Raw genomic sequence first — 113,146 nt, forward strand, 5'->3', positions numbered from 1 at the left:
CGCCGCCGCGCCGGGCCGGGCCGATCTCGACGCCGTCCGGGCCATCCTGCGCCTCAACCGGGCGATCACCGCCGACGGCACACAGGACGCGGCCCGGTACGCCCGGAAGGCGATCGAACTGTACGAGCCGCTGGTGCGGGAGAGCGGCCGGCACGAGGTGGCCGGGGACCTGGGACGGGCCCTGCTGCTGTCCGGCCTGGGACACGAACACGCCGGGCACCCGCAGGAGGCCCTCGCCTCGTACCGGTCGGCCCGCGCCGTGCTGGAGGACGCGGTACTGCGGGACGGCCGGCTGGAGTACACCCGGTTTCTCGCGCAGGCGCACGACCACGAGTCGACGCTCGTGCGGGGCCTCGGGGACCCGGCCGCCGCCGTCGCCCTCGCCCGGCGGGCCGTCGAGGTGTGGGACCGGCTCAGCGCCACGGACGGCCGCAGCGCCTGGGCGGTCGAACGGGCCGACGCCCGGCACAAAGTCGCCGACGCGCTCATCGACGCGGGTGAAGGAGCCGCGGCGGCACGGGAGTTGGACGAGGCCGAACGGGTACTGGGGACGGCGCCCGGGACGGGCTCGGGCGCCCGCCTGGTCGCGACGCTGATCCGCAACGGGCGGGCCGTGCTGCACCGCAGGTCGGGTGACCCCGATGCCGCGTGCCGCGAGGCGCGGGCCGCGCTCGAGGTGCTGGGCATGCCGAGCACCCCTCAGGAGGAGCACGTCCGGGTGCAGTGCCTGCAGACGCTCAACGCCTCACTGGGCAACCTGGGACTGTACGAGGAGGCGCTGGCGGTCGTCGATGACATCGCCGCGGCGGTGGAGTCCCTGGTCGCGCGCGGTGAGGCGTCCCTGAACGATGTCGCGGGCGCCCGCCAGCGCCGGGCCAACGCCCTGCTGCAGCTCGGCCATGTCGACGAGGCGAAGGAGCCGGCCCGCCAGGCGCTGCGGGACTACCGCAGCCTGATCGACGCCGGACGCGACGACCTGGTGAGCGAGGCGGCCCGGCTGCGCGGGGCCCTGTCCGTCGCACTCCAGCGGTCCGGCGATCTCGACGGCGCGGCCCACGAGGTGGAGGCGATGCGCCGGCACTTCGCCGAGCAGACCGCGTATCCGTGGCAGCGCCTGCTCCCGGCACAGGCCGTGAACACGGCGGCCTCCCTGGGTGCCGACCCCAACGCGCTGCTGCTGCGGGGCCTGGACCACCGGCTCGCCGACCTGGCGAAGGTACGGACCGTGAAGCCGCGGCATCTGGAACGCCTGCTCGCCGATCTCGCCCGCGAGCGCGACGAGCTGGTCTCGGGGTCGAGGTCCGTCATGGAGCCGGCCCAGGTGTCGCAGGCCCTGGAGGACCTGTGCGGCAGCCTGCTGTGGCTGGCGGACAGGCACCCGCGGGACACGGTGTTCGAGGCGGGCATGGTGACGGGGCTGTTGTCCGGCGTGACCGCGATGCGCTGCGGCCGCGGCGGCGCGGCCGACCGCGGGTTCCGGCTGGCGATCGCCCACGGGCGGGTCCTGGTGCGGGACCGCGGGCGGCTGGATCACCTCCCGCTGTGGGTCGACGCGCATGTGGCGTTGGCGTCCTGGCAGGCCTTCCGGGGTGACGACGACGGGTCCGCGCACACGATGCGCGAGCTGGACGGCCGGCTCGCCGCCGCCGTCCCCGCGCAGGCGGCCGCCTGGTCGGCCCGCGCCCGCCAGACCCTGGCCTCGTTCCGACATCCCTAGGGCCGGTCTGACAATGCGCGTCGTCGCCCGCAGGGCGGCCTCGCGGCGTCAGGTGCGTGCTCTCGGCGTGCCGGGCGCAGAGCCTCGTACGGGATGTACTCGGCTCCGCGCCCGGTGCGGCGAGAGTGCGTGCATGGCGTCGCGAGACAGGCGGGAATGGCCAGACAGGCCATAGGCTGCCCCGCTGTCGGTGCCCCGGCGTACTGTGCGCAGCAGGAGACGGCACGGGAGAGGAGCGTGGTGTGACCCGACCGCCGACCGCCGCGCAGCGGCGGGTCATCGAGGCGGCCGACCCCGTCACCGGGCGGCTGCGGGGGACGCGGGCGCAGCTCGCCGCGCTGGTGAAACGCGGGCTCGCCTTCCGGCATGCGCGGCCGCCGCACGATCACTTCCTGACGCCGGCAGGGCATCGGATACGGGAGGCGGAGGAGGGGCCGGGTACGGAGGCGGAGCCCGGCGCGGAGGCGGAGCCCGGCGCGGAGGCGGAGCCCGGCGCGGAGGCGGAGCCCGGCGCGGTGGCGGCGGAGCGGACTGCCGCGGCCGGTGTGTTCGCCGCGCGGGCCGGCGGCGAGGACCCCGCGCCGGAGTCCGGCCCCGCCCGGCTCCGGGAGGTGCGCGGTGCCTGGCAGGGCATGCTGGAGCTGCGCCGGATGACCAACCCCGACGGTGCCACGGACCGGCCCTGTGGCTGGGAGCGCTCGCATCTGGTGCGGGCCGCCGCGCTCGCCCTGGAGGCCGCCGGACACCGCCCGGCCGGCCCGGACGGCGAGGGCGGTTACCGCGTGCGGGAGACCCCGCAGCCGGAGGCGGTCGCCGTGCACGCACCGGACGCAGAGACGCTGCGGGCCTCGGCGGCCACACTGGAGCGGAGCGGCTGGCAGGTCGGTGCGTACACGGAACCCCGCACCCGGGCACGCTATCTGCTGGCCTCCCCCCGCCGGGTGTGAGGGACGTGCCACGATCGGTGCGCAGGGCACCGAACCGAGCAGGCGTGAAGGGAACGCAGTGAGCGAGCCGTTTTCCGTCCGTGTGACCGTGCGCGGATACGAGACCGACGTGCAGGGCCACCTCAACCAGGCCGTGTATCTCAACTACGCGGAGCACGCGCGCTGGTCGCTGCTCCAGGAGGCGGGGATCACCCAGTCCGGCCTCATCTCCCAGGGCGTGGGACCGGTCGCCCTGGAGACCACCATCCGCTACAGGCGCGAACTGCTCGCCGGCGACGAGGTCGACGTGAGCTGCGCCTTCACCTGGGGCGGCGGCAAGGTCTTCCGTATCGAGCAGACCATCACCAAGTCCGACGGCACGGTGGCGGCCGAGATCACGGCGGTCGGCGGCCTGCTGGACCTCGAGCAGCGCAAGCTCGTGCCGAACCCCCAGGAGGTCTTCCGGGACCTGGCGAAGGACCCGGGCCTGTTCGGGCTGTAGTACCCGCGCGTCGGCCGGCTCGCGGGAGTGCTCGGTGTCACAGGCCGCCCGCGACTCGGCGATGCGGACCCGATGACGTGCGGCCCAGTCCGTCAGCCGCGGCAGGGTCTCGTGCAACTCGCGGGCCGTCGCCGTGAGTTCCTACTCCGCCTTCGGCTCCACCGTCGCGTGGACGGTACGGCTGACCAGTCCCTCGCGCTCCAGGTTGCGCAGGGCGAGGTCGGCCTGCGGTCCCGAAGGCCCACTACCGCAGGTCACTTGCGTACCGGCCGGCCCGCCCGGAGCACAACCGGAGCCCGGCTCAGGTTTCACGCCGTGAAAGTTTCCGCCGCCCGGAGCCCAAGTCTCCAGGCCATCCGGTCCTGCAATGGACCAGACCACCAGAGAGAAACGAAGGCTCTTTACACGCGTAGAGTCTACGTGCGTAACTAATGACGCGCGCACGTCAAAAAGTACGGAACTGCCAGGTGGCAGCGGCCGACGTCACCTCCTTCGCTCATCCCCACATGTGTCAGGAGGCAGTCATGTTCCATCTCCCCACCCGCTTGGCCGGCACCCGCAGACGGGTGGCCACGGCGCTGGGCGTCCTGGGCGCCGCCCTCGCCCTGACGGCCACCACCGCGAGCGGCGCGACCGCCGCGCCCCAGCCCGACCGGGACCGCGTCGAGATCGAGCCGGGCGAGGCGTACATGGGTGCGGGCACCCGTCTCCACGAGGGCTCCCCCGCCGGGGAGCCGTCGATGGGCATCATGGCCCCGACCGACGGCGTCCAGGGCATCGACGTCTCGCACTGGCAGGGGTCCGTCAACTGGACCTCGGTGCGGGGCGCGGGCATCCAGTTCGCCTGGATGAAGGCGACCGAGGGCAGCACCTACAAGGACTCGAGCTTCAACACCAACTACCCCGCCGCGTACCGCGCGGGCGTGATCCGCGGCGCCTACCACTTCGCGCGCCCCAACGTCTCCGGCGGAGCCACCCAGGCGAACTACTTCGTCAACAACGGCGGCGGCTGGTCGCGCGACAACCTGACCCTCCCGGGTGTCCTGGACATCGAGCACAACCCGTACGGGGCGATGTGCTACGGCCTGTCGACCACTCAGATGCGCACCTGGATCACGGACTTCTACAACACCTACAAGTCACGCACCACCCGTGACGTGGTGATCTACACGACGGCGGGCTGGTGGAACACCTGCACCGGCAACTGGACCGGCATGTACGGCAAGAGCCCCCTGTGGGTGGCGCACTGGACGACCGCCGCGTCCCCGACGATCCCGAGCGGCTTCCCCACGTGGACGGTGTGGCAGTACACCAGCACCGGTTCGGTCAGCGGTGTCGCCGGCAACGTGGACCGCAACCAGTTCAACGGCTCCCGCGACCGGCTCCTGGCGCTCGCCAACAACACGTGACGGCCTAGGCAGTACGCGATCACGCGGGGGAGCCTGCGGCCGTCCGCCGCCGGCTCCCCCGCCTCCCCCCACTCCGCCTCCCTCCCCGAGGAGTGATCGTGCATCCCGAGAACGCCCTCAGGCGCCGCCTCCTGATCGCCGGCGCGGCCGGCCTGGCCGCCGCCACCGCCCTGCCGGGCACGGCGCACGCGCGGGACACCGCCGCCGTGGAGCCGGACATCGACTCCACCGCGGCCTGGGGCGCCCGGTCCCCCCGGGGGACCATCAGCGTCCTGCAGTACCGGCCGAGCAAGCTCGTCATCCATCACACGGTGAGCCCCCACACCTCCGACGTCTCCCGCGCCGGGGCGCACACGCACGCCCACTGGGTGCAGGACCTGCACATGGACAAGAACGGCTGGGTCGACACCGGCTACCACTTCCTGGTCAGCCGGGGCGGCTGGATCACCGAGGGGCGGCACGGCAGCCTCCAGGCGCTCACCGGCGGCAGGAACTTCGTCCTCGGCGCCCACACCTCCGGGCAGAACAACACGGCCATCGGGATCGCCTGCGAGGGCGCCTACCACGACGGCGCGGTACCGCCCACCGCCCAGTGGGACGTCCTGGTGACCCTCTGCGCGTACGTGTGCGCGCGCTACGGCGTCCCCTCCGCGCAGATCTACGGCCACAAGGACTACGGCGACACCCTCTGCCCGGGCATCTACCACGACCGCCTGCCCCGCCTGCGGGAGGAGGTCGCGGCGGCCCGCACGGCCTGACCGCCGCCGCCGGCCGGGCCGAGGGGCCGGCCGGCGGCGCATGTGGGATGCCGGAGCACGCCCCGGCCTGGGATCCTTTCGTCCCATGGCTCCACGACGTGTCAAACCCAGCCTGTACATCTCCGTCGACATCGAGGCCGACGGGCCCATCCCGGGGCCGTACTCCATGCTGAGCCTGGGCGCCTCGGTGGCCGGGGTGCAGGATGCCGACGGGTTCCGGGCGGCCGACCCTCAGGAGCGGACGTTCTACCGGGAACTGCGGCCGATCAGCGAGGAGTTCGTGCCCGAGGCGCTGGCGGTGAGCGGCCTGGACCGGGACCGGCTCGGCACCGAGGGCGCCGAACCGGACCTGGCCCTGCGCGAGTTCACCGACTGGGTGCGTGAGGCGGCCGGGACGGGTGCCCAGCCGGTGATGTGCGGTTACCCGGCGGCGTACGACTGGATGTTCCTGTACTGGTACCTGATCCGCTTCACCGGTTCCAGTCCCTTCGGGCACTCGGGCTGTCTGGACATGAAGACCCTGTACGCCACCAAGGCGGGGCTGCCGCTGCGGGCGGTCGCGAAGGGCACCATGCCGCGTGAGCTGCTGTCGCGGCGCCGGCACACCCACCATGCGCTGGACGACGCGATCGAGCAGGCCGAGCTGTTCGCCCACCTCATGGCGTGGCCGGGGCCTTCGCCCCGTCCGTGATCTCCTCGCCCGCCTCCATCGGGTGGGTGACGTCGGCTGCCTCCCGGCTGCCGTTGCCGAGGTGGTTGAAGACGAGGTTCAGCAGGACCGCCGCCACGCAGCCGGTGGAGATGCCGGAGTCCAGGACGATCCGGGCCGTCTGCGGGAAGGAGTGGTAGAACTCCGGCGCGGTGATGGGGATGATGCCGACGGCCAGCGAGACGGCGACGACCAGGACGTTGTTGTCCTTCTCCAGACCGGCTCCGACCAGGGTCCGGATGCCGCTGGCCGCGACCGAGCCGAAGAGCACCACTCCCGCCCCGCCGAGCACCGGGCGCGGTACGACGGCGATGAGCGACGCGGCCAGCGGGCACAGGCCCATCAGGACGAGGAAACCGCCGCCGGTGGCGACGACGTACCGGCTGCGGATCCTGGTCATCGCGACCAGACCGATGTTCTGCGCGAAGGCGCTGCACATGAAGCCGTTGAACAGCGGGCTGAGGGCGGAGCCGAGGGTGTCGGCGCGCAGGCCGGCCGCGATGGTCCTCTCGTCCGCCGGGCGGTCGACGATCTCGCCCAGCGCCAGCATGTCGGCGGTGGACTCGGTCATGGAGACCACCATCACCACGCACAGCGAGATGATCGCGGCGAGCTGGAACTGGGGTGCGCCGAAGTGGAACGGCGCCGGGAAGCCGACGAGGTCCGCCGCCGCGACCGGCGAGAAGTCGGTGACGCCGAACGGGATCGCGAGGAGCGTGCCGCCCACCAGGCCGAGCAGGACGGCGATCTGCTTGACGAAGCCGCGGGTGAAGCGGCGCAGCAGCAGGACCATCACGAGGGTGGCGCCGGCGAGGCCCAGGTTGGTCGCCGAGCCGAAGTCGTCCGCCGAGGGACTGGCGCCCTGGGCCCAGCCGAAGGCGACCGGCAGCAGCGAGACACCGATGAGGGTGATCACGGTGCCGGTGACGACCGGCGGGAAGAAGCGGATCGCCTTGCCGAAGAACGGCGCCGCGAGGAAGCCGAGGAGGCCGGCGACGATCACCGCGCCGAAGATGACCGGCAGGGCGTCGTTCCTGTCGCCGGTGGAGGCGACGATCGCGGTCATCGGGGCGACACCGGCGAAGGTGACGCCGTTGACGAAGGGCAGCCGGGCGCCGATCTTCCAGATGCCGAGGGTCTGCAGGAGGGTGGCGAGGCCCGCGGTGAACAGGCAGGCGCCGGTGAGGAAGGTGAGTTCGGTGCCGGTGAGGCCGATGGCCGCGCCGACGATCAGGGGTGGGGCGACGACCCCCGCGTACATGGCGGCCACATGCTGCAGGCCGGTCGTCGCCATCTTGAGCGCGGGGAGTTTCTCGTCAACGGGGTGGTCGGCCACTGCGGTTCTCCTCCGGTCGGGTGCACGGCGGCGCGACACGGCCGCCGTGGGTGTCAAGGAGGTGGTGCGGGTGGGCGTGTGGGTACCTCCCGCTCATGGGGGTCCCCGGCTCGAGCGCAGCCGGGGAAGAGAGTGGGAGAGGGGCCGGTGCGGACGGATGGACCGTTCCGGGGCGCGCGTCCACGCGCGCCCCGGAGACGGCCGCCGTGGAACCTCGCGGGGTCCACGGTCACCGGCCGGGAGCCGTCCCTCCCCGCCGGAGACTTCACGCTGCTCAGCCCTGCGCGGCGATCCGGGCCAGCCGCTGCGCCTCGGCGCGGGTCGAGCGGGCGATCGCGTCCTCGTCGGCCGTGAGCAGCCGGCCGTCCTCCACGATCTGCCGGCCGTTCACGAAGGACGCCGTGACCGGTGCGGCGGCGCCGAGGACCAGCGCGGTCACCGGGTCGGCGATGGAGGCGTGGGCGAGGGTGTCCATCCGCCACAGCACCAGGTCGGCGAGCTTGCCGGGCTCCAGGGAGCCGATCTCGCCCGCCCGGCCCAGTACCCGGGCTCCGCCGTGGGTGCCGAGCCGCAGTGCCTGCCGGGCGTTCAGGGCGGCCTCGCGGTGGGCGCCGAGGCGGTTGACCAGCAGCGCGTTGCGCAGCTCCGTGTGCAGCTCACCGGACTCGTTGGAGGCGGTGCCGTCGACGCCGAGGCCGACCGGGACGCCCGCCGCCAGCATGTCCGGGACCCGGGCGATGCCCGCCGCCAGCCGCGCGTTGGACGACGGGCAGTGGGCGACTCCCGTCCTCGTACGGGCGAAGGCGGCGATGTCGGAGTCGTTCATGTGGACGCAGTGCGCCATCCACACGTCCTCGCCGAGCCAGCCGGTGGACTCGAAGTAGTCGGTCGGGCCCATGCCGAACAGCTCGTGGCAGAACTTCTCCTCCTCCACGGTCTCCGAGCCGTGGGTGTGCAGCCGAACCCCCAGCCGCCGGGCCAGCCCGGCCCCTTCCCGGAGCAGCTCGGTGGAGACGGAGAAGGGGGAGCAGGGGGCGACGGCCACCTGGGTCATGGCGTCAAAGGAGGCGTCGTGGTGCTGCCGTACCGTCTCCTCGGTGGCGGCCAGCGCCTCGTCGAGGGACTCGACGGCGAAGTCCGGGGGCAGTCCGCCGTCCTTCTCGCCGCGGTCCATGGAGCCGCGGGCGAGGGTGAAGCGGACGCCCATGTCGCGGGCGGCACGGATGACGGCGCCGGACAGGTCACCGGAGCCGTGCGGGAAGACGTAGTGGTGGTCCATGGCGGTGGTGACGCCGCCGCGGGCCATCATCGCGAGCGAGCCCTGGGCCGCCGCGTGCACCATCGGCTCGTCGATGCGCGCCCAGGTCGGATAGAGGGCGACGAGCCAGTCGAACAGGTTGTGGTCGGTGGCCAGGCCCCGGGTGAGCCACTGGTAGAAGTGGTGGTGGGTGTTGACCAGGCCCGGAGTCACCAGGTGCCCGGTGGCGTCGATACGGCGTACGACGTTCTCGAGGCCCTCGGGGGCCGTGCCCGCGCCGAGCGATTCGATGCGGTTGCCCGCGAGGACGAGGTGACCGGAGGCGTACTCGGTGTCCTTCGCGTCGACGGTCGCGATCGCGCAGTTCTCGATGACGATGCGCCGGTCTGCTGCCATGGTTCGTCCTTTTCGCTCACGGGAGGGGGCACGGCAGGACCCTGGAGGTTCTGAGTGCCGTGGCCGGGCGGGACGTGTTCCCCGGCCACGGGTGCCGAAGGAGGTGCGGTCAGAGGTTGGTGAGGTCCACCGGGATCCGCGGCTCGCAGCCGTCCCGCAGGACGGTGGCCTCGATCAGGCCGTAGGGCCGGTCGGCGGCGAAGTAGACCTCATGGTCGTTCTCCAGCCCGAACGGTTCCAGGTCCACCAGGAAGTGGTGGCTGTTCGGGAGGGAGAAGCGGACCTCGTCGATCTCGTCGCGGTGGTCGATGATCCGCGTGCCCATCTGGTACAGCGTCTGCTGGAGCGAGAGGGAGTACGTCTCGGCGAAGGCCTGGAGCATGTGCTTCCTGGTCTGCTCGTAGGACGTCTCCCAGTCGGGCATCTCCTGCGCGTCGTCGGTCCAGTTGTACCGCCAGCGGCCGGAGACCGAGGTGGCGAGGATGCGGTCGTAGGCCTCCTTGAGCGTGGTGTACGTGTCCTTGACGTAGCCCCGGAACTCGGAGTCGGTCGAGTTCATCACCGTCAGGTCCTTCAGGCCGGAGACGACCTCCCACCGCTCACCGTCGTAGGTGATCTGCGTCAGGCGGGTCTCCTGCCCCTTGCGGACGAAGGAGTGCCTGGCCTCGCCGGAGGTCTCGATGCGCTCCCAGGCGTACTCCTCGATCCGGATGCGCGCCCGGTGGATGGGCTCCTGCGAGGTGACGAAGTGGCGGGCGAGGTGGATGCCGAACTGCTCGGCGGACTCGATGCCGTGCTCCTTGGCGAACGCGTACACCGTGTTCTTGGTGGTGTCGGTCGGCAGCACGTTGGCGTTGGAGCCGGAGTAGTGGACCTCGTCCATGTCGCCGGACAGGGCGACGGAGACGTTGAGGTCCTTGATGTGGTGGGTGGCGCCGTCCCTCGTGATCTTCACGACTCGGTTCTCGGCCTTGCCGTACTGGTTCTGTCCCAGGATCGTGGGCATGGTCTGCTAGCTCCCTCGGTAAACGGAGTAGCCGAACGGGTTGAGCAGCAGCGGTACGTGGTAGTGCTCGCCCGGCACGACGGCGAACGTGATCGCCACCTCCGGGAAGAACACTGCCGCGGCACCGCTGTCCCGATTCGCGGGGGCGTCCTGCTGCGCATCGGCTCGCTTCTTCGCGGCATGGTCGAAGTACGGCTCCACCGCGAAGTCGAGCCGTACGTGGGTGGTTGCCTCCGGCAGCGCCGGCAGGTCCTTGCACCTCCCGTCCGCGTCGGTCGCGGAGCCGCCGAGCGCCTGCCAGTCCGCCTCGCGCCCGCAGCGGGCGGAGAGCTGGACGGCGACGCCTTCGGCGGGGCGGCCGGAGCTGGTGTCCAGGATGTGCGTGGACACGGAGGCGGTGGTGTCGGTGCTCATGCTGTGTCAGTCCTCTGCGACGAGTCGGGCCAGCCGGATGCGGTTGATCTTCCCCAGTTCGGTGCGGACGATCTCGCGCTCCTGCTCCGGCGCGTTGCCGATGCGTTCCCTGACGGCGTCACGCATCTGCTCGCCGGTCCGGCCGGTGGCGCAGATGAGGAACACGTGGCCGAACTTCTCCTGGTAGGCCAGGTTCAGTTCGAGCATCTCGGCCTTGAGCGCGTCCGGGGCGCCGGCCATGCCGCTCTGTTCCCGGGCGGAGGCCGGGTCTCCCGGCCGGGGTCGGCCGATCGGCGGGTGCCCGGCCATCGCCTCGCCGAGATCGGCCGTGGTCAGGTCGGCCATGGCGGCGTCACCGGCGGCGTAGAGGTCCTCGGCGGTGGCGTAGGGGCGGGCGGCGAGCAGTCGCCGCGCCCATGTCGTGGAGGCGCATGCCTCCCGGAGTGCGGCGAACGCCGCGTGCTCCTCCAGGGCGTTGAACCGGGCCAGGCCCGGGGGCGTGGGAGTCGACGTCACGGGAGCCTCCGTGGCCGCGAGCGGCCTTCGTGCTGCGAACGGGCGTGCCGACAGTGAACGCCGTCACGGGCAGTGCGTCAACAGTTTGTTGAACATTCGGCGCGCCGAAGAGAAGCGTCCGCGACCCGGGGAGGACCGGGTGCCCGGCCGGGATCAGGTACCCGGGCATCAGGTACCCGGGGGTCAGGTGCCGAGGGTCAGGTGCCGAGGGTCAGGCCTCGGGGATCAGGAGCCCTTCTCCCGGTTGAGGTAGTTGTAGACGGTGAAGCGGCTGACTCCCAGCGCGCTCGCCACGGTCTCCACACCGTGCCGCACGGCGAAGGCGCCGCGCGCCTCCAGACTGCGGACGATCTCCTGCTTCGCCCTGCGGTCCAGGTTCGCCAGCGGCATGCCCTTCCCGCGCTCCAGGGCCGCGAGGATGTGATCGAGGGAGTCCGCGAGCTGCGGCAGGCGTACGGCGACGACGCCCGCGCCCTCCCAGGAGAGCACGACGTCGTCGGTGCCGGCCTCGTCCGGCGGGACCATCTCGCCGCCCATGGCGTCGACCAGCGGCTTCACCGCCGCGATGAAGGCCTCGTCACCGCCACCGGTCACCGGTCGCCCTCCTCGACCACGTTGACCTGGAGCGAGATACGGGTGGCGCCGGCCGTCAGCGTCCTGCGCAGCAGCGCGTCCACGGCGGTGAGCACCGCGTCGGCACCGCCCTCGGCGGTGTTGCCGAACGGACCGACGTCCACCGTGTCCAGCTCGGCCGCTTCGAGGACCTCACGGGCCACCACCGCGTGCGCGGGCGCCTCGTCGAGGTCGAAGGGCTCGGTCGTGAACTCCACTTTCAGTCGCACTGTGCCCCCATGGCATCCGCTCCGACCCGCGCGTTCCGCCAGGTCCGCGCCCCGGGCCCGGACCACCCGGCGGCTTGGGGAGACCCTAACGGACCAGCGCGCCGGCAGCGCCCCGTGAGAAATCCCCGGTCACGGGCGACGGACCCGGCCCGGTGCCGCGTGGAGCAGGCGGAGGACATCCGCGGGGAAGGGGATCGCGTCATGACGGGACACGGATGCGCCTCCGGCACCCTTCGGGCCTCCGGCACCGGTGTCGCCCGCGGCACCGCTCACGCCTCCGAGACCCCCACCGCCGCGCCCCCGCGCGGGGGCGCTTTTTCGTGGTCGCCCTTGACAGCCCCTTCCCTCCAGGGGCAATCTTCCAGTAAGCAGAAAAAGAATTCCACTGTACGGAATAACTGGGAGGGGCGTAGCCCGATGGGATTCGCCGACCAGCGCTTCAACGTCAATCTGTCGATCCTCTTCACGGAACTCCCGCTCCTTGAGCGCCCCGCGGCCGCCGCCGCGGCCGGCTTCACCGCGGTCGAGCTGTGGTGGCCCTGGGCCGACTCCCCCACCCCCGAGCAGTCCGAACTCGACGCCCTGCGGGGGGCGGTCCGCGACGCGGGCGTACGGCTCACCGGCCTGAACCTCTACGCCGGACAACTGCCCGGCCCCGACCGCGGCGCGCTGTCCGTCCCCGGTGAGGAGTCGGAGCGGTTCCGCGCCAACATCGACGTCGCCGCCGGTTTCGCCGAGTCCCTCGGCTGCACGGCCCTCAACGCGCTGTACGGCAACCGGGTCGACGGCGCGGACCCGGCCGAGCAGGACGCGCTCGCGCTGGAGAACCTCGCCCTCGCGGCCCGGGCCGCCGACCGGATCGGCGCCGTGCTGCTGGTCGAGGCGCTGAACCAGCCCGAGTCGCCCCGGTACCCGCTGGTGTCGGCGCCGGCCGCCGTGGGCGTCGTCGACAAGGTCAACGCGGCCACCGGGCTGGACAACGCCCGGTTCCTCATGGACCTGTACCACCTGGCGATGAACGGCGAGGACCTGCCGCGGGTCATCGAGCGGTACGCCGCCGTGACCGGCCACGTGCAGATCGCCGACACCCCCGGCCGCGGCGCCCCCGGCACCGGCTCGCTCCCGCTGGAGGGCCTGCTGGACCGGCTGCGCGAGGCCGGATACGAGGGCTGGGTCGGCCTGGAGTACAAGCCGGGCGACCGCCCGAGCGCGGAGGTCTTCGACTGGCTGCCCCGCGAGGCTCGCGCCGCCCGCTGAACACCGTCCCCGCATGAGAGGCATCCCCACCATGAGCGACAACCTCCCCAAGGTCTCCTGGATCGGCCTCGGCATCATGGGCTCCCCCATGTCCGAGAACCTGATCAAGGCGGGTTACGACGTCACCGGCCACACCCTGGAGCAGGAGAAGCTCGACCGGCTGACCGCCGCCGGCGGCACCGCCGCCTCCTCCCTCGCCGAGGCGGTGCGGGACGCGGACCTGATCATCACCATGGTTCCCGCGTCCCCGCAGGTCGAGGCCATCGCATACGGCCCCGACGGCATCCTGGAGAACGCGCGGCCCGGCGCCCTGCTGATCGACATGTCCTCGATCACCCCGCAGACCTCCGTCGACCTGGCCGCCGCCGCGCGGGAGAAGGGCATCCGGGTGCTCGACGCCCCGGTGTCGGGCGGCGAGGCCGGCGCGGTCGAGGCGGTGCTGTCCATCATGGTCGGCGGCGAGCGGGCCGACTTCGACGAGGCCAAGCCGGTCTTCGAGGCGCTGGGGAAGACGATCGTGCTGTGCGGTCCGCACGGCTCCGGTCAGACCGTGAAGGCCGCCAACCAGCTGATCGTCGCCGTGAACATCCAGGCGTGCGCCGAGGCCGTGGTCTTCCTGGAGAAGTCCGGCGTGGACCTGACGGCCGCCCTGGACGTCCTGAACGGCGGCCTGGCCGGCTCGACCGTGCTGACCCGCAAGAAGGACAACTTCCTGAACCGGGACTTCCAGCCGGGCTTCCGTATCGACCTGCACCACAAGGACATGGGCATCGTCACGGACGCCGCCCGCACCGTCGGCGCGGCGCTGCCCGTCGGTGCCGTGGTCGCCCAGCTGGTCGCGAGCCTGCGCGCCCAGGGCGACGGCGGCCTGGACCACTCCGCCCTGCTGCGCGCGGTCGAGCGTCTGTCCGGCACCCGGGTCTGAACACCCCGCCCCACCCCGAGATCTTCTCGGCATCCGGGGTGCGGATCCGCCCCGCGCGCAGCAGCCTGGGGGCATGGCACATCCAACGGAGCATCCGCAGATCGTGGTGCACTCCCCCGCACTGGACGGCTCCCGGCGGGTCACCTCCGGCGACGAGACGCTGGGCATCGCCACGCATGTCGACGACGTGGGCGAGATCCTGCGGCTGGCCGACCTGTACGTCACCGACGTGGAGGGGACCGACCTCATCGAGTGGCAGGGCGGCGGCCCCGACGACTGGCCGGGGCTGTCGGAACACCACGAGACGTGAGCGTCTCTACGGCATCGGCCGTATCCCGGCTACGACACCCTCAAATGAAGCTCTGAAGGCGGCCCGGGAGGCTTCGACCACCCCCGGTGGCGGGCACACTCCTCGCACACGGGGCCCGCCGGCACGGGGGCGGCGGGCCCCGGCTCTGGGGGTGGCATGCCATGAACGGCAGCACAGGCGTCCGGGGGACGCCCCATGAGATCGCCCTGCTGGGCGGTGGTCCACGTGCCGCGGTCACGGTCGCCGTCGTCGCGCTGCATCTGCGGGGCGCGGTCGAGGCGGGCGCGCCGGGCACGATCCGGGCGGTCGACGGGGACGCGGCGCGGGACCTGCCCGCGCTCCCGCCGCCGGGGGTCCCGCTGGACGCGCCGGTGGTGGAGGCGCCGGGGTGGGCGGGGCCCGTCGACAGCGAGCGCAGGGCGCGGTACCTGGAGAGCGCGGTGCACTCCTGCCTCGTCGAGCCGTCCGAGATGCGGGAGTTGGTCCGGCACCCGGACGTCCGCTGGGCGGTTGCCGAGGTGCGGGTCGGGCTCGCGGAGGCGGGGATGCTGCGGTATCCGCTGCTGCTCGGGCCGACCACGGCCGCCCGTCGCCGGCTGAAGGTCCTGCGCAAGGCGTTTCCGCTGCCCGCCGGCCGGCGCGACCTGCCGGACCGCGACAAGCTGCTCGCCGTCGCCCTGCACGGCGAGCCCGCCCTGCGCGTCGTCGTACCGCGCTTCGCCCTCCGGGCGGGGCTGACCGACCGGGTGACGATCAGGGACAAGGGCATGCTCCGCCATTCGCCCGGCGGCGGCACCTACGGCAGCGGCGGAGGCTACTTCTCCTGCGGAAGCGGTGGAGGAGGCGGCGGCGGTTCGGACTGAGCACGACGCGGGGAGGGGTGGGCCCGCCCCTCCCCTCGCCCGTATACGGGTACACGGGTGCGTCAGACCTTCAGCGCCCTGATCGACGTCGGGGCGTGTCCCGGCTCCGTGGCGAGCTCCTCGCACTCGACGACGTCGCCGATGTCGTTGGTCGTCGACATGGAGATGTTGGTGACGCGCTCCAGGATCACCTCCACGACCGCCGGCACCCGGAACTCGGCGGCGAGCTTCTTGGCCCGCTCCAGGGCCGCGCCCAGTTCGTTCGGGTCGGTCACCCGGATCGCCTTGCAGCCCAGGCCCTCGGCGACCTTCACATGGTCGACGCCGTACACGCCGAGTTCGGGAGCGTTGATGTTCTCGAACTCCAGCTTGACCTCGAAGTCGATGTCGAACGCGCGCTGCGCCTGCCGGATCAGGCCCAAGTAGGCGTTGTTGACCAGGACATGGACGTACGGGATCCTGTGCTGCGCGCCGACCGCCAGCTCCTCGATCATGAACTGGAAGTCGTAGTCGCCGGACAGGGCGACGACCTGCGCCCCGGGGTCGGCCTTCGCCACACCGAGCGCCGCGGGGACGGTCCAGCCGAGCGGGCCCGCCTGGCCGCAGTTGATCCAGTGGCGCGGCCGGTAGACGTGCAGCAGCTGCGCGCCGGCGATCTGCGACAGGCCGATGGTGGAGACGTAACGGGTCTCGGGGCCGAAGGCCTTGTTCATCTCCTCGTAGACCCGCTGCGGCTTGATCGGGACGTCGTCGAAGTGCGTACGGCGCTGGAGCGTGGCCCGCTTCTCCTGCGCGGCGGCCGCCCACGCGGAGCGGTCGGGCAGCCCGCCCCCGGCCTTCAGCTCCTTCGCGGCCTCGACGAACAGCTCCAGCGCGGCGCGCGCGTCCGAGGCGATGCCGTAGTCGGGGGCGAAGATCCTGCCGATCTGGGTCGGTTCGATGTCGACGTGGACGAACGTCCGGCCGGCCGTGTAGACATCGAGCCGGCCGGTGTGACGGTTGGCCCAGCGGTTGCCGATGCCGAGGACGAAGTCGGACTCCAGGAAGGTCGCGTTGCCGTAGCGGTGCGAGGTCTGCAGGCCCACCATGCCGGCGTTGAGCTCGTGGTCGTCCGGGATGACGCCCCAGCTCATCAGCGTCGGCACCACCGGCGTACCGGTCAACTCGGCGAATCGAACGAGCAGTTCGGCCGCATCGGCGTTGATGACGCCGCCGCCCGCGACGATCAGCGGGCGCTCGGCGGCGTTCAGCATGCCGAGCGCCTTCTCGATCTGGGCGCGGGACGCGGCGGGCCGGTAGACCGGGAGCGGCTCGTAGGTGTCCGGGTCGAACTCGATCTCCGTCATCTGGACGTCGACCGGCAGGTCGACCAGGACCGGGCCGGGACGGCCGGAGCGCATGAGGTGGAAGGCCTTCTGGAAGACGCCGGGGACCTGGGCCGCCTCCAGGACGGTCACCGCCATCTTCGTGACCGGCCCCGCGATGGAGGCGATGTCGACGGCCTGGAAGTCCTCCTTGCGCATCACGGCGGTCGGTGCCTGGCCGGTGACGCACAGGATCGGGATGGAGTCGCCGGTCGCGGAGTACAGGCCGGTGATCATGTCGGTGCCGGCCGGTCCGGAGGTACCGACGCAGACGCCGATGTTGCCGGGGCGGGTGCGGGTGTAGCCCTCGGCCATGTGCGAGGCGCCCTCGACATGGCGGGCGAGGGTGTGGGTGATGCCGCCGGACGCCTTGAGGGCCGCGTAGAAGGGGTTGATCGCCGCGCCGGGGACACCGAACGCGTCGGTGACGCCCTCCCGCTTGAGGATCTCAACTGCCGCGCGGGCAGCGGTCATTCGAGCCATCGAGTACTCCTGCTTCGGCTGTCGGATTCACACGCCCGTCGCGCCCCGCGGTGAGCTTTTCCGTATGATGGAAAACAAGTTCTACGATCTGGAATGAATGTAGGTCGGATCGTCGGAGCCCGTCAAGAGAGGGGCAAGTGCCGGACACGCGACGGGCCCGTGGAGGACGATGGGGGCACCCTTGAGAACCCGTCCTCCGGGAGTGGGCCATGCCCGAGAGCGTGCCGGTGCGCTGTCCGGACTGTCGTCGCGCGCACCACTACACGGCACCGTCGTACCCCTGCGCGTGCGGCGTGCCCGTCACCCCCCGACTGGACCTGGACGGCGTGCCCGGCCCCGTCGACCGGCGTTCCTGGCAGGAGGAATGGATCGCCCTGCGGTGCGGGAGCTGCGGGCTCCACGGCGAGTGGCCGCGGCCGGAACTGGGCTGCCCGTGCGGGACGGTGCTGCGGATCCCGGTGACCGGCCCGCAGGCGTCCGTCCCGGCCGTCCGCACCGAGCGCCCCGCCGTCCGCTCCGTACCGATCCGCACCGCGCGGGACGCGGTCACGGCCGCCGTCCTGTATCTGCGCCGCCTCGGCCACGAGGACATCCGCCGCGCGGACCGGCGTCCCCCGTCCGGCATCGCTCTGGCCGCCCTCGGCGTGCTGGCCCACGTCGACCCGTCGGCGCGTCCGGCGACCTCGCGGGACGTGGAGTGCCTGTGGCTGACGGCGATGACGGAGTCCGCGGGGTGCCTGTACTTCTCCCTCGCCGGTTACGCCGAGGAGGCCCGGGACCGCGCCGACGCCCTGGGCGTCCCGCTGTTCCTCCTCGACCTCAACGGCAGTGCGCAGCCGGTCAACGGCCCCGCAGAGGCGCTGGACACCGGCGGGGCCTGAAAACCCGGCGACGCGCCCGCCGCCGGCGCCCGATACTCGGCGGATGCGCATCCGTCCCGCCACCCCCGGCGAACTGCCCGCCCTCCAGGACATCGAACGGGCCGCGGGCACCCCGTTCCGCGACCTCGGCATGGCGGACATCGCCGACGACGAACCGCCCGCCCTCGACACCCTGGAGCGCTACCGGCGGGCGGGCCACTGCTGGGTCGCGGCCGATGAGCGGGACGACCGGCCCCTCGCGTATCTGATCGCCGCCCCGGTGGACGGCGCGCTCCACGTGGAGCAGGTCTCCGTCCATCCGGGAGCCGCCCGCCGGGGCGTGGGCCGGGACCTGCTCGCCCACGCAGCCGCCCGGGCCCGCGAGCAGGGCCTGACCGCGCTGACGCTGACCACGTTCGCCGACGTCCCGTGGAACGCCCCGTACTACGCGCGCCTCGGCTTCCGCACGCTGACCGAGCCCGAACTCACCCCCCGACTGCGCCGGATCCGTGCCGAGGAGGCCGGGCACGGGCTCGACCGGTGGCCGCGCGTGTGCATGCGCGCCGACGTTCCACGCACCGGCGGGACGAGTGCCGGACTGACCGGATGACGATCGGACTGGCACGTGAGCAGGACTTCCCCGGCTTCCTCGGTCTGGCCGCCCAGGTCGAGCAGTGGTTCGGCCCGATGGTGGAGGAGGCCGGCTTCCACGACGCGGTGCGCAAGCACATCGCCGGCTCCCTGGCACTGGTCGCGCCGTCCCCGGGGCCCGGTCTCCTCGGGGGGCTGCTGTTCGGGGGCGAGGCGCCGACGTACCACGTGCACTGGCTCGTCGTCTCGCACCGGGCACGGGGCACGGGCGTCGGGCGTGCGCTGATGGCGGAGGCGACGCGCCGGTGGGTGCGCGGTCCGGGCGACATCGAGGTGGTCACCTTCGGGGCCGACCACCCCGGTGCCGTCGTCAGCGGCGCCCGCGTCTTCTACGAGCGTCTCGGCTTCTCCCCCGCCGAGGCCGCCGCTCCTGGTCCGGAGGGCGGCTCACGGCAGGTCTTCCGGCGGGAGGTCGCCTGACGGCGCGCTAACCCGCCGCGTACCGCTCCCGCAGTTCCACCTTGCGCACCTTGCCGGACACCGTCATCGGGAAGGCGTCGAGGAGTCGCAGCCGGCTCGGGATCTTGTAGTGGGCCAGCCGGTCCGCGCAGAAGGCGCGCAGTTCGTCCAGGGTGAGCGGGTCGGCCGGATCGCGCGGGATGACACAGGCGAGCACCTCCTCGCCGTACCGTTCGTGCGCCACCCCGACGACCTGGACGTCCGCGATCTTCGGATGGGTGTAAAGGAACTCCTCGATCTCGCGCGGGTAGATGTTCTCCCCGCCCCTGATGATCATGTCCTTGATGCGGCCGACGATCTCCACGTATCCGTCGTCGCGCATCACCGCGAGGTCCCCGGTGTGCATCCAGCGGCCCGCGTCGACGGCCTCTGCGGTCCTCTCGGGCTCGTTCCAGTAGCCGAGCATCACGCTGTAGCCCCGGGTGCACAGCTCGCCCGCCGTGCCGCGCGGCTGTGTCACCCCGGTGGCCGGGTCGACGACCTTGACCTCGATGTGCGGCAGCACCCGGCCGACGGTGCCGGTGCGGTGCTCCAGGTCGTCGTCCATACGGGTCTGCAGGGAGACCGGGGAGGTCTCGGTCATGCCGTAGCAGATGGAGACCTGCTCCATGTGCATCTCGGCGACCACCCGCTTCATCACCTCCACCGGGCACGGCGAGCCCGCCATGATGCCGGTGCGCAGCGAGGTGAGGTCGTACGTCGCGAAGCCGGGCAGGTCGAGCTCGGCGATGAACATGGTGGGCACGCCGTAGAGCGAGGTGCACCGCTCCTGCTGGACGGCGTCCAGGGTGGCCCCCGGCTCGAAGGAGGGGGCGGGGATGACGATGCAGGCGCCGTGGGAGGTGGCGCCCAGGTTTCCCATGACCATGCCGAAGCAGTGATAGAAGGGCACCGGCAGGCAGACCCGGTCCTGCTCCGTGTAGCCGACGGTACGGCCCACCCAGTAGCCGTTGTTGAGGATGTTGTGGTGGGAGAGCGTGGCCCCCTTGGGGAAGCCGGTGGTGCCCGAGGTGTACTGGATGTTGACCGGGTCGTCGCAGCTCAACCCCGCGGCGATCCCGTCGAGTCGCTCCGGCGGCACGTCGGCCGCGCCCTCGATCAGCGCGTCCCAGGACGGGTCGCCGATGTAGACGGTCTCCCGCAGGCCGGGGCACGATCCGCGCACCTGGTCCACCAGCGCCCGGTAGTCGCTGCCCTTGTGGGCGAGCGAGGCGACCAGCAGGCGGACACCGGACTGCTCGAGCACGTACTCCAGCTCGTGCGCGCGGTACGCCGGATTGATGTTCACCATGATGACGCCGATGCGGGCGGTGGCGTACTGCACGAGCACCCACTCCGGGCAGTTGACCGCCCAGATCCCGACCCGGTCGCCGGTCGTGATGCCCTTCGCCAGCAGTCCGCGCGCCACCTCGTCGACGGCGGCGCCGAACTCGGCGTAGGTCCAGCGCCGTCCGGACGGTACGTCGACCAGGGCCTCGCGGTCGGGCCACGAAGCGATCGCCCGGCCGAGGTTGGCGCCGATGGTGTCACCGAGCAGGGGGGTCGTGCTGGTGCCGTGGCTGTAGGACTGGAGTGCGGTCACCGGAAGTCCTCCTCGCGGTACTCGTTCGTGGAGCCGGCCGCCGTGGCCTCGCGCAGTTCGATGCGGCGGATCTTGCCGGAGACGGTCTTGGGCAGCTCGCCGAACTCGAGGCGGCGGATCCGCTTGTAGGGGGCGAGCGCCTCACGGGAGTGCTCGAAGAGCACCTTCGCGGTGTCCGGGCCAGGCTCCCAGCCCTCCGCGAGCACGATGTACGCCTTGGGCACGGCCAGCCGCAGCTCGTCCGGCGCGGGCACCACGGCCGCCTCGGCGACCGCCTCGTGCTCCAGCAGGGCGCTCTCCAGCTCGAACGGACTGATCTTGTAGTCGGAGGCCTTGAAGACATCGTCCGCGCGGCCGACGTACGTGATGTATCCGTCTTCGTCGCGGGAGCCGATGTCGCCGGTGCGGTAGTAGCCGCCGGCCATCGCCTCGGCCGTACGGTCCGGGTCGCCGTGGTAGCCGGTCATCAGGCCCACCGGGCGGGCGGAGAGGTCGAGCGCGATCTCGCCCTCGGCGGCGCCCGGCGCGCCGGAGACCGGGTCGAGCAGCGCCACGCGGTAGCCGGGGCTGGGACGTCCCATGGAGCCGGTCTTGAGGACCTGCCCGGGGCTGTTGGAGACCTGCACGGCGGTCTCGGTCTGGCCGAAGCCGTCCCGGACGGTCACACCCCAGGCCTGCCGGACCTGCTCGATGACCTCGGGGTTGAGCGGCTCACCGGCGGCCACGACCTCGCGGGGCGGGGTGCGCAACTGGGTGAGGTCGGCCTGGATGAGCATGCGCCACACGGTCGGCGGGGCGCAGAAGGTGGTGACGCCGGCCCTGTCCATCTCCGTCATCAGCCGGGGCGCGTCGAAGCGCGTGTAGTTGTGCAGGAAGACGGTCGCCTCGGCGTTCCACGGGGCGAAGAGATTGGACCAGGCGTGCTTGGCCCAGCCGGGCGAGGAGATGTTGAGGTGCACGTCGCCGGGTCGCAGGCCGATCCAGTACATGGTCGCCAGATGCCCGATCGGGTACGAGGTGTGGGTGTGCTCGACCAGCTTGGGCCGGGCGGTGGTGCCCGAGGTGAAGTACAGCATCAGGGGGTCGTCGGCGAGGGTGGGCCCGTCGGGCGCGAAGTGCTCGGCGGCACCGTAGGCGTCCGCGTAGGGCAGCCAGCCGTCGGCGGCCCCGGCCCCCACCGCGACACGGGTGTAGTCGCCGGGCACCTCGTCGAACTTCGCGGTGTCGGCGGCGCGCGCGATCACATGACGGACGCGGCCTCGGTCGACGCGGTCCCGCAGATCGGCGGGGCCGAGCAGCGGGGTGGCCGGGATGACCACGGCGCGCAGCTTCATCGCGGCCAGGGCGGTCTCCCACAGTTCGGCCTGGTTGCCGAGCATGACCAGCACGCGGTCCTCGGCGGCCACGCCCCGCGCGCGCAGCCAGTTGGCGACCCGGTCGGAGCGGCGGGCCAGCTCGGCGAAGGACAGCCGGGTCTCGTCGCCGTCCTCCTCGACCAGGTGCAGCGCGGTGCGGTCGTTGCCGTCCGCGATCACGTCGAACCAGTCGAGCGCCCAGTTGAACCGCCCCAGCCGGGGCCAGGTGAAGTCCCGGTAGGCGGTGGCGTAGTCCTCGCGGTGTTCCAGCAGGAAGTCCCGGGCCCTGCGGAACTCTTCGGTCGCCGTCGTCATCTGTCCTCCTCGGTGCCGGACCATTGCCGGGCGGCTCATCCTCATCGTGTAATCCGTGATGCGCGTCTCACTACCCCCGAACGGGGGTGTGCGCCCGCGCGGAGGTCGCATTGAAGGGGCGAACAGGTGACAGCTGACCCGATGAGGGCCGTCGACGCGGTGGAGATCCGCGGGGCGCTGGCCCGGCTGCGGCGCTCGACCGGGCTGCCGGTCGCGTTCGGCGGACTGGTGGAGCCCGGGCGGCGGCAGGTACGCATCAGCGAGCTGAGCGGCACCGCGACACCCGCGCTGAGCGCACTCGCGGTGACCTCGGGCAACGGACTGGGCGGCAGGGCGGTGGCGCTCGCCCGGCCGTGCGCGGTGACGGACTACTCCGTCTCCCGGCAGATCAGCCACGAGTACGACGCCCCGGTCGCCGCCGAGGGCCTGCGCTCCGTCGTCGCCGTGCCCGTGGTCGTACGGCGCCGGGTGCGGGCCGTGCTCTACGGCGCTCTGCGCACCGCCCAGCCCCTCGGTGACCGTACGCTCGGCGAGGCGGTGCAGGCGGCGCGGGACGTGGAGCAGGCGCTGGTGGTGCGGGAGGAGGCGGCGGAACTGCTGGCGGCGGCCCGTCCGCGGCCGGAGCGGTCCGGCCCGGCGGCGGGGGCGTCGGGGGCCGCCTGGGAGCAGGTGCGGGAGGCGCACGCGGCGCTGCGGGCGCTGGCTCCGCGCATCGCGGACCCCACGCTGCGGGCCGAGCTGCTCGACGCGTGTGCCCTGCTCACCACCGATACCGCCCCGCCGTCCGCGGTGCGGCTCGCGCCCCGGGAGGTGGACGTGCTCGCCTGCGTGGCGGCGGGGGCGACCAACGGGCTGGCCGCCGAGCGGCTGGGGGTGACGGCGGAAACCGTCAAGGCGTATCTGCGGTCGGCGATGCGGAAGCTGGGGGTGCGGACCCGGGGGCAGGCCGTGGTCGCGGCCCGCCGGGCGGGGTGGTTGCCGTAGGTTTGCGGTGTTTTCCGATGAAGGCCATTACTTCCGGTACGGCTTTGAAATTACCCTTGCCTCGCCCGCTGTTATTTGCCTCACTACACCGTCCGCCCGGAATTAAGGAACCTGTTGCCTAATATTGGCCAGGACACGCCTCACGGAGGGGAGCGGTGACCGTGCGACGGGACTTCAAGGAGCCTGCCAGGTGCCGCCCCGACCTGGTCATCGGCCGGGAGGAGCTGTTCTCCGACGCCCGGGAGCAGCTCACCGGCGGGGGCAGTGTGCTGCTCCACGGTCCTGCCGGAATAGGAAAATCGACCGTGCTGCGGGCACTTGCGGCGGAAAACGCCGGTGCGGCGCGGACGGTGCTGCGCTGTTCGGCCACGGAGTCCGAATCCCATCTGCCGTTCCTGGCGCTGGCCGATCTGTTCGGTCTGGTCCTCGACAAGGTGGCCGCGCGGCTGCCCGCCGCCCAGCGCACCGCCCTGGAGTCGGCGCTCACCGGGCGCGGTGAGTCCACCCTCCAGCGGGACGGGCTGGCGCTGCGTCTCGCGGTGCTGTCCATGCTGCGCGCGCTGGCCGCCGAGGGGCCGGTCCTCGTGGTCGCCGACGATCTGCAGTGGCTGGACTCGGCCAGCGCCGAGCTCCTCGGCTTCGCCGCCCGGCGGCTCGGCGACACCCCGGTGCAGATGGTGTGCGCGGTGCGCACGGAGGGCCAGGAGTACGACCGTCATCTGCGCGCCTGCCCGCCGGACACCCTCGCCGTGCGGCTGGGCCCGTTCTCCCGCACCCAGGTCTCCGCGCTGCTCGACCACCGCGGCTACACCGATCTGTCCCGCTCCACGGCCCGTGACATCCACCGCACCAGCGGGGGCAACCCGCTCTTCGCGCTCGAACTGGGCCGCGCCCTCGCCGAGAGCCCCACCCGCCCCCGCCCGGGCGAGCCGCTGCCGGTGCCGACCTCGCTGCGGGCCCTGGTGCTCAGCCGTCTGGAGATGCTGTCGGACGAGGCGCGCCGCACCCTGCTGGTGGCCAGCGCCGGCGCCCGTCCCACCCTGGCGCTGCTGCACGCGGCCGGCCGGGACGACGCCGAGGCGGAGACGGCTCAGGCCGCCGCCCTGGGGCTGCTGGCGACGGACCCGGAGGAGCCCGCGCTGCGCTTCGCGCATCCGCTGATCTCGGCGGCGCTGTACGCGGAGGCCCCGGCGCGCGAGCGGCGGGCGGTGCACACCGCGCTGTCCACGGCCGCCTCCGACCCCATCGAGCGGGCCCGGCATCTGGCCCTGGCGACCACCGGCACCGACCCGGAGGTGGCCGCCCGGCTCGCCGAGGCCGCCGCGCTGGCCCGGGACCGGGGGGCGCCGTCGGTCGCCGCCTCGCTCGGACTGCTCGCCGCCCGGCACACCCCCTCCGACAGCGCGCCCGGCCCGGACGAGCGGCGGCTCCAGGCCGCCGAGGACGCGATCACCGCGGGCGAGGCCGACCTGGCGCGGGACATCGCCCGCGAGGTGCTGACCCGGGCGACGGTGCCGGCGGAGCGGGTGCGGGCGTGGATGGTGGTCATCGAAGCGGCCGGGCAGGCGCTCGGCGAGGTCGACGCCGTCTTCCCGCAGGTGCTGGCCGACGCCGGCGACGACCCCCGGCTGCTCGCCCTGGTCCACTATCAGCTGGCCTGGCGCGAAGTGGTGGTGGACGGCGACTTCGGCAAGGCACGCCAGGAGGCCGCGCACGCGGCGGAGCTGGCGGCGCGGGGCGCGGACCGGCGTACCGAGCTGATGGCTCTCGCCTTCCAGGCCTCCACCGAGACCCTGATGGGCCACCCGGACGCCCCCGCCACCATCAGACGTGCCCTGCAGGAACCCCAGGACCCCGACGTGGCCAGCCATCACAACGGCGCCGCCATGGCCAGGTTCCGCTGGCTGCTCATGAGCGACCGGCTGCCCGAGGCCCGCACGGCCGTCACCGCACTGCTGCGGGAGGCCCGGCGGCGCGGCATGGTCGAGAGCGAGGTGCACTTCCTGCGCATGCTCGCCGACACCGAACTGCGCTCCGGGCACTGCGGCCGGGCCCTGGACCTGACCCGCGAGAGCCTGCGGCTGGCCCGGGACTCGGGGATCGGCGAGAGCGCCTCGGCCATGCTCGCCTCCTTCGCGGAGGCCTCGGGCGGGGATGTGGACCGGGCGCTGGCCCTGGCCCGGGAGGCCGCGGACCACGCGGAGGTGGACGGCGACCAGCTGTACCTGTCCCTCGCCCTGGCCGCCCTCGGCTACGCCCAGTTGGTCGCCGGGGACGCGGCCGCCGCGGTCCGCTCGCTGCGCCGGGTGCGGGAGCTGGAGCACGCCATGGGCATCAGCGACCCGGCGCGGGGCCGCTGGCACGGCGACCTCGCCGAGGCGCTGGTGCGGATCGGTGAACCCGGCGAGGCGCAGGAACTCATCAACGTCACACGGGCGCACGCGGTGCGCCTGGACCGCGCGAGCGTGCTGGCCACGCTGGACCGGGCCGAGGCGCTGGTGCGCGCCGCGCGCGGGGAACACCAGGCGGCGCAGGCACAGTTGATGTCGGCGCAGGACCGGCTCGGCAGACTGGGCCACGGCCTGGAGGAGGCGCGGGCCGCCTTCGCGCTGGCCCGGCTGCGCGCCCGGGCGCCGGGACCGGCCGCGTACGACGAGGCCGCCCGGCTGTTCCGGCGGTGCCGTGCGCTGCCCTGGCTGCGCCAGGTCGACGAGGCCGTGGCCGCCGGGCCCGCGGAGGCACGGACGGTGCCCGCCGCCACCCCCGCCGCCCTGGACGGGCTGGCCTCGATGGAGCGCCAGGTCGCCGCGCTGGTCATGGAGGGCGCCACCAACCGCGAGATCGCCGGCCGCCTGTTCATCAGCGTCAAGACCGTCGAGGCGACCCTCACCCGGGTCTACCGCAAGCTGGGGATCCGCTCCCGCGTCGACATCGTCCGCCTGGCAGCGGGCCGCCGCACCACCTGACCCCCGAACAGGGCCGGTCCGGGGCAACCGAGGGTTTTCCCTGCCCAACTCCCCTAGGGGGTTCCCTCATTGGGACGATCGCGCTCCAGGTCGTAGCGTAATCGCGTGCCGCTCGCCGGGCACACGGGGGCCGCTCACCAGGCCCCCGTGCTCGACCCCCCACCCCGTGCGACCCCCCACCGGCAATCCTGTGAGGAGACCCATGTTCGGGCTCACCCGTGCCAAGAAGGCCGCCGCCGTCGGCGCGGCCACCGCTGCCGCCGCCGCTGCCGCGCTGCTCACCGCCCCCTCCGCCGTCGCCGCTCCGCAGCCCATCGTCGGCGGTACGACGACCACGACCTCGTCGTACCCGTTCATGATGCAGATCACCGACGCCTCGCAGAACCAGTTCTGCGGCGGCACCCTGGTCTCCCCCACCAAGGTGGTCACGGCCGCGCACTGCATGGTGGGCGAGACGACCAGCAGCGTGCGCGTCGTCGGCGGGCGCACCTACCTCAACGGCACCAACGGCACCGTCGCCAGAGTCAGCCGCATATGGATCCACCCGGACTACACGAGCGCCACCCGGGGCGACGACGTGGCGGTGCTGACGCTGTCGGCGTCGATGCCGTACACCCCGGCGGGATACGTGTCGTCGACGGACACCTCGGTGTACGCGGCCGGCACCACCGCCCGCATCCTCGGCTGGGGCACCACCTCCTCGGGCGGCAGCTCCTCCAACCAGCTGCGCACCGCCACCGTGCCGACCGTCTCCGACACCGGCTGCCGCACCTCCTACGGCTCCCGGTTCGTGCAGAGCGACATGGTGTGCGCCGGATACACCTCCGGTGGCGTGGACACCTGCCAGGGCGACAGCGGCGGGCCGCTGCTGATCGGCGGCCGCCTCGCCGGGATCACCTCCTGGGGCGACGGCTGCGCCGCGGCCGGCTACCCGGGCGTCTACACCCGGCTGACCACCTTCTCCGCGCAGGTCACCGCGCAGGTCAACGCGTGACCGTCCTGACTTCCTGAGTACCCCTCAGGCAGCGAACCAGGGGGCGTTGCGGGCTTCCACGAGCAGCCCGCAACGCCCCCTCTCCACGTGGACCGGCCGGGATCACGCCCGTACCGTCCCGAAGCGGATGTCGTACGCCGTCCCCGGGTGCAGCACCCGGAGCATCCGCTCCCCCTCCGCGGTGACCTCCTCCCGCCGCCCCTTGCCGAGCCGGCCGAACGGCTCGATGACGAGGGCGTGTTCCTCCAGCCGCCACAGTCCCGCCAGGAACCCGTCGATCAGGAGGGTGCGGTGGGCGAGGTTGCCCTGCCAGTTGCGGCCCCGGAACGCGGGCGGTACGACGCGGGTGCGGTCGGCGTGCGAGAGGAGCAGGTTGTCGAACTCGGGCAGGAAGCGCGGCGGGGCCGGGGTGTCCGGGTCGGGGCGGGGAGCGTCCGGCAGGTCGAAGAGCTCGACGCCGTGGTCGTCCCGGAAGGTGACCAGCCGGGGCCGCAGGCGTTCGAAGGCCTCGCGCAGCCGGGTCAGCCCGGCCCAGGTCTGCATGTCCTTCACGGAGGCCGGTCCGAAGGCGGCGAGGTAACGCAGCACGGTCCCGTCCGGGGCCGGCGCCGGTTCGGCGGGCCTGCCCAGCCAGTGTTCCGCGGTGGTGAGCACGACCTGGCCGCTGCGGCCCCACAGTCCGCGCGGGGTGATCTGGACGAGGGGCAGCCTGCAGCGGGCGGCGACGGAAAGGGCCTGCGGGTCGGCGTCGGGCCACTCCTCCAGCAGGGCCTCGCGCAGCTGCTTCATGGTGCGCGGCTCGGTCTCGACCAGCTCGCGGGCGAGCGCGGCGAGCCGGTCCGGGTCGACGCCGGTGAGCCCCTTGCGGAACGCGGTGAGCTCGCGGTCGCGGGCGGGCTGCACCAGGGGCCGCAGGGTGAGGCAGTCGTGTGCGGTGTGGGTGTGGACGGTCGAGCGCATGGTGACGATGCGGACGACCTCGCGGTCGGCCATCGGCCGGGACAGCGCCTCGGGTGTGAAGCCGTCGAGGCGGGCGGCGAGCGCGTAGTAGGGCGGCTTGACGTTCTGCGCCTGCAGCCCGACCAGATGCCCGACCGCGTCCTCGGCGGACATCGGCGAGCGGCGCAGCAGCAGCTGCCGCGCGAGAGTGGCCCGGTTCAGCGCCCTGGTGCCGAGCACGGCGGCCGGCTCCGGCGTGACGCTCCGCTTCGTCTTCGTCATACCGGCACGCTAACCGCCGTCGCGGTCGGCTTCTGTCCGCGATGCGCACCGCGCCCGTCGCGCCGAGGGGCATCCGTCGGTATATGAAATGCCGCGCTCACCCATGTGACCACCTTCCCGAATACCTGCCCATATGCGCGACATCCCGCGCGGGCGAGTAACACTGCGGCGGCCGGAAAACGCTGACGTCTACGGGGCCCGCACGCCGGCCCGAATTCGCAAACGTCAGAGGGGATTCCCGTGAGCCATATCGACCCGACACCCGGGCAGCACACCTACGACGACCGGCCCGCGCCCGACCCGTACCGGCACGAGCGGCGCAGGTCCACCGCACGGCGGACCGCGTTGACCGTGCAGACCGTCGCCGACGTCGCGGCCGGTTTCCTGGTCCTGTGGATCGCCCTCCATCTGCTCGGGGCCAACGAGACGAATGTCTTCGTCGCATTCGTGCGCGATGCGGCGGACATTCTGTCCTGGTGGTCACAGGATATTTTCACCATGGACACGGAAGGCCTTCGCGTTCTCCTCAATCATGGTCTGCCCGCCCTCCTTTATCTGGCGGTCGGTCATGGCATCGCCGCACGGCTGAACCGCGCATGACCGCGACCGGAACGACTCCCCCACGAAGGACCGCCCCCGTGACCTCCCCTCCTCCCTCCGACGAGCATCTGCCGGTCTACGACAGCCTGGTGCGCGAGCGCGGTGACGTCGTGGCCGAGGCGCGCGAGGTGTCCGAACGGACCCTGCACGAGGCCCGGCAGGCACTGGCCGGCGCCGGTGCCCGGCCGAGGCCGGCTCGCCGCTGAATCCCGTACGACCGCGACCGGGCCGATTGTGTTCCGCCGGCGGGGGCACTCGGCGCGCACTGTGTACGGACGAGCGCGCGCGGGACCGCGAAGGGTCCTGCTGACCGGGTGGTTCAGCTTCCGCGACGGGGAGGCGACCGCCGGGGACGTGCTGGCGTTGCGCCGGGTGGAGGAGGTGCTGCGGACGGCCGGGACGTCCTACGACGTCGTATGGAGCCCCGGTTTCCGGCCGGAGGCGCTGCACTTCGACGACGTGCGGCCCGGCGACTACTCCCACCTGGTGTTCGTGTGCGGCCCGCTGCACGGGCCGCAGGTCGAGGAGTTGCACCGGCGTTTCGCGCACTGTGTGCGGATCGCCGTGGGCACGTCGGTGATCGACCCCGGCGGTGCGGCCGTGACCGGCTTCCACCACGTGCTGGCGCGGGACGCGCCCGGCGGCGAGCCGACCGAGGACCTGGCGGCCCGCGCCCCCGCGGTGCCCGCACGGCCCGTGGTCGGGGTGATCCTCACCCATGGTCAGCAGGAGTACGGGCAGCAGCGGCGGCACGGCCAGGTCGCGGACCGGGTGACGGACTGGCTGGCCGGCAAGGACTGCGCGCGGTTGGAGCTGGAGACGCGGCTGGACACCCGGGACTGGCACCTCAGTGCGACGCCGGCCCAGGTGCAGTCGGTGCTGGCCCGCCTGGACCTCGTCGTCACCGACCGGCTGCACGGGCTGGTGCTCGCGCTGCGGGTCGGCACGCCGGTGCTGGCGGTGGACCCGGTGGCGGGCGGCGCCAAGGTGACCGCGCAGGCCCGTGCCTGCGGCTGGCCCGCGCTGCTGGCCGCCGAGCAGGTGGACGCGCGCCGGCTGGAGCGGTGGTGGGACTGGTGTCTGACCTCGGGCCGGGTGGCGGCCCGGCAGGTCCGCGACGCCTTCCGGGAGGGCCGCGTACCGGACGGCGCGGACCGGCTGCTGGAGGTGCTGGCGCCGCGCGCCGACGCCGGTTAGCGCGGCATCCGGCCGGCGCCTCGGAAAGCCTTGCGCGGCCGTCCTCGATCACGCTGACGGTGACCGATGCGGACTTCGGCTCAGCCGGTGTAGCGGCGGGCCGTGGAGGTGCGCTGGGCCGGTTCCAGGAGGCGGAGCCGGGATTCGACCTCGTGGGGCAGGACGCGGCGCTCCCGCAGCACCCAGGGCAGGGCGGCGACCGCCTCGGCGAAGGCGCGCAGGGAAGTGGTGTCGCGCGGGACGGTGCGGGCCAGGTTCAGGGTGCGGCGCAGGGCGGGGCCCGCCGGGCGGCGCAGCCAGGTGAACCACAGGGTGTTGCGGATGCCGTGCATCCGGCGCAGCGTCGGGTCCCGCGCCGCCGACGCCTGATGGTGGATCGTCAGGTGATCGGCGTAGGTCAGCCACCAGCCGTCGGCCGCCAGGTCCGCGGCCAGCAGTTCCTCCTCGCCGCCGAGCCACAGTCGCGGGTGGAAACCGCCCGCGGTGCGGAAGGCGTCGGTGCGCAGCACGGTCGCGGCGGCCAGGAACGAGCCGAGGGCCGGTCCGGGCAGCCAGCGCGGGCCGGGCACGGGCGAGTCGCGCAGTTCGCGGACGATCGGGTCCTCGGTGCCGTCGGGTTCGACGATGATCCGCGCGGTGACCGAGCCGAGCGCGGGGTGCCGGTCGAGCAGGTCGGCGGCGCCGGCGAGGGAGCCGGGCGACCACCAGGAGTCGTCGTCGCAGAAGGCGACGTAGGGCGTGCGGACCTCGCGCACGGCGAGATTGCGGCCGACGGCGCCGAGGTTGCGGCCGGGACACAGCAGCCGGACGTCCGGGTGATGGCGGGCGACGGCCTCGGCGGTGCCGTCGCCGGAGCCGTTGTCGGTGACGATTACCGGTGGCCGCTCGGGGAGTCCGGCGAGGTGACCGAGGGTGCGCAGGAGTTCGGGGCGCCGGTTGTGGGTGATGACGACGACGGTCGTGCGCGGGTCGGTCATGCGGTCGTCCCTTCCAGCAGCCGGGCGGCCCGTTCCACGTGCGGGGGCAGCGCCCTGCGCTCGCGCAGGGCCGCCGGCAGGCGGGTGAGGGTCTCCCGCAGGGCGCGCCGGGCGTGCTCGTCGGCGCGCGCCTCGGCGGCGAGGGCTCCGGTGCGGGCGAGGGCGTAGGGGACGGGGCGTCGCAGCCAGGCGGTCAGGAGTTCGTTGCGGCGCTGGAGCGCGGGGCGGCCGGGGCGAACCGCGGGGGCCGGGTGGTGGTGGGCGACGACGTCGGGGCAGTGGGTGACGCCCCAGCCGCGCGCGGCGAGGTCGTAGGCGAGGAGGGTCTCCTCGCCGGCGAAGAACAGCAGCCGGTGGAAGCCGCCGGCGTCGAGGTAGGCGTGGCGGCGGACGACGGCGCCACAGGCGAGGAAACCCAGCACCTGGGTGCCCGGGAGGTCGGTGGCCGGGCCCAGCGGGGACCCGGCGAGGACGTCGTTGAGCGGGTCGGAAGCGGCGGCCGGGCCGACGAGGATGCGGGCGGCGATCAGGCCGAGCCGGGGGTGGGCGTCGAACAGCTCGGCCGCCCGGCCCAGGGCTCCGGGCGCCCACCAGGAGTCGTCGTCGCTGAACGCCACGTACGGGGTGTCGAGGGCGCGGGCGCCGTGGTTGCGGGCCAGGGCGCCGTGGTTGACGGGCAGTGCCAGGACGCGCACGTCGGGGAAGTCACGGGCGAGCATGGCGCGCGTGCCGTCGGTGGAGGCGTTGTCGGCGACGAGGATCTCGGGCCGCTCGGGCAGGGCGGTCAGGTGCCGGAGGGTGACGGCGAGCCGGTCGCACCGGTCACGGGTGGCGATGACGACGCCGAGGGGGCGGTGGTCCGTCATGGAGTGTCTCCTCCTTCCGGGTGCCGGGTGGGGCCGGGCAGACAGCTGAGGGCGTGCAGCACCTCGTCGGGGGTGATCCGCAGCAGCGCGGGGCCGGGGTGGCGGCCGTGGGGGTCGCCCTCCGGGCCGTGCCACAGGGCGATGTGGCGCGGGTGTGCGGGCGGGCCCCACTGACGGGGCGGGACCGGGCCGAAGAGGGTGACGGTCGGGGTGGCGTGGGCGACCGCCAGGTGGGCGATGCCGGTGTCGCCGCTGACGACGGCGCGGGCGGCGGCGAGGAGGGCGGAGAGCCGGTCGAAGGGCAGGCCGCCGGCGAAGACGTCGGTGTCGGGCAGGCCGGCCTGTTTCGCGAGGCGCGCCGCCACGTCCCCCTCGTCCGCTCCCGCGGTGACCACGACCCGTACTCCGCGCTCGCGCAGGGCCGTCGCGAGGGCCGCGTACCGCTCGACCGGCCAGCAGCGGGCCGGGGCTGCGGCGCCGGGGTGCAGGACGACGGCACCGGGGGCCGGGGACGTGGTGTGCGGGCGGGGCAGCAGCAGGTCGGCGGGGTCGGCGTCGATCCCGTACGCGCGCAGGAGCCGGCACCAGCGGTCCCGTTCGTGCTCCTGCGCGTACCAGGGCGGGCCCTCGATCTCCGGGGTCCCGGGGTGTGCGAACGCCAGCAGCCGCAGGGGGCGCAGGTCCTGCAGCAGGCGGTGACTGGGTGGTCCGTTGCCGTGCAGGTCCACGGCGACGTCCGGGGGCGGCCCGGTCCAGTCGAGGGCGCGGGGTACGGCGCGTCCCGGGGCGGAGGCGGGCAGCAGCCGGTCCACGGCTCCCGTGGCTCCGGCCACCGGCGCGAGCCCGGCGGGCGCGGCCAGTACGAGCTCGTGTCCGGGGAAGGCCCGCCGCAGGGCCCGCAGCGCGGGAACCCCGGCCAGCAGATCGCCGAGTCCCAGCGCACGCAGGACCAGCAGCCGGGCCCGCGGGGCGGCGGACTCCGCCGCCAGGCCGTCGGAAGCCCGGCCCTCCGAGCGACGTGCTCGTCCCGGCCGCACGACGGCCCCGTCCTCGCCCCCGCCCACCGCGGTGGGCCCGGCGTCACCCGCCGCGGCGCGCACCACGTCGTCCGCCGCGGCGTCCCGACCGTCCGATCCGGCTTCGCCCGGCACCCCCGACACGACGTCGCCGCCGCCCGCCACGCGCGACAGCGGTTCGAGCCGACCGCCGGCCACGGGACCACTGCGCGGCCCGAGGGCACGCCCGGGCGCGGCGGCACGACCGGGCGCGGGACCGCCTCCCCGCGCGACGGCGCGACGCGACACGGGACCGGCACCCCGCACGAGACCGGCACCCCGCACGGGACCGCCACCCCGCACGGCAGCACCACCCCGCACGAGACCACCACCCCGCACCGCAGCACCACCCCGCACGAGACCACCACCCCGCACCGCAGCACCACCCCACACGAGACCACCACCCCGCACCGCAGCACCACCCCACACGAGACCACCACCCCGCACCGCAGCACCACCCCACACGAGACCACCACCCCGCACCGCAGCACCACCCCGCACGGGACCGCCGCCACCCCCGGGACCGGGCATCAGGCCACCTCTTCAGGGGGCGTGTGCGCGGTCAGGACCCGTCGGTGGACGTCCTCGACGCCGTCGGCGACCCGGCTCCAGGTGTACCGGGCCAGCACGCGCTCGCGTCCGGCGGTGCCGTAGCGGCGGCGGAGCGCGTCCGCGGCGAGGAGGTCCCGCACGGCGGCGGCGACCGCGGCCGGGTCCTGCGGCGGGACCAGCCGGCCGGTGGTGCCGTCGGCGACACTGTCGCGGTGGCCGCCGACATCGGTGGCGACGACCGGTACGGCGCACGCCATCGCCTCCAGCGGCACGATGCCGAACGGCTCGTAGACGGGGGTGCACAGCACGAGATCGGCGCTGCCGATGAGCCCCGGCATGTCGGCGGGGCTCACCGCGCCGAGCAGCCGCACCCGGCCGGCGACCCCGGCGCGGTGCGCCAGGTGCCACAGGCGCCGGGCCTCCGGATCGCGGCCCAGCCGGCCGGGGGCGGGGCCACCGGCGACGACGAGTTCGGCGTCCGGGATCCGGGTCAGCGCCTGGACGGCCTGGTCGTAGCCCTTGCGGCGGACCAGTCGGCCGCAGGCGAGCAGCCGGTGACGCTCACGGCGCGGTGGCACGACCGCGCCCTCGGCGCCGGGGCGGAAGTGGCCGGCGTCCACACCGCAGGGCACCACCGACACCCGCCCCCGCGGCACTCCCATCGCGTCGAGTTCGCGCACCTCGTCGGTGCAGGTGGCGAGGACGCGTGCGCAGGTGCCGCCGATCAGCCGTTCGAGGGCGAGGCGTTCGGGTGGGCTGGTGTCCCGCCACCCCTGGTGACGGCGCTTGACGGTGCCGAGGGCGTGGTAGGTCTGCACGACCGGGAGGCCGTGCGGACGTGCGCCGAGCTGGGCGGCCAGGCCGGACATCCAGAAGTGGGCGTGCACGACGTCCGGCGGGTCCCGGTGCCAGACCCGGGCGAGATACGCGCCGAAGGCGGGCATGTACGGCAGCAGTTCGTCCTTGGGGAGGGCCTCGGGCGGGCCCGCGGGCACGTGCTCGACGACCACGCCGCCGGGCAGCGGCACCCGGTCGGGCAGCCGGCCGCTATCCCGGCGGGTGTACACCGTGACGTGGTGGCCGCGCCGGGCCAACTCCTCGCTGAGCCGCGCCACGTACACGTTCTGGCCGCCGGCGTCGACGCCACCGAGCGCGGCGAGCGGGCTCGCGTGCTCGGACACCATGGCGATCCTCATCGGGTCACCTCCTTCGGCAGCCGCTGCCCGTCGTCCGGGAAGCGGGACAGCCCGTAGCGGGTGGGCGCCGCCGCGTCGGCGACGGCGGGCAGCGGGTCGGTGCCGGTGGTACGGCCGCGCCGCACCGGCTCGTCGACGCGGTCCGGGGTGACGGGGACGGCGCAGGGGTGCGGGCCCCGCGCGCAGGACGTGGTCCACGACCCGTGCGCGTGCAGCGGCGGGATCCTCATGTCACCTCCACGAGTTTGTCGACGGCGGCGACGACGTCGTGCGCGGTCACCTCGTCCAGGCACGGGTGGCCGGGCACGGGGCACCGCCGGGCCCTGGTGCCGGCGCACGGCGCGTCCTGGTCGCCGAGCAGTACGTACGGCACCCCGTACGGCCGCCATCGCTCGGCGGGGACGACCGGGGCGAACAGGGACACCACCGGGGTGCCGACGGCGGCGGCGAGGTGCGCGGGGCCGGTGTTGCCGGTGACGACGCAGTCGGCGTCGGCGAGCACTCCGCAGAGTTCGGCGGCACCGGTGCGGCCGCCGAGGTCGAGGGCCCGCCCCCCGGCGACGTACGCGGTCAGGTCCCGTTCCCCCGCGCCACCGGTGACCACCACCCTGCGCCCGGCGGCGGCGAGTTCGCGCACCGCCTGCGCGCACCTCCCGGGGCTCCAGGCGCGGGCGGGCACGCTGGCGCCCGGGTGGACGACGACGTACCGGCCGGGACCGGTCAGCGCCTCGGTCGCGGGAGGCGGGAGCACGCGCAGCCGTCCGTCGTCGGGCCGGGGGAAGCCGGCCGCCTCGGCGAGGTCGAGCGCGGCCTCGGCCTCATGGGCGTGCGGGGCGCGGTGGTGGCGTACGTCGAGGAGGGAGCCGGGGTAGTCCTCGCTGTCGGCGGCGATGCGGCCGATCCCGGCCAGGCGCAGCAGCAGGGCGGTGGGCAGCGGCGACTGGTGGAAGGAGGTGAGGATCAGCGCGGTGCCGGCGTCGACGGCCGCGACGGTGCGGACGAGTGCGTCGATCTCCTCGCGGCGGACCTCGGGCGGCTGGAACCCGGTCCAGGGGGAGTTCCAGACGAGCACCTCGTCCACGCCGGGCAACAACCGGGCGGCGGGCGCCCCGTGCGGTCCGCACAGCAGGGTGACGGTGTCGGCGCGGGCGGCGACGGCACGCACGGCGGGCCCGGCGAGCAGGACGTCGCCGAAGCTGTCGAGCCGGGTCACGAGCGCCTTCACACGCGCCTCCGCTGTACGTCACAGCCCGCGCGGGGCCCCGAGACGCCCGGCCCTTCGGGGTGGTCCGCCGCGTTCCCCGGCCGCTCCCACGGGGGGACGGGCAGGAGCAGCCGCACGGCCGCCGTGAGGTTCGGGGCCACGTGGGGGGCGGCGGTGGTTTCCTCGGTGCGGGTCTGCGGGGTGGGGACGAGGATGCCGTGGGCACCGGCGCGGCGCGCGGCCTCCATGTCGGCGCCGATGTCGCCGATGACGACGCAGTCGGCGGGGTTCACGCAGATCCGGCCGGCCGCCCACAGCACCATGCCCGGCCGGGGCTTGCGACAGCGGCAGCCGTCGTCCGGGCCGTGCGGGCACAGCGCCCACACGTCGAAGGGGCCGAGGAGCTCCTCGACGCGCCGGTTGACGCGGCGGGCGTCGGCCTCGGTGAGCAGTCCGCGCGCGATGCCGGACTGGTTGGTGACGACGCCGGTGCGGATTCCTCGTGCGCGCAGTTCGCCGAGTGCCTCGCGGGCGCCCTCGACGGGCCGCACCAGGTCGGGGTCGGCGTTGTAGGGGACGTCGTGGACGAGCGTGCCGTCGCGGTCGAACAGCACCGCCCCGACCGGACTCATCGGGCCGTCTCCCGCCACGCGGGGGCGTTCCGGTGGCGCCAGGCCCCGGCCAGCCGGTGCCAGGTCGCGGCGGGCGGGATGACCACGCTGGTGGCCAGCAGGGTCGTCACCTCCTCGCGGGTACGCGGGCCGGGCACGATGCGGGCGCGGGCGAACTCGGCGGTTCCGGCGGCCCAGCCGAGGGCGCAGGCGGTGGCCGCCCGGCGGTGCCCGGTGGCGGCGAGGGCGCAGGCGGCGGCTCCGGCGGCGGTGATCGCGGCGTGCCGGCGGATCCGGCCGCGCGGTGCGACCGCCTTGTCCCACCAGTCGGGGCCGTGCAGGTGCCGCATCAGGGCGTCGTCGGCGTTGCCGCGCTGCTGGTGCAGCGAGGCCCAGCGGGAGGCGGGACGCACGGGGTGCAGGGTGGTGCGGCGGCCCTGACGGATGCGCCAGCCGGCGTCGAGGAGGCGCAGGGCGAGGTCGGCGTCCTCGCGGAAGGCGCGGGGGAAGCGTTCGTCGAAGCCGCCGATCTGCCGCAGGGCGTCGCTGCGGTAGGCCATGTCGGCGGTGATCCAGCGGGCCTGCACGAGTCCGGCGGTGCCGCGTTCCCAGTCGGTGGGGCGGCGCTCGCCGGGCAGCGGCACGGTGACGACGCCCTGGACGCCGGCGGCGTCGGCGGGCGCCTCCTTGAGGTCCTGGACGAGTTGCGCGCACCAGTGGGGTCCCACCTGGACGTCGTCGTCGAGGAAGGCGACCCAGGGCGCGGTGACGGCGCGCAGCCCGGCGTTGCGGGCGGCGGCGGGCCCGCGGCCCCCGCAGGTGACGACGGTGGTGCGCTCGCGCAGGTCGCCGAGGACCGTCAACGCGTGCTCCAGGGTCCCGGACCGGGGGTCGGGCTCGGGCCGGTCGTCGACGAGCACGATCGCGTCGGGGTGCGGCCCGGTCGCCGCGGCCAGCGCGGCGAGGCAGTCGGCGAGGGTGTCCCGCACCAGGGTGGGGATCACCACGGCGTACGACGTCATCCGGGTGCCCTCCCCCAGCGCACCGCGTGCGGCCCGGTCGCCGGCAGGCCGGCGGGGACGGAGCCGAAGCGCAACAGGGCGTCACTCCGGTCGCCGGCCGTGGGCCCACCCGGCGCCGGGTCGAAGGAGTCGGCGACGGCGTCCGGGGCAGCGGGTCGCGGTCCCGCCTGCCGCGGGCACCGGCGCGCGGACCGCCCGGGCAGCTCCCGGGCGGGGCGGGACAGCGGACGCCTGCCGTGCCCGCGCCGGCCGAAGCGCTCCTCCTCGGCCGCCGTCACCGTCCGGCCGTCGACGGCCGGGGCGGCGGCGGGGTCGTGGAACGGGGCGTTGCTTTTGAGGATGCGCATGGGGCGTGTGTTCCTCCGTGCGAAACGGGTGGTGCTGCGAGGAAGCGGGTGCCGCGCTCGCAGCTGTCTCAAACACTTGGAGACAGCTCAGCACGGCGAGTGACGGTATGCGACGGTTCACCACGTTTCGTACGGCATCGCGGATGGCTGCGGCGACCGCGAGCAACCCGGTGACGGCTCACCCACGTCCCCGCTCCCACCCGCGTGAGAGCACACCACAGGTGTGTTCGTGCGGCCCTCCGGCTCCTCGCCCCGGGGGAGACGAAGCCGGGCGAGGTGTACCGGGTGGGTTCGGCGGGCCGGCGACTGGGCCGACCGGGTGAGCCGCCCCCGGACGTGCCGATGCCCGGCGGCGATTCCCTAGGATCGGTCCGTGGCCACCTTCCTTGTCCAGCGCACGGCACCCCTCCCCGTCGACGAGGCCTGGCGCCGGCTCACCCGGTGGCCCCTGCACGGGGACGCGGTCCCCCTGACCCGGATCACCGTGACCACTCCCCCGCCGACCGGGGAGGGCACGAGGGTCCTCGCCCGCACGGGCCTCGGCCCGCTCTCCTTCGACGACCCGATGGAAGTGACGGTGTGGCAGCCCCCGGTGGACGACTCCCCGGGGCTGTGCCGCCTGGAGAAACGGGGCCGCGTCGTCCTGGGCTGGGCGGAGATCGAGGTGCGGCGCGGGCCGGGGGGCCGGGCGCGGGTGCGGTGGCGGGAGGACATCCGGCTCCGCTTCCTGCCGGCGCCCCTGGACGCCGTGGTCGCGCGCGCCGGCCGCCATGTCTTCGGACGGGCGGTGAACCGGCTGCTCCGTCAGCCGTGACGACTCCGCTCCGCCCTTCGGGTGTGTTCAGGCCACCGATCCGATCCGGCCCGCGGGCGCGGTCCCGCCGTCGTGGTGGATGGGGGTGTGGGCGCCGGTCAGGGACACCCCGCTGCCGCCGCGCCGGTCCGCGACGATCTCCGCCGCGATGGACAGGGCTGTCTCCTCGGGCGTACGGGCACCCAGGTCGAGGCCGATGGGCGACCTCAGGCGGGCCAGTTCCAGGTCGGTCACCCCTGCCGCGCGCAGGCGTTCCAGACGTTCGAGGTGAGTGCGGCGCGACCCCATCGCCCCCACGTACGCCACCGGCAGCCGCAGGGCCAGCCGCAACAGCGGCACGTCGAACTTCGCGTCGTGCGTCAGCACGCACAGCACCGTACGGGCGTCCACGGACGTGCGCTCCAGGTACCTGTGCGGCCACTCGACCACGATCTCGTCGGCCTCCGGGAAGCGGGCCTTCGTCGCGAACACCGGCCGCGCGTCGCACACCGTCACGTGGTGGCCGAGGAACTTGCCGACCCGTACCAGCGCCGACGCGAAGTCGATCGCACCGAACACGATCATCCGGGGCGGAGGAACCGAGGACTCGACCAGAACCGTGAGCGGCGCTCCGCACCGTGAGCCCTGCTCCCCGATCTCCAGCGTGCCGGTGCGGCCCGCGTCCAGGAAGGCGCCCGCCTCCGCCGCCACCGTGCGGTCCAGTTCCGCATGGGCGCCGAAGCCGCCCTCGTGGGTGCCGTCGGGGCGGACCACGAGGGCGCGGCCCATCAGGTCCGCCGGGCCGCTCACGACCCGCGCCACCGCCGCCGCCTCCCCCCGCGCGGCGGCGGCGAGCACGGACGCGAGCACCGGGCGGGCGGGGTCCGCCGCCCGCACCGGTGTCACCAGGATGTCGATGACCCCACCGCAGGTCAGACCGACGGCGAAGGCGTCCTCGTCGCTGTATCCGAAACGCTCCAGGACGGATGCGCCGTCCACCAGCGCCTGCCGGCACAGCTCGTACACCGCCCCCTCCACACACCCTCCGGAGACCGAACCGATCGCCGTGCCCTCGGCGTCCACCGCCAGCGCGGCCCCGGGCCCGCGGGGCGCACTGCCGCCGACCGCCACCACCGTGGCGACCGCGACGTCACGGCCCTGCTCCACCCACCGGTTCAGCTCCTCGGCGATGTCCAGCATCTCTCCGCCTCCTCAGGGTTCGTGTCGTGTCGAGGTGCTGGGGCCTGTCTGACCATTCGCGTCGTCGCCCGCAGGGCGGCCTCGCGGCGTCGGGGTGCCGTCGCGCCCGTGCCGCTGGGTTTCCCCCAGACCCTTGAGGCACTGGGGGGAGGCACGACCGCCCGCGACGGCACAAGGGTCACCCCGTGCCCGTGAGGTGTTCCGGGCGTACCGGTGTCCTGTTCAGCTCCAGGCCGGTCGCGTTGCGGATGGCCGCGAGGACCGCCGGGGTCGACGACAGGGTGGGGGCCTCGCCGACGCCGCGCAGCCCGTACGGCGCGTGGTCGTCGGCCAGTTCGAGCACGTCGACGGGGATGGTCGGCGTGTCGAGGATCGTGGGGATGAGGTAGTCCGTGAAGGAGGGGTTGCGCACCTTCGCGGTCTTCGGATCGACGACGATCTCCTCCATGACCGCCACGCCCAGGCCCTGGGTGGTGCCACCCTGGATCTGGCCGATGACGGACAGCGGGTTGAGCGCCTTGCCGACGTCCTGTGCGCAGGCCAGCTCGATGACCTTCACCAGGCCGAGTTCGGTGTCGACCTCGACGACGGCGCGGTGCGCGGCGAAGGAGTACTGGACATGGCCGTTGCCCTGCCCGGTGCGCAGGTCGAAGGGTTCGGTCGGCCGGTGCCGCCATTCCTCCTCGACCTCGACGGCCTCGTCGCCGAGGACGTCCGCCAGGTCGGCGAGCACCTCGCCGCCGTCGGTCACGACCTTGCCGCCCTCCAGCAGGAGTTCGGCGGTCGCCCACGCCGGGTGGTACGAGCCGAACCTGCGCCGGCCGAGCTCCAGCACCTTCTCGCGCACCAGTTCGCAGGCGTTGCGGACCGCGCCGCCGGTGACGTACGTCTGCCGGGACGCCGACGTCGAACCCGCCGAGCCCACCCGGGTGTCGGCCGGGTGGATCGTCACCTGGGTGACGCCCAGCTCCGTGCGGGCGATCTGGGCGTGGACGGTGACACCGCCCTGGCCGACCTCCGCCATCGCGGTGTGCACGGTGGCGACCGGCTCGCCGCCGGCCACCTCCATGCGGACGCGGGCGGTGGAGTAGTCGTCGAAGCCCTCGGAGAAGCCGACGTTCTTGATGCCGACCGCGTAGCCGACGCCGCGTACGACGCCCTCGCCGTGGGTGGTGTTGGACAGGCCGCCCGGCAGCTGGCGCACGTCGGCGCCCTCGCTGCTCTCCCACTGGCGCTCCGGCGGCATCGGCATCGCCTTGACGCGGCGCAGGAGTTCGGCGACCGGCGCCGGGGAGTCGACCGGCTGCCCGGTGGGCATCAGCGCGCCCTGTTCCATCGCGTTGAGCTGCCTGAGCTCCACCGGGTCCATGCCGAGCCGCTCCGCCAGCTTGTCCATCTGCGCCTCGTAGGCGAAGCACGCCTGGACCGCGCCGAAGCCGCGCATCGCGCCGCAGGGCGGGTTGTTGGTGTAGAGGGCGAGGGCCTCGATCTCGACGTCGTCGACGACGTACGGCCCGATGCCCAGCGAGGAGGCGTTGCCGACCACGGCCGGGGAGGCGGAGGCGTACGCGCCGCCGTCGAGCACGATGCGGCACTTCACGTGGGTCAACTTGCCCTCACGCGTGGCCCCGTGCTCGTAGTACAGCTTGGCCGGGTGGCGGTGGACGTGGCCGAAGAAGGACTCGAAGCGATTGTAGACGATCTTGACGGGCTTGCCGGTGCGCAGGGCCAGCAGGCAGGCGTGGATCTGCATGGAGAGGTCCTCGCGCCCGCCGAACGCGCCGCCGACGCCGGCCAGCGTCATCCGCACCTTGTCCTCGGGCAGGCCGAGCACGGGCGCCATCTGGCGCAGGTCGGAGTGGAGCCACTGGGTGGCGATGTAGAGGTGGACGCCGCCGTCCTCCTCGGGGACCGCGAGGCCGGACTCGGGGCCGAGGAAGGCCTGGTCCTGCATGCCGAAGGTGTACTCGCCCTCGACGATCACGTCCGCGCGGCGCCGGGCCGCCTCCACGTCGCCGCGCACGATGGGCTGGCGGTGGACGACATTGGGGTGCGGGACGTGGCCGATGTGGTGGTCGTCGCGGGCCTCGTGGACGAGGACCGCGTCGGGCGCGAGCGCGGACGCCTCGTCGGTGACGACGGGGAGGTCCCGGTACTCGACCCTGATCCTGGCGGCGGCGCGGCGCGCGGTCTCCGGGTGGTCGGCGGCGACGATCGCGACGGGCTCGCCGTGGTGGCGGACCTTGCCGTGGGCGAGGACCGGGGTGTCCTGGATCTCCAGTCCGTAGTTCTTCACGTCGGTCGGCAGGTCGTCGTACGTCATCACGGCGTACACGCCCGGGGTGGCGAGGGCCTTGCTCGTGTCGATGGACACGATCTCGGCGTGGGCGACGGTGGAGCGCAGGATCTGGCCCCAGAGCATGTCCTCGTGCCACATGTCGGAGGAGTACGCGAACTCGCCGGTGACCTTGAGGGTGCCGTCCGGGCGGAGCGTGGACTCGCCGATGCCGCCCTTGGTCCCCGAGCCCTGCGTGATCTTGGTGGGAACACCGTTCGTCGGCATGCTCAGACCCCCTCGGACTGGCGGGCGGCCGCCAGGCGGACCGCGTCCATGATCTTCTCGTAGCCGGTGCAGCGGCACAGGTTGCCCGACAGGGCCTCGCGGATGTCCGCGTCGGTCGGGTTGGGGTTGCGCTCCAGCATCTCGTCGGCGGCGACCAGCAGGCCGGGCGTGCAGAAACCGCACTGCACCGCGCCGGCGTCGAGGAACGCCTGCTGGACGGGGGCCAGATCGGTGCCCTCGCCGGTCTGCGAGTCGGTGCCCCTGGCCTCCCACCGCCGGGCCTTTTGGAGCGAGGTGCCGCAGGCCCCGGTCCCGCAGCCCTCGGCGCGCTGCCTGGCGAAGTCCGCCAGGCCCTCCACCGTGACGACCTCACGCCCCTCGGCCTGGCCGGCGGCGACGAGACAGGAACACACCGGCACGCCGTCGAGCCGTACGGTGCACGACCCGCACTCGCCCTGCTCACAGGCGTTCTTGGAGCCGGGCAGGCCGAGCCGCTCGCGCAGCACGTACAGCAGGGACTCGCCCTCCCAGACGTCGTCGGCTTCCTGGGGGCGTCCGTTGACGGTGAAGTTGAGTCGCATCAGGCGGCCCCCTCGGTGATGCGGTGGGCGCCGCGGTACGACTCCCAGGTCCAGGTCAGGGTGCGGCGGGCCATGACACCGACCGCGTGGCGGCGGTAGGCCGCGGTGCCGCGGACGTCGTCGATCGGGTTGCAGGCGGCGGCGCACAGCTCCGCGAACCGCTTGGCGACGGACGGGGGGATGGTCTTCCCGTTGTCCCAGAGGCCGCCCTCCTCCAGCGCCGCGTCCAGGAACTCCTCGGCGGCGCGGGCCCGGATCGGCGTCGGGGCGGCCGAACCGATCCCCGTCCGCACCGTCCGCGTCCCGGGGTGCAGCGCGAGGCCGAAGGCGCACACGGCGATGACCATGGCGTTGCGGGTGCCGACCTTGGAGTACTGCTGCGGGCCGTCCGCCTTCTTGATGTGGATGGCGCGAATCAGCTCGTCGGGCGCCAGCGCGTTGCGCTTCACGCCGGTGTAGAACGCGTCGATGGGGATGCGGCGCGCTCCGCGCACCGACTCGACCTCGACCTCGGCACCGGCGGCGAGCAGCGCCGGGTGGGCGTCGCCGGCCGGGGAGGCGGTGCCGAGGTTGCCGCCGACGCCGCCGCGGTTGCGGATCTGCGGGGAGGCGACCGTGTGGGAGGCGAGGGCGAGACCCGGCAGTTCGGCGCGCAGATGCTCCATGATCCGCGCGTACGGGACGGAGGCACCGAGCCGCACACTCTCCTCGCCGACCTCCCATGCGTCGAGGTCGCCGATGCGGTTCAGGTCCATGAGGTACTCGGGCCGGCGGTGGTCGAAATTGATCTCGACCATCACGTCGGTGCCACCCGCGATCGGCACAGCTGTGGGGTGCTCGGCCTTCGCGGCGAGCGCCTCCTCCCAGCTGGCGGGGCGAAGGAAGTCCATGACCGGCTCTCTTCTTCGTCTCGTGGGGCGTGCGGATCGAGCCGATCCGTGTGCGGCGGGCCCGGCTCGTCGCTGTGCGGTTCACTCGGAGTGAGGCCAGTACACCGCCGCGTGCTGTCCCGGGGTCAGTCACGGAAACCATGAAGGAGTTGGCTGGCCAGCGAGGGCATCTTGTAGATTCGTATGAACAGAGGTCGTCCGTAACCTCCCCAGCTTCCTCCGGTAACAGAGGACACGGTCCGGGAAACGGCCGACACCGCTGATCAGCCACCCCAACGGGCCCTCGCCGGGAGATCCCTCCACGGTCCATCGTAGATTTCGAGACAAGAAACGGCGGCGACGAGAATGCGGCTGCGCGCACTGCTGGACACCGACGCGCTGGGCCTGAAGCTGCTCGGCGGCGAGGACGAGCTGGACCGCACGGTGCGCGGGGTGATGACGACCGATCTGAGGGACCCCAGCCGCTATCTCTCGGGCGGGGAACTGGTCCTCACGGGCCTGGCCTGGCGCCGCGACGCCGCCGACTCCGAGCCGTTCGTACGGATCCTGGTGCAGGCCGGGGTGGCCGCCCTGGCGGCCGGTGAGGCGGAGCTGGGCGATGTGCCGGACGACCTGGTCGTGGCCTGCGCACGGCACCGGCTGCCGCTGTTCGCGGTGCACGAGTCGGTGGCCTTCGCGACCGTCACCGAGCACGTCGTACGGCAGGTGTCCGGCGAGCGCGCCGGCGATCTCGCGGCCGTGGTGGACCGGCACCGGCGGATGATGACCTCGGGTCCCGCGGGCGGCGGCCCCGACGTCGTGCTCGACCTGCTCGGCTCCGACCTGGACCTGCGGGCCTGGGTGCTGTCGCCCACCGGCCGGCTGATCGCGGGATCGAACATCGCCGGATCCGCCGGATCACGGGGAGCGGGGCCGAGCCTGCCCGCCGAGGTGTGCGCACGGCTCGCCGCGGAGCAGCTGGCGGCCGCCCGCACCGGCCGGCGCGGACCGCACCGGGTGACGCTGGGCCAGACGACGTACAGCCTCTTCCCGGTGCGCAGCGGCGGGCGCTCCTCGGCGCCGGCGCGGGACGTACGCGAGACGGTGCTGTCGGACTGGCTGCTGGCGGTCGAGGCGGACGCCGGTGACTGGGCCGAGGAGCGGCTGGACCTGCTGCACGGCGTCACCCAGTTGATCTCCGTCGAGCGGGACCGCCGGGACGCGGCGCGCACGGTCCGGCGCCGGCTCGCGCAGGAGGTGCTGGAGCTGGTGCAGACCGGTGCCGCGCCCGCCGAGATCGCGGCGCGGCTGCGGGTGGCCGCCCCGGTGCTGCTGCCCGGGCTCGGAACCGCGCCGCACTGGCAGGTGGTGGTGGCCCGCGTCGACTGGGACGGCGGGGAGGTCGAGAGCGGGCCGGTGGCGCAGTCGCTGCTGGAGGAGATCCTGGTCGACCCGGCGGCGACGGGCCCCGAGCACTCCGACCGCGTCGCGGTGGCCCACGGCGGCGACGAGGCGATCGCGCTCGTGCCGCTGCCCTCGGTGACCGGCGAACACGACGACCCGGGCACGGGAGTCGTCGCCGACGCCCTCCTGGAATCCGTACGCGATCCGCTCACGGCCGGCCTGAACGACGACGGCCGGCTCACCCTCGGCGTCTCCGCCGCCGTGCACTCGGCGGAAGGCCTGCGCGGGGCGCTGGAGGAGGCACGGCACGCCCGGCGCGTGGCGGCGGCCCGCCAGGGCCGGGTCTGCGCGGCCGGCCACCAGGAACTCGCCTCGCACGTCCTGCTGCTCCCCTTCGTCCCCGACGACGTACGACGCGCCTTCACCGCCCGCCTCCTGGACCCCCTGCGGGACTACGACCGCCGCCATCGCGCCGAACTGATCCCCACCCTGGAGGCGTTCCTCGACTGCGACGGCTCCTGGACCCGCTGCGCGTCCCGCCTCCACCTGCACGTCAACACGCTGCGCTACCGCGTCGGCCGCATCGAACAACTGACGAGCCGCGACCTGTCCCGCCTGGAGGACAAGCTGGACTTCTTCCTGGCACTGCGCATGAGCTGAGCCCACGCGGGCCCGCCGCCGGGTTCGGACCCGCGACCCGCGACTTTGTGAAATCCTTCACCCGCCCTCTTGGCCGGGCCCCGTTGTTCGTGCTGAGATGCGGCCACCACTCAACAGCTCGATGGCGTGCTCGGGGAGGGCAACGTGGCGCATACCGCCATGTCCGGTGACGGAACGACCGCCGACGACGATCCCCTCCAGACGGCGGTGTGGCGGCTGCGCTCCCGCGCCTGCTGGGCCGACGCCGCCGCCCTGCTCGAACCCGCCTCCCCGGACGCGGCCCTGCAGCGGGCGTCGCTGCTGGTGGAGCGGTGTCTGTACACCGAGGCGGGGTGGGAGGAGGCGGAGGACGCGCTGCGTTCGGCCGAGGCGCTGGCGCACAGCGACGACGAGCGGGGGGCCGCCGCTTGTGAACGCGGGTACTTGGCCTACGCCGCCACCCTGTTCGGCGTGCGCGACCGGGCCGACGAGGCGCGCGCCGCGCTGGGGCGGGCCGCGGCGCTGCTCCCTCCGGGGGCGGCGGGGCGGGCACTGCTGGACTTCCGGCGCGGGCTGATCGCGGAGAACCTCACCCGGTCCCCGCAGGCGGCGCGGGCCGCGTACCGCCGCGCCCACGCGGGCGCCACCGCGCACGCCGACCCGCTGCTGCTCTCCGGCACTTGGCGACACCTCGCCGGACTCGCGCTGCGCGAGGGGGAGTTGGCGGAGGCGCGGCACGGCTTCGCCGAGTCCCTGCGGATCCGCGAGGAGTTGGGCTATCTCGTCGGCACGGCTCCGGCACTGGTGTCCCTCGCCGACACGGAGACCGAGCCCGAGGCGTCCCGGCTGCGCGAGGAGGCGCGCCGCCTGTTCCGGCTCCTGGGGGGCGTCCCCACCTGGCTGGCCCGCCAGCTGACCCCGCCGGCCCCGGGAGCGGCGACGGCATGACGCGACCTGGGCACAACCCAGCCCGTCCAGGGCCGACCGGGGCTCCAGGGACACAGCCCCCAGGAACGGGACGGCAAGGGACGGCGACCGCACAACGCGACCCGGGCACAACCCAGCCCGTCCGACGCTTGAGGACAAGGCCCGTCCAGGGCCGACCGGGGCTCCAGGGACACAGCCCCCAGCAACGGGACGGCAAGGGACGGCGACCGCACAACGCGACCCGGGCACAACCCAGCCCGTCCGACGCATGAGGACAAGGCCCGTCCAGGGCCGACCGGGGCTCCGGGGACACAGCCCCCAGCAACGGGACGGCGAGGGGCGGCGGGGCGAACGCGGCATCGACCCCGCGCCCCCGAACGCCGCGCCGGCGCGTCCCGCTCAGGACGCCCCGTCGAAGTGCTCCCTCACCAGCGACCGGACCACTTCCAGGTCGCCCGCGATCAACGCGTCCAGCAGAGCCGTGTGTTCGTGTGCGTCGGCGATCAGCTCCGCGCACCCCCGCGTACCGGGGGTACTGCCCACCAGAGGCCACTGCGCACGGCGGTGGAGGTCCCCGGCGATCCGGACCAGCTGTTCGTTGCCGGCGAGGCCGAGCACCGCGCCGTGGAAGGCGCGGTCGGACTCGGCGTACGTGGCCCGGCAGCCGGAGGAGGCGGCGCGGACCGTCGCCTCGGCGAGGGGGCGCAGCTCGGCCCACCGCGCGGCGGGCACCGTGCGGGCCAGCCGCAGCATCACCGGGACCTCGATCAGCGCCCGGACCTCGGCCAGCTCGGCCAGTTCCCGCGCACCCCGCTCGACGACCCGGAACCCTCGGTTCGGCACGACCTCCACCGCGCCCTCCAGGGTGAGCTGCTGCATGGCCTCCCGCACGGGCGTCGCGGAGACGCCGAACCGCTCCGCGAGCACGGGCGCGGAGTACACCTCGCCGGGGCGCAGGTCGCCCGTCACCAGCGCGGTGCGCAGGGCGGCGAGGATCTGGCCGCGTACGGAGGACCGCTGGACGGTGGCCCGGGGCCGGGGAAGGGGGAGGGCGGGTTCGCCGTGCGTGTGCTCGCCGCGCGCGCTCGCGCCCTGCGCGCCGCGCGGCCGGTCGCGCTCCGCGTCACGCGGCCGGTCCATGTCCTGCGCCGTCGGCTGGGCGGGCACCCGGAAGCGGCCCTGGGCGGCCTCGCCCGCCGGGCCGGTCCCGGCGTTCCCCGTCCCGGCGGAGCCCTGCGTGCCCTGCTTCACAAGGTCCTCCTGCGGACGTGTCGGTACTTGGGGTCATTACGGCGGGTTGTCACCTGTACGTCAAGCACCATAAGCGCACCGGACGCCTGTTCACACGCCGGCGATCTTCGGTAAGGTGAGCCTTACCTTTATTGATCGGCTCCTCAAGACGTGAATGGGTGGTCCCATGCATGTGCCCGGTTCGGCCGTCGCGGACGCGTACGCCCGCCTGGCGGAGGCCTTCCCCGCGCTGGCCGTCACCGAGCTCGGCGCCGACGAGGAGCTGCCCCGGGGCGGCGGCTGGGTCGCCGCGTCGGAGCTCGCCGAGGGCGAGAGCGACCTGGAGACGTTTCTCACCTGGGACGACACCCAGGTGCTGCGGGACTACGGCCGACGGGGCCGCCCGGACGTGATCGCCAGTTTCGGTCTGCACCGCTACGCCTGGCCCGCCTGCCTGCTGATCACCGTGCCGTGGTTCCTGCACCGCCGCGTGCCGCGCTACCCCGTGACGCACGTCTCGTTCGACCGCACCGCCCCCGGCCTCGCCGTGGGTCGCATGGCCGTCCGGCCGGACGGCTTCGCCTGCCTGCCGGACGACCCCGCCGCCACCCTGCCCGGCGCCCGGGTGGTGCCCGACGAGGAGGCGCTGCGGGCGGAGGTGCGCGCGGCGGTCGCCCAGCACCTCGAACCCGTCCTGGGCGGTTTCGGGCCCCGGATGCGGCGGCGCGGCCGGGCGCTGTGGGGCATGGCGACCGACGAGATCGTCGAGAGTCTGCGGTACGTGTCCCAGCTGCTCGGCGAGGAGGAGCGGGGGCTGCGGGAGCTGGAGCTGCTGCTGCCGGGCGCGACCAAGCCGTACGTGGGCGCGGCCGCCTTCCGCCGGCCGACCGGGCCCGACGGGAAGCCGGCACCCGCCACCCGGGAGCGGATCAGCTGCTGCATGTTCTACACCCTGCGCCCGGACGACGTCTGCGCCACCTGTCCGCGCACCTGCGCCACCGGACGGACGACGGCCACGGTGACGGCCGGGGCGACGACCGAGCGGACCGACGTGCGGGCCGACGACCTGGTAGCCCAGGCCGGTTGACACGAGGCCGGGCATCGGCACCTCCTCCCACACCGTAAGATCATCCGGTGAGTACGCCGCAGAGGTAACAGGTGATTCACAATTTCCTCACCTCTCACGGGAACTTTCCGTGGAACCACCCGCACGGGTAGTCTTATTCGAACCCAACTCCCGCCCCTCATGCGGCAGTTCGAGCAGAACGCCGCCCTGGGACACCCCCTCGCACTCCCTTGGCGGGCTCTTGCCCCGAAACCCCCTGAGGGCCGCTGGGATTGGGCCACTATGGCGGGCGTTACGCCCTATCCCAATGCAAGGGACCCCTTAGATGAGACTGACCGACATATCGCTTAACTGGCTGCTTCCGGGCGCCGTGCTGCTCCTGGGCATGCTGGCGGCGGTGGCGGTGCTGGCGCGCGGCAAGCGCTCCTCGGTCAAGGACACACGTGCCGAGGACTCGTGGGAGCGCAGCGAGGAGCGCCGCAGGCGCAAGGAGGCCCTCTACGGCACCGTCTCCTATGTCCTGCTGTTCTGCTGTGCGGCGGTGGCCGCCGCGCTCTCCTTCCACGGGCTGGTCGGCTTCGGCGAACAGAACCTCGGCCTGTCCGGCGGCTGGCAGTACCTCGTCCCGTTCGGCCTGGACGGCGCGGCGATGTTCTGCTCGGTGCTCGCCGTGCGCGAGGCCAGCCACGGTGACGCGGCGCTCGGCTCGCGGATACTCGTGTGGACGTTCGCCTTCGCCGCGGCCTGGTTCAACTGGGTGCACGCTCCCCGGGGCATCGGACACGACGGCGCCCCGCACTTCTTCGCGGGCATGTCCCTGTCCGCGGCGGTCCTGTTCGACCGCGCGCTGAAGCAGACCCGCCGGGCCGCCCTGCGGGAACAGGGCCTGGTCCCGCGTCCGCTCCCCCAGATCCGTATCGTCCGCTGGCTGCGCGCCCCCCGGGAGACCTACCGTGCGTGGTCGCTGATGCTGCTGGAGGGCGTGCGCAGCCTCGACGAGGCGGTCGAGGAAGTGCGCGAGGACAAGATCCGCAAGGACGAGGCGAAGCAGCGCCGGCGGGACCAGCAGCGCGTGGAGCGGGCCCGGGCGAAGGCGATCAGCCGGGGTCACCGCGGTTTCGTGGGCCGCGGCGGACGCGAGCTGGAGGCGCCGACGGTGGAGCGCGGCTCCGACATGGTCTCCGCGGAGCCTGCCATACCGGCGCAGGAAGCCCTGCCCGTCCGCGCGCGTCCCTCCCTGCAGCCGGTGCGCACCGGCGCTGACCCGGTGACCGTCGACCTCACCGCCGAGGACGACACCCAGGCCCTGCCGCGCCTCGACTCCCTGGAGCGCAAGCTCAAGGACCTGGAGCAGCAGTTCGGCTGACGCCTTGCCAGGCGTACGGCGACGTACGTACCACGGGACGGGGTGCGGCCCACTGGGGTCCGCGCCCCGTCCCGTTCGTGCGTCCGAGCCGGCCGGGCACGCCTCAGGCGGCGGCGTCCGCGTCGAGTTCGAACCAGACGGACTTGCCCACCCCGTGCTTCCTGACCCCCCATTCGTCGGCGAGGGACTCGACCAGCACCAGGCCCCTCCCGTGCGTGCCGTCATCGGCGCACGGTGGGCGCGGCCGGGGCTCGCGGGCCACGAAGTCCCGCACCTCCACCCGCAGTCCGCGGGGCCCGACGGTGGCCGTCAGGACCGCCTCGTGGTCGGTGTGGACGAGCGCGTTGGTGACGAGCTCGCTGGTGAGTAATTCCGCTACCTCGGACCGTTCCGCAGTCCCCCAGTGCCTGAGCAGTTCCCGCAGTGCCCTGCGGGACTCGGGCACCGCCCGCAGATCCGCCCGCCCCAGTGTGCGCCTCAGCTGTGGCGCCGACACCTGACTCTTCATGACCCCCCGCCCGCGTGCCGACGTCGATTCCCCCTGCTGCTCGAACACGTACACGGGAATGCTTGCCCCGTCACCCACGCGGCAGTCATGTCGAACCGTCAACGACCGGTTGTTGGCCGAAGTGCAGTGGCCACGCAAGCGCGCGGGGCCGTCCTCCCGACCCCCGTGGCGAGAGGACGACCCCGGCTTTCGTGGTGGTCGTGCGGTTCAGTGGAGCTTGTTGACGGCCTTCGTCGTCGTCTCCTCGAAGGCGGCGACCGGGGCGTCGTCGAAGTCGCCCATCTGCCCCCAGCCGACGACGGTCACCGTCCTGCCGTCCCGTCCCACGGACAGCAGGTGGATGTCCGTGGCGCCCCAGGAGGTCGCGGTGTGCAGTCCGTGCACCCGCGCGCCCTCCTCGACCGGCAGCGAGCCGTAGTACCGGCCCTCGGCCTCGATCTCCGGGTCGGACCGCTCGATCCGGTCGGCGCAGGAGCGGATCTCCTCGTCGAGCAGGGCGGCCAGCGCCTTGCCCTTGGCGGGGGAGCCCGTGACGACGGTGACCTGGACGGCGCCCGTGTCCAGGTCGGTGCGGAAGACGCGGTGCCGGTAGTCGTACGCCGGTACGCCCTCGCCCAGACAGTGGGCGAGCTCCGCCGGGAAGCCGTCGGTGACCGGGCCGGCGGTCCAGGTGGACGACGGGTGCGGCGGCAGTTCCGAGGCCGCGAGGAACGCGGGCGAGGCGGCCTTCCCCGGCGCGGCACCGGCCGGCGCGGTGAGTGCCGTGCCGGCCGCGAGGGCGGTGACGGTGAGCGCGGCGAGTGCGGCGGCTCGGGTGCGCATGGGCATGGATGTCCCCCGTGAGGAGTGCGTGATGGAATGGCGCAGCGGTGCGCCGTGACGACCGGGGTGGTTCGTCCCGCGGCCGTCGGGGCGGTGACAAGAGCATCGGCCGTCCCGGGAGGCGGTCGCAAGCGTCGTCGGGGGATTCGCCGGGGTGGAACCATCCCAGCCCGTCTGACGTGCAGGTACATGGGGTGCCTGGGATACCGTCCCAAGGCCCGGGTCGGGACCTACGAGTGCGGGGTGACGGTGTCGGCACAGGACGACGTGGCTGACGTGGCCGCGTTCGCGGCGCTGCTGCGGGAGCTGAAGGAACGTACGGACCGCAGTTACGGCTCGCTGGCCCGCCGCCTGAACATGAACACCTCGACGCTGCACCGCTACTGCGCCGGCGAGGCGGTCCCCGTCGACTTCGCACCGGTCGAGCGGTTCGCCGCCCTGTGCGGCGCGTCGAGCGCGGAACGCCTGGAACTCCACCGCCGCTGGCTCCGCGCGGTTCAGGCACGGCGACGGCCGCGGGGAGTGGACGGCCCGACCGGGGCGGTGGCGGAATCGGCCACGGACCCGGATCCCGGCTCCGGCCGCGCCTCCGACTCCGACTCCGACTCCGACTCCGGCTCCGACTCCGGCTCCGGCAGCGGTATCGGTATCGGTATCGGCTCTGACTCCGGCTCCGGATCTGACTCCGGAGCCGGCTTCGGCAGCGGCAGCGGCTCCGGATCTGACTCCGGCTCCGGTGAGCAGCGCGCCGCGTCGCGGGAGCGGACGAACAACCCGGCCCCGGGCACCCCGGCCGTGGAGCCTGCCCGGGGAGCACTCCTCGTGGGTGGGGCGCCGGACGCTCCGAGCGGACCGGTCGCCGCATCCGGTGGCGAGGACGGACCGACCACCGGACGGGGCACCGCCGAAGGCGCCGGGGAATCCGGCCCCCCGAGCGCCCCCGGGGTCCAAGGCGACGTCGTCAGCGGGCCTTGGACCCAGGAGGCTCGCGTCCGGCGGCCCTGGTACCGGCGGCGCAAGCGGATCGCCGTCGCCCTGGCCGCCGCCTGTGCGCTGCTCGCCACGGTGGGGAGTCTGTCCGCGCTGCCCGACGGCCGGCGGTCGTCCGGCGAGCGGGAGCCGTCCTCCGCACCCCCGAGCGCGTCCGCGACGACCGGCCCGGCGGCGCCGCGCAGCCCCACCTCCCCGCCTGCCCCGTCCGGCTCCGCCTCCGGTTCCGGATCCGCCTCCGCCTCCGCGAAGCCGAAGGGACGCGGGCCCACCTCCCCCGCTCCGCGGCACAGTTTTGCCGCCCCTGCCGCTCCGGGGGAGTCCGCGCCCGCCGGGTCCCCGCCCCTCACCTGGTCCGCCGACTCCCAGGTCTGGGCGCACGGTTGCGGCCACGACTACGTCATCGCCAAGCCGCCGAAGCAGGTCCCCCCGCCCCCGGCCCCGCAGGACGCCGGGACCTGGGCGGCGACGCAGTCGGCCGTGCACGGGGGCGAGACGATGGTGGAGCTGTCGGTGCAGGGGACCTCCGACACGGCCGTCGTGCTGACCGCTCTGCGCGTCCGCGTGGCAGGCCGAACCGATCCCGCCCCGGGGAACGCCTACGCCATGGACCAGGGCTGCGGCGGCGCGCTCACTCCGCGGTACTTCGACGTGGACCTGGACAAGGACCGGCCCATCGCCCGCGCGGTCGCCGGGAACGACGCCGGTACGCCGATCCCGGCGGTGCGCATGCCCTACCGGGTCTCCGCGACCGACCCGGAGGTGCTGCTGGTCACCGCCCGGACGGCAGGCTGCGACTGCCGCTGGTACCTGGAGCTGGACTGGTCCTCGCAGGGCCGTACCGGCACGGTCCGCGTCGACGACCACGGCCGCCCGTTCCGCACCAGCGGCATCGAGGGCCTGCCCCGCTACGCGTACGACACCTCGGCGCGCGACTGGGCGCCCCGGGTGCGGTGAACCGCCCCCTCCGGACGCCTTCGGCCCCCGTCGGCCCCCTTACAACCGGGGTACGTTGCGCAGGTTGGACCGTGCCATCTGGAGCATCCGGCCGACGCCTCCGTCCAGCACGATCTTGGAGGCGGACAGCGCGAAGCCGGTGACCATCTCCGCGCTGATCTTCGGCGGGATGGACAGCGCGTTGGGGTCGGTGACGACGTCGACGAGGGCCGGCCCCTTGTGCCTGAACGCGGACTTCAGCGCCCCGGCGAGCTCCTTGGGCTTCTCCACCCGCACCCCGTGGGCGCCGCACGCGCGGGCGACGGCGGCGAAGTCGGGGTTCTTGTTGGTGGTGCCGTGCGAGGGCAGCCCGGCGACCAGCATCTCCAACTCGACCATGCTCAGGGAGGAGTTGTTGAACAGGACCACCTTCACCGGCAGGTCGTACTGGACCAGGGTGAGGAAGTCCCCCATCAGCATCGCGAATCCGCCGTCGCCGGACATCGACACGACCTGCCGGCCGCGGTCGGTGAACTGCGCCCCGATCGCCATGGGCAGCGCGTTGGCCATCGAGCCGTGGGAGAAGGAACCGATCACCCGGCGGCGGCCGTTGGGCGAGATGTAGCGGGCCGCCCAGACGTTGCACATGCCGGTGTCGACGGTGAACACCGCGTCGTCGTCGGCCATCTCGTCCAGTACGGACGCCACGTACTCGGGGTGGATCGGCACATGCTTGTCCACCTTCCGCGTGTACGCCTTCACCACCCCCTCCAGCGCGTCCGCGTGCTTCTTGAGCATCCGGTCGAGGAACGTGCGGTCGTCCTTCGTCCGGACCCGGGGCGTCAGACAGCGCAAGGTCTCCTTCACATCGCCCCACACCGCGAGGTCCAGCTTGGAGCGGCGGCCGAGGTTCTCGGGCCGCACGTCGACCTGGACGATCTTCACGTCGTCGGGCAGGAAGGCGTTGTACGGGAAGTCGGTGCCGAGCAGGATCAGCAGGTCGCACTCGTGGGTGGCCTCGTAGGCGGCGCCGTAGCCGAGCAGTCCGCTCATGCCGACGTCGTACGGATTGTCGTACTGGATGTACTCCTTGCCGCGCAGGGCGTGCCCGACCGGGGACTTGATCTTCTGGGCGAACTCCATGACCTCGGCGTGCGCGCCCTTGGTGCCGCTGCCGCAGAACAGCGTGACCTTCTCGGCCTCGTCGATCAGGTCGACGAGGCGATCGATCTCGGCGTCGCCGGGGCGGACCGTGGGCCGGGAGGTGACGAGGGCGGTCTCGGCGGCCTTCTCGGGGGCGGGATGGTCGGCGATGTCTCCGGGGAGGGTGACGACGCTGACGCCGGAACGCCCGACCGCGTGCTGGATGGCGGTCTGGAGGAGCCGGGGCATCTGCCGCGGACTGGAGATCATCTCGCTGTAGTGGCTGCACTCACGGAACAGCCGGTCGGGATGGGTCTCCTGGAAGTAGCCGAGACCGATCTCACTGGACGGGATGTGCGAGGCGAGGGCCAGGACCGGCGCCATGGAACGGTGCGCGTCGTACAGGCCGTTGATGAGGTGGAGGTTCCCGGGCCCGCAGGAGCCGGCGCAGGCGCCCAGCCGGCCGGTGATCTGCGCCTCGGCACCGGCGGCGAAGGCGGCGGTCTCCTCGTGCCGGACGTGGATCCAGTCGATGGCGGCATTGCGGCGCACGGCGTCGACGACGGGGTTGAGGCTGTCACCGACGACGCCGTAGAGGCGCTTGACTCCCGCGCGGGTGAGGATGTCGACGAACTGTTCCGCCACGTTCTGTTTGGCCATGGTGCTCCGCCCGTCCCTTCGGTGTCGGTGAAGGTCCCTCGGGGTCCATGAATTCACACCGGGCGCGCTCACGCCTCCCAAACGGCGACGGCCGTACGGTCGTCCGCGTATCCCTTGACCCGCACCTGGGTGTCGGCGAGGAAGGCCGCGAGGCCGGGCGGTTCCGGGCGGGACCACCGGTCGGCCAGGTGGGCGCGGAGTTCCCGCTCACCGCGCAGCGGATCGGCGAGGCCGGCGCCGCACATCAGCAGGGTGTCACCCGGGCGGGCGACGGAGGTGCGGAAGCGGAAGGGTTCGCGGGGTGGTTCGAGGGCCGGCTCGTACGGGCTCGGGGGTGTGGGGAGGCCCAGGCTCATGGTGAGACGGTCGCCGCCCGGGGTCTCGGAGGGCAGCGAGCCGAAGCCGACCACGGGCTCGCCCCTGACCTCGCCGACCTCCGGTTCGATGTCCTGCCACGCGCCGTCCCGCAGCCGGAACAGCCCGCCGGGGCCCACGCCGAAGAAGACCCGGGTGCGGCATTCGGGGTCGGCGGGCAGCAGGAGGCAGCGCAGGGTGGCGGCGTAGGCGTCGGGTTCGAGGCCCTGCTCGGCCGCGCTGGCGCGGAGCCGGCCGAGGCTGCGGTCGGTGAGGCGGTGCAGCCCGGACTTGAGGTCGCCGCGCCGGGCGGCCCTTATGTCGTCGACGAGCCGGGCCCGGCTGCTGCCCACCGCTCGGCCGATCCACCGGCAGGCCTCGGCGGCGGCGCGGTGCGCCCCGGGTGCGGTGCGGGCGCCGGTCGCCAGCGCGACGAGGACCAGCGCCTGCTCCCCCGTCCCGAACCGGGCGGTCAGCAGCGCGTCGCGGCGCGGTTCCCCCCGGTACCGCGCGGAGTCCCCGCGCACGGAGACGGCCCGCAGGGTGCAGGCCCCGTACCGGGCTCCGTCCAGCACGGTGTCCGGCACCAGCGCGTCCAGCTCGTCGGGGTCGGCCGCGGGGAGGGCGGTGGGTTCGGCGTCGTAGGTGGGGGGCCGGGATCCCACGTGGGCACGGGAGGGGGGCGGACCCGGGGGCGGTTCGAGGCGGGAGGAGCGGGGGCCGGCGGGCTCCGTGGCGGTCGCGTCGGTGTCGGGGGCCGGAGGCGCCACGGGCGTCCAGGAGCCGAAGGCCGTGGGCGGGGAGGGGGCCGTCGGGGGTGGTGCGGAGTCCTGCGGGGTCTCCTGGTCGGCGGCCTCGGGCGGCCTGCGCGTCGTCGCCGGGAAGGTCACCGGGCCCGGTGGTGCGGCGGGCGGTGGTTCCCAGGGCGCGCGGGGTGGGGCGACGGCGGGCCGGGGCGGGACTTCCGGTCGCGGGGCGGAGGTCGGACGGGGGGCGGGGACTCTCGTCGCGGGGTCGTCCGGGGCCTGCCCCGTGTCGAGCGTGTCGGACGCCGAGGCGAAGCGGTCGTCCAGGGAATCGGGCGCCGGTGCGGGGCCCGTGTCACCGGCGCCGTCGTCGTACAGCTGTTCCCACCAGTCGTCCTCGGGACCGGTGGGCCTTCCCCCCTGCTGACTCATGCCCTCAATTGTCCACCGCGCGGGGGCCGGGAAAACGGGGCATCGGGAAAATCCCCGTCCCGCGCCACCCCCGGTACTGCCGGTCGGGTGAACGGCGGGACGGCTGTGCGACGGGATGAGCCGCGGCCGTCCGTCCTGCGCCGCTTCCCGGCCTCCTGCACTCTGGACAGATGGGAGCGTGGGACCTCCTGCTGGTCGGGCTGGTGCTCCTGTTCGGCCTGTGCGGAGTGCTGCTGCCCGGAGTGCCGGGATCGTGGCTGGTGTGGGCCGCGGTCCTGTGGTGGGCGCTGAAGGAGCCGCGGCCCGTCGCGTGGTGGGTACTCGTGGGGTCGACCGTCGTGCTGTTCGCGTCCCAGGTGGTGCGCTGGGCGCTGCCGTCCCGTCGGCTGCGCTCGGGCGGCTCCGACAGCCGGCTGCGGGCGTACGCGGGCTGGGGTTCGTTCCTCGGCTTCGTCCTGCTGCCCGTGCTCGGCGCGATCCCGGGCTTCCTGGCCGGTGTCTACCTCTACGAGCGGCTCCGTCTGGGCCGCCACCGAGAAGCGGTCGCGGCGCTGCGTTCCGCCATGCGCTCGGGGGGCTGGAGCCTGCTGACGGAACTCTTCACCTGCCAGCTGATCACGGCGGCGTGGCTGGGCGCGGTGTTCTGGGGCTGACCCGCACGGCCCACCGCGCGTCACGGCCGCAGCGCGCCCTCGTGGGTGAGGAGCCGCACCTTGCGCTCCAGTCCGCCGGCGTAGCCGGTCAGCGACCCGTCGGAGCCGATGACCCGGTGGCAGGGGCGGACGATGAGCAGCGGGTTCGCCCCGATCGCGCCGCCGACGGCCCGCACGGCGGGCCGGGACGCGCCGATCCGCGCCGCGATCTCGCCGTACGAGACGGTCGCCCCGTAGGGGATGTCGTCGAGCGCGGCCCACACCTTCTCCCGGAACGGCGTGCCGACGGCGTTCAGGGCCAGCCGGAACTCCTCGAGCTCGCCGGCGAAGTACGCGGCGAGCTGCCGCTCGGCCTCGCGGAACGGTCCCGGATCCCGCCGCCAGTCGTCCCGCACGGTCCGCCCGCCCTTCTGCCCGGGCACGGAGAGCGAGGTCAGCTCACCGGTCGGGGCGGCGGTGAGCAGCAGCGGCCCGACAGGACTCTCCACGCTCGTCCAGTAGGTGGTGCCGGTCGTGGTGGTCGTCGCGGTCATCGGTACTCCAACTCTCCTGCGGAACGCAGGTGGTGCAGGGCGTACGAGCGCCAGGGGCGCCAGCTGTCGGGGATGTCCCGGCCGGGCGGGGCCACGTCGGGGTCGCCGAGGGCACGGGTGCGGATCACGGCGGTCGTACGGGCGTCCAGGCCGGGGACGGCGGCGAGCGCGTCGCGGGCGTCGTCCCGGTCGGCGCCCGGCCCGAGGCGTACGGTGCCGTCGGCGAGGGCGGCTGTGAGCGCGCCCAGGGTGCCGTCGGGCTCGGCTTCGGCGAGGACGCCGGGTTCGGGGAACAGGTGGGTGAGGCTGCCGCAGGGGGCGTCGAGCCGCTTGCCGTACCGCTGGACCAGCCGCGCGGCCTCGTCGCGGCCCGTCAGCGCGCGCACCGCCAGCTCGTCGGGGTCGGCGGCGCCCGGCGAGCGCAGTCCGGGCCGGGCGGCGACCAGCGGGGCGAGCCGGGGGTCGGCACCGAGCCGTTCGTCGACGGCGTACGGGTCGGCGTCCAGGTCGAACAGCCGCCGCAGCCGTTGTACGGCGGTGGTCAGATCGCGGGGGTCGGTGAGGTGGACCCGGGCGTCGAGCCAGCCGCCGGGGTGGGCGCCCGACCCGGGGTGCGCGGCGCCGGGGCGTTCGTCGACGGCGGCGATGCCGGTGCCGTAGGGCAGCCGCAGGGTGCGCCGGTAGGTGCGGGTGCCCGGGGTGCCGCTCACCTCCTCGACGCCCGGGACGGCCTCGTGTTCCAGCAGGTCGAAGACGGGTCCGGCCTGGTAGGGGCCGCGGTGGGCGAGCCGCAGCGGGATGCCCGCGGTGGGGGTGGGCGTACGGCGGGCGGTGCGGCCGCCCCGGGGCGCGGCGGCGCGCAGTTCGCTGGGGGTGGCGGCGTACACGGCGCGCACGGTGTCGTTGAACTGCCGCACGCTGGCGAATCCGGCGGCGAAGGCGATCCGGGTGACCGGCAGCCCGGTGGTCTGCAGGAGCACGCGCGCGGCGTGCGCCCGCTGCGCCCGGGCGAGCGCGACGGGTCCGGCACCGAGCTCGCCGGTGAGCTGTCGCTGCACCTGGCGGGCGCTGTAGCCGAGCCGTGCGGCGAGTCCGGCGACGCCCTCGCGGTCGACGACGCCGTCGGCGATCAGCCGCATGGCCCGGCCCACGACGTCGGCCCGCACGTTCCACTCGGCGGAGCCGGGCACGGCGTCCGGGCGGCACCGCCGGCAGGCCCGGAACCCCGAGCCCTGCGCGGCGGCGGCGGTCGCGAAGAAGCGCACGTTGTGCCGCTTCGGGGTGACCGCGGGGCAGCTGGGACGGCAGTAGATCCCGGTCGTCGCCACGGCGAAGAAGAACGCCCCGTCGAACCGGCCGTCCCGGCTGCGCACCGCCTCGTACCTGCTGTCCTCATCCATCACACCGTCCAGTCTCCGCCACCCGGGGAGTCCCGGCTGGCGGAAATCGGACATGAAGGTGTGCTACTGCCAACGCCCCCGTTTGGCCTCCATCGCCGCCTTGCCGATCGCTCCCTTGCGCTTCCAGTCCTTGCGGATCTCGGCGCGGACTCTCGCGTCGGTCTTGGCGACGATGCGCTGGTTCTCCCGCAGCAGCTTGCGGTAGCTGTCCAGGCGGCGTTCCGGCAGGGCACCGGTCTCGATGGCTTCGAGGACCGCGCAGCCCGGCTCGCTCTCGTGGGCGCAGTCGTGGAAGCGGCAGCCCTCGGCGAGCTCCTCGATCTCGGCGAACACCTGGCCGACGCCGGTGCCTGCGTCCCACAGGCCGACGCCCCGCAGTCCCGGTGTGTCGATGAGGACTCCCCCGCCGGGCAGCGCCAGCAGGTTGCGGGTGGTCGTGGTGTGCCGGCCCTTGCCGTCGACGTCACGGGTGGCCCGGACGTCCATGACGTCCTCGCCGAGGAGCGCGTTGGCCAGCGTGGACTTGCCGGCGCCCGACTGCCCGAGCAGCACCGACGTGCCGCCGACGACGATCGCGGCGAGGACGTCGAGACCGTCCCCGTCCCGCGCGCTGACGGTGAGCACCGGCACGCCCGGCGCACTGGTCTCCACGTCCTGCACCAGGTGCGCCCGGGTCACCGCGTCCGGCACGAGGTCGGCCTTGGTGAGCACGACCACCGGCTGCGCCCCGGACTCCCAGGCCAGCGCGAGGAACCGTTCGATCCGGGCCAGGTCGAGCTCGACGGCGAGCGAGACGGCGACCACGGCGTGGTCGACGTTGGCGGCGAGGATCTGCCCCTCGGACCGCTTGGAGGAGGTGGAGCGCACGAAGGCGGTACGGCGCGGCAGATACGCGCGGACGTAGCGCGGGTTCCCGCCGGGTTCGACGGCGACCCAGTCGCCCGTGCAGACGACCCGCAGGGGGTCGTGCGGGGTGACGAAGGCGGTGTCGGCCCGCAGCGTCCCGCCTGCGGTGACGACGTCGCACTGGCCGCGGTCGACCCGGACCACGCGGCCGGGCAGCAGCCCTTCGGCGGCGTACGGGGCGAACTCGTCCGCCCAGGCGTCGTCCCAGCCGTAAGGGGCGAGCGCGGAAGAGAGGGAGGTGGAACTCAAGGGGGTGACCCTTCGGAACGGGTGGCCCCGGCACCGCGCCCACGAGCACGGAAAAGGAGTGAGATCAGCCGGCGGCCACGGAGGTGGACTTGACGAACTTCCGGATGCGGGCAACGCCCATCGCAACGACAGCCATCGGTCAACACCTCCCAGATCACACACAGTCAGTAGCGGCGGCAGAGCCGCCACAGGAACGAACACAACCCTAGCCACCCCTCCCGGGGACGCACCAGCGATTTACCAGCGCCGCAGCCGTTGATCACCTTCCGGACGTCGCGCGGGGCGGGCCCCGTGGAGGGAGCGGTCCAGGAGGGGAGCGACGCCGTGATGAGTACAGCCACGGCGCGCTCGTCCCACCACCACCGAGTCGCCCCCTGACGTCACAGAAAATGCGCTGGGCCGTCCAGCGGCCGGCCGGTAGCGTGCGGCAACGATCTGTGGGGGTGGGCTGGTGCGGCCGATGCTGCTGGTGGACGTGGATGGACCACTGAATCCCTGGGCGGCGAAGCCGTACCGGCGTCCCGAGGGCTACGGGACGCACCGGCTGATGACACCGCGGTGGCAGGCGGCCGAACGCCGCCGGCTCGATGAGTGGGGCCTTCCCCACAAGGCGGTGAAGCCGCTGCGGGTCTGGCTCAACCCCGCTCACGGGCCCGCGCTCGCCGGGCTGCCCTTCGACCTGGTGTGGGCGACGACCTGGGAGGAAGAGGCCAACGCCTTCCTGGCACCGCTCCTGGGGTTGCCCTCGCTGCCGTTCATCGCGTGGCCCGATCCACGACCCGAGGCCGGGGGCGGCGTGTTCTGGAAGACGCCGGGGATCGTGGCCTGGGCTCAGGACCGCCCGTTCGCCTGGATCGACGACGACATCACGGAAGCGGACCGCGCATGGGTCCAGGCCCACCACCGCGGTCCCGCGCTCCTCCACTACGTCGATCCGAAGGCCGGACTGACAGCACACGACTTCGCGCGTCTTGCGGACTGGGCGAGCCTGATGGGCTGACAGCGGCGAGCTGCACCGGCTGGACGCCGACCCGCAGATCGTGCGCGATGGCCGCGTCCTCGTCGCCCTGGGCGAACCGCTCGGCGGCCTCCGTCCTCGACTTCTCGCCGAAGCCCCGCCGCTCGTCGGTCAGCCCGCCCGCTTGCGCATACCTCATGCGGTCGGCATACCGCGGGGATCACGGCCCGAGGGCCACCACGCCGTCCCCGCGCGGTGGCCCGCGGGATCAGCGCTTCTTGGTCCTCTTCTTTTGCGGCGGGGTCCAGTCGCCTCGATGCAACTGACAGCGGGAGTAACCGATCATCGCCGGTTTCCGGCAGCGTTTGCCGGTCGTGGTATTGGTCGACCCGCACTTGACCTGCTTACCCATTCGTCCTCCCGTGTCCGGTCGACGGCGGCCCCTTTCGAACCCATCGTCACCCCACGGAGGAGCTGATCGCTCTGCTTCCTGCCGCATTCGACTGGTTCGCTCTCCTACACGCCCGAATCACGCTCTTCGCATCCTCGCGCTGATTACTGTGCACACAAGGATTTCGTCGATCACAGATCATCGGTGTCGTCCGCTGCGTCGAGGCTGATCCCCAGGCCCTCGGCGCCCGACTCGTCCTCCAGGATCGGCTTGCCCATAACGTCGGAGATGCTGCGGAGCAGCGCCGCTCTGCGGGCGGTGAAAAATCCGTCGAAGTCGTCGGCGGCCATGAGTTCCGGTTGAGCCAGGTGGGAGCGGATGCGTTCGGCGACGCTCTCGCGAGGGGTCTGGGCGGTCTTGACCAGACGGCCCAGGTAGTCGGAAGGAGCTGTGCCACCGATGATCCGGTTGGTACGGGCGGTCAACGGGGTCTTATTGATGATCGAGTTGTAGTCGGCGGGGGCATATCCAGCTTTTTCGCACCACACCTTGGGAAAAATATGATGGATGTCAATGGACTCGTCGAAATACCCGGTGACCTCGGCCTTCTCTCCGGTGCGCCAGTCCAGGGCCCCCGCCTTGAGCAGAAGTGCGTAGATCCCCTTGTAGGCAGCGCTGTTGCGAGTACGGAGAGTCAACAGGCGTCCGGGGGCGAACTGAGCGGCGATGACAGTCCGGGGCTCCGCCGCATCCTCACGGATCCAGTCGACGACGTCCGGCAGATCCTGACTGAAGCGAGTCTCGGTCGAGCCGCCGTACAGCTCCCCGAACACACCGCACCAATACCAGCGGGCGAGCTTGTGCTGGGCCCCGGCACTCTGCGCGGCATCTCCGGCCAGGGCCAGGATCGCGGCAAGCGGAATCAGCTGTGTCCCGTAAGGCAGGAACTTCGTGTCGAAGAGAAACTGCCGGTGCAGGAACTTGGCCGCCGCCTTGAACCCGTCGATGACGGATGGCGAGAAGCGTACGTAATCCTCCAGGGCGAGGCCGAGCATATCCTTGCGCTTGCAGCCGATGCGCGGCAGTCGCTCCTCTTCCGTCCCGCGTTCGGCCTCCCGCCCGCGCCGCTCGGCCGTGGCCAGCAGAGTGACCGCCTGAAGGAAGTCCGTGTTGGAGACGTCGCGAAGGATGCGGTACTCGGGAGCCTTCCAAGCAGCCCGGCATTCTCGCTCCCAGTGATTGCGCAGATCGAACTCGTCCGCCGCGTAGGTGGCGGTCAACAGCTCGAAGACGGTCAAGGTGACACCGCCGGTGTTGACCTTCTCGAACACCTGGCACACGGCTTGGCGTGGGGTCGCCTGCCCGAGTTCGATGACTGGCACGTGGTAGCGGTCAAAGGAACGGACGAACGCCTCATTGAAGTCGCGCCACAGTCTGCGCTTGTCCTTGTCACCATCCCAGTAGTCAGTGAACTCGTAACCCCAGTCGCCTCCGTCGAAGACGGCGTGAAGCGGGAAGAGATGCGCCTGGTACTCCCGCTCGGGAGTCGAGTAGTCCTCGACGACCTGCCCCCGGAAGTTGAGGACCCTGCGCGATTCCGGCAGAAACCTGATGGCGTCCTCGCGGTCACTGTTCTCGTCGAGAGCCTGGACCATGTCGACATAGAACCAACCCGACACCTGATGCTTGCGCAGGTCCTGAGTAACTACCGGCCCGTTCAGCTTCAAGGACTGGAACAGCGATGTCAGCCGCTGCTGCCCGTCGAGTACAAGCGTGTCGGGCTCCGGCTCGCCAGCCGGGGTGGCTCCTTCGATAGGCCGGTACTTGAACCTGACGTCCCCACCCGCCTTGAGCAACATGACGGTTCCGACGGGATAACTCAGCGAGATCGACGCGAGGAGGCTCGCGATGTTCGGATAGGGCCAGACCCAGCCCCGCTGGAACTCCGGCAACTGAGCCTTGCCGACCTCAACCTGCCGCAGGAGATCTCGCAGGGGCCGCTTGTCGATACTGAACGCTTCGTCGGGCACATCGGCTCCTTGAGGCTGCCGGTCACCAGAGGTGGGCGCCTGAGGTCGACTTCTCTTGTGTCACAGAAAAAACTACTGGTTGCCATGACACCGGGAGCCGGATTCGCAGAAATCTCCATCAGGGCAGGCCGGGAGCGTACATGCCTGCGGATTCGCCGACCATCTTCACCTCCGCCGAGGGAGATCCGGAGCGGTCGGCCCCTTTCCGATGCCGGCCGGGCCACAGGAGCCGTCGAACCGCAGCGCTGTCACACCAGTGACACCGCCTCCCAGCAGGTCGCCCAGAAGATCGGCTGTGTGCCGTCGCACCGCCCGGCGGACCGCCGCGTCACACCGTCGCACAGGGCCGGCCGTTGAGCGTGACGTCGTGCGGCGGGGAGTTGGTGCCGCGCCAGGACGCCAGGAAACCGAAGGCGAGCTTCCCGCCGGCGGGGACCTCTTTGTTGTACTCGGCGGCGACGACGGTGACCCGGGAGCCGTTCTGGCTCACCGAGGCGTCCCACATCTGCCTGATCCACTGGCCGTCCCGGAAGGCGAAGCCGACGCGCCAGGAGTCGAGGGGGTCGCGTGTGGTGACGGTGACGGTGGCCTGGAAGCCGTCGGGCCACTGGTTGACCAGGTCGTAGTCGACCCGGCAGGCGGCAGGCCCGCTGTTGCCGGTGGTCTCGGGCGCGGCGGAGGAGGTGCCCTGCGGTGCGGGCTCGGGGCTCGCCGGTTCCGGCGTGCGTTCGGGCGTGGACTCGGGCGTGCGCTCGGCGGACGGCTTCGGGGAGCCGGGGGAGGCGGGTTTCGCGGAGGGCGGGGGCGGTGGGGAGGGGTCGGCCACCGGCCGGCGGTCGGCGTCGGGGCGTGCGGCGCTCCGTTCGGCCGTGTCGTCGAGCGGCATCAGGGTGACCGCGAGCGCGAGCAGGGAGACGAGGGCGGCGGCGAGCAGCGGGGCGTGCCGGGCGAGGCGTGGCCTGCCCCTGCCGTCCGTCGGGTCGCCGCTCTCGGTGTCGGGCCGGTCCGGGCGGCCGGCCCCGAGGCGTACCTCGGCGGCGCGTCGGCGGCGTTCCAGGTAGGCGAGGCCGCCCCAGCCGATCACCCCGCCGGCCAGCGCCCCGGGCAGTCCCCCGCCGTGCGGTCGCAGACAGGCGGCGGCCTCGGCGCACGGGTGGCAGGTGGCGAGGTGGCGGGCGAGGTCGGCGGGGGTGTCCGCGGCGGGTGAGCGGGTCACGGCGTCGAGGAGCCGGGCGTAGCCGCGGCACTCGGCGTCCATCGGTGAGTCGAGGTGGTTGCGGTGGCAGCGGTCCCGGAACAGGCGGCTCGCCTCGGTGAGTTCGTCGGCCGCGGTGGCGGGGTCCAGGCCGAGCCGGCGGGCCACCAGGGGCAGCGGCAGGGCCTCCGCCTCGGCCAGCCACAGCAGTTCGGCGTCCGCCGGTTGCAGATCGCGCAGTCCGCGCAGGGCGATCGGGCGCTCGAGTGGCGGGCCGGTGTAGCGGGCGGCCTGGTCGGAGCGGAGCCACAGCCGCAGGTCGGGGTCGAGCTTGTGGCCCTGCCCCGCGTCCTCCCAGGTCGCCGCCGTATGGCGAACGGCGGTCAGCAGCAGGGGTATTCGGGGGAGGCGGGACGAGCGGCGGCCGGTGCCGCGGACGGTGCCCGCCTCCGCCGCGCGGAGTTCCCGTATGCCCTGTGCGAACGCCTCGCGGGCCAGTTCCGCGGCGGCGGTGGATCCCGCCGTGCACAGATCGGCGTAGGAGAGCACCGCGTCCCAGCACTCGGAGAACAGCGCCGCCTCGGTGGCGTCCTGAGGGCTCGGCAGGTCGGGCATGACTCTCCTGCATCCACGAACGAGGTCAACTCGCCCTATTGGTGGTGGAGTTGGGGGAAACCTCGCGGCAGTGGAAGAGCTTTTCACGCGCTCGACTCACCTGACAAGCGCCGTCGTCACGTGCTGTGGCGGCGTCGCGACCCCTCGCGGGGACAATACGCAAGGAAGGCCGGAACGTCTCGGTTCCGGCCTTCCCGGTCTTCTTCGGGAGCGCTTCTCACACCTCGGCGGGCTCCTCCGCCGGGAGGCTGTCCATGAAGGAGCTGACGGAGAACACGGCGCGGCCGGGTCCGGGCGGGCCGTAGCCGGGGGGCGAGGACAGGCCGAAGTCCTCCATGGTCTGCCGGTAGGCCTGGAGCAGGCGGATGTGGTACTCCAGCGGCGCGCCCTGCGGGTTGGCCTTGCCGAGCGGGGTGGTCGGCTCCGGGCACCAGGTGGTGAAGCGAGGCGTGATGCCGTGCGACATGAAGAAGCGCAGGCCCTCGGTCGTCGACGCGATGGCCTCGTCGACCGTCGTGAAGCCGAAGGGTTCGGCCATCTCCACGCCCGCCACGAAGTTGGGGATGACGTTGCGGGCGCCGAAGACGTCGGCGGAGTCGAGGATGCGCCGGTGCCATTCGTCGCGGCCGACGTAGCGCTCCTTGCCGGGGCAGTACAGCTCGAACAGGCGGCGGTCCCACACCTCGTAGTTGGGGTGGTAGATCTGCACGCCGTAGTCCTTGAAGCGCTGCACGTCGTCCTTGGGCAGCGCCTGGGCGACGACCTTGCCGATCCAGCGGCCGGGGAAGCGCTCCTCGATGGCCTTGGCGTAGTGGCCGTAGAAGTCGGCCTCGTCGCGTCCGGCGACGGTCTTGGTGATGGCGCCGCCGGTGAGGGTGTAGGCGGTGGAGGTCTTCGCCGTGTCGTAGCGGTCGATGATCTCCAGGGCCTCGAGGACCTCCTCGACGTCCTTCACCCCGGTGTAGGGCCGGCCGGCCGCCTTGTGCTGGCGCCAGTTGTGATTGATGTCGCAGTACTGGCACTCCTCCTTGGCGCCGAAGTACTGGCAGACCCGGAAGACGGTGAGGTAGATCAGGTAGCCCCACTGGATGGTCGGGGCGACCTCCATGACCGACTTCCCGTTGGCGAGGGTGTGCCGGTAGTACTCGGGCATGGGCGGCACCCCGACGTCCGAGATCCGCTTGCCGTCGAGGTAGAGGCCGAGCACGCCGTCCTCGTCGGCGGCGACGCGGTACGGCGAGGAGGGGTTCACCCGCACCGAGACCACGGTGCGGCGCAGGTCGTACGGGCCGCCGGTGAGGATGATCTCCTCGGGCGGTCGCCGCAGCGCGGCCTCGCCCAGCTCGGGCAGGGTGCCGTGGTCGAAGGAGAAGATGAAGTACGACTTCGGTTTGACCTCGCCGCTCTCGTTGTCGCTGAGCGCGGACGGATCGAAGGCCACGCCGCCGCGCAGCAGGTCCTCCTTGAAGACGGCTTCGCGCGGCACGTGCGGGAACCGCTCCATCAGATCCTCGACCAGCGCGGTACGGCTGCCCATCGAAGTGTCTCCTCCCGGTTCGGACGTACGACTCCTCACGGTATGCCCCCGCTCGGGCGTCCGTGGTGCCGGGTCCCCCCACAGGGGGCGCGCCACTGCCGGGGTAGGTTCCGGCACGGGCCGTTTTCGGCCCCGAGCGTCAGGAGGGACGAGGGATGGCCGAGACCGTCACCAACTGGGCGGGCAACATCACGTACGCCGCCAAGGAACTGCACCGCCCGCGCACCCTGCACGCGCTGCGCGATCTGGTCGCCGGGAGCTCGCGGGTGCGGGCCCTGGGCAGCGGGCACTCCTTCAACGAGATCGCCGAGCCCGGAGAGGACGGCGTCCTGCTCTCCCTCGACGCGCTGCCCCCCGAGATCGACGTGGACACGACGGCCCGGACGGTACGGGTCGGAGGCGGCGTGCGCTACGCCGAGCTGGCCCGGGAGGTGCACCGGCACGGGCTGGCGCTGGCGAACATGGCGTCGCTGCCGCACATCTCGGTGGCCGGATCGGTCGCCACCGGCACCCATGGCTCCGGGGTCGGCAACGGGCCGCTCTCCTCGTCCGTGCGCGCGGTGGACATCGTGACGGCGGACGGTTCGACGGGGCGGTTCACCCGGGGAGAGTCCGCCTGGTTCGGCGGCGCGGTCACCTCGCTGGGCGCGCTCGGTGTCGTCACCGCGCTCACCCTGGACCTGGAGCCGGCCTTCGAGGTCGAGCAGCACGTGTTCACCGAGATGCCCCTGGAGGGGCTGGATCGGGCCACATTCGAGACGATCATGTCGGCGGCGTACAGCGTGAGCCTGTTCACCGACTGGCGGGCACCGGGATTCCGGCAGGTATGGCTGAAGCGGCGCACCGACCAGCCGCTGCCGGACTTCCCGTGGGCGGCTCCGGCGACCGGGAAGATGCACCCGGTGCCGGGCATGCCGGCGGTGAACTGCACCGAGCAGTTCGGGGTGCCGGGGCCCTGGCACGAGCGGCTGCCGCACTTCCGGGCGGAGTTCACGCCGAGCAGCGGGGCGGAGCTGCAGTCGGAGTACCTGATGCCGCGGGAGACGGCCGTCGACATGCTGCGCGCGATGGACGGGATCCGGGAGACGGTCGCCCCCGTGCTGCAGACCTGCGAGGTGCGGACCGTCGCCGCCGACGACCAGTGGCTCAGCCCCTCCTACGGCCGGGACACGGTGGCCATCCACTTCACCTGGATCGAGGACACGCGGGCGGTGCTGCCGGTGGTGCGGCGCGTGGAGGAGGCGCTGGCCCCGTTCGACGCGCGGCCGCACTGGGGCAAGGTGTTCACGACGCCGACGGCCGAGTTGCGCGCCCGCTACCCGCGGCTGAACGACTTCCGGGCCTGCGCCCGCGACGTGGACCCGGGGGGCACGTTCACCAACGCCTTCGTCCGGGACGTCCTGGGCGGGTGACCGGCGCCGGCCGGACTTCGTCGAGGGCGAGGGACCCGCGCGTGCCCCGGCCGGACTTCGTCAACGCAACCGGCAGCACGGCATCGGCTCCCAGTCCTGCGGTCCGGGTCCGTTGCCCCGGTACTACCTGTGGCCCGAGCCCGCGGCGTTCTCGTTCGTGTTCTCGGTGCCGGGCGACTGACGTCGTCGCCGTCCCCCTTTCAGTGGTCCGCGCAGCAGGGCGTGGGATCCGGTGCCTCGAAGGGGACGAGGGTGCCGCCCATGGCCGGAGTGGCGGCGAGGACGAGTGCGTCCCGCTGCCACTGCGGCCGCACGTGGTCGCGCGTCACCATACGGGTCTGCGGGCCGGGGGGTTCCGGTGTGCCCAGGACCGTCACGCGGTCGATCGCGGAGTTCGCGAGCAGCTCCGCGACCGTCATGGTGCCGGTGAGGGCCGATGCCCCCGGGTAGAGCACCGCGCGCCCCACGGCGTCGGGCAGTCCCGGGGAGACGGCACCGTACCCGGCCGCCGTGAGCCGTTCCCGGGTGGTGTCCAGGAGCGGCCGCGAAGGCAGGGACAGGGACACCGCCACGCGCGGTCGGTCGCCGCGCACGAGGTGGGTGCAGCCGAACGTGCCCTCGTGGAGGGCGAGTCCGGCCGCCAGTTCGTGCAGCAGATGGTCGGCCGCGCGCAGGTCCCCGGTCCCCGCGTCCACGGTGAGGGCGTAGGGCGTCACGACGGCAGGACCCACACCGGGTTGGTGTAGAACCACAGGTCGCGCCACGGGTCGGCGTCGCCGACGACGTCGAGGGCGGGGCCCGCCGGGTCGACCTGGGCGCCCATCGCGCCGACGGCGGACCGGTTGCCGTCGGTGCCGCGCAGCCGGACGTACAGCGGGCGGTCGACGCGGCCGAGGTCGAAGGTGACGCGGACGGTGCCGGCCGTCCTGTCGATGTCGTACGACCGGACGACCTTGGCCGTGGGCGCGGTGAAGGTGTCCTTGTCGGCGACGGGGCCGGTCATGTCGCCCTGGATGACGTCCACGCGGGCGAGCTTGGGGACGAACCCGGCCCAGTTGGCTCCGCCGGCGAGCGCCACGTCGGCGGTCAGCGTGACCTTGGTGCCCTTCCTCACGTGCAGCGCGCCGCCGAGCGTGGCCCAGCGGCTGCCGCCGGAGACCCGGACGTCGAGGCCGCTGATGAGCTGCCCGTGGTCGACCCAGATGCGGCCGGCGCGGATGCCGTCCATGACGGCGGCGTAGGAGAAGCCGTCTGCGCCGACGTGGGTGCGGCTGTACTGGCCGGGCCAGTAGTCGCCCTGGTTGATGTCGATCTGCCCGGCGTAGACGGGGTCGGAGTAGCGGCCGTCGGTGGCGAAGTCGCCGTCGGTGCCGCGCGCGGCGGTGTCGGCGTAGACCTGGTGGGAGTCGGAGTTGGCGGTGATCCACCAGGGGCGGCCCTCGGCGAGGAGGCTGTCCCACAGGCCGCCGACGGTGGCGGTCATCCAGTCGAAGCCGCCCCAGGTGCGGTAGCTCTCCAGCGGGTAGCCGGGGAAGGAGTTGGCGCTGGGGTTGTTGTCGTAGATGCCGCGGGCGCGGCCCATGCCCAGCGGCTTGGGCAGGCCGGCGGCCTGGTGGCCGGGGGCGCCCTCGAAGCCGACCGCGATCTGGGGGTTGGTGCCGGTGGCGTCGCGCCAGGCGCGGATCTCGTGCGGGGAGTCGACGCCGCGCCGCGCCGGGTGGTTGGCGAGCATCAGGGCGTCGCCGACCTTGCGCCGTCTGACCTGCTCGGCGAGGAAGTTGAGGCCGGCGACGGCGAGCGCCTCGTTGGCGGGGGTGGAGTCGGAGGCGCCCTTGACGCCGCCGTCGTAGTCGGTCTCGAACTGCTTGAGGACGGAGACCTCGTTGCGGCCCGGGTGGACGAAGACGGTGCCGTGCTCGGCGGCCGGGATGTTCCACTCCAGGCCCTGGAAGACGAGGGTGTCCTCGTAGGCGGCCCGGGCCTCCTTGATGTCCGGGTTGACCTTCTCGACGCCGATCTTGGCGTGGGTGGCGCTGCCGTGGTCGGTGATGACCAGCCAGTCCATGCCGTGCTTGGCGCCCTGGCGGACCTGGTCGACGACGCGGTACTTGCCGTCGCTGCTGTACTGGGTGTGGATGTGGTGGTCGCCCGCGAGCCACAGGAAGCCCTTGCCGCGGCGGCCGTGGCCCGCGGCGGGTGCGGCGTGCGCGGGCGTGGCGGCACCGGCGCCGGCGGACAGCACGGTGCCGGCCGCGAGCCCGGCGCCGAGCAGACCGGCCCGGCGCAGCAGCGCACGGCGGGACTTCTGCTCGGGGTTCAGCGCCTCGTCGGGCACGGCGGTGTCGAAGGCGGCGGGCAGGGGCGCCGTCGTCTCGTGCTGGTGGTCGTGTCCGTGGTGGTGATGGTGGTGCCCGTGTGCGTGCCCGTGACCCATGGAGTGCCTCCTGATCGCCGCGTCGTGCGTGCGGCTGCCTTCCGCGGCGCGACCACGCCGCGAGTGGAGGATCAAGGCAACGGGTGAACGTTGAACAACTTGCGGGTGAGCGGCACATGCCCCGCATGCGGCGGCTCGCCCACACCGCGTGCGTGAGCTAGATTTCGTCCCCTAGACTCCCTCGGTTCTCCCGGAGGCCCGCATACCCCGCGCCGGACTCACCGCCGACCGTCTCGTCGCGGCCGCCGCCGACCTCGCCGACGAGGCGGGCTACGAGAACGTCACCCTGTCCGCGCTGGCCCGGCGTTTCGGTGTGAAGGACGCGAGCCTGTACGCGCATGTGCGCGGACTGCGGGACCTGCGCACCCGGATGGCACTGCTCGCGGGCGGCGAGCTGATCGACCGGATCGCGGCGGCGGTCGCCGGGCGGGCCGGCAAGGAGGCCCTGGCCGCGTTCGCCGACGCCTACCGGGAGTACGCCCTCACCCACCCCGGCCGCTACGCCGCCACCCAGCTCCGCCTGGACGAGGCCCTGGTCGCCGACTCCCCCGCGCTGCGCCGCACCGCCGAGGTCACCTACGGCATGCTCCGCGCCTACGGCCTGGGGGAACCCGACCTCACCGACGCCGTGCGCCTGCTCCGCAGCACCTTCCACGGCTACTGCGCCCTGGAGGCCGCCGGTGCCTTCGGCGCGCCCCGCGAGGTCGAGGCGTCCTGGGCCAGGACGATCGACGCCCTGCACATCGCCCTGGTGAACTGGCCCCGGGAACAGGCAGGTTGACCGACGCGGTACCCGGGGCGGGTGTGAGACGGCGAAAACAGCGGTACGGACGTTGAGTCGGAGCCGTTTTCCCGGACTGACATCTTCGCGGCACTCGCAGGTCACCGCTCAGGGGGAGGGAGCGCCATGTCCCAGCAGCAGGTGGGGCGCGACCCCTTGAGGCCCGTCCGTACAGGGCCGCCGTCCCCCGGACCGGACGACGGGGCGTCCCGTCCCGGGCGGTTCGTGGGCTGGCTCGGCGGGCTCGGGTGTGTCGCCGCCGGATACGGCGTGTTCCAGTTCCTGTTCCAGGTGCTGCCCGGCTCGCTGGGCGGGGAGGCGGCGCAGTACCTGATCGCCTCGGTGAGCGGGTTCGGCACCGCGCTCGCCGCGTGGCTGGCGGCGGCGCTGGTGCGGGCTCGGGCCGCCGAAGCCGCCCGCCCCACCGCGCCGCCGCCGCCCGTGGCCGCCCCCGCACCCGGACCGCTCCCCCAGGTCCTCACGGCCGCGTACGACACCCTGGTCGAGCAGGTGTCCGTGGTCGACGACCCGGACCGCGGCCGGCTCACCGGCTGGTCGCACTCCCTGGGCGAGAGCACCCCTTCCCGCCCGACCTCCGTCGGCACGGCGTACGGGCTGCAGATCATGCTCGACCTGGGCATGACCGACGGCCGGCTGACACCGGGCGAACTGGTCGACACGCTGTGGCGGCTGCGGCTCCCCGGCGGCGGCTGGTCGGCCCGGTCGCAGGGCGCCGAGCCCCGGCCCGAGGTGACGGCGCTGGTGCTGGGCGCGCTGGCCCGGGCCGGGGTGTCCGGGGAACGGCTGGCCCAGGAGGTGGACCGCTGCACGGCCGCGTTCACCCGTGAACACGACCACGCCGGACGGGAGTCCACCCACGTGGTGACGACGGTGCTGCGCGGGCTGCTGCGCGCCGCACCGCACTGCGCCGCCCTGCCCGCGCTGCGCGAGGCCCTGGTCGACGGGGCGATCAGCGATCCGGGCCGTGACCATCTGCGCTGCTGGGGCTACCGGCTCGACCCGCCGTACGGGCCGCCGTCCCCGCCGCACACCGCGCAGGCCGTGGTCGCCCTGGAGCGTGCCGCACGCGTCCTCGGCGAGAACGCGGCCGTGCGGGCCGCCCGGGAGGACGGCGTGCGCTGGCTGCTGTCCTGCCCCGACGCCCCCCACCATGCCTGCCTGGACCTGGAGAATGCGCGCGAGGAGGTGCGCCGGCCGCGCACGGACGACCCCGCGCGCCACGAGGTGTTGAACGTGCGGCACTTCACGGCGACCTGGATCGTGCGCGCCCTGCTGTCCCGGGGCGCGCTGGAGGTCGCCCGGCAGGACGGCCTGGAGGACACCTGGCGGGAGCTGCTGGACGGGGCGGTCGCCGCGGTGTGGGCGGGGCAGCGGGACGGCATCTGGTCCTGGGGCCGGGGCGACAGCACCGAGCTGCGGCACCCGATGTGGATGACGTATCAGGGTCTGGCGGCGCTGCGCGGGCACGCCGTGTGGACGTACCGGCCGGACGACACGACGACCGCGTGACGAGCGGAGACCAGGAGGGGTGGACCGCATGGGGGATCGGCAGGTGCGGGCGGTACGGCGGCTGCTCGCCCGAACACTCGACGGTGAGCTGCCCGAGAGGGACCACGTGGCCGCGGCCGGCGCGGTGGTCACGGAGCTCGGCGCCCCGGGACGGCTGCTGGAGCTGGTCGCCGAACTGGTCGGCGGCGAGGGCGATCCGGAGGGCTGCGCCCGGCTGTCGTACCGGCACGTGCTCGGCTTCGACAAGCTGCTGCTGATCGACGCCGGCCGGCGGCACATGCTGCGCGTCCATCTGTGGCACGAGGGCGCGGGCGGCACCGGCGCGGAGGACATCCACAACCACCGCTCGGCCCTGGCCTCGCACATCGTGCGGGGGCGGCTGAGCATGGACCTGTACGAGGCGCACGACGACGGCGTGGGCGTCGGTGGTGGCATCGAGGCCGCCCGGTACGAGGAGTCCCTGGCGGACGGATCGGCCGACTGGCTGCTGGAACCGGCGGGCCGGGCACGGCTGCGGCTGACGCACACGGGCCGTTACGCGGCGGGCAGCACCTACGCCCTGCCCGCGCGCACCCTGCACCGGGCCTGGTGCGACACCGACGAGCCGACCGTGACGCTGTTCCTGGAGACGGGCGCCGAACGACGCCGTCACACCGACGTGTTCACGGCATCGGGCCCGCACGCGGGAGCGACGGCCAAGCAGCCGCTGGACGTGCCGGGTTATCTGGCCGCGCTGAGCGGGCTGGCGGAACTGCTCAGGGGGTCATGAGCGCCTGCCGCACGATGTCCAGGTTGTAGGCGTCGATCTCGACGCCGGTCAACTCGGACGGGTACAGCCAGGCGTGGGTCTGGTCCGGGCACGGCAGGGTGACCCGCCGGGACAGCGGGCGGACCAGGAAGTTCTCCTGCCAGTTCTTGGTCTCCTGCCCCCGGTAGTCGCTGACGAAGGACGACTCGCCCACCTTGCGCACGATCTCGCCGAGCAGGCCGGTCTCTTCCTTCAGTTCGCGCAGCGCGCCGTCCCGGGCGTCCTCGCCGGGTTCGAGCTTGCCGCACGGAACGCCCCACACCCGGGGCAGGAATCTCTCCGTCTCGCTGCGGCGCACCAGGAGCACCCGCCCCTCGTCATCCATCACGACCGCGGCAGCCAGCCGTTTCTCGCCGGGGATGTCCATGTCCATGGTTCCTCGGTCTCTCGCCGGAGATGAGTCCAAAGGGTCTGATACCCGCGAAAGTGCCCAACCTACCAGGATCACTCCCCATCAGCCCGTCGGCTCAGCATCTGCATCTCCTCGTACGACGGTGCCGTGCCCCCCGCCACCGGCCGGCCGGCCCGGATGTCCACCGCCGCCTCCACCGCCGCGCCGAGCGCCCGCCGGTACAGCAAGGAGCCGAGACTGATGCGGCGGACACCGAGGTCGGCGAGGTGGGGGACGGAGGGCCCCGTCGGCGAGTAGAGGACGTTGAGGGGGACGCCGTCCAGGCCGCGCACCAGGGCGGCGATCTCCCGTGGGTCGTCGAGACCGGGGACGAAGACGCCGTGTGCGCCCGCCCTCAGAAAGGCGTCGAGACGGCTCGTGGTGCCCTCGCCGTCGCCGAGCCAGTAGGTGTCCGTGCGGGCGTTCACGAAGAGGCCGGGGGCCGCCGCACGGACGGCGGCGATCTTCGCGGCATGCCGGTCGGCCGGCCCGAGTCCGTCCTCCAGATTGATACCGACGGCGCCGAGGGCGTACAGCTCCCGGGCCAGCTCGGCCACCTCGTCGGGGTCGTCGCCGAATCCGCCTTCGGCGTCCACGGACAGCAGGAACGGCGCCGAGCCGAGGGTGCGCGCGAGCAGCAGTGTCTGCTCCCGGGTGGCGGCCGCCCCGTCGGGCAGCCCGGCCGCCGCGGCGACGGCCAGGCTCGTGGTGCCGATGGCCGGGAAACCCTGGGCGGCCAGGGCCAGCGCGGAGGCGTGGTCCCAGGCGTTGGGCAGCACCAGGGGTGCGTCGGCGTGGTGGAGGTCGGCGAAGGCGGTCACGAGAGGTCTCCCACGGCGTCGGCGTAGTAGACGGACTCTCCCAGGTGGCGGGCGAGTTCGCGAAAGCTCCAGCCCGTTCCGGGCGAGTGGTCGAGCTGCTCGTCGGTGAGCGCGTCGAGCCGGTCGGCCCAGATCCGGGCGAGCCGGGTGAGGCGGCTGCGGGCCTCGTCGAGGTCCTCGGGGGTGAAGGGGGCGAGGTCGGCCGCGGTGGTGACGAGGGAGGCGTGCCAGTGGTCGGGCTGCGGCTGTTCACCGGCGAGGCGGGCCTCCATCTCCGCGAGGTGGTCGATCAGGTGATCGGCGACGCGGCGGATCGCCTTGTGCGGGGTGTAGACGCGGTCGTCGACGTGCGCGGGTTCGCCGTCCCAGCGGGTCCAGGTGGCGGCCAGGTCGAGGACGTGGTCGACCATGCCGGTGACGGCCGCGGAGGGGGTGCCGGTCGGCGTGCTCTCGGTGTGCGTGCTCTCGGTCATGCGGCAACGCTAGAAGCGGGACGCTTCGGCGCCGGCCGAAGTGTCCCTGCGCACGGGCGAGCCTGGGGCGCCCCGGTTCCGGTCGGAGCGCCCCAGGGGTTCATCCCACCCCGACTTTGCCCTCGGGCACCAGATGCAGGTCGACGAGTTCCTCGCGGACCAAGTCCGCGTACACGGTGGCACCGTGAACGGAGGTGTGCGTATTGTCCCGTTTCTCGTTGTAGAGGTACAGCGCCTCGGAACCCTCCACGCCGAGGGCCTCCACCAGCGCCTTGGTCCGCGCGGTGAGGTCGATCAGCGGGACGTCCCGGTCGGCCGCGACGGAGCGGATGACGGCCGGATGGTCGACGCCGAGCCCGTTGACCAGCAGCGCGGTGGTGTTGTTCAAGGTGCCGTCGGCGCTGAACCAGCGCCGCACGATCGGGGTCACCAGAACCGGCCGGCCGCCCCGTTCCCGCACGCCCGCCACCAGTGTCTCGAGGTTCGCCCGGTAGGTCGCCCCGTCGGTGGTCTTGTCGTTGTGGGCGAGCTGGATCAGCACGAGATCGCCGCGCCGGATGAGTGGCCCGACGGTGTCCCACAGGAGCGGGTTCCCGAGATAGCTGACCGTACTCTCCCCGGAATCCGCGTAGTTGGCCACGGACAGGCCCTTGCGCAGGTACTGGGGCAGTTGCTGGCCCCAGCCCGCGTACGGGGCGCCGGGCTGGTCGCAGACCGTGGAGTCGCCGACCAGGAGGATCTGCCGGGCGTTCCGTGCCGGGCCGACCCGGATACCGGAGAGAGCGGGTGCGGCCCCGCCGACGGTGAGGTCGAGCCCGGGTGTGCCCTCGGCTCCGAGCGGCTCGCCCTCGGGCGTGCGGACGTTCACGGTGAAGCTCCGGACGATCCGCTCCCCGGCCGGTGCGGCGGTCTCCGGGAGCAGGGCGCGCCGGGTCTCGCCCCCGATGGCGGTGCTGGACGCCTCCTCTCCACCGAGGGTGACCCGCACGTCGTAGGTACCGGGCGGCAGATCGAAGTGGCAGGCGGTGGCCGTGCAGTTCTCGATGCCGGGGGAGGGCCGGTGCCCCGTGTGCTGCTGCGCCTGGGCCGGCACGGCCGACAGGCCGATGGCCGGCGCCACGGCCGCCGTGACGGCGGCCCGGCCGAGCGGTCGGCTTGCCGGGCCGGGCCGGCCCGGTCTCATGCCCCGCGGGTCCACTGCTGGTTCGTCCCTCCGTTGCAGGTGTACGTGATGAGCGCCACCGAGTTGGCGGTGGCTCCCCCGGACACGTCCAGGCACTCGCCGGTCGCCCGCGACCGGAGGGTCACGTAGGAGCCGCTCGTGCCGAGCGACCACTGCTGGGCGTTGGCGGAGGAGGAGCAGTTCTCCTGGGTGACCGTGCTCGCGTTCTCCGTCAGGCACAGGGAGCTGTGCCGCGCGACGAGTTGGTGGTAGCCGCCGGCGACCGGCTTGAACCAGAACCCCTGGTTGCCGCCGCCGTTGCAGTCGTACTGCTTGATCTGGGCGCCCTGCCACAGCGACTGACCGGTCACGTCCGCGCACCGGCCGCTGTGCCGGGCGGCCAGCGTGTTGTACGTGGCGGACGTAGTGCTGATCGTCCCGGCGGCCGTGTCGACCGTGACCTCCGGGGACCAGGACAGGGACATCGAGGTGGAGGACGGGAAGGTCAACGGCAGCCACACGTACCGGGAGTCGTTGACGGTCCCGCCGAAGGAGTTGCCCCAACGGTCACCGAGATACAGGTACGAGGTGCCTGAGGAGCCCTGGACCGGCAGCACGAAGGCGGTCTGCGAGCCGAACCCGGTCGAGTCGCCGGCGTTGCGCATCGCCGACCAGGGTCCCGAGAGGCTGGTGGCGGTGGCGTACTGCTGCTGGTTGGGGTTCCAGCCGGTGGCGCCCGAGGTCAGCATGAAGTAGACGCCGCCCCGCTTGAACAGCGCCGGGGCCTCGCGGTGGCCGCCGGGCCAGGGGTTGGCGACCAGGCTCGCGATGCCGGTGTAGTCGGCGGTGAGCCGGTAGATGTGCAGGTCGTAGTTCTCACGGGCGGCGGAGACCATGTAGCCGGCGCCGTCGGTGTCCGTGAACACGGTGATGTCGCGGGACATGTGCTGCCCGAGCGGCCGGAAGCTGCCCCGCCAGGTGTAGTTCCCGTCCACGGTGTCGGAGACGGCGACGGCGGCGCGGGCCTCGCCGTAGTCGCTGCCGTTCTCCTTGTGCATCCACATCACGAACTGGCCGGTGGCGGCGTTGTACATGACCTTGGGCCGCTCGATGTTGGCGGTGGCGAGCTCAGGATGACTGGCCTCGGTGAGGACGTGGTTGCGGAACTCCCAGTTCTTCAGGTCGGTGGAGCGGTAGGCGTCCACGTAGCGGAAGGTGTTGTCGGCGTTGCGGTGCTCGCCGAACCAGTAGTAGTACGCCCCGACCTTGAGGACACCACCGCCGTGGGCGTGCACGGGGCTTCCCGAACCGTCGGTGAACTGAATGCCGTTGACGATCGTCTGCGGTGCGGCCTGCGCCGGGCCGGCGGTGGCGACCGCGCCGGCGAGCGCGAGGCAGAGGGCGGCCAGCACGGCGTACACGCGTCTCATCTCAGACCCCCTCCCCCGCCGCGCCGTCGGCCACGGGGACGCCGAAGTCGGGGGTGCCGTCCGCCTTCCAGCCGAGCGTCTGGACGCGGGTGTGCCGGTTGGGGTCGTGCAGCGGGTCGCCGTCGATCTCCTTGTACTGGCGGGCGTGGCAGACGAGGACGTCGGTGCGGCCGTCCTCGGCGACCGTGAAGCAGTTGTGGCCGGGGCCGTACTGCTTGGTGGTGTCGTTGCTGGTGAAGACGGGGACGGGCGACTTGGCCCAGCTCGCCGGGTCCATGAGGTAGTTGGCGTCGGTGGCGCTGGCCGAGTAGGTCACCCGGATGCGGATCGCCCATACGTCCTCGGCGGGCGCGGCGGCGAAGTGGATGTACCACTTGCCGCCGACGCGGTGCATCTCCGGCGCCCGGATGTGGGCGCCCATGTCACCGGTGGGGTGCGCCCGCCGGATGACGGACTCTGCGGCGGCGCCCAGGCCGTTCAGCGTGCGCGAGCGCCGCAGGATGATCCGGTCGTACTCGGGGGCGGTGGCGGTGAAGTAGGAGAAGCCGTCGGTGTGGCGGGTGATGTGCTGATCGGCCCGGTTGCGGACGAGCGGGTTCACGTAGGGGGCCGCCTTCGGGCGCGCGGCGGGGCCGGCGGGGGTGGCGGCGGCCAGGGCACCTGCGGCGAGGGCACCCTTCAGCAGGAGTCTGCGGGCGGGGGGTGGGTCGGGCAGGTCGGCGGCGCGGCTCATGCGGTCTGCCTCTCGTCGGGGAAGACGATGCAGTTCGTCATATCGAACGACATCTGACATGGCGAACGCCGACAAGGTAAAGGCGTGTCACGGGGAGGTCAACGGGTCCGACGTGGCCGGGATACCGGTCGTCAGGCGGCGGGCTCGAAGGCGTGCATCTCGTCGCCCTCGGGCTGCACCACGCCGTAGGTGCCCTCGGGGACGGCGTTCCAGGCGCCGGGCAGGTCGCCCAGGGGCTCGGAGACGATGAGGCGGGCGTCGTCGGAGATCTCGCGCAGGAAGGCCACGTCCGGGTGGAGGGAGCGCAGAGTGTCCACGCGCGTGCTGTAGAAGAGCGAGCGCGATCGCTTCTGGCTGGAGTAGCGGAACGCCCACAGGCGCACGCCGTCGGTGACCGAGACCGTCATCTGCAGCGGGAACTCCACGCCGTGCTCGTGGCCGACGCGTTCCACCAGGCCGGCCATCCGGGCGACGGCACCGGGCGGATCCTCCTCCAGGCCGAGGGTCAGCGACAGGTAGAACATCATCTCCGAGTCCGTTGAACCCTCGACGTACGGGAACAGGCCGGGCTCGACGGACAGGGCGAGGTCGCGCCGGACACGGTGGAACTCGGCGATCGCGCCGTTGTGCATCCACATCCAGCGGCCGTGCCGGAACGGATGGCAGTTGGTCTGCTGCACCGCCGTACCGGTCGAGGCCCGGATGTGGGCGAAGAAGAGCGGCGAGACGACGTGCTCGGCGATCTCCCGCAGGTTGCGGTCGCTCCAGGCCGGTCCGATGTCCCGCACGACGGCGGGGCTGTCCTTGTCCGGCACGTACCAGCCCACGCCGAACCCGTCGCCGTTGGTCGTCTCGACGCCCATCTTGGCGTGCAGGCTCTGATCGATCAGTGAGTGGACCGGTCTGTAGAGGATGCTGTCGAGCAGGATGGGAGTGCCCGAATAGGCGAGCCAACGGCACATGTCCACCGCCTTCCCGGTCCTGCGGGGACCGTCGTCCCGTCGGCCCTCTTCACGGACCGTCGTCCCCTCGGTCCCCTTCACGGATCGTCCCCCGGCGTCGCCGCCCGCCGTCCCAGCGCCAGCCGGATCACGCGCGGCCACTCGGGGGCACCACTGCCCCACCGCGTACCCATTCGGCCGCGCGGGACGCGGACCCGTAGGGCTCCTGGGGCGGTCCGGCACACCACCGGTACCGGCAGCAGGACGTGCTCCCCGTCGACACCGGCCGGGACGGTCGGGGTGTCCGCCTCCACGACGACTTCCTCGGCGGTGATCCGCAGCAGGCCGGCCGCGCGGGGACCGCGCGCCATCCCCGCGGCCCGCACCGCGCTCTCCACCCGCACACCCAGTACCCCCAGCCGTCCGGAGTCCAGCCGCTCCCTGCGTCCCGGCCGGGACGCGTCGACCGCCCTCCGGTACGGGTTGTTGCTGACGAGCAGGGCCTGCAGCCCGTCCGCACACGTCCCGTCCGCCCGCATCCGCAGCCGGGGCGCCGAGGGACCGGACAGTAGTCCGGGCATCATCCTGAGCGTGGTCTGCCGCTTCTCCTCCCGGTACGCGGGCTCGCCCACGACCGCCGCGTACGTGCCGAAGGAGGCGTTGTTGACGAACACCCGGCCTGCGGCGAACCCGAGGTCGACGCGGAGTTCGACGCCGTCCGTCAGGGCGTCCAGGGCCCTCGCCGGATCCTTCCGGTCGAGTCCGAGGTCGAGCGCGAAGTGGTTGCGGGTACCGGCCGGGATCACCATGAACGGCACGCCGTGCCGGGCGGCCACCTCCGCCACCAGGGCCTGGGTCCCGTCCCCGCCGGCCACCGCCAGCAGGTCGGCTCCGTCGCGTACGGCGTCCTCTGCCAGCCCGGCCACGTCCTGGTGCCCGGCGCCGAGCAGGACCACCCGGACGCCCGCCGTACGCGCCCGGTCCGCCAGCCGGAAACGGTCGACCTTGCCGCCGCCGGAGCGCGGGTTCATCACCGCCCAGGGACGGCTGGGCGGCGGGGCGGGTACCGGCTCGGTGGGTCCGGGCGCCACCGCCCTCCGCGCCGTGCCCACGGCCACCGCCCACAGCGCCAGGGACAGCGCGGCCGGTCCCAGCATCCCGCCTGCGGCGTACAGCGCCAGCACCGTCAGCGGAGCCGCCATGCACAGCACCGCGCCGACGATCCGCATCGCTCCGAAGCGGGCGAGCGTCCACCACAACCCCACGGCGGCCAGGGCCAGTCCGGCGATGCCGAGCAGCGCCCAGAGCACGCCGCGCAGACTGGCGGCGACGAACGGGACCAGCACGGCCGCCGCGAGGGCGAGCAGGGCCAGTCGCGCCCACGCCGCGTCCTGCTGGCTGACGTTCCGCGACACGACGCGGAACTCAGCCCTCGGAGCGGGAGCCCGAACGCGGCACGCACAGCGCCCAGATGATGAACCCGGAAAAGGCGATCATCACGACGGACCAGACCGGGTAGTACGGCAGGGACAGGAAGTTGGCGATGATGAGGAGCCCGGCGATCGTCACGCCGGCGACGCGGGCCCACATGGCTTCCCGGACCAGGCCGAGGCTGACGAGCACCGCGAGGACGCCGAGCGCCAGGTGAGTCCAGCCCCAGCCGGTGAGGTCGAACTGGAAGACGTAGTTCCGCGTCGTGACGAAGACGTCGTCCTCGGCGATGCCCATGATGCCCCGGAGGATGTCGAGCACTCCCACGATCATGAGCGTGACGGCGGCGAAGACCGTCAGGCCTCCGGCCCACTGCCGCTTCGCCGACGGCGCGTGTGCGCCGGTGGTGCCGCGTGCGCCGCGTGTCGGATGTGTCGCTGTCATGCCGATGCCTCACTTCGGTGTCGTGTGGTCAGCGCCCTGCGGACGAAGAGAACGGATCCTTGTGTTCCGCCGGGCCGTGGCCGCTCAGGACCAGTTCCTTGGCCCTGCGGAACTCCTCGTCCGAGATGTCGCCGCGGGACTTGATCTCGGACAGCCGGGCGAGTTCGTCGACGCTGCTGGTGCGGCCGTTGGCGCCCTTGGCGGTCTCGCGGACGTAACTGTCCAGCGCCTCCTGCTGTGCGCGCGCCTGCGCGATCTCACGGCGCCCCATGTTCTTGCCCCGGACGATCACGTAGACGAAGACGCCCAGGAAGGGCAGGACGATGGTGAACACCAGCCAGCCGGTCTTGGCCCAGCCGCTCAGGGCGTCGTCGCGGAAGATGTCCATGACGATCCGGAAGAGCAGGACGAACCACATGATCCACAGGAAGAAGACCAGCATGGTCCAGAAGGCGCTCAGCAGCGGATAGTCGTACGCGAGGTACGTCGCACCACTCATCTCGGTCCTCCGTTCCGGGCCTGCGCCCGACATGTCATCCGGCCCCGCGCCCAGCGTCCGCTCGGCCGACGCCCACTGCCTCACCCGGGACGGGTGAAATGCCGGAGCCCCACGGGGAAGGGGAAGGGGTCTCGGCCCCAGGGGCCGGGACGACCGCGGCGAACACCACCGAGCGGGCGCCACCGACGGCAGGGACGAGGCGCTGTGCCGTGCACCAGCGGCCGGACGCGGCCGCTCGCGCTCGGCGTGCCGTTCCGGCGTGCGGGTCCGGCCGCCGGGTACGGGGCGTGCGGCGGGTGGCCGCGGGGCCTTCTTCCGGCCGCAGGTGCCCTCTCAGCCGGTCCCCGCGGGACGGCGGGGCGCCCCTGCCATGCCTGACCTGCGCAGTGCGGCCCGCCAGGCCAGGGCGATGGCGACCTCGACCAGTCCGAGGAGGACGAGCCACAGGCCGAGGAGCCGGGTCAGCGCCCGGGCCGATTCCGCGGGCAGGGCCAGTACGACGATCCCCGCGACGACGGCGAGCAGCGCCGCGCCGAGGACGACACCGCGGTGCGGCAGGTCCCGCGAGGCGATGGCCGTGAAGAGGGTGAGCATCCCCGACACCAGCCAGACCACTCCGACGATCAGGGAGAGGGCGGCGATGGTCTGCAGCGGGTGACGCAGGCAGAGCACTCCGGCCAGGACGTACAGCACCGCCAGCAGGAGTTCGGGCAGCCGTGCGCCCTGCTCCTCCCGCCCGAGGACGCCGACGAACCGGAACGCCCCGGTCACCAGCAGGTACAGGCCGATGAGCACCGCGAGGACGTGCAGCGTGGTGTCCGGCCACACCAGCACGACGATGCCCGGCACGAGGGTGGCGACGGCGGAGGCGAGGATCCACTGCCACGAGCGCCCGAGTGTCCCCAGGAGTTCGGCGGGGCCGTCCGGCAGGCCGGGGGTCGCGCCGTCGCGCAGGTGCGTCCGTCCAGCGCCGGGTGCCGGACCAGGTGTCGCGCTCATGACTCCTCCTTCCGCGAAGCGCACTCGGGCCGCAGCGCGAGCGCGGGACCAGCCTTCCGCCCGGCCGCCGTCGCCGGGTCACCCACGACGGGTGATCCGGTCAGGGCGCGGGCGCGGTGGGATGGGCGGCGAGCAGTCGTCGTACACGGCGCAGGCGGGAGACAGCGATGGCCGTACCGAGTGCGTTCAGCGCCTCCCGCTCCCCGGCCGAGCGGGCCGCGCACGGCAAGGAGGCGCGCGGCCGTGCGCCGCGCTCGTCCCACGGCCGGTTCGAGGCGGCCCGGGACCGGCCGGACCCCGTCGACGTGATCGAGCGGCAGTCGGTGACCCGGCTGCCCGAGCTGGTGCCGGTCCGATACGGCCGCATGCTCGAGTCCCCCTTCCGGTTCTACCGGGGAGCGGCGGCGATCATGGCGGCGGACCTCGGGCCGCTCCCTGACACCGGCCTGACCGTGCAGCTGTGCGGTGACGCCCATCTGCTGAACTTCCGCCTGCTGGCCTCCCCCGAACGCCATCTCGTCTTCGACATCAACGACTTCGACGAAACCCTCGCCGGTCCCTTCGAATGGGACGTCAAGCGGCTGGCGGCGAGCTTCGCCATCGCCGGCCGGGCGAACGGCTTCCCCGTCGAGGAGCAGGACGGCGCGGTGCGCGCCTGCGTGGAGGCGTACCGGCGGCGCATGCGGGCGTTCGCCGGGATGCGCACCCTCGACATCTGGTACGCACAGGACGACGCCGACCGGCTGCGCGAGCTCTTGGACTCGTCGACGGACCGCGAGGCCCGGCGCCGTATCGCCGGGGCGACGGAACGCGCCCGGACCCGCACCCACCTCCAGGCCTTCGCGAAACTCACGCGGGTCACGGCCGGAGGACGGTGCATCGCTCCGGACCCGCCGCTGATCACGCCGCTGGCCGACCTGGTGGACGATCCCTCGAACGAGGAGAACGGCCTGCGCGAGGTCCTGGACGGCTACGCGCGCTCGCTGTCGTCGGAGCACCGGCATCTGCTGGGGCGTTACCACCTGGTCGACGTGGCCCGGAAGGTGGTGGGCGTCGGTAGTGTCGGCACCCGCTGCTGGATCGTGCTCCTGCTCGGCAGGGACGACGACGATCCCCTGCTGCTGCAGGCCAAGGAGGCGCAGGAGTCGGTGCTCGCGCCGCACACGAAGGGCGAGCGGTACGACAACGAGGGCCGCCGGGTGGTGGCGGGGCAGCGGCTGATCCAGACGACCAGCGACATCCTGCTCGGCTGGACGCACGCCGTGGGCCTCGACGGCCGCCCCCGGGACTTCTACGTACGGCAGTTGCGCGACTGGAAGGGCATCGCCCGGCCGGAGACGATGGAACCGGGGCTGCTGCGGCTTTTCGCAGGCCTGTGCGGAGCGAGTCTGGCGCGCGCCCATGCCCGTTCCGGCGACCCGGTCGCCATCGCCGCCTACCTGGGCGGCGGCGACCGCTTCGCCCGGGCCCTCGCCGGGTTCGCGCAGGACTACGCCGACCGCAACGAGCGGGACTTCGAGGCGCTGGGTGAGGCCGTGCGGTCCGGCCGGGTGCGCGCCGAGAGCGCGTGACCCACCGGCCGGGGTGCTACTCCGGTATCTGGCGCATCTCCAGGACGCGCAGGCCCAGGGACTGGCACCGGGCCAGCAGCCCGTACAGGTGCGCCTCGTCGATGACGTGCCCGAACAGCAGGGTCTGGCCGGACATCTCCACGTGGTCGAGCTCCGGGAAAACCCCGATCAGCGGTTCCGAGAGATGTCCGTCGACACGGATCTCGTAGCGCATGAGCCGCTCCCCGGGTGGCCTGGAACAGGCGGGCCGTGCCCGTACCCTGCGATCGTCCGCCTCCGGGCGGCAGCCCGGCTCACCCCGTACAGGTGAGAGGCCGCTCGTCTCAGTGCGTCAGCCAGAGCTTGCACGAGAGGATCACCAGGCCGAGTACGAGGTTCACCGCCGCCGACAGGGCCATCAGGCGCCGGCCGGCACCGGCCCGGCGGGCCGCCGCCACCGACCAGCCCACCTGCCCCGCCACGGCGACGGACAGCGCGAACCACTGGGTGCCCTGCACACCGAGACCGAGCACGGGGCTGACGGCCACGGCGACCGCCGGTGGCACGGCGGCCTTGACGATCGTCCACTCCTCCCGGCACACCCGCAGCACGACGTGACGGTCCGGGCCGCGCTGCGCCAGCCGCGCCCCGAACAACTGCGCGTGCACATGCGCGATCCAGAACACCCCGCCGGTGAGCAACAGCAGCAGCACCATCTCCAGGCGCGGGAACGAACCGAGCGTTCCGGCCCCGACGATCACCGAGGCCGCGAGCATGGATCCGTAGACGCCGCCCGTGTAGTCGGTGTGCGCCCTGCGCTCGGCGGCCCGTGCGGCCCAGCCCGCCGCTGCCTGCTCAGTGTCGGGCATCACGGACTCCTTCGGCCGACCCCGTCCCGCCCGCCGGGTCCGGGGCGCTCGGGCTCCGGGCCCGGCAGGCGGTGTGTGACCAGGAAGCTCGCGAGGGTGATGCCGCCGGTGGCGAGGATCGCCGCCTTCAGGCCCTCGAGCTGCGCCGACGCGTAGGAGTCCGTCACGGCGTCCACCTCGTCCGGCGGCAGTCCGGCGCGAGTGGCCGCCGCGCGCACCTGTTCCGTGGGCACGAAGGTGACGCCGGCCTCCAGGGCGACACCGACCTGCCGCCGGGCCTCCTGCGACAGCCGGGCGTCGTTCTCCACGTGCGCGGTGAAGGCGTGCGCCAGGGAGCCGATGAGCAGCGATCCGATCAGCGCGGTGCCGAGAGCCGAGCCCAGGTTCTGCGCGGTGTACTGGAGCCCGCCTGCCTCACTGCGTTCCTCCTCACCCGCGCCGGACTGGACGACGTTGCCGAGCTGGGAGGCGAACAGGCCCATGCCGACGCCGAGCAGGGCCATCGCCCCGGCGAAGTTCGCGTCGTCGATGACCGGGTCGATGGTGGTCAGCAGCCAGAGGACGGCCGCCGCGACGGTGAGCAGGGCCAGCCGGACGACCCGTCGGGGTCCGGCCAGGCGTCCCAGCCGGGCCGCGCCCAGCGAGGTCACGAGCATCGTCGCGGACACCGGCAGCAGTCTGAGCCCCGTCTCGAAGGCGTCGAAACCCTGCACGATCTGGAGGTACAGCGGGATGGTGAAGAACAGCCCCAGCAGGATCAGATTCTGGCTCACCAGCGACATCAGGCCGGATCTCAGGGCGGGCCGACGCAGCAAGGCCAGGTGCACCAACGGGTCGTCGCCGCGCTCGTCCCGGCGCCGCTCCCACCGGTGGAAGACCGCGAGGACGGCCACCCCGGCACCGACCACGAACAGCGTCGGCGCGAAACCGAGGACGGTGAAGGGCGGATTGCGCGGCCGCACCCAGCCCCAGGTGCCGCTCTGCAGCACGCCGAGCACCCCGAGGGCCAGACCCGCCGCGGAGAGCACGGCACCGACCCCGTCCAGCCGGGGGCGCACCGCGACTCCCGGTGCCTCGGTGATCGCGCCGCGCAGGAGAAGGACGGCCAGTACGACCACGACCTCACCCGCGAAGACGAGCCGCCACGTGAGGTACGTCGTCACCCAGCCGCCCAGCAGGGGGCCCACGGCGATCCCGGCACCGGCCAGTCCGCCGACGACGCCGTACGCGACGGCCCGGTCGCGGCCCCGGTAGGACTCGGCGACGAGGGCCGCCATGGCCGGCAGCACCAGCGCGGCGCCGAGTCCCTCGATGACCGACCAGCCGAGGACCAGCACCCACAGGGTGGGTGCCACGGCGGTCAGGGCCGAGCCCGTGGCGTAGACGACGAGACCGCCGAGGAAGACACGCCGCCGTCCGAGGATGTCCCCCAGCCGCCCCCCGATGATCATGAATGCCGCCATGACCAGCGCGTACAGCGTGATGACGGCCTGAATGGCGGTGACCTCGGTGTCGAAGTCGTCGACCAATTGGCTGATGGAGACGTTCATGACCGACGTGTCGAGGACCATCAGGAACTGTGCGGTTCCCAGGACGATCAGCGCCCGCCAGCGGCTCATGGGGTCCCCCTCGTCACAGCAGGTCCAGGTCGCGGGCTCGGCGCACCGCTTCGTTGCGGCGGTTGACCGACAGCTTCCGGTAGACGCTCTTGAGGTGGGTCTTGACCGTGTTCACCGACACGTACAGGTCGGCGGCGATCTCCTGCGTGGACATCGTCAGGGCCAGGCGGCGCAGCACGTCGCGCTCGCGCCCGCTCAGCTCCTCGTAGACCGGTGGCGGCGGCTCGTGCCGTCGCCGGGGCGGGCCGGCGCCGGGTGCGAGCCGGCCGGTCGTCAGCCAGTGCGGCCACGCCGTGCCCAGGTAGGGCCGGATCCACGGCCCGGCCTCGCGGAAGGGCCGGCGCAGCCGCTCCCGGCGCGCCTCCTCCAGCGCCCGCACCACGAGTCCGCGCGCGCTCACGCCGTCCCCCGCCTCGTCCGCGGCCTGCGCCCGCACCAGCGCCGCCCGGACGGTCACCGCCGGACCGGCGCGCCCCTCCGGACGCACACGGTCGAGCAGCCGTACGGCCGCGGCGGCCCGTCCGGTGGCCAGCTGGATCCGCGCGGCCCCCACCGCGCACGCCACCTGCTCTTCGGGCACGTCCAGCAGCAGTCCGGCGGCCGTCTCCGCGCGTCCCTCGATGAGATGGGCGGCGGCAGCGACAAGCGTCGTCCCTCCCCGCGCCCACGGCGAGACGACGTCGGCCGGCACCTCCGGTTCCACCGCCTTCAGCGCGGCCCCCGGATCGCCGCGCGCCAGATGCAGGCGCGCGGTCGTCAGGGCGCGTCCGGCCCGCAGGACGGGATCCCGCATCGCGGGGTGGGTGTCGGCCAACGTGTCGAGCAGGGCCTGGGCCTGCCCCAGCTCGTCGCGGTCCACGGCGACGGCGGCCAGGACGAGCCGTTCGACACCGGAGCCGGACGGCCGGGGCAGCCCGAACCGCTCCGTCTCCAGGAGGGCCTCGCGCGCCTTGCGTTCGGCCCTGCCGAGCCAGCCGTTCAGATAGTCGATCAGCGCGAGCCTGCCCAGCGAGTCCTCGCGCGGGAGTGCCGTGGCCGCTCCCGGGGCGGAGTCCGCCACCGTGGACAGGGCGGCCCGCGCCTTCTCGAAGTGCCCGGCCCACAGCCTCGTGGAGCCCAAGTGGTCCAGCAGCAGCGCGGTGAGTTCGGGATGCCGCTCCAGCAGATCGTCGGGGACCGCCTCCCGCAGCCTCTCGGCCGCCCGTGCCGCGTCCTCCGCCCGGGCCGGCGCACCGGTCAGCCGGGCGGCGAGGGCCTCCAGCAGGGCGCAGCTCAACCGTGCCGCCGCTTCGTCCGACGTACCGTCGTACTCCATCAGTTCGTGCTGTGCGCGACGCAGATGGGCCAGCCCGCCGTCGAGTTCGCACCGGGCCAGCCGGCCGGCCGCCCGTACCAGCTCCGGGGCCGGACCCGTGCTCTCCCGCCCCATCCGGGAGAACAGCTCGGCCACCGCGTCGGAGCGCAGCCCCGTGAAGAACTGGCCGATGGCGAGGTCGTCGACCAGGGCACCGGCGGTGAACCCCCAGTCGCCGGCGGCGGCACCATGCCCGAGCGCCTCCGAGAGGAACCCGGACCGCCGCAGCCACTCGGCCGCCCGCCGGTGCAGCCCGGGTTCCAGACCGGGCCGCCGCATCCGCAGATGGGCGCGGAGAATCTCGGCGAACAGGGGGTGGAGGCGGTACAGGCCGTGCCCGAGGTGCTCGACGAACGCGTTGCCCCGGCTCAGCCGGGCCAGAACGGCCTCGGCGTCGTCGCGTCCCGTGACTGCGTTCGCCAGCCCGGGAGAGAACCGGTCGAGCACGCTCACCCGCAGCAGCAGGTCCTGGGTCTGGGCGTCCTGCCGCTTGAGCACCTCCCCCAGCAGGAAGTCGGCGATCGCGCTGCGGTCCGCCTCGAACTCCTTGAGATACGCCTCCGGATCCGGACTCTGCCCCGCCGCCAGGGCGCACAGCCGCAGCCCGGCGGCCCACCCCCGGGTGCGCTCCACGAGCGCGCGCAAGGCGGCCGGGGGCAGCCGCAGCCCGTGCAGGTCCATCAGCTCGACGGCCTCGTCCGGGGTGAAGGCCAGCTCCGCGCCCCTGATCTCCGTCAGCTCGCCCGCGAGCCGGTAGCGGTGCAGGGGCAGCAGCGGCTCGGTACGGGTGACGAGGACCAGCCGCAGTCCCGGCCCGGCGTGGTGCAGGACGAATTCCAGCTGCTCGGCGATCTCCGGGGCGGTGACCCGGTCGAACTCGTCGAGCACGACGACCACGGGCCGCTCCCGGGCACTCAGCTCGGCGGCGAGCCGGGCCGGCAGGGCGGGGCTCACCCGGTTCGCGTCCGCCGGGACACCGGTGTCCGCGGGCAGCGGGACCCCGACGCCGCGCAGGGCCCGCAGCAGATACGCCCAGAACATCCCGGGCCCGTCCCCGGTCGCGTCGGTGGTGAGCCAGGCGACCGGCAGTCCGTCCCGGTGCGCCACCCAGTCCGCGACCAGCAGGGTCTTCCCCGCCCCCGGCGCACCGTTGATCATGGTCAGCGGTGTTCGCAGGGCCTGGTCGAGATGCCTGGTCAGCCGCTCACGCCGCAGGAATGTCACGGGGCGCGCGGGTACGGCGAACCGGGTGCGCAGGAACGGGTCCCCGTGTGGGTCGGCGCGGTCTTCCGCCTCGGGCGGATCATCCCCTTCGAGCCCGGCCACGGCACTCACCGCCCTGTTCGTTTCCGGTTACGGCTGCGCTCCCTCTCAGCATCCCAGCACTGGGGCGAGGGGGCGCGCTGTGAGCGATGGCGTCGGCTAGCGTCGCCGGTATGAGCACCGATCCCGCCCTCGCCGAGGCACTCGCGGACGGCGCGGTCGTACTCGACGGCGGTATGTCCAACCAGCTCGCGGCGGCCGGGCACGACCTGAGCGACGAGCTGTGGTCGGCACGGCTGCTCGCCGAGGACCCCGAGGCGGTGACGGAGGCGCACCTCGCCTACTTCGAGGCGGGCGCGGACGTGGCGATCACCGCCAGCTACCAGGCCACGTTCGAGGGCTTCGCGCGACGCGGGATCGGCCGGGAGGGGGCGGCCGGGCTGCTCGCCCTGAGCGTCAGGTGCGCCCGCGAGGCGGCCCGGCGGGCCCGGGCGGCCCGCCCCCTCTGGGTGGCGGCCTCCGTCGGCCCGTACGGGGCGATGCTCGCGGACGGCTCCGAGTACCGGGGCCGGTACGGGCTCACCGTGTCCGAGCTGGAACGCTTCCACCGCCCCCGCATGGAGGTCCTGGCCGCCGCCGGCCCGGACGTCCTCGCCCTGGAGACGATCCCCGACACGGACGAGGCGGAGGCCCTGCTCCGAGCCCTGCGCGGTCTCGGCGTACCGGCCTGGCTGTCGTACTCGGCGGCCGGCGACCGCACCCGCGCCGGCGGGCCCCTGGAGGACGCCTTCGCGCTCGCCGCGCGGGCGGACGAGGTCGTCGCCGTCGGCGTGAACTGCTGCACCCCCGAGGACGCCGACCACGCCGTCGCCCTCGCCGCCCGCGTCACCGGCAAACCGGTCGTGGTCTACCCCAACAGCGGCGAGACGTGGGATGTCGGGGCGCGGGCGTGGACCGGCCGGTCGACATTCACGTCCGGGCAGGTCACGGGGTGGCGGGAGGCGGGGGCGCGACTGATCGGAGGGTGCTGCCGGGTGGGACCGGAGACGATCGCGTCGGTGGCGGCGGCGCTGCGGGCTCCGTAGCGGACACGCACCGGACGACCTTCCCGGGGGCCCGCTCCCCGACCCCACTTGTCCGCCGGCTCACCCACGGGCAACAACCCGCGCCCGCTCCCGTCGGGCTCCCCCTGCGGTACGGCGGCCACGCCCGCCCCCACCGTCGTGCACCTCGACGCGCACGCCGCCGTCCTGCGTGATGAGGCGCGGAAAGATCCCCGGCCGGGCGGTACGCCGTGCAGCAGGGCGTGGGTGGGGAGTTCGCTGACGCACAGCGGTACATCGTCTGCGCGCCCGCGCACGTTCCAGTCGTCGAGCGCCCGGCGCGCGAACGTTCAGCTCGGTGAGGATGCGTGGTGGGACGGCCCATCGATTCGCCGGCGTCCCGGAGTTGTCCGGCGGCGCGACAGCGGTCGGGGCCCCGGCACGGCCGCGAGACTCATCGGACCAGCGGAACAGGACGGATTCGCCACATGGCCGGCGTCGTCGAGTTGTCGTACTACCCCGTCAAGGGCTGCGCCGGGGCATCGGCGGGCAAGCTGCTCACCCCCGCCGGGCTCGCGCACGACCGCAGGCAGGGCGTGGCCCGAGGCGACGCGAGCGGGAAGCGCGGGCCCTGCACTCCGCCGAGCCCGACTCTTCGACTACCGACCGGCGGTCAGGACGGAGACGGGCCCGCGTGACCAGCGGTCCCCTACTTCGTGCCCATGTCCAGCGTCCAGTAGTGGCCCCAGGGGCCGCCCTCCTGATGTCCCAGGCCGGCCTCCTGCGTCTCGGACCGGAGGATGGCGTTGCGGTGTCCCCAGCCGAAGCGCTCGTCGTCCTGCATCCAGAAGCGCACCGCCTCCTCCGCGGTGGTGAAGCCGACGGCCACGTTCTCCGCCCGCCACGTGCGGTAGCCGGCCTGCTCCATGGGTTCCCCGGACTCCCAGACCAGCCTTCCGCTCGGGCCACGGTGCATGTTGTCACCGCTGACGACCCAGTCTCTCGATTGCTCCTCCAGGAAGAGGGCGTGGGCGTTCGCCGCGTCCGTCAGCTGCGGCGACATGTCGAAACCCCTCGCGCACGCGGTCATGGTCGCGCCCGCGGAGTTTCCGTGCGGCGGGTAGTTCTCCGGATGCTGTCGCGCATCGTTGATCAAGTCGAAACTCACCTTGGGCTCCTCACACGAAGGCCTGCCCGGTGCGACCGAACCGGCCGACCAGGATGAGTCGGCCCCTTCTTCGATTGTCCCGGACGGGCGGCGCCCCGGCATCTCGTACCCACGGGCTCGACTTGCTCGTCCCGTCGACCGCGGACTCCCCGAACGCCGCCTCCCGCCGCTGCCTCGCCGGCTACCGCCGCGCCACCGAGGGCGGCGTCGCCTACGGCACCAAGTACGCCGCACTCCACCCCCGGCACCCTGTCCGTCGGCGACACCGTGCACGTCACCCTGTGGGGCGAGTCCGAGTTTTTGCCGGTGTCGTGGCCGCGCGGCATGCCCGGGAACGCGTCGGCCGACGAGTGCCTCACCGGGGCGCCGTCCCACGTCAGTTCCGGCGCAGCGCACCGCTCCGCCGTAGCCGGCGTATCACCGACCGGAGTTCCGGAGCCGAAGCGGGCGGATCCCCGTCGGTGGGCGTGGACGGCGCGGTCCACAGGGCGAGTTCGCGGTCGCGCGGGCCGCGAACGATGTGCGGCTCGCCGTCGCCGAAGACCCGCACCGGGTGGCGGGGACCCCATCGCTCCCATCCCGGCGAACCGTCGGAGACGAACCGTACCCACGCCCCGTGCATCGCGTCGGCCAGGTCCTGCGGCGCGCCCTCGCCGGCGAGTTTGCGGGCGTCGGGTTCGTCCCCGCTGTCGAAGACGAAGCCCAGTTCCAGGGCGTGGCAGGCGCCCATGCCGGGCCGGTTGGAGGGCCAGGCGAACTCGTACACGTACGTGGGTTCCGTGCGGGCGTCGGACAGGCGGTGCAGGGGGAGGCGGAGCAGGTGGTCGGTGACCATCTGGCCGACCAGGTCGGCGGTACCCGCGTCGGGGCACAGGGCGCGGTAGCCGCGGGGAACCTCGCTGCCGCAGCGGCAGCGGGCCATCGCGCCGGCCAGGGCGACCGCGCCGAGGCGGTCGACGCGTTCCAGCAGGCCGCCGGGGACCAGCCAGAGGCGGTACTCGTCGCGGGTCCAGCCGGTGAGCAGGTCGACGCCCGGGGCCGCGCCGTCCGTCAGCGCCTCCAGGGGGTCGCGGGGGACGAGGTCGCCGTCGACGACGATGCCGAAGGAGGGGCCGCCGAGCACCGGGCTGCTGAGGCGGCCCACTTCGGCCTGGGCGCGGAGCAGGTGCTCGCGGTCGGCGGCGGCGAAGGCCTCGGCGGTGGCGGGGATCTTCAGGCGGTTCGCCATGCGGCGGACCATGCGCCGGACCTTGTCGCGGTCGGTCACCTCGGGTGGTCCGCTCTGCAGGACGGCCCGGCGGACCAGCCCTTGGGCCTGCGGGGCGGCGATGAGCGCGCCGGTGCTGATGGCTCCGGCGGACTGGCCGCCGAGGGTGACGCGGCCGGGGTCGCCGCCGAAGGCCGTGATCGACTCGTGGACCCAGCGCAGGGCGGCGAGCTGGTCGCGCAGGCCGGTGTTGGCGGGGGCGTCCGGGAAGAGGCCGTAGCCCTCGACACCGAGGCGGTAGTTGACCGACACGAAGACCACGCCGTCGCGGGCGAAGGTGCGGCCGTCGTAGACGGGGACCGCGGAGGAGCCTCTGGTCAGGGCGCCGCCGTGCACCCACACGAGGACGGGGAGCCGGGCGCCGGGGGACGGTTCGGGGGTCCACACGTTCAGGTTGAGGCAGTCGTCGCCGGGCACCACCGGGTCGGACAGGTACTGGGCGAAGGCCTCGGAGTACGGCGGCTTCGGGGCTGTCGGGCCGAAGGCGCCGGCGTCGCGTACGCCGTCCCAGGGCTCCGGCGGGGCGGGGGGCCGGAAGCGGCGGGGGCCGAACGGGGGCGCCGCGTACGGGATGCCCCGGAACACGGCGACGCCCTGGTCCCATCTGCCGCGTACGGCACCGTACGGCGTCCTGATCAGGGGGTTCTCCCGGCCTGCCGTCATGTGCCCACCAGCCCTTCACCGCGCCGTGCTCACGCACCGGCAGAACCCGCCAGTAACACAAGAGCGCCGGGGGGCTCTTCGGTATTCCTCGGCCTGTGTGCGCGTTCTTCCCGCTCCGTGACTGCGGATCTACAGTAGGAAGCGCTTTCTATTCGGTGGAGGTGGGTTCCCGATGGTCCGTACGGGGAGTGCGAGCGTGGCGGCCGGGCCGACGCTGGCGGTCGTGGCCCGCGAGGCGGGGGTGTCGGTGCCGACCGCGTCCAAGGTCGTCAACGGCCGCGAGGACGTGGCCCCGGAGACCCGCCGTCGTGTCACGGAGGCACTGGACCGGCTCGGTTACGTCCGCAGACCCCGGTTCGACGGAGTGAGGCCGCCGCGCCTGGTGGACCTGGTGGTGCACTCGCTGGAGGACTCCGCCTCGGGCGCGGTGCTGCACGGCGCGGAGGAGGCGGCGCACGACGCGGGCCTGGAGATCGTGGTCTCGGCGGCCCTGACCCGGAGCCGTTCCGAGCACCCGGAACGAGACTGGCTGGACAAGCTCGTGCTGCGCGGATCGGCCGGGATCCTCTTCCATCGGGCCGAGCCGAGCGGGCCGCAGTACACGTGGCTCGATCAGCACCGCGTCCCCTTCGCGCTGATCGACCCGGTCCGTCAACCGCCGCCCGGCGTCGTCTCGGTGGGCGGGGCGAACTGGCAGGGCGGGGTGACGGCCACGGAGCATCTGCTCGCCCTGGGCCATGAGCGCATCGCCGTCATCGCCGGCCGCCGGAGCACGATGTCCTGCGGCGCACGCGTCGCCGGCTACCGCTCGGCCCTCGCCTCGGCGGGCGTGCGGCACCGCCCCGAGTACCTCCGGCACGCCGATCCGAACGGGGCCGGCGCCCGCCGTCGTATGCGCGAACTCCTCGACCTGCCGGAGCCGCCGACGGCCGTCTTCGTCTGTTCGGACCGCATGGTGTCCGGGGTCTACGAGGCGTTGGCCGAGCGCGGGTCGCGGGTACCGGACGACATGAGCGTGGTCGGCTTCGACGACCTCCCCGAGGCCCGCTGGCTCACCCCCGCCCTGACGACGGTCCGCCAGCCCCTCTCCGAGATGGCGGCGACGGCCCTGCACCTCCTCCTGCGCATGACGGACGGCCCCCGCCCGGAAAGCACCCGCACGGAGCTGTCGACACGGCTGGTGGAGCGTTCGAGCACGGCGGCGCCGCCCGGCGCGTGAGGACCGAGGCGGGCGCGTGACGGATCATCAGGCCCGGCTTATAGCACACGGAGGCACAATCTGTGGCTACGTCAGATCATAATCGGCCATTTTCCCGACACCTCCCGTTGTGCCACCGTCCGTGCCCCTACGCTGCCCGTGTGACCAGCGACACATCTACCACGCCGGCCGGTGAGACACCGGCCCGCACCGGGCGGCTCAGGAGCGCGGCTCTACGGGTCGCCGAAGCCACCGCGGGCACCCAGGGACTCGTCTCACTGCTGCTGATCGATCTCGTGGCCATTCTCGGGGCGGCCACCGTGTGGCTGACCCTCGGCGGGGATCCCGCGGTGGTCGGCGTGACGGGCGGGGCCCTGCTGGCCTTCGGCGCCGCCATGCTGCCGATCATCGGACGCCGGAGTCCGAAAGAGGCGCCCCAACTGTGGCCGCCCGTCGTCCTCGTGGTGATCCCGCTGGCGGTACTGGCCGTGGGGCTGCCGGCCCTGGCCACCTGGGCGTTCCTGGAGAGCCGTCCGGTGGACGTGACCAACCGCGTCCGGCTCGACCACACCCCTCCCCTGGTGGACGGCGAGACCGTCGTCGCCACCCTGCACACCGACGACCCCCGGCCCCGGCTCACCATCGCCTTCGACGTGGCCCCGTACGACCCCGCCGCCCCGGTGTGCACGCCGGGCACCGAGCTGACCGTGGGCCTCAAGGCCGGCGCCGGGACGAAACACGTGCAGAGCGGTGTCCCCGGCACGGAGTTCGTCTTCGCCCTGGGACGCGGCATGACCGACGTCGAACTCTCCGTGGGGCTCCAGGGGGAGCAGGGCTGTGAACTGGACCTGTCCGTCGCCTCGGCGCACCTGGATGACTAGGAAGACCCACGTGACACCCATGACGAACGCCTCGCGCCGCCCGCTTGCCCGCCGCTCCCCCGGCCACCGGCCCGCGCGGGTCGCGGCGGCCGCCCTGCTGGTGCTGACCGCCGCGGCCTGCCAGTGGTCGGACCCGGAGCCGGACGGCAAATCCCTCACCGGCACGGTCCACATCGGCGTCAAGACCGACCAGCCGGGCTTCAACCGGCACAGCGAGCACAACGACCGCGGCTTCGAGGTCGACCTGGCCTCGTACCTCGGCGAACAGATCGGCTTCACACCGGAGTTCGACGACGTGGTGTCCGACAAGCGGGAGCAGAAGCTCGTCAACAAGTCGCTGGACATGATCATCGCCACGTACTCCATCACCCCGAAGCGGGACGAGCAGGTCGACTTCGTCGGCCCCTACTTCGTCACCCAGCAGCGCTTCCTGGTCCGCGCGGACTACCACGGCATCAAGAACGAGAAGGACGTCGCGGACAAGGTGGTCTGCACCGTGCAGGGTTCGACGTCCGCCACGGCGCAACTGCCCCGCAGCACGACGCTGCACCTGCAGAGCGACTACTCGACCTGCGTGCGCAAGCTGCGGCAGAAGGACGTCGACGCGGTCTTCACCGACGAGGCACTGCTCTACGGATACGTGGAGCAGTACCGGAGCAGCAAGGTGCCGCTCAGGGTCGTGCGCGACGTCTCGTTCGGGAGCACCAACCGGTACGGCATCGGGCTGCCGGAGGGCCGTACGGAGGACTGCCACGAACTCCGGGAAGCGCTGCGCACGTACCTCAGCAAGGAGTGGGCCGGCGACGTCAAGGCCCAGCTGCCCGCGCTGGTCGCCGCCTACCCCGGTAACTGGGAGAACCGGTTCCGTCCCGACCCGGAGGACGTGGACACGTACTCCTCCTGCAAGCCGTGATCAGCGGGCGGCCCAGGTGATCCCGCCGAGCAGGTGGGCGCGGAAGTCCGCGTCGGCGTAGGCCTCGGCGGCGTGTCCGAGGGCCGTGTAGAAGACGCGGCCCTCGCCCTGGTCGCGGCACCAGGCCAGGGGGTGGTCGTCGCCCATGCCGCCGCCGTCGTACGAGGACTCGTCGGCGCGGACCAGGACCCGCACCCGCCCACGGGGGTTGGTGCGGAAGTCGTACCACTCGTCCGTGAAGTGCCAGACGGGCGGCAGGTGCCGGGTCGCCGGGTGGCCGCGGTCCTCGATCACGGCGCGGCCCGGCTGGAGGGCGGGGTGCCGGTCGAAACGGGCGCCGAGCAGGTCGCCGTAGTACGGCCAGTCGTCCTCGGTGCAGGCCGCGGCGTGCACCCCGACGAATCCCCCGCCCGCCTCGACGTACGCCGCGAGCCGCTCCCGGCCGGGCGGGGTGAGCACCTCACCGCTGGTGGAGAGGAAGACGACGGCGACGTACCGGTCGAGCGGCTCCTCGAAGGCGGCGGGGTCCTCGGTGGCGTCGACGCCGAAGCCGCCGAGGGTGCGCAGGGCGGCGACGCCGGCGGGGATGGAGTCGTGCCGGTAGTCCGTGGTGCGGGTGTACACGAGGAGTGCGGGGACGTCGGCCATGTGCCGGAGCCTATGCGAGGGCGTCGGTGCCAGGGCGTCGGAAACCCGGTGTCGGGCGGTCGGGGCGGGCCCCCACAATGTGCGGATGATCGGCAACCGGATCACCCACCGCATGGCGGACGGCGTACGCGTCCCCGGAACCTGGCGGCACGCCTTCATCCGCAACTTCGACTACCACCTCATCGACCTGTTCATCTACGCGGACGGGCTCATCGACTGCTGGGAACTGGTCACCCTGGAGGAGTTCGAGGAGAAGCTGCGCAGCGGCTGGGTGGCGACGGAACTCCCGGAGGGCGCGCAGGCGTCCGCCCACGAGCTGGCCCGGTGGAAGTTCACCGAGCCGCGCACCTGGCTCACCCCCGAGATCCTGGTCGCCGAGATCCGGGACACGATCGACCAGCTCAACCAGCGCCCGGATTCGACGGACCGCTGTCTGGCCGCGGTGGACGCGTTCCTGGCCGACCGCACCGAGGAGAAGCGGGCCGCGGCACGCGAGGCCTACTTCGCCATCCCCGTGACGCAGCGGCACTACGCGCTGGGCGACATGGACAACAAGGACCGGCCGCTGCAGGTCCTGGTGGCCGGGCCCGGCGGTGTCACCGACCACGGGCCGGACGAGGAAGTGAGCCAGGAGTCCTATGACTGGGCGCTCTCCTATTTCGAGGAGCGGGCGGAGTGGATGGCCACGGCCGGCTCGCGTGTCCCGGCCGACGGTCCGGCGACCGCCTTCGCCCCGGCGATCCACCTGTACGAGAGCTACCCGCTCAAGCCCTCCGAGGACCCGGGCACGAAGGCGCTGCGCAACGAGTTCCCGGCCGCCATCGAGGTCGACGGCGTCACCTACCCCACCGTGACACACGCCTACTGGGCCCTGTCCGTCGCCGACCCGGCCGTGCGGGAGGCGGTCGCGGCGGCGGACAGCACCTTCGGCGCCCGGAGCCTGGCCGCGGCCGCCGACCGCCCCGAGGGCTGGGAGGCGTCCCGGACGGCCGTCATGACCCGGCTGCTGCGGGCCAAGTTCACCCGGCATCCGGAGCTCGCCCGCGCCCTCCTGGACACCGGCGACGCGACGCTCGTCTACGGCGACTCCGACTCGGCGTTCTGGGGCGACGACCGCGGCAGGGGGCGCAACTGGACCGGCCGTCTCCTCGAACTCGTCCGGTCCGAACTCCACGCCGAACGCTCGGGCTGACCACCCCGCAGGGGTGTCCGATTCCTTCAAGACCGGCGTGACGGCCCGGTCCTACGGTGGCCGTATGAGTGCACGATTCGATGCCATCGGGCTGGTCGTCTCCGACATGGCCGCCTCCGTCGCCTTCTACCGGCGGCTCGGGTTCGCCTTCCCGGAGGGAGCCGAGGCCCAGGGACACGTGGAGGCCGGCCTGCCGGGCGGTCTGCGGCTGTTGCTGGACACGGAAGAGGTGGTCCGGTCCTTCCATCGGGACTGGGCGCCGCCGAAGGGCGGGGGCAGGGCCTCCCTGGCGCTGCGCTGTGACCGTCCCCGCGCGCGATGGCGAGGTCGCCGGGGCGCAGCCGCAGCCGCTCTCCCCCGTCGGGCACCATCCACGCCTCGCCGCGGACGAGGAGCCTCACCGTCAGCAGGGCGCGGTCCTCCACGCGGATCGCCCACGGCGGGTCGACACAGGCCCGGATCATGAACGCGCCATGGGCGCGGGGCCCCTCGAGCAGGCCGGTGAGTGCGTCCATGGGGTCAGCGTAGAGCGGGCTACGGGCAGCCTGTTTCGCCCGCGATTCCAGTGAGGGCCGCGGGTGGAGCGTGCCGGGGCGGGAGCCGCGGGACTTCGCGGACGTCGTACGGGAGGCGGTGGCCGGGACCTGGGCGGCGTGCGCCCGGCGCCGCCCGGCGCGTCACTTCTCCTCTTCGTGGTCCGGTCCGTCCCCGTGCCTCGGGTGGGTGGTCCGCACGTGGGTGCGCAGGCGGGCCGTGACGTCCTCCGGCGGCAGGAAGCGCGACCAGCGTTCGGGGAACTCGGAGGGCATGTCGGGGTCGGCCTCGCCGGACGCGGCGGTGCGGGCGACGTACTCGGCGACCTGCGCCTGCCGCAGCCGCTCGTTGGCCTCGCGGGCCGCGGCCGTCGCGGCGGCGGGCCAGACCCGGTCGATGGCCGCGTTGACGGCGGCGCCGACGAGCACGGCGAACGCGGACACACCGATCCACAGCAGTACGGCGACGGGGGCGGCGAGGGAGCCGTAGATGGTGGGTCCCTCGACCGTGTTGGTGAGGTAGATCCGCAGCAGGAAACTGCCGAGCACCCACATGCCGAGGGCGACCAGCGCGCCCGGCACGTCCTCGATCCACGGCGAGCGCACGGGTACGGAGACGTGGTAGAGGGTGGTCAGGAAGGCGATCGACAGCAGGATCACGACCGGCCAGTACAGGATCTGGACGACCGTCGTCGACCAGGGGACGACCCGGACGACCGCGTCCGGGCCCGCGACCATGAGCGGCAGCGCGATCGAGCCGATCAGCAGGGCGACGATGAAGAGCAGGAAGGCCAGCAGCCGGGTCTTGACGATCCCCCGGACGCCGTCGAGGCCGTACATGACGGTGATGGTCTCGATGAATACGTTGACCGCGCGGGAGCCCGACCACACGGCGAACAGGAAGCCGAGGGAGATGATGTCGGGCCGGCCGCCCTTCATCACGTCGTGCAGGATCGGCTCGGCGATCTGCTTCACGCCCCGGTCGGAGAGCACCGTGCGGGAGGCTTCCAGGAGGTTGGTCTGCAGGCTCTGGATGGTATCGGCGCCGGTCCAGGCGTCGACGTAGCCGAGCAGGCCGATCATGCTGAGCAGCAGCGGGGGAACCGACAGCAGCGTGAAGAACGCCGCCTCGGCCGCCAGGCCCAGGATGCGGTACTCCATGCAGGAGTTGACGGTGTCCTTCAACAGCAGCCAGGCGGTCCTGCGCTTGGAGACGTTCCGGTAGAGGGCCCGGGCCCGGTGGAGGCGGCCGGAGGGCGCGTCGGGGGATTCACTTGCTGGCTGCACGACCTAAAGGTATCCGTCGTGCCTGGTCGCACTCACCCGCAGGCCGATTCGTCGGGTGAGCGGGGGGGTACCGCGGGGTACGTTCGGGACATGGCAAGCACCACGCACACCGTGACCAACCAGGCTCCCCCGCTGGTGCAGTACGACGTGTTCGGCGCCGACCGGGCCCTGGTGGAGGCGGTCGAGCGGCATCTGGACCCGCAGGTGCTGGAGGAGGGACGCTCCGAGTTGGCGGCGCTCGGGCGGGCGGCCGGCTCCGCGCAGGTGCAGGAGTGGGGGGTGCAGGCCAATGAGCATCCGCCGCGGCTGCGCACCCACGACCGCTACGGTCACCGGATCGACGAGGTCGACTTCCACCCCGCCTGGCACCGGCTGCTCGGCAAGGGCGTCTCGGCGGGGCTGACGGCGGCCTGGGCGCGGCCGGGCGGGCATGTGCGGCGGGCGGCGGCGTTCCAGGTGTGGACGCAGGTCGAGGCCGGCAACGGCTGCCCGCTGTCGATGACCCACGCGGCGGTCCCCGCGCTGCGTACGGACCCGGCGCTGGCGGCGGTCTGGGAGCCCCGGCTGACCTCGGTGATCTACGATCCCGCACCGCGGCCCGCCGGGCAGAAGGCCGGTGCCCTGTTCGGGATGGGCATGACGGAGAAGCAGGGCGGCAGCGACGTACGGGCGAACACGACGGCCGCGCGGTCGCTGGCGGAGGACGGCGCGTACGAGCTGACCGGGCACAAGTGGTTCTGCTCGGCGCCCATGTCGGACGCCTTCCTGGTGCTGGCGCAGGCGCCCGGAGGGGTCACGTGCTTCCTGGTGCCGCGGGTGCTGGAGGACGGCACGCGCAACGTGTTCCTCATCCAGCGGCTCAAGGACAAGCTGGGCAACCGGTCCAACGCCTCCGCCGAGGTCGAGTTCGACGGGACGTGGGCGCGCCGGGTCGGGGACGAGGGGCAGGGGGTGCGCACCATCATCGGGATGGTGGCGGCGACCCGGCTCGACTGTGTGCTGGGCTCGGCGGGGCTGATGCGCCAGGCCGTGGCGCAGGCGGTGCACCACTGCACGTATCGCGAGGCGTTCGGCGGGAAGCTCGTCGACAAGCCGCTGATGCGCAACGTGCTCGCCGATCTCGCGCTGGAGTCGGAGGCCGCCACCACGCTGGCGCTGCGGCTGGCGGCGGCGTACGACGACGGCGGGGAGCAGGAGCGGGCGCTGCTGCGGATCGCGGTGCCGGCGGCCAAGTACTGGGTGACCAAGCGGTGCGCGCCGGTCGCGGTGGAGGCGGCGGAGTGCCTGGGCGGGAACGGGTACGTCGAGGAGTCGGGGATGCCCCGGCTGGTGCGGGAGTCGCCGCTGAACTCGATCTGGGAGGGCGCGGGCAACGTGCAGGCGCTGGATGTGCTGCGGGCGCTGCGCCGGGAGCCGGGGGCGCTGGACGCGTATCTGCGGGAGATCGGGCAGGCGCGGGGGGCGGATCACCGGCTGGACGGGGCGATCAAGAACCTGCTGACCGAACTGGCGGATCTGGAGGGCGTCGAAGGGCGGGCGCGGCGGCTGGTGGAGCGGCTGGCACTGGTGCTCCAGGGGTCGCTGCTGGTGCGGTACGCGCCACCGCAGGTGGCGGACGCGTTCTGCGCGGCGCGGCTGGGCGGGGAGGGGGGCGCGGCCTTCGGGACGCTGCCGCACACGCTGGATCTCGCGTCGGTCGTGGAGCGGGCCCGGCCGGTGTCCTGAGGGGCGGTGCGGAACAGGCGGGTGCGACGCGGGGGTGGTGCTGCGCCGACACGGCACCACCCCCGCCGCACGGGCCCCTTACGAGCCGTGGACGCCGCTCGGGACGGCGTCGCTCAAGTTTCAAACAGTCGAGGGCCGGACCACCAGGGTTGCAATGGGTTGCAACTTGGGGGCGCGGGTGGCCGTACCGGCCGTCCTCGCCGGGGGCGGACGGCAGTATGAGGACGACAGCCTTTCTTCCGGGAGGACCGGTGGCACTCTCGCCGAGGGACGTGACGCAGCTGGCCGCCGTCGACACGACGCGTGCGGCCCGGGTGCTCAGCGAGGTCCGCTCCGCCGCGCTCTCCGGGCAGCGCGCGCCCGTGGCTCCCCGCCCGGTGATCGGGCAGTCCTGGGAGCGGATGCTGCGCAGCGGCGTCGACCCGGATCACGACTTCCGCAGTGGGCTGCTGTCCCGTGAGGAGGTGCAGCGGCGCCGGGAGTCCTCGACGCTGCGGCATGTGCTGCCGGTACTGCGGGAGGGGCTGTTGTCGGTCGCGGACGTCGCCCACCACATCATGGTGGTGGCCGACGAGGAGGGCCGGGTCCTGTGGCGGGAGGGCAGCACGCCGGTGCTGCGCAAGGCCGACGGCCTGGGTTTCGAGATCGGCGCGGACTGGCGTGAGGACGTCGTCGGCACCAACGGTGTGGGCACGCCGGCGGTGACGGGGCGTCCGGTGCAGGTCTTCGCCTCCGAGCATTTCGTGCGCTCGCACGCCACCTGGACGTGTGCCGGGGCACCGATCACGGACCCCCGGGACGGGCGGCTGATCGGTGTCGTGGACGTGAGCGGGCCGCTGGAGACGATGCATCCGGCCACGCTGGCCTGGGTCGACTCCGTGGCCAAGCTCGCCGAGGCACGGCTGCGGGAGATGCACGTGCGGTCGCTGGAGCGGCTGCGCGCGGTGGCGGCGCCGGTGCTGGCCCGGATCGACGGGCGTGCGCTGGTGGTGGACCGGCACGGGTGGACGGCGGCGGTGACGGGGATGCCGTACACGGAGCGTCTGGCGCTGCCCACGTCGGTGTCGGCGGGGATGCGGTGGCTGCCGGCGCTGGGGCGGTGCTCGCTGGAGCCGCTTGCCGGGGGCTGGCTGGTGCGGGCCGCGGACGAGCCCGTGGCGCGCGACGCGACCCGGATCGTGCTGGACCTCAGGGGGCCGCGCCGCCGGTCGGTGCGGGTGTCCGGCGGGGCGGGCTCGTGGACCCGGGAACTGAGCCCCCGGCACGCCGAGTTGCTGTACCTGCTGGCCGTCCACCGCGCCGGCCGCAGCGCCGCGGCCCTCGCCCGGGACGTCTTCGGCGACCCGGCCCGTACGGTGACGGTACGCGCGGAGATGTCCCGGATGCGGCGCTACTTGGGGACCCTCCTGGACCACCGCCCCTACCGCTTCGCGGAAACCGCCGAGGTGGAGATCCTCCTCCCGGACGACCCCCACCGCCTCTTCCCCCACTCGGCGTCCCCGGCAGTGGGCGGCCGGCCCGCGCCGGGGCAGGCGGGGCAGTCGGCCGGCGGGTGAGCGGGTGTTCCGTCAAGGCCGTCCGGGATCGCACAGGTGTGCCCGGGGGCCTGCTCCGGAGGTGGTTGGTGCACATGATTGCAGGGTCTTCACCTCCCGGGGCGGTCGGCTGCCGTAGCATCCGGGTACGGGCCACCCCATCTGCTCCACGGTCAACCCACGGATCACCGGACGCAGTTGGCCCGCCTCGGGAGGACGGCTATGAAGCATCGCGGCAGACACCGCCGGCGCAGGCGGGGCAGGGCGTTGCGGGCGGCGCTGGCCGGGACCGCCCTCGCGCTGACCGCGGCCGCCACCATGATCAGTGCCTCGCAGGCCACGAACGCCGCCGACCCCGGGGCGCTGAAGCCGCTGACCGCGTCCGCCGAGACCACACCGCTGCGACTGACCGAGCACGACGTCCCGCGCGACGCGCTGGACCGGCTCTCCGACGCGATGGGCCGGCCCGTGGGTGTCGGTGACGTGCTCGCCGACCCCGACGGCTCCCTGCGCGACGCGGAGGACTGTACGGCCGACGACCGGCGTCCCCTGCCGGTCGAGCCGGCCGCGACGCGGGCGTACTGCTGGCCGGGTGCCGACACCGACGGCTGGCGGCCCGGCGCGGTGACCACCTCCGGGGACGCGGACGACGACGGCCGCTGGGGCGAGCACCGGGTGATCCTCTCCGGCTGGAGTCAGGCGGGCACGACGGCCGAGGGCGGTCTCGCCCGTGTCGCCTTCGTCGACGCCGGTGACCCGGACCGCCTCGGCTACACCTGGGTCCTGCTGACCGTTCCGGTGGACGAGGGCCGCGGCTACCGCGGGCTCGGCTCCGCCGTGTCCGGAATGGTCTGGTACCAGGACAAGCTGCTGGTCACCGCCGGCCGGGGCGAGGCCGGGGCGCTGTACGTGTACGACGTGGACCGGGTCCAGCGGGCCACCGTGGACGGCCCGTCCGTCGGCCGGGTGCCCGGCGGCTGGTCGGCGGGCGGGGCGCGGTACGTCCTGCCGGCCGTCGCCTCCTACCGGGCGAACGGGGCCGGCGCGCCCCTGCCGGGCGGTATCTCCCTGGACCGCAGCACCGCACCCGACAGCCTGGTCGCGCACGAGGCGACGCCCGCGGACGGCGACGGACCGACCCGGCTGTGGCGGTACGACTTCAGCGCCGACCCGGCGCGTGCGGGTCTGCTGGACACCGACCCGGTCGCGCACGCGCACGCGGTCGCGGCGTACGAGACCGAGCTGACCGATGTGCGCGGTGTGCTGTCGTACCGGTCGGGCTGGTATCTGGGCCGGGTGACCGGGACGCCGGACGAGCGCGGCACACTGTGGCGGCAGGACACGGACGGGGCCCGTCCCACCCGCTGCGGGGCGGACGAGACGCACCGCTGCTGGAGCGGCCGGGCGACCTCCCTGTCCTACTGGCAGGAGACCGGGGAGCTCTGGTCCCAGTCCGGCCGCATGCTGTTCGCCCTGCCGCTGGCCTCGGTCGACCGGTCCCTCGACTAGGACCTGTCCCGGGGCCTGTCCTGGGACCTGCCCCGGGACAGGCCTGGGACCCGTCCGCGTCCTGATCAGGCGTTCGACAGATACTCGTGCCGGATGGTTCCCTTTCGGACATGACGACCATCCCCGTGACCACCTGGTCCCTGGAGCAGACCGCGCCCACCGACCTCCTTCCGGCCGCCGCGCCCGAGGGGGATGTGCGGATCGTCCGTTCCGAGGTGCCCTCGCCCGAGTTCAGCCGCTTCCTGTACGCCTCGGTCGGCGGGGACATCCGCTGGACCGACCGGCTGGGCTGGACGTACGCGCAGTGGCTGGCGCACCTGGACCGGCCCGGCGTGGAGACCTGGGTCGCCCTCGACCGCGGGACGCCCGCGGGGTACGTGGAGCTGGAGGCACAGGAGGGCGGCACGGTGGAGATCGTCTACTTCGGGCTGCTGCCCGGCTTCCGGGGGCGGCGCATCGGCGGTCACCTGCTGTCGTACGGGGCGGCGCGCGCCTGGGACCTGGCGGAGCGGTGGCCGGGGCTGAAGCCGACCACACGGGTGTGGCTGCACACCTGCAGCAAGGACGGCGAGCACGCCCTGGACAACTACCGGCGCCGGGGCTTCACCCTCTTCGACACCAAGGTCGAGGAAGAGGCCGAGGTGTCCACGCCGGGCCCGTGGCCGGGCGCCTACCCCGCCTGAACAGCGCGGACAAGACCGTCCGCACCGCTTGTGACCAAGGACACCCTCGTCTCTTACTTCGAGACAAGGGTGTCCGCATTTTGGACGAAGCTGGACTGTGTCCAGATCGCCGTGACACGCTTCCGTCATGCCTGGAACGGGAATCGCCTTGGTGAGTCGGCGGCACGTCGACCTCGGCCGCATGTCCAGCGCCATCTGTCCGGCGCGCTGAGAGCACCCGGCAGCGCCCGACAGCTCTTCCTCGCCTTCCTCGCCCCACTCCCCGCGCAATGACGCGCACGTCTGTACGCGCGCCCGTATGCGCAGGTCAGAGCCTTCCGCCCGCCGCCCCTCACCGACGGCACCACGCGCCGACACCATCCATCGCTGTCCCGAAGGACGTATCAACCATGGCCGCCACCCCGCAGAAGCCTGCCGCCGCGACTCCCCGCCGCAAGGTGAGCCGTCACCGCGGCGAGGGTCAGTGGGCAGCGGGTCACTTCACCCCGCTCAACGGCAACGAACAGTTCAAGAAGGACGACGACGGTCTCAATGTGCGGACACGCATTGAGACGATCTACTCCAAGCGCGGCTTCGACTCGATCGACCCCAACGACCTGCGCGGGCGGATGCGCTGGTGGGGCCTGTACACGCAGCGCAAGCCCGGGATCGACGGCGGCAAGACCGCGATCCTGGAGCCGGAGGAGCTGGACGACGAGTACTTCATGCTGCGGGTGCGCATCGACGGCGGCGCGCTGACCACGCGGCAGCTGCGGGTGATCGGCGAGATCTCGCAGGAGTTCGCGCGCGGCACCGCCGACATCACCGACCGGCAGAACGTCCAGTACCACTGGATCCGCATCGAGGACGTGCCCGCGATCTGGGACCGCCTGGAGGCCGTCGGCCTCTCCACGGTCACCGCCTGCGGCGACACCCCCCGCGTGATGATCGGCTCCCCCGTCGCCGGCATCGCCGAGGACGAGATCATCGACGGCACGCCGGCGCTGGAGGAGATCAAGCGGCGCGTCCTGGGCAACAAGGCGTACTCGAACCTCCCGCGCAAGTTCAAGACGGCCATCTCCGGCTCACCGGCGCTGGACGTGGTGCACGAGATCAACGACGTCGCGTTCGTCGGCGTCCGCCACCCCGAGCACGGGCCGGGCTTCGACCTGTGGGTCGGCGGCGGTCTGTCCACCAACCCCAAGCTGGGTGTGCGGCTGGGCACCTGGGTGCCGGAGGAGGACGTCCCGGACGTCTACGAGGGCGTCCTGTCGATCTTCCGCGACTACGGCTACCGCCGGCTGCGCAACCGTGCGCGCCTGAAGTTCCTGGTCGCCGACTGGGGCGCGGAGAAGTTCCGCCAGGTGCTGGAGGACGAGTACCTGGGACGCGGGCTGACCGACGGGCCGGCGCCCGAGCAGCCGGTGCAGCAGTGGCGCGACCACATCGGCGTGCACCGTCAGAAGGACGGCCGCCACTACGTCGGTTTCGCCCCGCGCGTCGGCCGTGTCGACGGCACCACCCTCACCAAGATCGCCGATCTCGCGGAGGCGCACGGCTCGGGCCGGGTCCGTACCACCGTCGAGCAGAAGATGATCATCCTCGACGTCGAGGAGGACCGGGTCGACTCCCTCGTCGAGTCCCTGGAGGCGCTGGACCTCAGCGCCAGGCCCTCCCCGTTCCGGCGCGGCACCATGGCCTGCACCGGCATCGAGTTCTGCAAGCTCGCCATCGTCGAGACCAAGGCGCGCGGCGCCTCGCTGATCGACGAACTCGAGCGCCGCATCCCGGACTTCGACGAGCCGCTCACCATCAACCTCAACGGCTGCCCGAACGCCTGCGCCCGTATCCAGGTGGCGGACATCGGTCTCAAGGGCCAGCTCATGCTCAACGACCGGGGCGAGCAGGTCGAGGGCTACCAGGTGCACCTCGGCGGCGCGCTCGGCCTGGAGGCGGGCTTCGGCCGCAAGGTGCGCGGTCTGAAGGTCACCGCCGACGAACTGCCCGACTACATCGAGCGGGTGCTCAAGCGCTTCCAGGCGGAGCGCGAGGACGGCGAGCGGTTCGCGGCCTGGGTCGGCCGTGCCGCCGAGGAGGCCCTGTCGTGAGCGAGCGCGCGGCACCCTTCTACTGCCCCTACTGCGGCGACGAGGACCTTCGTCCCGGGGAACAGGGCCACGGCGCCTGGGAATGCGGAGCCTGCAACCGAGCCTTTCAGCTGCAGTTCCGCGGGCTGCTCGCCCGGGGACTCGAGCGATCCGACACGGGAGGGGACCGGACATGACGGCCGTTCAGGAAGAGCGCGGCACCGACGACCTGAAGGAACTGGCCGAGCGGGCGGGCCGCGACCTGGAGGACGCCTCCGCGCTGGAGATCCTCCAGTGGGCCGCCGAGACCTTCGGCAAGCGCTTCTGCGTGACCTCCTCGATGGAGGACGCGGTGGTCGCCCACCTCGCGTCCCGCGCACTGCCCGGGGTCGACGTGGTGTTCCTCGACACCGGCTACCACTTCCCGGAGACCATCGGCACCCGGGACGCGGTGGAGGCCGTGATGGACGTCAACGTCATCACGCTGACCCCGCGCCGGACGGTCGCCGAGCAGGACGCGCAGTACGGGCCGAAGCTGCACGACCGCGACCCGGACCTGTGCTGCAAGCTGCGCAAGGTGCGGCCGCTGGAGGAGGGCCTCGAGAACTATCTGGCCTGGGCGACCGGCCTGCGCCGCGACGAGTCCCCGACCCGGGCGAACACCCCGGTCGTCGGCTGGGACGAGAAGCGGCAGAAGGTCAAGATCTCCCCCATCGCACGGTGGTCACAGGAAGACGTGGACGCGTACGTCGCCGAGCACGGCGTCCTCACCAATCCGCTGCTGATGGACGGTTACGCCTCCGTGGGCTGCGCGCCCTGCACCCGCCGGGTGCTGGAGGGCGAGGACGCCCGTGCCGGCCGCTGGGCGGGCCGCTCCAAGACCGAGTGCGGACTGCACGGCTGACCATGACCGCGCCTTCAACGAACCAGGAGACCGACGTGACGACCGGAGCCACCGTCTGGCTCACGGGTCTGCCGAGCGCCGGCAAGACCACCATCGCCCACGAGCTGGCCGGCCGGCTGCGCGAAGAGGGCCGACGCGTCGAGGTGCTCGACGGCGACGAGATCCGCGAGTTCCTCTCGGCGGGCCTCGGTTTCGGCCGCGAGGACCGGCACACCAACGTGCAGCGCATCGGCTTCGTCGCCGAACTGCTCGCCCGCAACGGCGTGACCGCGCTCGTCCCGGTGATCGCACCGTACGCGGACAGCCGGGAGGCGGTCCGCAAACGGCACGGGGCGAACGGCACACCGTACGTCGAGGTGCATGTGGCGACCCCGGTCGAGGTGTGCTCCGTACGCGATGTGAAGGGCCTGTACGCCAAGCAGGCGGCGGGCGAACTCACCGGACTCACCGGTGTGGACGACCCGTACGAGGAGCCCGAGACGCCCGATCTGCGGATCGAGTCCCAGAACCAGACCGTGCAGGAGTCCGCGGCGTCGGTGTACGCCCTGCTCAGCGAAAGGGGACTGGCATGACGACGACCGTCGCCACCGTCGAGGAGGGCACGGAGAACCCGTACGCCCTCTCCCACCTGGACGCCCTGGAGTCCGAGGCGGTGCACATCTTCCGCGAGGTGGCGGGCGAGTTCGAGAAGCCGGTGATCCTGTTCTCCGGCGGCAAGGACTCCATCCTCATGCTGCACCTGGCGCTGAAGGCGTTCACCCCGGCGCCGGTCCCGTTCTCGCTGCTGCACGTCGACACCGGGCACAACTTCCCCGAGGTCCTCGACTACCGGGACCGCACGGTCGCCCGGCACGGACTGCGGCTGCATGTCGCCTCCGTGCAGGACTACATCGACCGCGGGGTGCTGAAGGAGCGCCCGGACGGCACCCGCAACCCGCTGCAGACCGTCCCGCTCACCGAGAAGATCCAGAGCGAGAGGTTCGACGCCGTCTTCGGCGGCGGCCGACGCGACGAGGAGAAGGCCCGGGCCAAGGAGCGGGTGTTCTCGCTGCGCGACGAGTTCTCCCAGTGGGACCCGCGCCGCCAGCGCCCCGAGCTGTGGAACCTGTACAACGGGCGGCACGCCCCCGGTGAGCACGTCCGCGTCTTCCCGCTGTCCAACTGGACCGAGCTGGACGTGTGGCAGTACATCGCCCGCGAGAACATCGAACTGCCGGAGATCTACTACGCGCACGAGCGCGAGGTGTTCCGACGCGGCGACATGTGGCTGACCGCGGGTGAGTGGGGCGGCCCGAAGGACGGCGAGAGTGTCGAGAAGCGGCTGGTCCGGTACCGGACCGTGGGCGACATGTCCTGCACCGGCGCGGTGGACTCCGACGCCGACACCATCGAGAAGGTGATCACCGAGATCGCCGCCTCCCGGCTCACCGAGCGCGGTGCCACCCGCGCCGACGACAAGCTCTCCGAGGCCGCGATGGAAGACCGCAAGCGCGAGGGGTACTTCTAGACATGAGCACCATCACGACCGAGGAGCTCGCGGCCACCACGCTGCTGCGGTTCGCCACCGCCGGTTCCGTCGACGACGGCAAGTCCACGCTGGTGGGCCGGCTGCTGCACGACTCCAAGTCGGTCCTCACCGACCAGCTGGAGGCCGTGGAGCGGGCTTCGGCGAGCCGCGGCCAGGACGTCCCCGACCTCGCGCTGCTCACCGACGGGCTGCGGGCCGAGCGGGAGCAGGGCATCACCATCGACGTGGCCTACCGCTACTTCGCCACGCCGCGCCGCCGGTTCATCCTCGCCGACACCCCCGGCCACGTGCAGTACACGCGGAACATGGTCACCGGTGCCTCGACGGCCGAGCTGACCGTGATCCTGGTCGACGCCCGCAACGGTGTGGTCGAACAGACCCGCCGGCACGCCGCCATCGCCGCCCTGCTGCGCGTTCCGCACGCCGTCCTCGCCGTCAACAAGATGGACCTGGTCGACTACCGGGAGCCGGTGTTCGCGGCGATCGCCGAGGAGTTCACGGCGTACGCCACCGAGCTGGGCGTTCCCGAGGTCACCGCGATCCCGATCTCGGCGCTGGTCGGCGACAACGTGGTGGAGCCGTCCGCGCACATGGACTGGTACGGCGGCCCCACCGTGCTGGAGCACCTGGAGACCGTCCCGGTCGCGCACGACCTGGCGCACTGCCACGCCCGGCTGCCCGTGCAGTACGTGATCCGGCCGCAGAGCGCCGAGCACCCGGACTACCGGGGCTACGCCGGACAGATCGCCGCGGGCACGTTCCGGGTGGGCGACGCGGTGACCGTGCTGCCGTCCGGCCGGACGACCACGATCACCGGGATCGACCTGCTGGGCAAGCCCGTGGACGTCGCCTGGACGCCGCAGTCGGTGACTCTGCTGCTGGCCGACGACATCGACATCTCGCGCGGCGACCTGCTCGTCCCCACCAAGGACGCGCCGGCCACCTCGCAGGACGTCGAGGCCACCGTGTGCCATGTCGCCGACCAGCCGCTGACCGTCGGTCACCGGGTGCTGCTCAAGCACGGCACCCGCACCGTCAAGGCGATCGTGAAGGACATCCCGTCCCGGCTGACGCTGGACGACCTGTCGCTGCACCCGCACCCGGAACGGCTCGTCGCCAACGACATCGGCCGGGTGAAGATCCGTACCGCCGAGCCGCTGCCGGCGGACTCCTACTCGGACTCGCGGCGCACCGGCTCGTTCATCCTCATCGACCCCAGCGACGGCACCACGCTCACCGCCGGCATGGTCGGTGAGTCCTTCGCCGCACCGGAGCCCGTCAAGAACGAGGCCGAGGACGACGGGTGGGACTTCTGAGGATGGACTCCCCCGCTTTCTCCTCCCTCTCCGCGAAGGAGGGCGGCCGCGTCGGCAGCGGCGCCCTCGGCCGGGTGTCCCCCCGAACGAAGACCCCGGCAGGACAGCGCGGGGCGCACCGATGTCCGCGATGACGTACGCGCACCGCCCGCGCGCCCTCACTCCCCGCCGCCGTAGGCGAAAACCCGCCGACTTCCCGGCCACGACCTGACGGACCGTGACCGCCGGGCCTCCGAGAGGAACACCTCCCGTGCCTGCCACATCAGCCCTGCGCCGCACCTTCGCGGTGATGGCCGCGCTGCCGCTGCTCACCCTGGCCGCCTGCGGTTACGGCTCCCAGGCGAAGGACGACGACACCGCGAAGGCCGTCGCCGGGGCGGAGAAGGTCGACGGTCTCGACTCCGTCAGGATCGGCTACTTCGGCAACCTCACCCATGGCACC

105 protein-coding genes and 3 pseudogenes (2 of these 108 only partly in view) are annotated in these 113,146 nt (G+C 73.1%); 51 read left to right on the forward strand and 57 right to left on the reverse strand.

Annotation, left to right across the window (positions count from 1 at the left end; all coding sequences use genetic code 11):
- The 6 genes from IE178_RS35985 to IE178_RS15660 all read left to right on the forward strand — a co-directional run.
- A protein-coding gene (locus IE178_RS35985; protein ID WP_318280078.1) for a serine/threonine-protein kinase crosses the window boundary here: on the forward strand, nt 1–1,717 show its end. Its footprint begins 1,814 nt before the window's first position; only the last 1,717 of its 3,531 coding nucleotides appear in the window; its start codon lies beyond the left edge, outside the window; it ends in the stop codon at nt 1,715–1,717.
- A gap of 242 nt (nt 1,718–1,959) precedes the next feature.
- The gene (locus tag IE178_RS15635; protein ID WP_193512713.1) at nt 1,960–2,664 is read left to right on the forward strand and encodes a hypothetical protein; all 705 of its coding nucleotides are present in this window, start codon (nt 1,960–1,962) and stop codon (nt 2,662–2,664) included.
- A 58-nt stretch (nt 2,665–2,722) separates the two neighbouring features.
- Nucleotides 2,723–3,145 (forward strand): acyl-CoA thioesterase, encoded by a 423-nt coding sequence (locus tag IE178_RS15640; RefSeq protein ID WP_193512714.1) that lies wholly within the window; start codon nt 2,723–2,725, stop codon nt 3,143–3,145.
- A gap of 524 nt (nt 3,146–3,669) precedes the next feature.
- Entirely contained in the window at nt 3,670–4,554 is an 885-nt protein-coding gene (locus IE178_RS15650; protein ID WP_193512715.1) for a lysozyme, read from the forward strand.
- A gap of 98 nt (nt 4,555–4,652) precedes the next feature.
- Entirely contained in the window at nt 4,653–5,312 is a 660-nt protein-coding gene (locus IE178_RS15655; protein WP_193512716.1) for a peptidoglycan recognition protein family protein, read from the forward strand.
- Between the two features lie 85 nt (nt 5,313–5,397).
- Nucleotides 5,398–6,003 carry a 3'-5' exonuclease gene (locus IE178_RS15660; RefSeq protein ID WP_184761371.1) on the forward strand — a complete coding sequence of 202 codons (606 nt, stop codon included), beginning with the start codon at nt 5,398–5,400 and terminating at the stop codon, nt 6,001–6,003.
- On the opposite strand, the gene IE178_RS15665 is transcribed toward IE178_RS15660, so the two are convergent.
- From IE178_RS15665 to IE178_RS15695, 7 genes are all read right to left on the reverse strand, one after another.
- On the reverse strand, nt 5,969–7,357 hold the full coding sequence (locus IE178_RS15665; protein WP_193512717.1) for a nucleobase:cation symporter-2 family protein: 1,389 nt from the start codon (nt 7,355–7,357) through the stop codon (nt 5,969–5,971). The genes IE178_RS15660 and IE178_RS15665 overlap by 35 nt on opposite strands.
- 274 nt (nt 7,358–7,631) lie before the next feature.
- Complete coding sequence (locus IE178_RS15670) at nt 7,632–9,011, reverse strand: 8-oxoguanine deaminase (protein ID WP_193512718.1); 1,380 nt, start codon at nt 9,009–9,011, stop codon at nt 7,632–7,634.
- Between the two features lie 109 nt (nt 9,012–9,120).
- Nucleotides 9,121–10,017: a factor-independent urate hydroxylase gene (pucL, locus tag IE178_RS15675; RefSeq protein WP_193512719.1), complete on the reverse strand. Its 897-nt coding sequence runs from the start codon at nt 10,015–10,017 to the stop codon at nt 9,121–9,123.
- A 6-nt stretch (nt 10,018–10,023) separates the two neighbouring features.
- The gene (gene uraH, locus IE178_RS15680; protein WP_184761375.1) at nt 10,024–10,431 is read right to left on the reverse strand and encodes a hydroxyisourate hydrolase; all 408 of its coding nucleotides are present in this window, start codon (nt 10,429–10,431) and stop codon (nt 10,024–10,026) included.
- A gap of 6 nt (nt 10,432–10,437) precedes the next feature.
- Nucleotides 10,438–10,947 (reverse strand): 2-oxo-4-hydroxy-4-carboxy-5-ureidoimidazoline decarboxylase, encoded by a 510-nt coding sequence (uraD, locus tag IE178_RS15685; RefSeq protein ID WP_193512720.1) that lies wholly within the window; start codon nt 10,945–10,947, stop codon nt 10,438–10,440.
- A 225-nt stretch (nt 10,948–11,172) separates the two neighbouring features.
- A complete protein-coding gene (locus tag IE178_RS15690; protein ID WP_184761377.1) occupies nt 11,173–11,541 on the reverse strand; it encodes a helix-turn-helix domain-containing protein in 369 nt (122 codons plus the stop codon).
- Nucleotides 11,538–11,789: a YkoF family thiamine-binding protein gene (locus IE178_RS15695; protein ID WP_184761378.1), complete on the reverse strand. Its 252-nt coding sequence runs from the start codon at nt 11,787–11,789 to the stop codon at nt 11,538–11,540. Before IE178_RS15695 ends, IE178_RS15690 begins: the two co-directional genes overlap by 4 nt.
- A gap of 417 nt (nt 11,790–12,206) precedes the next feature.
- Here IE178_RS15695 and IE178_RS15700 point away from each other — a divergent pair, with 417 nt between their 5' ends.
- The 4 genes from IE178_RS15700 to IE178_RS15715 all read left to right on the forward strand — a co-directional run bounded on the left by IE178_RS15700 (nt 12,207) and on the right by IE178_RS15715 (nt 15,144).
- Nucleotides 12,207–13,046: a TIM barrel protein gene (locus tag IE178_RS15700; RefSeq protein ID WP_193512721.1), complete on the forward strand. Its 840-nt coding sequence runs from the start codon at nt 12,207–12,209 to the stop codon at nt 13,044–13,046.
- A 31-nt stretch (nt 13,047–13,077) separates the two neighbouring features.
- Nucleotides 13,078–13,971, forward strand: a complete 894-nt coding sequence (locus IE178_RS15705; protein WP_193512853.1) for a 2-hydroxy-3-oxopropionate reductase — start codon at nt 13,078–13,080, stop codon at nt 13,969–13,971.
- 73 nt (nt 13,972–14,044) lie between these two features.
- On the forward strand, nt 14,045–14,281 hold the full coding sequence (locus IE178_RS15710) for a hypothetical protein (protein ID WP_184761380.1): 237 nt from the start codon (nt 14,045–14,047) through the stop codon (nt 14,279–14,281).
- A gap of 161 nt (nt 14,282–14,442) precedes the next feature.
- On the forward strand, nt 14,443–15,144 hold the full coding sequence (locus tag IE178_RS15715; protein WP_193512722.1) for a TIGR04222 domain-containing membrane protein: 702 nt from the start codon (nt 14,443–14,445) through the stop codon (nt 15,142–15,144).
- Between the two features lie 62 nt (nt 15,145–15,206).
- On the opposite strand, the gene gcl is transcribed toward IE178_RS15715, so the two are convergent.
- Entirely contained in the window at nt 15,207–16,991 is a 1,785-nt protein-coding gene (gene gcl, locus IE178_RS15720; RefSeq protein ID WP_193512723.1) for a glyoxylate carboligase, read from the reverse strand.
- Between the two features lie 209 nt (nt 16,992–17,200).
- Here gcl and IE178_RS15725 point away from each other — a divergent pair, with 209 nt between their 5' ends.
- The 3 genes from IE178_RS15725 to IE178_RS15735 are packed head-to-tail and all read left to right on the forward strand — an operon-like array spanning nt 17,201 to nt 18,922.
- Nucleotides 17,201–17,872 carry a hypothetical protein gene (locus IE178_RS15725; protein ID WP_193512724.1) on the forward strand — a complete coding sequence of 224 codons (672 nt, stop codon included), beginning with the start codon at nt 17,201–17,203 and terminating at the stop codon, nt 17,870–17,872.
- 43 nt (nt 17,873–17,915) lie between these two features.
- Complete coding sequence (locus IE178_RS15730) at nt 17,916–18,461, forward strand: GNAT family N-acetyltransferase (RefSeq protein WP_193512725.1); 546 nt, start codon at nt 17,916–17,918, stop codon at nt 18,459–18,461.
- Complete coding sequence (locus IE178_RS15735; RefSeq protein ID WP_193512726.1) at nt 18,458–18,922, forward strand: GNAT family N-acetyltransferase; 465 nt, start codon at nt 18,458–18,460, stop codon at nt 18,920–18,922. Before IE178_RS15730 ends, IE178_RS15735 begins: the two co-directional genes overlap by 4 nt.
- A gap of 7 nt (nt 18,923–18,929) precedes the next feature.
- On the opposite strand, the gene IE178_RS15740 is transcribed toward IE178_RS15735, so the two are convergent.
- A complete protein-coding gene (locus IE178_RS15740) occupies nt 18,930–20,543 on the reverse strand; it encodes an AMP-binding protein (protein WP_184761386.1) in 1,614 nt (537 codons plus the stop codon).
- Nucleotides 20,540–22,213, reverse strand: a complete 1,674-nt coding sequence (locus tag IE178_RS15745; protein WP_193512727.1) for an AMP-binding protein — start codon at nt 22,211–22,213, stop codon at nt 20,540–20,542. Before IE178_RS15745 ends, IE178_RS15740 begins: the two co-directional genes overlap by 4 nt.
- Before the next feature lie 141 nt (nt 22,214–22,354).
- On the opposite strand from IE178_RS15745, the gene IE178_RS15750 reads away from it, so the two are divergent.
- From IE178_RS15750 to IE178_RS15760, 3 genes are all read left to right on the forward strand, one after another.
- Nucleotides 22,355–23,197, forward strand: coding sequence for a helix-turn-helix transcriptional regulator (locus IE178_RS15750; protein ID WP_193512854.1), 843 nt, complete (start codon nt 22,355–22,357; stop codon nt 23,195–23,197).
- A gap of 155 nt (nt 23,198–23,352) precedes the next feature.
- Nucleotides 23,353–26,163, forward strand: a complete 2,811-nt coding sequence (locus IE178_RS15755) for an ATP-binding protein (RefSeq protein WP_193512728.1) — start codon at nt 23,353–23,355, stop codon at nt 26,161–26,163.
- 202 nt (nt 26,164–26,365) lie between these two features.
- Nucleotides 26,366–27,157: a S1 family peptidase gene (locus IE178_RS15760; protein WP_184761389.1), complete on the forward strand. Its 792-nt coding sequence runs from the start codon at nt 26,366–26,368 to the stop codon at nt 27,155–27,157.
- Nucleotides 27,158–27,259: 102 nt separating this feature from the next.
- On the opposite strand, the gene IE178_RS15765 is transcribed toward IE178_RS15760, so the two are convergent.
- Nucleotides 27,260–28,378: a winged helix DNA-binding domain-containing protein gene (locus tag IE178_RS15765; RefSeq protein WP_193512729.1), complete on the reverse strand. Its 1,119-nt coding sequence runs from the start codon at nt 28,376–28,378 to the stop codon at nt 27,260–27,262.
- A gap of 240 nt (nt 28,379–28,618) precedes the next feature.
- Between IE178_RS15765 and IE178_RS15770 the strand changes: the two genes are divergently transcribed.
- From IE178_RS15770 to IE178_RS15780, 3 genes are all read left to right on the forward strand, one after another.
- Entirely contained in the window at nt 28,619–28,978 is a 360-nt protein-coding gene (locus IE178_RS15770) for a hypothetical protein (protein ID WP_184761391.1), read from the forward strand.
- A gap of 38 nt (nt 28,979–29,016) precedes the next feature.
- Nucleotides 29,017–29,184, forward strand: a complete 168-nt coding sequence (locus tag IE178_RS15775; RefSeq protein WP_184761392.1) for a hypothetical protein — start codon at nt 29,017–29,019, stop codon at nt 29,182–29,184.
- A 61-nt stretch (nt 29,185–29,245) separates the two neighbouring features.
- Complete coding sequence (locus tag IE178_RS15780) at nt 29,246–30,175, forward strand: polysaccharide pyruvyl transferase family protein (protein WP_193512730.1); 930 nt, start codon at nt 29,246–29,248, stop codon at nt 30,173–30,175.
- A gap of 80 nt (nt 30,176–30,255) precedes the next feature.
- Here the strand turns inward: IE178_RS15780 and IE178_RS15785 are convergent, their stop codons facing one another.
- The 9 genes from IE178_RS15785 to IE178_RS15825 form a co-directional block, all read right to left on the reverse strand.
- Complete coding sequence (locus tag IE178_RS15785; RefSeq protein WP_193512731.1) at nt 30,256–31,152, reverse strand: glycosyltransferase family 2 protein; 897 nt, start codon at nt 31,150–31,152, stop codon at nt 30,256–30,258.
- Complete coding sequence (locus IE178_RS15790; protein ID WP_193512732.1) at nt 31,149–32,018, reverse strand: glycosyltransferase family 2 protein; 870 nt, start codon at nt 32,016–32,018, stop codon at nt 31,149–31,151. The genes IE178_RS15785 and IE178_RS15790 overlap by 4 nt, the downstream gene beginning before the upstream one ends.
- Entirely contained in the window at nt 32,015–33,007 is a 993-nt protein-coding gene (locus tag IE178_RS15795) for a glycosyltransferase family 9 protein (RefSeq protein ID WP_318280093.1), read from the reverse strand. Before IE178_RS15795 ends, IE178_RS15790 begins: the two co-directional genes overlap by 4 nt.
- Nucleotides 33,008–33,603: 596 nt before the next feature.
- Nucleotides 33,604–34,821 (reverse strand): glycosyltransferase, encoded by a 1,218-nt coding sequence (locus tag IE178_RS15800; protein ID WP_193512733.1) that lies wholly within the window; start codon nt 34,819–34,821, stop codon nt 33,604–33,606.
- Nucleotides 34,818–35,051: a hypothetical protein gene (locus tag IE178_RS15805; protein ID WP_193512734.1), complete on the reverse strand. Its 234-nt coding sequence runs from the start codon at nt 35,049–35,051 to the stop codon at nt 34,818–34,820. Before IE178_RS15805 ends, IE178_RS15800 begins: the two co-directional genes overlap by 4 nt.
- Complete coding sequence (locus IE178_RS15810) at nt 35,048–36,046, reverse strand: glycosyltransferase family 9 protein (protein WP_193512735.1); 999 nt, start codon at nt 36,044–36,046, stop codon at nt 35,048–35,050. Before IE178_RS15810 ends, IE178_RS15805 begins: the two co-directional genes overlap by 4 nt.
- Entirely contained in the window at nt 36,043–36,657 is a 615-nt protein-coding gene (locus tag IE178_RS15815) for a D-glycero-alpha-D-manno-heptose-1,7-bisphosphate 7-phosphatase (protein ID WP_193512736.1), read from the reverse strand. The genes IE178_RS15810 and IE178_RS15815 overlap by 4 nt, the downstream gene beginning before the upstream one ends.
- Nucleotides 36,654–37,658 carry a glycosyltransferase family 2 protein gene (locus IE178_RS15820; protein WP_184761400.1) on the reverse strand — a complete coding sequence of 335 codons (1,005 nt, stop codon included), beginning with the start codon at nt 37,656–37,658 and terminating at the stop codon, nt 36,654–36,656. The genes IE178_RS15815 and IE178_RS15820 overlap by 4 nt, the downstream gene beginning before the upstream one ends.
- Nucleotides 37,655–38,005, reverse strand: coding sequence for a hypothetical protein (locus IE178_RS15825; protein WP_184761401.1), 351 nt, complete (start codon nt 38,003–38,005; stop codon nt 37,655–37,657). The genes IE178_RS15820 and IE178_RS15825 overlap by 4 nt, the downstream gene beginning before the upstream one ends.
- Nucleotides 38,006–38,378: 373 nt before the next feature.
- Here IE178_RS15825 and IE178_RS15830 point away from each other — a divergent pair, with 373 nt between their 5' ends.
- Entirely contained in the window at nt 38,379–38,819 is a 441-nt protein-coding gene (locus IE178_RS15830; protein WP_193512737.1) for an SRPBCC family protein, read from the forward strand.
- A 27-nt stretch (nt 38,820–38,846) separates the two neighbouring features.
- On the opposite strand, the gene IE178_RS15835 is transcribed toward IE178_RS15830, so the two are convergent.
- The 4 genes from IE178_RS15835 to IE178_RS15850 all read right to left on the reverse strand — a co-directional run bounded on the left by IE178_RS15835 (nt 38,847) and on the right by IE178_RS15850 (nt 44,032).
- The gene (locus IE178_RS15835; RefSeq protein WP_193512738.1) at nt 38,847–39,998 is read right to left on the reverse strand and encodes an XdhC family protein; all 1,152 of its coding nucleotides are present in this window, start codon (nt 39,996–39,998) and stop codon (nt 38,847–38,849) included.
- A gap of 178 nt (nt 39,999–40,176) precedes the next feature.
- Nucleotides 40,177–42,561 carry a xanthine dehydrogenase family protein molybdopterin-binding subunit gene (locus IE178_RS15840; protein ID WP_184761404.1) on the reverse strand — a complete coding sequence of 795 codons (2,385 nt, stop codon included), beginning with the start codon at nt 42,559–42,561 and terminating at the stop codon, nt 40,177–40,179.
- Between the two features lie 2 nt (nt 42,562–42,563).
- Complete coding sequence (locus IE178_RS15845) at nt 42,564–43,142, reverse strand: (2Fe-2S)-binding protein (protein WP_184761405.1); 579 nt, start codon at nt 43,140–43,142, stop codon at nt 42,564–42,566.
- The gene (locus tag IE178_RS15850) at nt 43,142–44,032 is read right to left on the reverse strand and encodes an FAD binding domain-containing protein (protein ID WP_193512739.1); all 891 of its coding nucleotides are present in this window, start codon (nt 44,030–44,032) and stop codon (nt 43,142–43,144) included. The genes IE178_RS15845 and IE178_RS15850 overlap by 1 nt, the downstream gene beginning before the upstream one ends.
- 345 nt (nt 44,033–44,377) lie before the next feature.
- On the opposite strand from IE178_RS15850, the gene IE178_RS15855 reads away from it, so the two are divergent.
- Entirely contained in the window at nt 44,378–46,075 is a 1,698-nt protein-coding gene (locus IE178_RS15855) for a PucR family transcriptional regulator (protein WP_193512740.1), read from the forward strand.
- A gap of 159 nt (nt 46,076–46,234) precedes the next feature.
- On the forward strand, nt 46,235–47,002 hold the full coding sequence (locus tag IE178_RS15860) for a hypothetical protein (protein WP_184761767.1): 768 nt from the start codon (nt 46,235–46,237) through the stop codon (nt 47,000–47,002).
- 378 nt (nt 47,003–47,380) lie between these two features.
- Here the strand turns inward: IE178_RS15860 and IE178_RS15865 are convergent, their stop codons facing one another.
- Complete coding sequence (locus IE178_RS15865; protein ID WP_193512741.1) at nt 47,381–48,232, reverse strand: GntR family transcriptional regulator; 852 nt, start codon at nt 48,230–48,232, stop codon at nt 47,381–47,383.
- Between the two features lie 166 nt (nt 48,233–48,398).
- Between IE178_RS15865 and IE178_RS15870 the strand changes: the two genes are divergently transcribed.
- On the forward strand, nt 48,399–49,298 hold the full coding sequence (locus IE178_RS15870) for a (2Fe-2S)-binding protein (RefSeq protein ID WP_193512742.1): 900 nt from the start codon (nt 48,399–48,401) through the stop codon (nt 49,296–49,298).
- 304 nt (nt 49,299–49,602) lie between these two features.
- Nucleotides 49,603–50,643: a DUF2637 domain-containing protein gene (locus IE178_RS15875; RefSeq protein WP_184761410.1), complete on the forward strand. Its 1,041-nt coding sequence runs from the start codon at nt 49,603–49,605 to the stop codon at nt 50,641–50,643.
- A gap of 103 nt (nt 50,644–50,746) precedes the next feature.
- Here IE178_RS15875 and IE178_RS15880 read toward each other — a convergent pair whose 3' ends face one another.
- Both IE178_RS15880 and IE178_RS15885 read right to left on the reverse strand, forming a co-directional pair.
- Entirely contained in the window at nt 50,747–51,151 is a 405-nt protein-coding gene (locus IE178_RS15880; RefSeq protein ID WP_184761411.1) for an ATP-binding protein, read from the reverse strand.
- 207 nt (nt 51,152–51,358) lie between these two features.
- The gene (locus tag IE178_RS15885) at nt 51,359–51,979 is read right to left on the reverse strand and encodes a hypothetical protein (RefSeq protein ID WP_184761412.1); all 621 of its coding nucleotides are present in this window, start codon (nt 51,977–51,979) and stop codon (nt 51,359–51,361) included.
- 183 nt (nt 51,980–52,162) lie between these two features.
- Here IE178_RS15885 and IE178_RS15890 point away from each other — a divergent pair, with 183 nt between their 5' ends.
- Nucleotides 52,163–53,920 (forward strand): helix-turn-helix domain-containing protein, encoded by a 1,758-nt coding sequence (locus IE178_RS15890; RefSeq protein WP_193512743.1) that lies wholly within the window; start codon nt 52,163–52,165, stop codon nt 53,918–53,920.
- A gap of 39 nt (nt 53,921–53,959) precedes the next feature.
- Here IE178_RS15890 and IE178_RS15895 read toward each other — a convergent pair whose 3' ends face one another.
- Together IE178_RS15895 and IE178_RS15900 are read right to left on the reverse strand one after the other, a co-directional pair.
- Nucleotides 53,960–55,702, reverse strand: coding sequence for a pyruvate dehydrogenase (locus IE178_RS15895; RefSeq protein WP_184761414.1), 1,743 nt, complete (start codon nt 55,700–55,702; stop codon nt 53,960–53,962).
- 68 nt (nt 55,703–55,770) lie between these two features.
- Nucleotides 55,771–57,234, reverse strand: coding sequence for a PP2C family serine/threonine-protein phosphatase (locus IE178_RS15900; protein ID WP_193512744.1), 1,464 nt, complete (start codon nt 57,232–57,234; stop codon nt 55,771–55,773).
- A gap of 170 nt (nt 57,235–57,404) precedes the next feature.
- On the opposite strand from IE178_RS15900, the gene IE178_RS15905 reads away from it, so the two are divergent.
- On the forward strand, nt 57,405–57,887 hold the full coding sequence (locus tag IE178_RS15905; RefSeq protein ID WP_193512745.1) for a DUF456 domain-containing protein: 483 nt from the start codon (nt 57,405–57,407) through the stop codon (nt 57,885–57,887).
- 20 nt (nt 57,888–57,907) lie between these two features.
- Here IE178_RS15905 and IE178_RS15910 read toward each other — a convergent pair whose 3' ends face one another.
- The 3 genes from IE178_RS15910 to rsgA form a co-directional block, all read right to left on the reverse strand.
- Nucleotides 57,908–58,420 carry a methylated-DNA--[protein]-cysteine S-methyltransferase gene (locus tag IE178_RS15910; protein WP_184761417.1) on the reverse strand — a complete coding sequence of 171 codons (513 nt, stop codon included), beginning with the start codon at nt 58,418–58,420 and terminating at the stop codon, nt 57,908–57,910.
- Nucleotides 58,417–59,820 carry a DNA-3-methyladenine glycosylase 2 family protein gene (locus IE178_RS15915; RefSeq protein ID WP_221491800.1) on the reverse strand — a complete coding sequence of 468 codons (1,404 nt, stop codon included), beginning with the start codon at nt 59,818–59,820 and terminating at the stop codon, nt 58,417–58,419. The genes IE178_RS15910 and IE178_RS15915 overlap by 4 nt, the downstream gene beginning before the upstream one ends.
- Before the next feature lie 63 nt (nt 59,821–59,883).
- On the reverse strand, nt 59,884–60,975 hold the full coding sequence (gene rsgA / locus IE178_RS15920; RefSeq protein ID WP_193512746.1) for a ribosome small subunit-dependent GTPase A: 1,092 nt from the start codon (nt 60,973–60,975) through the stop codon (nt 59,884–59,886).
- 460 nt (nt 60,976–61,435) lie between these two features.
- Between rsgA and IE178_RS15925 the strand changes: the two genes are divergently transcribed.
- Nucleotides 61,436–61,975 (forward strand): hypothetical protein, encoded by a 540-nt coding sequence (locus tag IE178_RS15925; RefSeq protein WP_193512856.1) that lies wholly within the window; start codon nt 61,436–61,438, stop codon nt 61,973–61,975.
- Nucleotides 61,976–62,515: 540 nt separating this feature from the next.
- On the opposite strand, the gene IE178_RS15930 is transcribed toward IE178_RS15925, so the two are convergent.
- From IE178_RS15930 to IE178_RS15940, 3 genes are all read right to left on the reverse strand, one after another.
- A complete protein-coding gene (locus IE178_RS15930) occupies nt 62,516–64,354 on the reverse strand; it encodes a GmrSD restriction endonuclease domain-containing protein (RefSeq protein ID WP_193512747.1) in 1,839 nt (612 codons plus the stop codon).
- A gap of 328 nt (nt 64,355–64,682) precedes the next feature.
- Nucleotides 64,683–66,164: a cellulose-binding domain-containing protein gene (locus IE178_RS15935; RefSeq protein ID WP_193512748.1), complete on the reverse strand. Its 1,482-nt coding sequence runs from the start codon at nt 66,162–66,164 to the stop codon at nt 64,683–64,685.
- Nucleotides 66,165–66,381: 217 nt separating this feature from the next.
- Nucleotides 66,382–67,701 carry a radical SAM protein gene (locus IE178_RS15940; protein WP_184761422.1) on the reverse strand — a complete coding sequence of 440 codons (1,320 nt, stop codon included), beginning with the start codon at nt 67,699–67,701 and terminating at the stop codon, nt 66,382–66,384.
- Nucleotides 67,702–67,856: 155 nt separating this feature from the next.
- Between IE178_RS15940 and IE178_RS15945 the strand changes: the two genes are divergently transcribed.
- The gene (locus IE178_RS15945) at nt 67,857–69,113 is read left to right on the forward strand and encodes a D-arabinono-1,4-lactone oxidase (protein ID WP_184761423.1); all 1,257 of its coding nucleotides are present in this window, start codon (nt 67,857–67,859) and stop codon (nt 69,111–69,113) included.
- A gap of 200 nt (nt 69,114–69,313) precedes the next feature.
- Here IE178_RS15945 and IE178_RS15950 read toward each other — a convergent pair whose 3' ends face one another.
- Both IE178_RS15950 and IE178_RS15955 read right to left on the reverse strand, forming a co-directional pair.
- A complete protein-coding gene (locus IE178_RS15950) occupies nt 69,314–69,844 on the reverse strand; it encodes a hypothetical protein (protein WP_318280079.1) in 531 nt (176 codons plus the stop codon).
- On the reverse strand, nt 69,826–71,547 hold the full coding sequence (locus IE178_RS15955) for a PHP domain-containing protein (protein WP_193512749.1): 1,722 nt from the start codon (nt 71,545–71,547) through the stop codon (nt 69,826–69,828). Before IE178_RS15955 ends, IE178_RS15950 begins: the two co-directional genes overlap by 19 nt.
- Nucleotides 71,548–71,749: 202 nt before the next feature.
- Here IE178_RS15955 and IE178_RS15960 point away from each other — a divergent pair, with 202 nt between their 5' ends.
- The 3 genes from IE178_RS15960 to IE178_RS15970 all read left to right on the forward strand — a co-directional run bounded on the left by IE178_RS15960 (nt 71,750) and on the right by IE178_RS15970 (nt 74,627).
- On the forward strand, nt 71,750–72,328 hold the full coding sequence (locus IE178_RS15960) for a TetR/AcrR family transcriptional regulator (protein WP_184761769.1): 579 nt from the start codon (nt 71,750–71,752) through the stop codon (nt 72,326–72,328).
- A 126-nt stretch (nt 72,329–72,454) separates the two neighbouring features.
- Entirely contained in the window at nt 72,455–73,858 is a 1,404-nt protein-coding gene (locus IE178_RS15965; RefSeq protein ID WP_193512750.1) for a prenyltransferase/squalene oxidase repeat-containing protein, read from the forward strand.
- Nucleotides 73,859–73,886: 28 nt separating this feature from the next.
- Nucleotides 73,887–74,627, forward strand: coding sequence for a hypothetical protein (locus IE178_RS15970; protein WP_193512751.1), 741 nt, complete (start codon nt 73,887–73,889; stop codon nt 74,625–74,627).
- On the opposite strand, the gene IE178_RS15975 is transcribed toward IE178_RS15970, so the two are convergent.
- From IE178_RS15975 to IE178_RS16025, 11 genes are all read right to left on the reverse strand, one after another.
- Entirely contained in the window at nt 74,614–75,039 is a 426-nt protein-coding gene (locus IE178_RS15975) for an NUDIX hydrolase (RefSeq protein WP_373301067.1), read from the reverse strand. The two genes, IE178_RS15970 and IE178_RS15975, sit on opposite strands and share 14 nt — an antisense overlap.
- A gap of 71 nt (nt 75,040–75,110) precedes the next feature.
- The gene (locus tag IE178_RS15980; protein WP_193512752.1) at nt 75,111–75,878 is read right to left on the reverse strand and encodes an isocitrate lyase/PEP mutase family protein; all 768 of its coding nucleotides are present in this window, start codon (nt 75,876–75,878) and stop codon (nt 75,111–75,113) included.
- A complete protein-coding gene (locus IE178_RS15985; protein WP_193512753.1) occupies nt 75,875–76,351 on the reverse strand; it encodes a hypothetical protein in 477 nt (158 codons plus the stop codon). The genes IE178_RS15980 and IE178_RS15985 overlap by 4 nt, the downstream gene beginning before the upstream one ends.
- Nucleotides 76,352–76,451: 100 nt before the next feature.
- The gene (locus IE178_RS15990; RefSeq protein WP_193512754.1) at nt 76,452–77,534 is read right to left on the reverse strand and encodes a rhamnogalacturonan acetylesterase; all 1,083 of its coding nucleotides are present in this window, start codon (nt 77,532–77,534) and stop codon (nt 76,452–76,454) included.
- The gene (locus IE178_RS15995; RefSeq protein WP_193512755.1) at nt 77,531–78,943 is read right to left on the reverse strand and encodes an RICIN domain-containing protein; all 1,413 of its coding nucleotides are present in this window, start codon (nt 78,941–78,943) and stop codon (nt 77,531–77,533) included. The genes IE178_RS15990 and IE178_RS15995 overlap by 4 nt, the downstream gene beginning before the upstream one ends.
- Before the next feature lies 1 nt (nt 78,944).
- Complete coding sequence (locus tag IE178_RS16000; protein ID WP_193512756.1) at nt 78,945–79,676, reverse strand: family 43 glycosylhydrolase; 732 nt, start codon at nt 79,674–79,676, stop codon at nt 78,945–78,947.
- A gap of 131 nt (nt 79,677–79,807) precedes the next feature.
- Entirely contained in the window at nt 79,808–80,638 is an 831-nt protein-coding gene (locus IE178_RS16005; RefSeq protein WP_193512858.1) for a class II glutamine amidotransferase, read from the reverse strand.
- A gap of 77 nt (nt 80,639–80,715) precedes the next feature.
- The gene (locus IE178_RS16010; RefSeq protein WP_193512757.1) at nt 80,716–82,032 is read right to left on the reverse strand and encodes a diacylglycerol/lipid kinase family protein; all 1,317 of its coding nucleotides are present in this window, start codon (nt 82,030–82,032) and stop codon (nt 80,716–80,718) included.
- Nucleotides 82,033–82,042: 10 nt separating this feature from the next.
- Nucleotides 82,043–82,492: a DUF7144 family membrane protein gene (locus IE178_RS16015; protein WP_193512758.1), complete on the reverse strand. Its 450-nt coding sequence runs from the start codon at nt 82,490–82,492 to the stop codon at nt 82,043–82,045.
- A 28-nt stretch (nt 82,493–82,520) separates the two neighbouring features.
- Nucleotides 82,521–82,991 (reverse strand): SHOCT domain-containing protein, encoded by a 471-nt coding sequence (locus IE178_RS16020; protein WP_193512759.1) that lies wholly within the window; start codon nt 82,989–82,991, stop codon nt 82,521–82,523.
- Nucleotides 82,992–83,324: 333 nt separating this feature from the next.
- The gene (locus IE178_RS16025; RefSeq protein WP_184761434.1) at nt 83,325–83,990 is read right to left on the reverse strand and encodes an HdeD family acid-resistance protein; all 666 of its coding nucleotides are present in this window, start codon (nt 83,988–83,990) and stop codon (nt 83,325–83,327) included.
- Nucleotides 83,991–84,157: 167 nt separating this feature from the next.
- Here IE178_RS16025 and IE178_RS16030 point away from each other — a divergent pair, with 167 nt between their 5' ends.
- Nucleotides 84,158–85,561: a DUF2252 domain-containing protein gene (locus tag IE178_RS16030; RefSeq protein WP_193512760.1), complete on the forward strand. Its 1,404-nt coding sequence runs from the start codon at nt 84,158–84,160 to the stop codon at nt 85,559–85,561.
- A 16-nt stretch (nt 85,562–85,577) separates the two neighbouring features.
- Here IE178_RS16030 and IE178_RS16035 read toward each other — a convergent pair whose 3' ends face one another.
- The 4 genes from IE178_RS16035 to IE178_RS16050 form a co-directional block, all read right to left on the reverse strand.
- Nucleotides 85,578–85,775 carry a DUF8691 family protein gene (locus IE178_RS16035; RefSeq protein WP_193512761.1) on the reverse strand — a complete coding sequence of 66 codons (198 nt, stop codon included), beginning with the start codon at nt 85,773–85,775 and terminating at the stop codon, nt 85,578–85,580.
- 109 nt (nt 85,776–85,884) lie between these two features.
- A complete protein-coding gene (locus IE178_RS16040; RefSeq protein WP_193512762.1) occupies nt 85,885–86,409 on the reverse strand; it encodes a hypothetical protein in 525 nt (174 codons plus the stop codon).
- Nucleotides 86,409–88,028 (reverse strand): MFS transporter, encoded by a 1,620-nt coding sequence (locus IE178_RS16045; protein WP_193512763.1) that lies wholly within the window; start codon nt 88,026–88,028, stop codon nt 86,409–86,411. Before IE178_RS16045 ends, IE178_RS16040 begins: the two co-directional genes overlap by 1 nt.
- Before the next feature lie 13 nt (nt 88,029–88,041).
- Nucleotides 88,042–90,717: a winged helix-turn-helix domain-containing protein gene (locus IE178_RS16050; RefSeq protein ID WP_193512764.1), complete on the reverse strand. Its 2,676-nt coding sequence runs from the start codon at nt 90,715–90,717 to the stop codon at nt 88,042–88,044.
- 101 nt (nt 90,718–90,818) lie between these two features.
- Between IE178_RS16050 and mmuM the strand changes: the two genes are divergently transcribed.
- Complete coding sequence (gene mmuM / locus IE178_RS16055; RefSeq protein ID WP_318280080.1) at nt 90,819–91,730, forward strand: homocysteine S-methyltransferase; 912 nt, start codon at nt 90,819–90,821, stop codon at nt 91,728–91,730.
- A 446-nt stretch (nt 91,731–92,176) separates the two neighbouring features.
- A pseudogene (locus tag IE178_RS16060) lies at nt 92,177–92,275 on the forward strand (MOSC domain-containing protein); the annotation flags it as partial.
- A 122-nt stretch (nt 92,276–92,397) separates the two neighbouring features.
- Here IE178_RS16060 and IE178_RS16065 read toward each other — a convergent pair.
- Nucleotides 92,398–92,856: a CAP domain-containing protein gene (locus IE178_RS16065; protein ID WP_184761441.1), complete on the reverse strand. Its 459-nt coding sequence runs from the start codon at nt 92,854–92,856 to the stop codon at nt 92,398–92,400.
- Nucleotides 92,857–93,232: 376 nt separating this feature from the next.
- Nucleotides 93,233–94,786: a carboxylesterase/lipase family protein gene (locus IE178_RS16070; protein ID WP_193512766.1), complete on the reverse strand. Its 1,554-nt coding sequence runs from the start codon at nt 94,784–94,786 to the stop codon at nt 93,233–93,235.
- 172 nt (nt 94,787–94,958) lie between these two features.
- Here IE178_RS16070 and IE178_RS16075 point away from each other — a divergent pair, with 172 nt between their 5' ends.
- From IE178_RS16075 to IE178_RS16085, 3 genes are all read left to right on the forward strand, one after another.
- Nucleotides 94,959–96,005, forward strand: a complete 1,047-nt coding sequence (locus IE178_RS16075; protein ID WP_193512767.1) for a LacI family DNA-binding transcriptional regulator — start codon at nt 94,959–94,961, stop codon at nt 96,003–96,005.
- A gap of 140 nt (nt 96,006–96,145) precedes the next feature.
- Complete coding sequence (locus IE178_RS16080) at nt 96,146–96,865, forward strand: hypothetical protein (protein ID WP_193512768.1); 720 nt, start codon at nt 96,146–96,148, stop codon at nt 96,863–96,865.
- Between the two features lie 19 nt (nt 96,866–96,884).
- A complete protein-coding gene (locus IE178_RS16085) occupies nt 96,885–97,778 on the forward strand; it encodes a transporter substrate-binding domain-containing protein (protein WP_318280094.1) in 894 nt (297 codons plus the stop codon).
- Here IE178_RS16085 and IE178_RS16090 read toward each other — a convergent pair whose 3' ends face one another.
- Entirely contained in the window at nt 97,779–98,426 is a 648-nt protein-coding gene (locus tag IE178_RS16090; RefSeq protein ID WP_193512770.1) for a ThuA domain-containing protein, read from the reverse strand. It abuts the gene before it with no gap.
- Nucleotides 98,427–98,511: 85 nt separating this feature from the next.
- Between IE178_RS16090 and IE178_RS16095 the strand changes: the two genes are divergently transcribed.
- The gene (locus IE178_RS16095; RefSeq protein ID WP_193512771.1) at nt 98,512–99,618 is read left to right on the forward strand and encodes an NADAR family protein; all 1,107 of its coding nucleotides are present in this window, start codon (nt 98,512–98,514) and stop codon (nt 99,616–99,618) included.
- 64 nt (nt 99,619–99,682) lie between these two features.
- Nucleotides 99,683–99,928: pseudogene (locus tag IE178_RS35990) on the forward strand (VOC family protein); the annotation flags it as partial.
- Here IE178_RS35990 and IE178_RS35995 read toward each other — a convergent pair.
- Nucleotides 99,923–100,133 (reverse strand): annotated as a pseudogene (locus IE178_RS35995) (cupin domain-containing protein); the annotation flags it as partial. The pseudogenes IE178_RS35990 and IE178_RS35995 sit on opposite strands and share 6 nt — an antisense overlap.
- Nucleotides 100,134–100,295: 162 nt before the next feature.
- Nucleotides 100,296–101,438 (reverse strand): YihY/virulence factor BrkB family protein, encoded by a 1,143-nt coding sequence (locus IE178_RS16105; protein WP_184761450.1) that lies wholly within the window; start codon nt 101,436–101,438, stop codon nt 100,296–100,298.
- A 90-nt stretch (nt 101,439–101,528) separates the two neighbouring features.
- Between IE178_RS16105 and IE178_RS16110 the strand changes: the two genes are divergently transcribed.
- From IE178_RS16110 to IE178_RS16155, 12 genes are all read left to right on the forward strand, one after another.
- Complete coding sequence (locus IE178_RS16110; protein ID WP_193512772.1) at nt 101,529–103,163, forward strand: acyl-CoA dehydrogenase family protein; 1,635 nt, start codon at nt 101,529–101,531, stop codon at nt 103,161–103,163.
- Between the two features lie 251 nt (nt 103,164–103,414).
- Nucleotides 103,415–104,719, forward strand: a complete 1,305-nt coding sequence (locus tag IE178_RS16115; protein ID WP_184761452.1) for a GAF domain-containing protein — start codon at nt 103,415–103,417, stop codon at nt 104,717–104,719.
- A 201-nt stretch (nt 104,720–104,920) separates the two neighbouring features.
- Complete coding sequence (locus IE178_RS16120) at nt 104,921–106,207, forward strand: hypothetical protein (RefSeq protein WP_193512773.1); 1,287 nt, start codon at nt 104,921–104,923, stop codon at nt 106,205–106,207.
- 110 nt (nt 106,208–106,317) lie between these two features.
- Nucleotides 106,318–106,890 carry a GNAT family N-acetyltransferase gene (locus IE178_RS16125; RefSeq protein ID WP_193512774.1) on the forward strand — a complete coding sequence of 191 codons (573 nt, stop codon included), beginning with the start codon at nt 106,318–106,320 and terminating at the stop codon, nt 106,888–106,890.
- A 127-nt stretch (nt 106,891–107,017) separates the two neighbouring features.
- Entirely contained in the window at nt 107,018–107,101 is an 84-nt protein-coding gene (locus IE178_RS36000; protein WP_310887545.1) for a putative leader peptide, read from the forward strand.
- A 178-nt stretch (nt 107,102–107,279) separates the two neighbouring features.
- Nucleotides 107,280–108,977 carry a nitrite/sulfite reductase gene (locus tag IE178_RS16130; RefSeq protein ID WP_193512775.1) on the forward strand — a complete coding sequence of 566 codons (1,698 nt, stop codon included), beginning with the start codon at nt 107,280–107,282 and terminating at the stop codon, nt 108,975–108,977.
- Nucleotides 108,974–109,153 carry a hypothetical protein gene (locus tag IE178_RS36005; protein WP_229875584.1) on the forward strand — a complete coding sequence of 60 codons (180 nt, stop codon included), beginning with the start codon at nt 108,974–108,976 and terminating at the stop codon, nt 109,151–109,153. The genes IE178_RS16130 and IE178_RS36005 overlap by 4 nt, the downstream gene beginning before the upstream one ends.
- Complete coding sequence (locus IE178_RS16135; RefSeq protein WP_193512776.1) at nt 109,150–109,860, forward strand: phosphoadenylyl-sulfate reductase; 711 nt, start codon at nt 109,150–109,152, stop codon at nt 109,858–109,860. The genes IE178_RS36005 and IE178_RS16135 overlap by 4 nt, the downstream gene beginning before the upstream one ends.
- Nucleotides 109,861–109,895: 35 nt before the next feature.
- The gene (gene cysC / locus IE178_RS16140) at nt 109,896–110,432 is read left to right on the forward strand and encodes an adenylyl-sulfate kinase (RefSeq protein ID WP_184761457.1); all 537 of its coding nucleotides are present in this window, start codon (nt 109,896–109,898) and stop codon (nt 110,430–110,432) included.
- Nucleotides 110,429–111,367: a sulfate adenylyltransferase subunit CysD gene (gene cysD / locus IE178_RS16145; protein ID WP_184761458.1), complete on the forward strand. Its 939-nt coding sequence runs from the start codon at nt 110,429–110,431 to the stop codon at nt 111,365–111,367. The genes cysC and cysD overlap by 4 nt, the downstream gene beginning before the upstream one ends.
- 2 nt (nt 111,368–111,369) lie before the next feature.
- Nucleotides 111,370–112,704 carry a sulfate adenylyltransferase subunit 1 gene (locus IE178_RS16150; protein ID WP_184761459.1) on the forward strand — a complete coding sequence of 445 codons (1,335 nt, stop codon included), beginning with the start codon at nt 111,370–111,372 and terminating at the stop codon, nt 112,702–112,704.
- A gap of 250 nt (nt 112,705–112,954) precedes the next feature.
- On the forward strand, nt 112,955–113,146 hold the 5' portion of the coding sequence (locus IE178_RS16155; protein WP_193512777.1) for an aliphatic sulfonate ABC transporter substrate-binding protein. 912 nt of this gene lie beyond the right edge of the window; the window shows 192 of its 1,104 coding nt (coding positions 1–192); it begins with the start codon at nt 112,955–112,957; its stop codon lies off the right edge, out of view.

Source organism: Streptomyces griseoloalbus (assembly GCA_014650015.1).
GTDB classification, from domain to species: domain Bacteria; phylum Actinomycetota; class Actinomycetes; order Streptomycetales; family Streptomycetaceae; genus Streptomyces; species Streptomyces griseoloalbus.

Bases quoted from the DNA above. Each gene is read 5' to 3' on its own strand.
- IE178_RS15650 (WP_193512715.1), top strand. From the start codon at position 3,670: ATGTTCCATCTCCCCACCCGCTTGGCCGGCACCCGCAGACGGGTGGCC.
- IE178_RS15660 (WP_184761371.1), top strand. From the start codon at position 5,398: ATGGCTCCACGACGTGTCAAACCCAGCCTGTACATCTCCGTCGACATC.
- IE178_RS15670 (WP_193512718.1), bottom strand. From the start codon at position 9,011: ATGGCAGCAGACCGGCGCATCGTCATCGAGAACTGCGCGATCGCGACC.
- pucL (WP_193512719.1), bottom strand. From the start codon at position 10,017: ATGCCCACGATCCTGGGACAGAACCAGTACGGCAAGGCCGAGAACCGA.
- uraH (WP_184761375.1), bottom strand. From the start codon at position 10,431: ATGAGCACCGACACCACCGCCTCCGTGTCCACGCACATCCTGGACACC.
- IE178_RS15700 (WP_193512721.1), top strand. From the start codon at position 12,207: ATGGGATTCGCCGACCAGCGCTTCAACGTCAATCTGTCGATCCTCTTC.
- IE178_RS15705 (WP_193512853.1), top strand. From the start codon at position 13,078: ATGAGCGACAACCTCCCCAAGGTCTCCTGGATCGGCCTCGGCATCATG.
- IE178_RS15710 (WP_184761380.1), top strand. From the start codon at position 14,045: ATGGCACATCCAACGGAGCATCCGCAGATCGTGGTGCACTCCCCCGCA.
- IE178_RS15715 (WP_193512722.1), top strand. From the start codon at position 14,443: ATGAACGGCAGCACAGGCGTCCGGGGGACGCCCCATGAGATCGCCCTG.
- gcl (WP_193512723.1), bottom strand. From the start codon at position 16,991: ATGGCTCGAATGACCGCTGCCCGCGCGGCAGTTGAGATCCTCAAGCGG.
- IE178_RS15725 (WP_193512724.1), top strand. From the start codon at position 17,201: ATGCCCGAGAGCGTGCCGGTGCGCTGTCCGGACTGTCGTCGCGCGCAC.
- IE178_RS15730 (WP_193512725.1), top strand. From the start codon at position 17,916: ATGCGCATCCGTCCCGCCACCCCCGGCGAACTGCCCGCCCTCCAGGAC.
- IE178_RS15735 (WP_193512726.1), top strand. From the start codon at position 18,458: ATGACGATCGGACTGGCACGTGAGCAGGACTTCCCCGGCTTCCTCGGT.
- IE178_RS15745 (WP_193512727.1), bottom strand. From the start codon at position 22,213: ATGACGACGGCGACCGAAGAGTTCCGCAGGGCCCGGGACTTCCTGCTG.
- IE178_RS15750 (WP_193512854.1), top strand. From the start codon at position 22,355: ATGAGGGCCGTCGACGCGGTGGAGATCCGCGGGGCGCTGGCCCGGCTG.
- IE178_RS15760 (WP_184761389.1), top strand. From the start codon at position 26,366: ATGTTCGGGCTCACCCGTGCCAAGAAGGCCGCCGCCGTCGGCGCGGCC.
- IE178_RS15765 (WP_193512729.1), bottom strand. From the start codon at position 28,378: ATGACGAAGACGAAGCGGAGCGTCACGCCGGAGCCGGCCGCCGTGCTC.
- IE178_RS15785 (WP_193512731.1), bottom strand. From the start codon at position 31,152: ATGACCGACCCGCGCACGACCGTCGTCGTCATCACCCACAACCGGCGC.
- IE178_RS15790 (WP_193512732.1), bottom strand. From the start codon at position 32,018: ATGACGGACCACCGCCCCCTCGGCGTCGTCATCGCCACCCGTGACCGG.
- IE178_RS15800 (WP_193512733.1), bottom strand. From the start codon at position 34,821: ATGAGGATCGCCATGGTGTCCGAGCACGCGAGCCCGCTCGCCGCGCTC.
- IE178_RS15805 (WP_193512734.1), bottom strand. From the start codon at position 35,051: ATGAGGATCCCGCCGCTGCACGCGCACGGGTCGTGGACCACGTCCTGC.
- IE178_RS15815 (WP_193512736.1), bottom strand. From the start codon at position 36,657: ATGAGTCCGGTCGGGGCGGTGCTGTTCGACCGCGACGGCACGCTCGTC.
- IE178_RS15820 (WP_184761400.1), bottom strand. From the start codon at position 37,658: ATGACGTCGTACGCCGTGGTGATCCCCACCCTGGTGCGGGACACCCTC.
- IE178_RS15825 (WP_184761401.1), bottom strand. From the start codon at position 38,005: ATGCGCATCCTCAAAAGCAACGCCCCGTTCCACGACCCCGCCGCCGCC.
- IE178_RS15835 (WP_193512738.1), bottom strand. From the start codon at position 39,998: ATGCTGGACATCGCCGAGGAGCTGAACCGGTGGGTGGAGCAGGGCCGT.
- IE178_RS15840 (WP_184761404.1), bottom strand. From the start codon at position 42,561: ATGCCGACGAACGGTGTTCCCACCAAGATCACGCAGGGCTCGGGGACC.
- IE178_RS15845 (WP_184761405.1), bottom strand. From the start codon at position 43,142: ATGCGACTCAACTTCACCGTCAACGGACGCCCCCAGGAAGCCGACGAC.
- IE178_RS15850 (WP_193512739.1), bottom strand. From the start codon at position 44,032: ATGGACTTCCTTCGCCCCGCCAGCTGGGAGGAGGCGCTCGCCGCGAAG.
- IE178_RS15855 (WP_193512740.1), top strand. From the start codon at position 44,378: ATGCGGCTGCGCGCACTGCTGGACACCGACGCGCTGGGCCTGAAGCTG.
- IE178_RS15860 (WP_184761767.1), top strand. From the start codon at position 46,235: ATGTCCGGTGACGGAACGACCGCCGACGACGATCCCCTCCAGACGGCG.
- IE178_RS15870 (WP_193512742.1), top strand. From the start codon at position 48,399: ATGCATGTGCCCGGTTCGGCCGTCGCGGACGCGTACGCCCGCCTGGCG.
- IE178_RS15875 (WP_184761410.1), top strand. From the start codon at position 49,603: ATGAGACTGACCGACATATCGCTTAACTGGCTGCTTCCGGGCGCCGTG.
- IE178_RS15880 (WP_184761411.1), bottom strand. From the start codon at position 51,151: ATGAAGAGTCAGGTGTCGGCGCCACAGCTGAGGCGCACACTGGGGCGG.
- IE178_RS15885 (WP_184761412.1), bottom strand. From the start codon at position 51,979: ATGCCCATGCGCACCCGAGCCGCCGCACTCGCCGCGCTCACCGTCACC.
- IE178_RS15890 (WP_193512743.1), top strand. From the start codon at position 52,163: ATGGGGTGCCTGGGATACCGTCCCAAGGCCCGGGTCGGGACCTACGAG.
- IE178_RS15895 (WP_184761414.1), bottom strand. From the start codon at position 55,702: ATGGCCAAACAGAACGTGGCGGAACAGTTCGTCGACATCCTCACCCGC.
- IE178_RS15900 (WP_193512744.1), bottom strand. From the start codon at position 57,234: ATGAGTCAGCAGGGGGGAAGGCCCACCGGTCCCGAGGACGACTGGTGG.
- IE178_RS15905 (WP_193512745.1), top strand. From the start codon at position 57,405: ATGGGAGCGTGGGACCTCCTGCTGGTCGGGCTGGTGCTCCTGTTCGGC.
- IE178_RS15910 (WP_184761417.1), bottom strand. From the start codon at position 58,420: ATGACCGCGACGACCACCACGACCGGCACCACCTACTGGACGAGCGTG.
- IE178_RS15915 (WP_221491800.1), bottom strand. From the start codon at position 59,820: ATGGATGAGGACAGCAGGTACGAGGCGGTGCGCAGCCGGGACGGCCGG.
- IE178_RS15925 (WP_193512856.1), top strand. From the start codon at position 61,436: ATGCTGCTGGTGGACGTGGATGGACCACTGAATCCCTGGGCGGCGAAG.
- IE178_RS15935 (WP_193512748.1), bottom strand. From the start codon at position 66,164: ATGCCCGACCTGCCGAGCCCTCAGGACGCCACCGAGGCGGCGCTGTTC.
- IE178_RS15940 (WP_184761422.1), bottom strand. From the start codon at position 67,701: ATGGGCAGCCGTACCGCGCTGGTCGAGGATCTGATGGAGCGGTTCCCG.
- IE178_RS15945 (WP_184761423.1), top strand. From the start codon at position 67,857: ATGGCCGAGACCGTCACCAACTGGGCGGGCAACATCACGTACGCCGCC.
- IE178_RS15955 (WP_193512749.1), bottom strand. From the start codon at position 71,547: ATGGGTCACGGGCACGCACACGGGCACCACCATCACCACCACGGACAC.
- IE178_RS15965 (WP_193512750.1), top strand. From the start codon at position 72,455: ATGTCCCAGCAGCAGGTGGGGCGCGACCCCTTGAGGCCCGTCCGTACA.
- IE178_RS15970 (WP_193512751.1), top strand. From the start codon at position 73,887: ATGGGGGATCGGCAGGTGCGGGCGGTACGGCGGCTGCTCGCCCGAACA.
- IE178_RS15975 (WP_373301067.1), bottom strand. From the start codon at position 75,039: ATGGACATGGACATCCCCGGCGAGAAACGGCTGGCTGCCGCGGTCGTG.
- IE178_RS15985 (WP_193512753.1), bottom strand. From the start codon at position 76,351: ATGACCGAGAGCACGCACACCGAGAGCACGCCGACCGGCACCCCCTCC.
- IE178_RS15990 (WP_193512754.1), bottom strand. From the start codon at position 77,534: ATGAGACCGGGCCGGCCCGGCCCGGCAAGCCGACCGCTCGGCCGGGCC.
- IE178_RS15995 (WP_193512755.1), bottom strand. From the start codon at position 78,943: ATGAGACGCGTGTACGCCGTGCTGGCCGCCCTCTGCCTCGCGCTCGCC.
- IE178_RS16000 (WP_193512756.1), bottom strand. From the start codon at position 79,676: ATGAGCCGCGCCGCCGACCTGCCCGACCCACCCCCCGCCCGCAGACTC.
- IE178_RS16005 (WP_193512858.1), bottom strand. From the start codon at position 80,638: ATGTGCCGTTGGCTCGCCTATTCGGGCACTCCCATCCTGCTCGACAGC.
- IE178_RS16015 (WP_193512758.1), bottom strand. From the start codon at position 82,492: ATGACAGCGACACATCCGACACGCGGCGCACGCGGCACCACCGGCGCA.
- IE178_RS16020 (WP_193512759.1), bottom strand. From the start codon at position 82,991: ATGAGTGGTGCGACGTACCTCGCGTACGACTATCCGCTGCTGAGCGCC.
- IE178_RS16025 (WP_184761434.1), bottom strand. From the start codon at position 83,990: ATGAGCGCGACACCTGGTCCGGCACCCGGCGCTGGACGGACGCACCTG.
- IE178_RS16030 (WP_193512760.1), top strand. From the start codon at position 84,158: ATGGCCGTACCGAGTGCGTTCAGCGCCTCCCGCTCCCCGGCCGAGCGG.
- IE178_RS16035 (WP_193512761.1), bottom strand. From the start codon at position 85,775: ATGCGCTACGAGATCCGTGTCGACGGACATCTCTCGGAACCGCTGATC.
- IE178_RS16040 (WP_193512762.1), bottom strand. From the start codon at position 86,409: ATGCCCGACACTGAGCAGGCAGCGGCGGGCTGGGCCGCACGGGCCGCC.
- IE178_RS16045 (WP_193512763.1), bottom strand. From the start codon at position 88,028: ATGAGCCGCTGGCGGGCGCTGATCGTCCTGGGAACCGCACAGTTCCTG.
- mmuM (WP_318280080.1), top strand. From the start codon at position 90,819: ATGAGCACCGATCCCGCCCTCGCCGAGGCACTCGCGGACGGCGCGGTC.
- IE178_RS16070 (WP_193512766.1), bottom strand. From the start codon at position 94,786: ATGACGGCAGGCCGGGAGAACCCCCTGATCAGGACGCCGTACGGTGCC.
- IE178_RS16075 (WP_193512767.1), top strand. From the start codon at position 94,959: ATGGTCCGTACGGGGAGTGCGAGCGTGGCGGCCGGGCCGACGCTGGCG.
- IE178_RS16085 (WP_318280094.1), top strand. From the start codon at position 96,885: ATGACGAACGCCTCGCGCCGCCCGCTTGCCCGCCGCTCCCCCGGCCAC.
- IE178_RS16090 (WP_193512770.1), bottom strand. From the start codon at position 98,426: ATGGCCGACGTCCCCGCACTCCTCGTGTACACCCGCACCACGGACTAC.
- IE178_RS16095 (WP_193512771.1), top strand. From the start codon at position 98,512: ATGATCGGCAACCGGATCACCCACCGCATGGCGGACGGCGTACGCGTC.
- IE178_RS16110 (WP_193512772.1), top strand. From the start codon at position 101,529: ATGGCAAGCACCACGCACACCGTGACCAACCAGGCTCCCCCGCTGGTG.
- IE178_RS16120 (WP_193512773.1), top strand. From the start codon at position 104,921: ATGAAGCATCGCGGCAGACACCGCCGGCGCAGGCGGGGCAGGGCGTTG.
- IE178_RS16125 (WP_193512774.1), top strand. From the start codon at position 106,318: ATGACGACCATCCCCGTGACCACCTGGTCCCTGGAGCAGACCGCGCCC.
- IE178_RS36000 (WP_310887545.1), top strand. From the start codon at position 107,018: ATGCCTGGAACGGGAATCGCCTTGGTGAGTCGGCGGCACGTCGACCTC.
- IE178_RS16130 (WP_193512775.1), top strand. From the start codon at position 107,280: ATGGCCGCCACCCCGCAGAAGCCTGCCGCCGCGACTCCCCGCCGCAAG.
- IE178_RS16135 (WP_193512776.1), top strand. From the start codon at position 109,150: ATGACGGCCGTTCAGGAAGAGCGCGGCACCGACGACCTGAAGGAACTG.
- cysD (WP_184761458.1), top strand. From the start codon at position 110,429: ATGACGACGACCGTCGCCACCGTCGAGGAGGGCACGGAGAACCCGTAC.
- IE178_RS16150 (WP_184761459.1), top strand. From the start codon at position 111,370: ATGAGCACCATCACGACCGAGGAGCTCGCGGCCACCACGCTGCTGCGG.